Source organism: Kytococcus schroeteri (genome assembly GCF_042433515.1).
GTDB lineage: Bacteria > Actinomycetota > Actinomycetes > Actinomycetales > Dermatophilaceae > Kytococcus > Kytococcus schroeteri.
Map to the genome: position 1 here is coordinate 57,062 of NZ_JBHLVH010000001.1, position 81,514 is coordinate 138,575.

Below are 81,514 nucleotides of genomic sequence, written 5' to 3' on the forward strand. Positions count from 1 at the left end.
CCACCACGTGGATGCCCTTGGCCACGGCGGTCCGGATGGCGTCGTAGGCAGCCGGGTCGATCTCCACGGGGGCGAAGCCCCCGCCGCAGCCGGTGAGCTGCTGCTCGAGCAGGATCACGTCGCCGGCCTGCAGCTTCTGTGCCGAGCGGGTGATGGCCGCCCCGGCGGAGAAGCCGTACTCGCGGCTCACCGCGTTGGCCACGTACCCGGTGGCCGTGGGGGCGATGCCGGTGACGCCGGAGCCGTTCTCGTCGCCGATGACCTCACCCATCACGGCGGTGCCGTGCTCGGGGTAGCTGAACGACGGCGTGCCGGTGGCGATGAGGGCGCCGCTGCGGGCCAGCTGGGAGAGGTCCTCGTGGTTCATGGTCCAGCCGAACTCCACGTCGGAGACGGCCACGTTCTCGCCCTTGCCGCCAGGCAGCTTGTTGACGGCCAGGGCCTCGATGCCCTGCTGGGATGCCGGGCCGCGGTAGGTCTGGCGGCCGCTGAAGTCCGCGGTGGCCAGCATGTTGACGGGGCTGCGGCCATCCTTGCGGAACACGGCCTCGGGGGAGGCAACGGCGGGGGCGGCGGCCGCCATCGCCTCGGGCGGCGTCACCGGCAGGGGCTGCGGCATGGCCGCCTCCACGGCGGGGTCGGCCTGCAGGCGGCGCAGCACCTCGTCGCGGGAACCGGCGTCCACGCGGGCCACCATCCACAGCGACATGTCGGCCTGCTCCGCGCCGGAGCGCTGCTCGGCCGTGGCCTTGAGGGAGCGCAGCGAGGAGGCGGGGGCGTCCACCATCGGGCGCACGTCACGCAGCGCGCCACTGCGGGTCAGGCGGGAGACGGCGCCCGGCCCCTCGGCGGCCAGGGCGCTCGTGCGCTGGGTGGTGGAAGTGCCCTCGGCCAGCTTGAACTGGATGCGGGTGCGCGACTGCCCGGCGCGGGCCACCGGGGTGGTCGAGGAGGCGACCGCGCGGGGCTCGAGGGTGGTGCGCGGGGCGGTGCCGGTGGTGGGGGTGCTGCTGGCGGTGGTCGGGGTGGGGCCGCCGGTGTGTGTGGTGGCCGGGGCGGCCAGGGCGGACGGGGTGACGGTGGTGGCGAGGGCCGCGGCGAGTGCGATGGCCACGGATCGGTTCATGGAGTTCTCCTCGGGAGGGGGTGAGGGTGTGGGGAACCCACATCGTGGCAACGGCGACCTCAAGCTCGGCCCATGATTCGGTCAGGATCTGGTCAGGAACGACGACGGGTCGTCGACCGTTGAGTGGTGGCCGGCCGCCGGGGTCAGCCGGGGACGACGAGGTCCAGCACCTCGGCGCCCGGCAGGGCGGCCAGCTCCGCGCCGGGCACCAGCAACTTGGCGCCTCGCACACCGCCGCCGACGACCACGGCCTCGGCGGCGGCCACGCGCTCGTCCACGAGGATCGGCCAGTCGGCGGGAAGGCCCACCGGGGTGATGCCACCGGAGGTCATGCCGGTGGCGGACTCCGTGGCGGTCTGGTCGGCGAACGAGATGCGGCGCACGCCCAGGTGCTTGCGGACGGTCCTGTTGACGTCCGCGCGGTCGGTGGCCAGCACCATCACCGCTGCCATTGTGGTGGTCTCCCCGCGACGACCCTCCACCACCACGCAATTGGCCGACGCCTCGGGGGACACCGCGTAGGTCTCGCAGAAGGCAGCGGTGTCGGCCAGGTCGGCGTCGATGCCCACCACCTCGGCGCCCGGCACGTGGCCGGCGCGAGCGGCCTCGGCCACCGGGGGTGCCACCAGGTCCAGCCCGTCGGCCAGCGGCGTCCACTCCAAGGTCCCTCGTGCGCTGCTCATGGCCCGAGGCTAGAGGGCATCCGGGGTGGTCGACGAGTTGCTGGACGCACTCGGCATCGAGGTGGTGCCGTTCACGCCTGCGCAGGCGCGTGCCGCCCGTGCCGCCTTCCGGGACATCGGTTGGGGAAGCGGTCATCCCGCCGGGCTCAACCTGGGTGACTGCTTTGCGTACACCACTGCGCAGGACCTGGGGGAAGCGTTGCTGTTCACGGGCGACCACTCCCCCCACACCGACGTGCGGCGAGCCTGCTGAACGCCGCGCCGGAGGGGACTCGGGGCACGGCGGCGGGGTCAGACGCGGTTGACGCGCAGGGTCACGTTGGAGCACTGCGAGGCCAGGCGGGTGAGCGCGGCCTTCTCGGCGGGGTCCACGGTGAGGCGCCAGCGGATCTTCACGGCCACCCACTCCTGCACGTAGCGGCAGCGGTTGGCGCGGGGCATCCACGCCTCGGGGCCCTTGGCGCTCTTGGCGCGGTTGAGTGAGGTGGTCTGGGCGTTCAGCGACCGCTTGTCGCCGAGGTCGTTGTGGAAGGCCTTGCGGCGGGTCTGGGTCCAGCGACGTGCGCCGGAGCCCCAGGCCTCGGCCACCGGCACCGTGTGGTCGATCTGCACCGTGGAGGGGTACCGGTGGGTCCTGTTGTCCCAGCTGGTCACCCACCTGCCGGCCTTCACCGTGCAGCGACGGCTGGAGTACGTGGGGGTGATGCGGGACTCCTGGACGAGCACCTCGTGGCGGGTGTTCTGGCAGTCCCCGTTGGCGTCACGCCACTCTCCGAAGAAGCGGTCCCGGTCGTACCCGGCGTTGTTCTCGTGGGCGACCGGCAGGTTGCGGACGGCCGTGCGCAGCGGGGCGGAGTACGCGCCGGCGGTACCGGTCGAGGCGGTGGCAGGCACCAGGCCGCTGCTGATGACGGCCAGGGCTGCCGCCGCCGTCACGAGGACGCGCGGGCTGCGACGGGTGCGGGAGGGCAGGGTGGACGTGGGCATGCGCGGACTCCGTTCGGACGCGGGGTGGTTGCCGCCTCCGGGAGTGGCCGCGGTCGGCGAAGTGTAGCGCCTCAGAGGCCGATCTCGAGCAGTCGCAAGACGTCGCCGCCCATCTCGGCGGGGGTGGTGCGCGGGGAGTAGCGCTTCACGAGCTTGCCCTCGCCGTCCACGAGGAACTTGGCGAAGTTCCACTCGACCTCCTCGCCGCCGGACTCCTCGCGCAGCCAGGCGAACAGCGGGTGGGCCTCGTCACCGTTGACGTCCACCTTGGCGAACATCGGGAAGGTCACGCCGTAGTTCTTCTGGCAGAACCCGGAGATCTCCGCCTCCGTGCCGGGCTCCTGGGCGCCGAACTGGTTGCACGGGAACCCGAGCACCACGAACCCGGCACCTGCGTGCTCGGCGTAGAGGTTCTGCAGGTCCTCGTACTGGGGCGTCAGGCCGCACTCGCTGGCGGTGTTCACCACCAGCACCAGCTGTCCGGCGTAGTCGCCCAGCGAGCGCTCCTGCCCGTCGATGGTGGTGGCCGTGAAGTCGTGGAGGGTCGTCATGCCCCCAGTGTGCTCCCCACCCGGGGGCGACGGTGCGGCCCCCGGGTGGGGTGGCATCACTCGGCGACGCCGGACCCCATGGCCTCCACGGCCTTGACCACGTTGGGCAGCGGGCCGATGTGGCCGGCGTCGCCCTCGGGCTGCGGGGTGCCGGTCTCCACGACCAGGTCGCGCATCTGCGCCGGGGTGAGCTCCACACCCCTCTCCTGCGCGATGGACGAGATCTGCGCCACCGCCCCGGTGACGATGGGGGAGGCCGAGGAGGTGCCGGAGAAGCCGTCCGTGTAGTGCGTGTTCTCGTCGCTGCCGTACAGGTCGCCGTAACCGGCGCTGGTGACGGTCTCGCCCCATCCCTGCACGTTCACGCGCGAGCCGTAGGTGCTGAAGTCCAGGCGCGAGCCGGGCGTGCGGCCCGAGCGCGACCCGGCCCCGGCGCCCACGATGATGGCGCCGGAGTCACCCTTGCCGTCGGGGAAGGTCTCCCCGCCGTAGCAGGGGTCGTCCAGGTTCTGGGTGCCGTTGCCGGCGGCCTCCACCACGTGGATGCCCTTGGCCGTCGCGGTCCTGATGGCGTCGTACGAGGCCGGGTCCAGCTCCACCGGGGCGTACCCGCCGCCGCACCCGTTCACCTGCAGCTCCAGCAGGATCACGTCGCCGGCCTCCAGCGTCTCGGCGGCCAGGGCGATGGCGGCGCCCGGCGCCCACCCGTTCTCCAGACTGATGGCGTTGGACATGAACGGCGTGGCCGCCGGCGCGATGCCGGTGACCCCGCCGCCGTTGTCGTCCCCGACGATCTCGCCCATCACGGCGGTGCCGTGGGGGCCGTAGGACGGGTCCGGGGTGCCGACGGCCAAGAGCGCGCCCTCGCGGGCCAGCTGCGTGAGGTCCTCGTGGTTGCGGTGCCAGTTGTACTCGATGTCGGCGACCGCCACGTTGGCCCCGTCGCCACCGGGCTGCTCGGCCGCCGCGACGGCCTCCACGCCCTGCTCGGCGGCCGGGCCCCGGTAGGCCTGGCGGTCGGTGAAGTCCGGGGTGGCCAGCGGGTTCACCGGGTCGGCGCCGTCGGCGCGCAACGCGGCCAGCGGGGTGGCGGCCACCTTCTGCGGACCGGCCAGCGGCTCCGCGGTCGGCAGCGGCTGGGCCATGGCCACCTCCACGGCCGGGTCCGCGTCGAGCTCGGCCAGGACGCGGTCCATGTCGGCGGCGTCCACCTCGGCCAGCATCCACAGGGACATGTCGGCCTGCTGGTCCCCCGAGCGCCGCTCGGCGGTGGCCTTCAGGGCGCGCAGGTCCGCGGCGGGGCGGTCCACCATCGGGCGGAGGTCGCGCAGCGTGCCCGCGGCGGCCAGCGAGGAGACGGCGTCGTCCCCGGCGGCGGCCAGGGTGCCGGCCAGCGCGTCGGGTGAGGTGCCCTCGGCGAGCTTGAGCTGGATGCGGGTGCGCGAGCGGTGGTCGTCCGAGAGCCCGCCGTCGGCGGTGGCGGCCACGCGCGGGCGCAGGTCGGGCGCAGCGGGCGACCCGGCATCGGGGGCGGCGGTGGCGGCCGGTGCGCAGGTGGCGGCCAGGGCGACGAGGGTGGTGAGCGCGAGGGTGCGACGCATGGTGTCCTCCAAGGGGGGTGAGGGGGTCCTCGTGATGGTGGCCCCGCGTCCCTCGAGCACGGACCAAGCCGCGGTCAGGAGTTGGCCAAGGGTTTGGCAGGGGTGTCGAGGTGCGCCGGACCGGCTGGGGTGGCTAGCGTGGTGAGCGGGCCCGGGGACCGCCGGCGCCCGGTGAGCGACACCACCCTCGAGGAGCCGCTGTGACCGCACCGACCGCCTGGCCCGACCGGCCCTCCACCCCGCTGACGGCCGAGGAGGCCGCACGGATCCACCAGTGGTGGCGGGCCGCCAACTACCTCTCCGTGGGGCAGATCTACCTGCTCGACAACCCCCTGCTGCGCCAGCCGCTCACCGAGGACCACGTGAAGCCCCGCCTGCTGGGCCACTGGGGCACCACGCCCGGGCTCACCTTCCTCTACGCGCACATGAACCGGGCCATCCGGCAGCGCGGGCTCAACGCGTTCTACGTGACCGGCCCCGGCCACGGCGGCCCGGGCCTGGTGGCCTCCACCTACCTCGAGGGCACGTACACCGAGACCTACCCCGGCATCACGCGCGACGAGGCCGGCCTGCAGCGGCTGTTCAAGCAGTTCAGCTTTCCCGGCGGCATCCCCTCGCACGTCTCCCCGGAGGTCCCCGGATCCCTCCACGAGGGCGGCGAGCTGGGGTACGCGCTCTCCCACGCCTACGGGGCGGTGTTCGACAACCCCGACCAGCTGGCCTTCACCGTGGTGGGTGACGGCGAGGCCGAGACCGGTCCGCTGGCCACCGCGTGGCACTCCAACAAGTTCCTCAACCCGCACACCGACGGGGTGGTGCTGCCGGTGCTGCACCTCAACGGCTACAAGATCGCCAACCCCACGGTGCTCGCCCGCATCCCCGAGGACGAGCTGGCCGCACTCATGACCGGGTACGGCCACACGCCGCTGTTCTTCACCGCCGGGTTCGACGACGAGGACCCGATCAGCATCCACCAGCGCTTCGCAGCCGTGCTCGACGAGGCGCTCGACATGATCGCCCGCTTCAAGGCCGATGCGGCGGTGCGCGCCGAGCAGGGCCAGGACCCCACCGCCGCCGACGGCTCCGTGCCGCACGCGCACCGCCCGGCCTGGCCGATGATCGTCTTCCGCACCCCCAAGGGCTGGACCGGCCCGGCCGAGGTGGACGGCAGGCAGACCGAGGGCCACTGGCGCTCCCACCAGGTGCCCCTGGCCAGCGCCCGCGACACCCCCGAGCACCTGAGGGTGCTGGAGGACTGGCTGCGCTCCTACCGCCCCGAGGAGCTGTTCGACGCCGACGGCGCCCTGCTGCCGGAGATCGCCGCCACCGCACCGGAGGGCACCGCCCGCATGTCCGCCAACCCGGTGACCAACGGTGGCGCGGTGCTGCAGGAGCTGGAGCTGCCCGACTTCCGCCGCTACGCCGTCCCGGTGGAGGAGCGCGGCGCCGAGGTGGTGGAGCCCACCCGCCGCATGGGGGCCTGGCTGCGCGACGTGGTGGCCGCCAACCTGCAGAACTTCCGTGTGTTCGGGCCGGACGAGACCGCGTCGAACCGCCTGCAGGACGTCTACGAGGTGACCCCCAAGCAGTGGATGGGGGAGTACCACCCGAACGACGCCGGGGAGCCCCTCGGCCCGTCGGGCCGGGTCATGGAGGTGCTCAGCGAGCACCAGTGCCAGGGCTGGCTGGAGGGTTACCTGCTCACCGGCCGCCACGGCCTCATGAGCAGCTACGAGGCGTTCATCCACATCGTGGACTCGATGTTCAACCAGCACGCCAAGTGGCTCAAGGTCACCAACGGCATCGAGTGGCGGCGCCCGCTGGCCTCGCTCACCTACCTGCTCAGCTCGCACGTGTGGCGGCAGGACCACAACGGCTTCTCCCACCAGGACCCGGGCTTCATCGACCACGTGGTGAACAAGAAGGCCGAGATCATCCGCGTGTACCTGCCGCCGGACGCCAACACCCTGCTGTCCACCATGGACCACTGCCTGCGCTCGCGGCAGTACGTCAACGTGGTGGTGGCCGGCAAGCAGCCCACGCCCACCTGGTTGTCGATGGAGGAGGCGGTCGCCCACTGCACGCGCGGCATCGGGACCTGGGAGTGGGCCGGCACGGTGCGCGACGGGGAGCTGCCGGACGTGGTGCTGGCCTGCGCCGGAGACGTCCCCACCGTGGAGGTGCTGGCCGCGGCCACCCTGCTGGAGCGCGAGCTGCCGGGGCTCAGGGTGCGGGTGGTGAACGTGGTGGACCTGATGCGGCTGCAGGACTCCGGCGAGCACCCGCACGGCATGGACCGCGACCAGTTCCGGGCCCTGTTCCCCGAGGGCACCCCGGTGGTGTTCGCCTACCACGGCTACCCGTGGCTCATCCACCGGCTGGTGTACCGCAACGACACCGGGTCGGACTTCCACGTGCGCGGCTACCGGGAGGAGGGCACCACCACCACGCCGTTCGACATGCTCATGCGCAACGACCTCGACCGGTACCACCTGGTGATGGACGTCATCGACCACGTGCCGGGGCTGCGCGCACGCCACGCCGGCCTGCGCCAGCGCATGGAGGACAAGCGCCTGGAGGCCCGCGCCCACGCCTACGCGCACGGGGTGGACCTGCCCGAGGTGGCAGGGTGGCAGTGGTCCGACAACCAGGACGAGGCCGATGCGGGCGCCGCGGCGGCCCGCATGGGAGACACCGGAGGCGACAATGACTGACCCGACCGTGACCGTGCGGGAGGACACCGCCGAGCAGCGCTTCGAGGGATACGTCGACGGGGAGCTGGCCGGCTTCACCGAGTACCAGCTGGACGGTGACGTGCAGGTGATGCCGCACACCGTGACCCTGCCGGAGCACCGTGGCCAGGGGGTGGCCCGAGCCGTGGTGGGGGCCGCCCTCGAGGCCGCGCGCGAGGCCGGCCGCACCGTGCGCCCGGACTGCTCCTACGTGCGCCACCTCATGCGGGACGAGCCGCAGTACGCCGACCTGCTGGCCGACTGAGGCACGGCCTGTCCGTGGGGGGCGGGGCACGGTCGGGAGCACCGGTAGATTTGACCCCATGAGTGCACAGGCCCCCTCCAGCGTCATCCTCGTCCGCGCCCTGAACTTCACCCCCAACCCCTCGACCGCCGCCGACAACGCGTTCCAGTCCGAGGTGGCCGAGGGCACCGACGCCGCCACCGTGTCGCAGCAGGCCATCGCCGAGATGGACGCGCTCGCCGAGGCGCTGCGCGAGGCCGGCGTGACCGTGCACGTCTTCGAGGACGACGAGCTCACCCGCCCCGACAGCGTGTTCCCCAACAACTGGGTCTCCACCCACGCCGGCGGCTACGTGGCCGTCTACCCGATGTACGCCTCCAACCGCCGCCTCGAGCGCCGCGCCGACGTGCTGGAGATGCTCAAGAGCACCTACCGCGTGCAGACGATCGTGGACTACTCCGGCCTGGAGCCCGACGGCATCTTCCTCGAGGGCACCGGCGCGATGGTGCTCGACCACGTCTCGCGCGTGGCCTACACCGCGCGCAGCCACCGCGCCGACGAGATGGTGCTGGAGCGCTTCTGCGCCGACTTCGGCTACGAGCCCATGGCCTTCGACGCCGTGGACTCCGACGGCGTGCCGGTGTACCACACCAACGTCATCGCCACCATCGGCACGGACGTGGCCCTGTTCGCCCTGGACATGATCAAGGACGAGAAGCGTCGCTGGGCCGTGGGCGAGCGCCTCACGGTGAACGGCCGCAAGATCGTGGAGATCACCGAGGAGCAGGTGCGCGAGTTCGCCGGCAACGCCATCGAGCTCATGGGCAAGGACGCCGACGGCAGGCTGCAGCGCATCATGGCGATGTCGGGCCGTGCCCGCCGCTCGCTGACCGACGCGCAGGTGGCCGCCATCGAGGAGTCCTGCCGCATCGTGGCCGTGGACATCCCCACCATCGAGCTGGCCGGTGGGTCCGTGCGCTGCATGATCGCCGGCATCCACCTGGACCGCCGCCGCGACGTCGAGGTGGAGTTCACCGAGGCCGTGCGCGCCATCGACGAGTTCCCGTCCACGCAGGACGGGCAGGACCTGGACGGCTCCGGCAAGTGAGTGCGGGGTCGCCGAGGGAGGCGGCGCTCGCGGCGGAGGGTCTCACCGTCGCCGAGCGCACGCGGGCCGGCCTCGGCGACCTGAGCGCGGGTGAGCGCAAGGTGGGGCGTGCGCTCCTCGCGCTCTACCCGATGGCGGGGCTCGAGACCGTCGCCGCCCTCGCGTCCCGGGCCGGCGTGAGCGCCCCCACCGTGGTGCGTTTCGTGGGGCGGCTCGGGTACGACGGGTACCCGGCCTTCCAGCGCGCGCTCATGCGCGAGGTGCAGGATCGCATGGGCTCGCCCGTGGAGCAGTACGCCGAGGGGCGGGACGTGCCCGAGGGGGGCGCCTTCCTGCCCTGGGCGGCGGACGTCTACACCGCCCGGGTGCGCGAGTCCTTCCACGAGGTGCCGCCGAGCGAGTTCGAGCGGGCCCTGGAGGTCCTCACCGACCCGCGCGCCCGCGTGCACGTGGTGGGCGGTCGCTTCAGCCACGTCCTGAGCGACTACCTGGTGGCGCACCTGCAGTGGCTGCGCCCCGGGGTGCGGGCCGTGCCGGCGGACGAGTTCTCGCGCGTCGCGCTGGTGGGGGACGCCGACGAGCACGACGTCCTCGTGGTCTTCGACTTCCGTCGTCACGACCCCAGCACCGTCCAGCTCGCCGAGCTGGCCCGGTCCGCCGGGGTCCGTGTCGTGCTGTTCACCGACCCGTGGCTCTCGCCCGTGGCCGAGCTGGCGGAGGCCGTTCTGCCCACCCGGGTGGAGTCCCCGTCGCCCTTCGACTCGTTGGTGCCGGCCATGGCGCTGGTGGAGGCCGTGGTGACCGCGGTGACCGAGCGTCTGGCCGAGGAGGGGCGTCTGCGGGTGGAACGCCTCGAGGAGGTGCGCAGCCAGCTGGACCCGCACACGCCCTCGGCACTGGCGCCCCAGGAGGCCAGCACCGGACCCGCTGGCGGCGCGGAGACGGCTGGCTAATAAACATTTCGTAACGACCTCTTGACGGTCGATGTGTGTGATCTGTTTCATGGCGACATGAGCACTCACACCGATCCCGCACGCGTGGCGGGGCCCGACGAGCCGCAGCTCGGCGCCGGCGGCCGTGGCCTGGGCGTCTGGGAGGTCGCAGCCCTCTCCGTCGGGTTCATGGGGCCGGTCATGGCCATGTCCCTCAACGGCATCGGCATCGCGGGCCTCGTCGGCACCGCCGTGCCCTTCACCTTCCTCGTCTCCTTCGTGGGCACCCTGCTGGTGGCCTACGCCTTCGTGCGCCTGACGCGCCACTTCACGCACGCCGGCAGCGTCTACGCCCTCTCCGGGGTGACCCTCGGTCCGCGCGCAGGCTTCTTCGGCGGGTTCGCCCTTCTGGGCACCTACCTCTTCTTCGCCGCCTGCATCGCCGGTGCCTGTGCCGTCTTCTTCGAGGCGATGCTGGAGCAGTTCGGGGTGACCATGCCGTTCTGGGGCTGGCTCCTCGTGGCCATCGCAGTGGCCGCGCTGACCCTGGTGCTCAACCTGCGCGAGTCCACGGTCACCACCCGCACCCTGCTCGTCATCGGCATGGCCGGGATCCTCGCGATGGTGGTGCTCGCCGTGGTCATCGTGGCCAAGGTGGCCTCCGGCTCCGCCCCGGTCTCCACCGGGGTGGACCTGAGCACCCTCACGCCGGGCGAGAACTCGTGGAACGCGGTCATGACCGCCTCGGTGTTCGGCTTCCTCTCGTGGGCCGGCTTCGAGTCCGGGACCTCGCTGGCCGAGGAGTCCCGCGACCCCAAGCGCACCATCCCGCGGGCCCTGCTCGGTGCCGTGGTGCTGGCCGGCGTGCTCTACACCTTCGTGATGTTCGCCCAGACCATCGGCTACGGCACCGACGCCGCCGGCCAGGAGGCCTTCGCCGGTGCCAGCTCCACCCTTACCGACCTGGGGGCCAGCTACCTCGGGCGCTGGTTCGCCGTGCTCATCTCGGTGGTGGCGTTCCTCGTGGCGCTCGCCTCCCTGCTCAGCTCGGTGGCCGCCGCCGCACGGCTGCTGTTCGCCCTGGCCCGCGACGGCTTCGGCCCCTCCGTGCTGGCCCGCACCGACGCCCGCACCGGGGTCCCCACCGTGGCCACGGCGACGGTCGTCGGCACCACGCTGGCGCTGGTGTTCCTGCTCGCCGGGCTCCGGGGCGGGCCGGTGGAGGTCTACTACTGGTACGCCACCATCGCCACCCTGTGCATGGTCGTCGCCTACGGCATGACCTCGGTGGGCGTGCTGCGCCACGCCTTCCGTCCGGGCTCCGGCATCGCGCGGTGGGAGGCCCTCGTGCCCGTGCTGGGCCTGGCCTACCTCGGCTACGTGTACCTCGTGCAGGTCACCGGCCAGGAGGCCCCGTACACCTACTTCCCCTGGATCGCAGGGGCCTGGTGCCTGCTGGGCGCCGTCGTCATCTTCGCCAAGCCCCGTCTGGCCGAGCGCATCGGCGCCCGGCTGACGGCCGAGGACCTGGAGTGAACACCATGTGCGAGAACCCGCAGTGCCCGACCACCGACGACCTCACCCCGCTCACCTTCGTGGCCACGAGCGACCTCACCGCCGTCACCAAGGGACGCGCACTCCCCTCGGCCAACCTGGGGGAGAAGGACACCACCGGCTGGGTGCCCGCGAACCTGGGCATCGGCACCGGTGGCCACATCGCCGAGAAAATCCCGTTCGGGTCCACCGGGGACCTGCGCCTGCGCCCCGACCGTGCGGCGAGCTACCCCCTGCGGGGTGTGCCCGGGAAGCCCGACACCACCATCGTGTTCGCCGACGTCATCACCACCACCGGTGAGCCGTGGGGCTGCTGTCCGCGCACCTTCCTACGGGACACGGTGGCGGCCCTGCAGGAGGAGTTCGGCGTCACCGTCAAGGCCTCCTTCGAGCACGAGTTCATGGACCGCGACGCCACTGACACCCACCACCCCTTCTCGTGGCGCTCCTACCGGGCCGCCGAACCGCTCGGGTCGCGCGTGGTCACCGCGATGCAGGCTTCCGGGCTGGAGCCGGAGAACTGGCTGCCCGAGTACGGCCTGCACCAGTACGAGGTCACCATGAAGCCCACCGACCCCGTGGCGGCGGCGGACCGCGCCATCGTGGTGCGCGACCTGGTGCGCGACGTGTTCGCCTCGGCCGGGCGCCGTGCCTCGTTCACCCCGATGCTGATCCCCGGGGAGTCCGGCAACGGCGTGCACGTGCACTTCAGCCTGAGCGACGCGCAGGGGCGCAACGTGTTCTTCGACGACTCCCGCCCCGGGCGCCTGTCGGAGTTCGGCGGCCGCTTCGCCGGCGGCATCCTGGAGCGTGCCCGCTCGCTGGCCGCGCTGTTCGCGCCGCTCTCGGCCTCCTACCTGCGCCTGCGTCCCCACCAGTGGGCCTCGGCCGGCATCTTCCTGGGCCTGCACAACCGGGAGGCCCTGCTGCGCCTGTGCCCCACGGTGGAGATCGACGGACGGGACCCCGAGCCGCAGCTGCACTTCGAGTTCCGTGGCGGTGACGTGGGGGCCAACCCGTGGCTGCTACTCGGCGTCGTCCTGCGCGCCGGCCTCGAGGGCCTGCGCCAGCAGACCGAGCCCGCCCGGGCGCGGGAGGGAGAGGTGGACCTCACCGACGGTGCCGACGGCATCCCGGAGTTCCCCCACTCCCTCGAGGAGGCGCTGCAGCTGTTCGAGGCCGACGAGGAGGTGCGCGGCTGGTTCGACCCGGACCTGGTGGAGACCTTCCTGCGCATCAAGCGCGAGGAGCTCGCGGAGGTGTCCTCCCTGAGCGACACCGAGACCTGTGAGTGGTACGCCCGTGTCTACTGAGGCACTGGACCTGGGCGCCCTGGAGCTGGTGGACCACCACTGCCACGGCGTGGTGACCACCGACCTGGACCGGGCCGGGATGGAGGACCTCCTCACGGAGTCCGACGCCCCGGCCCCGGCCGGCACCACCTTCTTCGACACGCAGCTGGGCTTCGCGGTGCGGCGCGAGTGCGCACCGGTGCTCGACCTGCCCCCGTTCGCCGTCCCGGAGGACTACGTGGCGCGGCGGGCCGACCTGGGGGCGGCCGAGGTGAACCGTCGCCTGCTGCGCGCGGCCGGCATCGGGACCTACGTCATCGAGACCGGGCACCGATCCGATGAGATCCTCACGCCCGAGCAGATGGCGGAGGTGACCGGCGCCGGCCACGCCGAGGTGGTGCGTCTGGAGGTGATCGCCGAGCAGGTGGCCGCCCGCGTGGAGCCGGCGGACTTCCCGGCGGCCTACCGGGCGGCGCTCGACGACGCCCTGCGTACCGCGGTGGGGGTCAAGACCATCGCGGCGTACCGGGGCGGGCTCGACCTCGACCCCGAGCGTCCCACCGACGACGAGGTGGTGGCCGCCGTGGCCGCCTGGACCCGGTGTGCGGAGGGGCCACTGCGGCTCACCGACCCGGTGCTCGTCCGCTTCGGCTGGTGGGAGGCGGTGGACCGCCAGGCGGTGGTGCAGGTGCACGTGGGGTACGGCGACCCGGACGTGGACCTCCACCGGTGCAACCCCCTGCTCATGACCGAGCTGTTCCGCCGGACCCGGGGGACGGGGGTGCGTTTCGCCCTGCTGCACTGCTACCCCTACCACCGTGAGGCCGGCTACCTGGCCCACGTCTTCGAGCACGTGTACTGCGACGTGGGGCTGGCGGTGAACTTCACCGGCGCCCAGTCGCCGCAGGTGGTCGCCGAGTCGCTGGAGCTCACCCCGTTCCACAAGGCCCTGTTCTCCTCCGACGCGTTCGGGGCCGCCGAGCTCTACCATCTCGGGGCCCTGCTCTTCCGCCGAGGCCTCGGACAGGCCCTGAGCGAGTGGGGGAGGACCGCCGGCTGGCCCACCGAGGAGCAACTGCGCGTGGCCCGCATGGTGGGATCGGAGAACGCCCGCCGCCTGTACCGCCTCGAGAACCCCACCACCGGAGGGTGACTGCATGACTGACGCCGCCCACCCGACCGCCACTGCCCTGCCGGGGCTGGAGGACCTGCAGGAGCGCTGGACGAGCGCCCTGGAGGACCACCTGCCCGATGCCGTGGAGCTGCGCCACCGCGTGCACGCCGACCCGCGCGTCTCCGGGGAGGAGGAGGACACCGCCCGCCTGGTGGAGGAGGCCCTCGGCATCCCCATGGCGCGCCTGGCCGACGTGGGGCGCATCGGGCGCATCGGCCCGCAGGAGGGGCCGGCCGTCCTCGTGCGCGGGGAGCTCGACGCCCTGCCACTGGCCGAGGAGACGGGGGCTGCCTTCGCGGCCTCGAACGGGGCCATGCACGCCTGCGGACACGACGTCCACCTGGCCGCCCTGGTGGCCGTGGTGCGTGCCGCCCGGGGCCTCGACCTCCCCCTGGGCCTGGTGCCCTTCCTGCAGCCACGCGAGGAGACCTACCCGTCCGGAGCGCGTGATGCGGTGGAGTCCGGTGAGCTGGAGCGCCTGGGAGTGGCCGCCGCCGTCGGGGCCCACGTGCACCCGGCGGTGCCGCCCGGACAGGTGGCCACCGGTGGGGGCGTCGTGAACGCGGCGGCCGACGAGCTGCACATCACCATCACCGGTCAGGGCGGCCACGGGGCCTACCCGCATCGAGCGTCCGACCCGGTGGCCGCGCTGGCCCACACGCTGCTGGCGCTGCAGGAGGTGGTGCGGCGGCACGTGTCCCCGATGCGGCCGGCCACCCTCTCGGTGGGGCACGTGCAGGCCGGTGCGGCGAGCGCCAACGTACTGCCCTCCCGGGCCGTGGTGCTGGCCACGCTCCGCACCACCGACGCGACCGACCGGCAGGTGGTGCTGCGCGAGGTGCAGCGGGCCGTGGCGGCGCAGGCCGAGGTGTTCGGCACCACGGCCGAGGTGCGTGTGGTGCCCGGGGAGCCGGTGCTCGACAACGACGTGCAGCTCGTGGAGCACATGGACGCCTGGCTGGTGCGTGCCGGCATCGAGCCCACGGAGCCGATGCGCTCCCTGGGGGCCGACGACTTCTCCTACCTGGGGGAGCAGGTGCCGGCGGTGATGTCCTTCGTGGGCGTGCGCGTGGAGGGCCACGACGAGCCCCCGCAGCTGCACACCCCGGCCTTCCTGCCCACGGACGAGGCGGTGCGTGACGTGGCCCGGGCGATGGTGGCCGGCTACCTCGGGGCCGTCCAGCGGCTGGGGGCGTGATGGCCGCCCCGACGACCGATGCCGCGTGGTACGCCCAGGACGAGCGGCTGCTGGCCGGGGTGGAGAAGCTGCGCTTCTTCCCGCAGGTGGCGGCCTCCGGGCAGGGTGCCGTGCTCACCACCCCGGAGGGGCGCCAGGTGCTGGACCTCAGCGCCAGCTGGACCGCGACCGGTCTGGGGCTGGGCCACCCGGGCGTGGCCGATGCCGTGTCCCGGGCCGTCCGCGCCCCGGCGGGTGGGTCGCTGCTCTCGGGCACGCACCCCGATGCCGTGCTGCTGGCCCGGGAGCTGCTCGCGGTCGTGCCCACGCGGGGCGAGGACCGGCAGGTCTACCTGGGGCACGCCGGCTCGGACGCCAACGACATGGCCGTGGCCGCCGCCCGTCACGCCACCGGACGCGAGCGCATCGTGGCCTTCCGCGGCGGGTACCACGGCGGCATCGGGCGGTCGCGGGGCGTCTCGGGCGTGCACGTGGAGGCCGGGGTGCCGGCCGAGGACGGGTTGGTGCTCGTGCCCTACCCCGACCCCTACCGGCCCTGGTGCGAGGGGGACCTCCTTGCCGCGACCTTGTCGGAGGTGCGGGAGGCGTTGTCCGCCGGTGACGTGGCCGCGGTGATGGTGGAGCCCATCCAGTGCGACGGTGGCGTGGTGGTGCCACCGGACGGGTTCCTGCCCGGGCTGCGTGCCCTGTGCGACGAGTTCGGCACCCTGCTGGTGGTCGACGAGGTGAAGGCGGGGATGGGCCGCACCGGCCACCTGCTGGCCCACCGCCACGAGCAGGTGGAGGCCGACCTGGTGACCCTGGGCAAGGCGCTGGGCAACGGGCTGCCGGTCTCGGCGACCGTCGGCCCGACCGCCGCGCTGGGCACGCCGGTGGCCAGTGCGCTCATGACCACGGTGGGCAACCCCGTGTGCTGCGCCGCCGCGCGGGCTGTCCTCGCCGCCCTCGCCGACGGGGAGCTGGCCGCGCGGGCCGTGGCCCTCGGGGACCGGGCACGTGCGCGACTGAACGACTACCTCGCCTCGGGCCGGCCCGGGGCGGCCCGGGTCGGCGACGTCCGTGGCCGTGGCCTGCTGCTCGGGGTGGAGCTGGTGGAGGCCGGGTCCACGGATCCCGATGCGGCGCTCGCGGCGACCACGAGCTTCGCCGGCTGGGGCCATGGAGTGGTGGCCTACCCGGTGCGCGACAACGTCCTGGAGATCACGCCGCCGCTCACCATCGGCGAGGAGGAGCTGGACCTCGCACTCGACCGGCTGCTCGACGCGCTCGACGCCGCGGCCCGTGGCGAGGTGGACCCGGCCGATCTCGCGGCATACTCCGGATGGTGACGGGGAACCTCACCCGTCGCGCACCCACCGGCCAGGAGACCTCCGTGCCCGAGCACCCGCACCACGACCCCGCCCACCACGGCAGCCACTTCGACGACCGCGCGGCCACCTGGGACGGCACCCCCGGCAAGCGCGAGGAGGCGGCCGCCGTGGCCGGTGCCGTGGTCGACGCGCTCGACCTGCGCGGCGACGAGCGGCTGCTGGAGTACGGCGCTGGCACCGGGCTGGTGGCCGCTGCCCTGGCCGACCACGTGGGCCGGGTGACCTTGGCCGACGCCTCGGCGGGCATGCTCGCGGTGATGCGCGCCAAGGTGGCCGAGGGCGACCTGCCCGCCGGCACCCGCGTGCTCGAGCTCGACCTCACCCACGATGCCGTGCCCTGCGAGCGCTTCGACGTGGTGGTCTGCAGCCTGGTGCTGCATCACCTGGTCGAGGTGCCGCCGGTGCTCGGCGCCCTGCACGACCTCCTCGCCGAGGGCGGCCACCTCGCGGTGCTCGACCTGGACACCGACCCGGACGGTTCCTTCCACGCCCAGGTGGACGACTTCCACGGCCACGACGGGTTCGACCGCGAGCAGTTCAGCCTCTGGCTGGCCGACGCCGGGTTCGAGCGGGTGACGGTGGTCGACGGTGTGGCCGTGACCAAGCCGGATGGCGACTACCCGACCTTCCTGGCCACGGCCCGCCGCGCCTGACCCGTCTCAGCGCAGCAGCTGCACGCCCTGGCTGGCCAGGGCGCCGAAGAGCACGCCCCACAGCACGATGCTCACGCACTGCCAGCCGATGACGGCGCGGCGGTCGGCGCCCAGGCCCACCATGAGGGCGGAGGTGACCTGGCTGGGCAGCATGGTCTGGCCCAGCAGCGAGACACCCGGCACGCCCCAGCGGTCGAAGGCCCGGCGGAAGCGGCGCCGGCGGGGCGACTCCTCCTCGGCGCCGGAGGTGGCCAGGGCGCGGCCCGTGCCGGCCAGGGTGACGAAGAGCAGCATCGAGACGACGTTTCCCACCACGGCGGCAGCGACGGCCACGGCGGGGTGCAGCCCCGCCAGCACGCCGATGGTGGAACCGAAGTAGCTCTCCACGAACGGGATCGCGCTCACGAGCGCGATGCCGGCCCACTGGAGGGCGGGCGGCAGGCCCTCGGTGAAGTTCTGCAGTGCGTCCAGCACGGTGGCCTCCTGGTGTCTCGGTGGTGGCTCCAGCCTCGGGCCGTCACCGGCCACCCACCCGTGAACCCGTGCACCGGATGCCGGGGAGGCCTCACCGCCGCGGCATGACGGACGTCATGCGGGCCACCCGCACCGGCTCGGTCCCCTCGTCGGCCCGTGCCCCCGCATCGAGCCGGGACCCCTCAGATCCACCCCTTGGCGCGGGCCACCCGCGCGGCCTCGTGCCGGTTGGCCGTGCCGGTCTTGGTGACCGCCGCCGAGAGGTAGTTGCGCACCGTGCCGGGGGAGAGGTGCGCCCGCTCGGCGATCTCCTCCACCGGGGCCGCGTCGGCGGAGAGCTCCAGCACATCGGCCTCCCGGGCGCTCAGGGGCGAGGCGCCCGCGGCCAGGGCGTCGGCGGCGAGCTCCTGGTCCACGTACCGCCCGCCGGTGGCCAGCGTGCGCACGGCCTCGGTGAGCGCGCGGCGTCCCACGGTCTTGGGCAGGAACCCGCGCACCCCGTTCTCCAGAGCGCGCTTGAGGTACCCCGGTCGCCCGTGGCTGGTGATGACGAGGCTCGCCGCCTGCGGCTGCACCTGGGCCAGGTGCACGGCCAGGTCGATGCCGTCGCCGTCCGGGAGCTGCAGGTCCAGCAGGGCCACGTCCACCTCGGTGGAGCGCAGCACCGCCTGGGCCTCGGCCACCGAGCCGGCACGACCCACCACCTCGAGGTCCTCCTCGAGGGCCAGCAGGGAGGCCAGCGCCTCGCGGATGAGGGTCTCGTCCTCCACCAGCAGCACGCGGGTGCGGGCCGGGGTGGTGCCGGTGGCGTCGGGGGTCATCGGGTCTCCTGGGGGGACGGGGCAGGCGTGGGTGGTGCGTCGGTGGGCAGGGTCGCCACGAGGGTGAACCTGTCGGCGGTGGGGTGGGTCGCCAGGTGCCCGCCGGCCTGGCGGAGCCGCTCGCGCAGGCCGGCCAGCCCCGTGCCCCGGGGGCGGCTCCCCGCATCGGGGCCGGTGGGGGCCTGCCGGGGGCGGTCGTTCACCAGCTCCAGAGACACGTCGGTGGGGCCGGGGCGCACGGCCAGGTGCACGGTGCGGGCGTCGGAGTGGCGCAGCACGTTGGTGACGCCCTCGCGCAGCACCCAGCCCACGGCCTCGGAGGTGGCCGGCGGCCAGCCGGGGTGGTGCTCCACGTGCTCGGCGCCCTCGACGTGCACCTCGGCCCCGGACGAGCGCAGCAGGGCCACCGCGCCCTCGAGCTCGGCGGCCGGGTCCATGCGGCGGTAGCCACGCACCACGCCCCGGAGGTCGTCCGCGGCCTCCTGTGCGAGGCAGCGCACGGCGTCGGTCTCCGCGGCGGCGGCCTCCCCGTCGCCCCGCCGCGCCAGCTCCCCGGCCAGCTCGCTCTTGAGGGCCACCACCGAGAGGGTGCGGCCCAGCACGTCGTGGAGGTCGCGGCTGAAACGCAGCCGCTCCTCGGCCACCGCCAGGTCGGCGGCCACCCGGTGGTGGCGGGCCTGCGCGCGCACCACGCTCATGGCCCACGCGCTGCAGTACCCGATGAAGAGCCCCGTCCCCAGGCCGATTCCCAGGCCCACGGCCGACATGGGCACCAGGCGCAGGTCGCGGACGGCCAGGGTCAGGCACGCGGCGAGGGCCGGCACGCACGCGAGCGTGGTGGCCAGCCGCCAGCGGACGGCAAGGCCCAGCATCATCGCCACCGACATGGCCGTGTAGCCCATCATCGGCAGGATGCGGGGCTCCTCGGCCGCCCAGGCGGGGACGGCGGTGAGCACGGTGCCCGCGGCCACGGTGCCGGCCACCGCGGCCCACGCCGGGCCGGCGAGCTCGCCCTCGTCCTGGAGGGGCAGGGCCTCGCGCGCCATCCACACCGAGCACACCAGCATCAGCAGCACCGAGGGCAGGGTCAGCCAGCGCAGCGCGGGCAGGGCCACCCACAGCACCGCGCCGCCCAGGAACAGGAAGGTGACCAGCACGAGCGCCACCGAGAACAGCGTGTACAGGCCGAACTGGCGCACCGCCCGGTCGGTGGCGGTGCGGAAGTGCGGTGCGGGGGCGCGGCGGGTCCAGGCGGGCACGGGGCCATCCTGCCCGAGGGGGCGGGGCGCGATCGCCCGGGTCACATCGGGCTGGCGCCACCCTCCGGGGCACCCGGGCGGCGCCACTGCGGGTCGCGGCCGATGAAGGCCATGAGGCGCTCCACCGGGTCCTCGCTCTCGGTCTCCACCGCCGGGCCGTACTGGCCGGACTGGCGCAGCATCTGCTCGATGGGCTCCATGCCCTGCAGCATCTGCTCGGCGTAGTCGGGGTCCAGGTCGGGCTCCACGCCGGCGGCGCGGGCCAGGTCCCAGGTGTGCATGTAGATGTCCGAGACGTACAGGTCGCCGGTCATCTCGGCGATCGTCTGGCCGGCGAACGGGCCCTCGTCCAGCACGATGGTGGAGCGCTCGCTGTCGTCGAGCAGCTCCTGCACGTCGGCGGCGCGCTGGCGCCAGGCGGTGGCGGGGTCGGCCTGCGGGTCGCGGTCGGGCAAGTCCATGTCCACCCAGTTCTCCAGCACGGACTCGTACCAGTCGATGAGGTGCTCCACGACGTCGCCGGCGGTCCACTCCTTGACCGGGGTGGGGGCGTCCCAGTCGGTCACCGTGTCCGCCACGTCGGCGAACGCCTGGGAGAAGCGCGCGTGCAGGCCGGACTCGAGACTCATGGTGACCTCCGTGGTGTGCGGCGGGTGGGCCGGCGGTGTGCCGGGTCCGCAGGGCCATCATGCCTGTCGGGGTGTCGGGGCCGCACGCGGGAGCGCCGCGGTGCGTGGACCACGATGGGGCACGTGCCCCGCCCTGCCGACCGCCCCTTCGTGTTCACCCACTCGTGGACCGAACCCGGCGCTCCGGCAGCGGTGTACGCGCGGTGGGCGGTTCCGGAGGGCTTCCCGGGGTGGTGGCCGCAGGCGCGGGCGGCGCGGCGGACCGGGGACGGCGCGGGCTCGATGGTGGTGCGCAGCCTGCTGCCGGTGCCCCTGCGGTTCTCGCTGCGGCGGGTGGTGGAGGACCCGGTGGGGCGCCGGCTGGTGGCCCGGTCCGCGGGCGACCTGGTGGGGACGATCGAGGTGCGCGTGGTGGCGTGCGGCGGGGGCAGCCGCATCGTGTGGCGGCAGCGGTGCCGGCTGGCGCACCCGGTGCTGCGGCACGCGCTGTGGGTGCCCGGTGCGCGGGCGGTGCTGCGGGCCAACCACGCGTGGATGATGCGCGGCGCCCGCCAGGCGTGAGGGGGGACGTCGTTGGGCCTGGGCGGGGAAGCCCGCTCCGGCATCGCCCAGCCCACGCCCTCCGGCATCCTCGCCTCATCGCCCCGCCGCGTCCCCCATCGCACCGCCCGTCGCACGCGAAAACTCACTGCGCACGCGAAAGGTGCTGGCCGCACGCGAAGCTTCCCGTGCGGGGGCGTCCCTTCCCGTGCCGCGCCACCTTTCCCGTGCGGCGGGGCGATGGGGCCCACCTCCGCAGCAGACCCACCCGAGCGGCCTCAGACCTCCGGGTTCCGTGCAGACCTCCGGGTTCCGCCGCCCCACCCTCCGGAAAGCTTTCAGAACCACCACGACGGCGCGGTGGATCTGAAAGCTTTCCGGAGGTGAGCACGTCCGGAGGGGTGCCGCCCCGGCCCCGCCCCGGCCACACACCCACCCGAGGGCGGGACGCCCCACCACCTAGGGTGGCCGACGACGCGGGGTGCCCCACCGGGGCTGAGAACACACCCGTGGAACCTGATCTCGTTCACGCGAGCGGAGGGACGTCATCGTGAACCACCCTGCCCAGCCGGCCCCGCACCCCGCGGCCACACCCGCCCCCACGCGCCCGTCGGTGCCCGGCCGCCCCGCATTGGACCTCACGCTCTACCTCGTCACCGACACCGCCCGCTGCGGCGCGCGTGGCGTGCCCGCCGTGGTGCGCGATGCGGTGGCCGGCGGCGTCACCATCGTGCAGCTGCGCGAGAAGCGCCTCGACGACGTCGCGTTCGTGCGCCTGGGGCAGGAGATCCGCGAGGTGCTCGAGGGCACCGGAGTGCCGCTGCTGGTGGACGACCGCGCCCACCTGGTGCACGCCATCGGGGCGCAGGGGGTGCACATCGGCCAGACCGACACCCCGCCGGTGCAGACCCGCGAGGAGGTGGGGCCGGACGTGCTCGTCGGGCTGTCCACGCACTCGGTGGAGCAGGCCCGTGCCGCCAGCGCCCTGCCGCCGGGCACGGTGGACTACATCGGCATCGGCCCGGTGTGGCCCACACCCACCAAGGTGGCGCACGATCCCGCCATCGGGCCGGAGGGGGCCCGTGCGATGCGGGCGGCGAGCCAGCTTCCGGGCGTGGCCATCGGCGGCATCACCCCGCAGAACATCGGCGAGCTGCGTGGGTGCGGGGCCGAGGGCGTGGCGGTGGTGCGGGCGCTGTGCGCGGCGCCGGACGTGGCCGCGGCCGCACGCGAGTTCCGGGAGCTGTGGCGGTGAGCGCGCACGGGGGCCCGGCAGGGGCGGGGAGCGCGCGCGTGCCGGTGGTGCTCACCGTCGCGGGCTCGGACCCCTCCGGCGGGGCGGGTGTGCAGGCCGACCTCAAGACCTTCAGTGCCCTGGGGGCCTACGGCTGCGCGGTGCTCACCTCGCTCACGGCGCAGAGCACGCGCGGGGTCACGGGCGTCCACCCGGTGCCGGCGGGGTTCGTCACCGAGCAGCTGGTCACGCTGCTGGAGGACGTGCGCGTGGACGCGGTGAAGATCGGCATGCTCGGCACGGCGCCGGTGGCCGATGCGGTGGCCGACGTGGTGCGCCGGCTGGACTGCCCCGTGGTGCTCGACCCGGTGATGGTGAGCACGGCCGGATCACGGCTGCTGGACGCCGACGCGGTGGAGGCCGTGCGCCGGCTGGTTGCGGTGGTGGACCTTGTGACGCCCAACGGTCCCGAGGCGGGGGTGCTCGCCGGGGCCGAACCGCCGCGCGACCTGGCCGGACAGCGGGCGATGGCTGCCGCGCTGCACGAGCGGCTGGGGGCGCGGGTGCTGCTCAAGGGCGGCCACGTGGACGGCGCCGCGAGCACCGACGTGCTGGCCGGGCCGGGTGGGGCGGAGGAGTTCACCGCTCCTCGGGTGGCCACGCGCAACACCCACGGCACGGGCTGCACGCTCTCCTCGGCGGTAGCCGCGTTGCGCCCGCAGCGGGCGGGCTGGACCGATGCGGTGGCCGACGCCAAGGCTTACCTGACGGCCGCGCTGGAGCACGCGGACGCCCTCGACGTGGGGGCCGGGCCGGGGCCGGTGCACCACTTCCACGCCCTCTGGCACTGAGCGGCCGGCGAGCTCCGCACCGGTGCCGATCTCGAGCATCGCCGGCCACGAACTCCGCACCGGTGCCGATCTCGGACGTCACCCGGCCGTGAGAACCGCACCGGTGCCGATCTCGACAGTCGAGTTCAGCACCGGTGCGGAAGTGGGTGCTCGGCGGCCTGAGTTCGGCACCGGTGCGGAGTTCGCCGTGCCGACGGGTGCGGAGGTCGCTGTGGGGTCCGCCCCGTCAGCGCCGGGTGGTCCTGGGTCTGGGCGAACCAGCCCGGCCGCACCCGGGAGCCCAGCCGGGCCACGCCCCGGTGGTCCACCGGCGGCGGGGCCACGTCGCCCACCGGGCGGTGTTCGGGCTCGGGGTCGGACCCGCCACCGGCCAGCAGGCGCAGGAAGTGGCTCTTGCCCGACCCGTTGGACCCCAGCACGGCCACGCGCTCGCCGAACCAGACCTCCAGGTCGAACGGCTCCATGAGCGTCGCGGCGCCGCCACCCTCGAGCGCAGGCACGCGCAGCTCCAGCCCCTCGGTCACCACGGCGCGCTTGGCGGTGCGACCGCCGCGGCACCTGCGGGTGCACAACGTCCACGACGACCCCACCCAGGTGTGGACCATGGATGTGGAGCTCACCGAGGCCGAGCCGGGGACCGCACTGACCTTCAGCCAGCCGTTGAACAGCCGGGAGATGGTGCGCGAGGTCGGCCCCGGGTGGGAGTTCTACCTCGACCGCCTGCAGCAGTCCCTGGAGACCGGGGAGCAGGCCACCATCGAGTGGGACGGGTACATGGACCTCGCACCGGAGTACGCGCAGGAGTTCGGGCTGGCCTGACGTCGTGCTGATCCGACGCGGCTCACCCGACGCGTGCAGGGGGCCTGCGGTCGACGGGCGGCGCGTCACCCCATCGGGTCACTCGTCCAGCCAGGCGTTGTGCTGCAGGCGCAGCGCCCGTTCGAGCCCCGCGAGGACGCCAGCGACGGTCAGGCCGGCGTTCACCGGGGCGGGCAGTTCGATCGGGGAGTGGAAGGTCCACCCGGTGAGCGACTGCCACCAGTCGGCCCGGGTGAACGCCTGCAGCAGCTGCGGCAGCTCCAGGCCCAGCGCCACGAGCAGCACGGTGAGCGAGAGCGCCCCGAGGACCCGGCTGGCGGTGGGGTGGCGCTCGTCGAGGCCGGCTCGCCAGGCCTCCCCGGTGCCGGCGGCCGGGGTCAGGGGCTGCTCCCCCGCATCGGTCACCAGGTGCGCCCGCTTCATGCCGTAGAAACTCAACGCGGCCTCGATGCGGGGCGTGCGCTCGCGGGGGTGCCGGCGGTCGGCTGCGTCGGGGCCGGGATCACCCGGGAGGTCGTCCAGGACGAAGGTCGCGGTGCTGCGCCCCACCGCCACCTGACGGCCGTCCCGGTGGAGGACCAGCTTCTCGCCGATGTCGAGGTAGTCCACGTCGAGCGTGTACTCGTGCCCGTCGGCCATGGCCGTGAACTGGCCCCGCCACAGCGACTGCCACCCCGTCACGGGGGTCACGGTCGACCCGTCACCCGGCTTCACCGATCCGTCTCGCCCCACCGTGGTCCTCCTCGTACCAGTCCTGTCGGGCGCCGCCGCCCACCCTGTGCGGGCCACTCTGCCAGTCGGTCCCGCCGTCGGGGTGGCAGGACGCCGAGCGCTTCGACGAGGTCTCCCACGGCCTCATCGACCTCGAGATGCGTGCCCAGCTGGCGGGCCGCTGGCGCATGGCGACCATCCAGGTCGTCTTCGCCGCCATCCCCGCGGCGGGGGTGGCGGCCTTGCCGGGTTGCTACCTTGCGAGGGCCAGTGAACGGGGCGGACGTCGCCCAGCACACGCAGCCCAGGAGGACCACGTGAACGCACCGCAGTCGGGGACGCCCCTGAAGATCGGCATGTTCCTGTTCGAGAAGGTCATGACCCAGCGCAGCACCCCGGTGATCCTCACCATCAGCCCGGGGCGCATCGTGCTGGCCTCCGCGGACCGCGTCGTGGCCGACGTCCCCGCCGACCAGGTGCGCACGAAGGTCTCCCGGGTCCTGAAGGTGAACGAGCTGCACGGGCCGTGGGGCAAGTGGATGCTCGGCGCGGTCGGGGCCGCCAAGAGCGAGGACTTCACCGACGCCCAGGCCACGGAGGTCATCGAGGCGCAGAAGGCCGCCCAGCAGGACCCCGCCCTGACGCAGCTCGAGCTCGCCCGGACCGTCTGGGTCGGCCAGCCCACCGCTGCCGACGGCTCGTGGACGGGCTCGCTCTCCTCGATGGCCAAGGGCGAGACCAAGATGCAGCCCCGCATCGCCCCGATGGTCGACGAGGCGCTGCTCGCCGCGGGCGTGCAGCGCGCCTGAGGGGGTTCAGCGGCGGCGGCGCACCCGCGTCTCGTCCCAGACGGCCTCGGGGGTCTCCACCACCCGCCCCTGCGAGGTGAACACGAGGAAGCGGTCGAAGGTGCGGGCGAACCAGCGGTCGTGGGTCACGGCGACCACGGTGCCCTCGAACGACTCCAGGGCGTCCTGGAGCGCCTCGGCCGAGTGCAGGTCGAGATTGTCCGTCGGCTCGTCCAGGAGCAGCAGGGTGGCGCCGGAGAGTTCCAGCAGCAGGATGCCGAAGCGTGCCTGCTGCCCTCCGGAGAGCTGGTCGTAGGTGCGCTCGCCGGCAGCGGCCAGCCCGTAGCGGTCGAGCACCTTGGCGGCCTGCTCGCGGCCCATCCCGTCGCGGTGGTCGTCGCCGCGGTGCAGGATCTCCAGCAGGGTGCGGCCCATGAGCGCCGGGTGGTCCTGGGTCTGGGCGAACCAGCCGGGGCGCACCCGGGAGCCCAGCCGGGCCACGCCCCGGTGGTCCACCGGCGGCGGGGCCACGTCGCCCACCGGGCGGTGTTCGGGCTCGGGGTCGGACCCGCCACCGGCCAGCAGGCGCAGGAAGTGGCTCTTGCCCGACCCGTTGGACCCCAGCACCGCCACGCGCTCGCCGAACCACACCTCCAGGTCGAACGGCTCCATGAGCGTCGCGGCGCCACCACCCTCGAGCGCCGGCACCCGCAGCTCCAGCCCCTCGGTCACCACGGCGCGCTTGGCCGTGCGCCCACCGCGCAGCCGCATGCGCACGTTCTGCGTGGCGGCGAGCTTCTCCGGCGGTCCGGCCTCCTCGAACTTCGCCAGGCGCGTCTGTGCCGCGCGGTACCGGGGCGCCATGCCGTCGTTGTACTCGGCCTTCACCTTGAGCCGCAGCACCAGCGCCTTGAGCTTGGCGTGCTCCTCCTCCCACCGGCGCAGGCGCTCCTCCAGGGCGGCGTTGCGCGCCTCGCGGGCCTCGTGCCAGCCGCTGAACGACCCGGCGTGCGTCCACGCGCTGGCCCCGGCGGCGTGCGGCTCCAGGGTCACCACGTGGGTGGCCACCTGGCTGAGCAGCTCGCGGTCGTGGCTGATGAGCAGCACCGACTTGCCGCACCCGGCCAGCCGCTCCTCCAGCCAGCGCTTGCCCGGCACGTCGAGGTAGTTGTCCGGCTCGTCGAGCAGCAGGATCTCGGCCGGTCCGCGGAGCAGCGCCTCCAGCACGAGCCGCTTCTGCTCACCCCCGGAGAGGGTGGCGGCCGCCCGGTTCTGCGCCCGCTCGAAGGTCACGCCGAGCGCGGCCTGGGCCACCTCGTCCCACACCTGGGTCTCGTAGTCGTACCCGCCGGCGTCGCCCCAGTCCGCCAGCGCCTGGGCGTACGCCATCTGGGCCGGTTCGTCGTCGGTCTCCATGAGGCGCAGCTCGGCGGCGTCCACGGCCTCGGCCGCTGCCCGGATCCGCGGCGGCGCCGAGCGCACCAGCAGGTCCCGCACGGTCGACTCGTCCCGCACCCGCCCGATGAACTGCGGCATCAGCGCCACGCTGCCCGATGCGGTGACGTTGCCCTCCGCGGCCAGCTCGCCGGAGATGATGCGCAGCAGCGTCGTCTTGCCCGTGCCGTTGGGCCCCACCAGAGCCACCCGCTGCCGGTCCCCCACCCGGAACGAGACGCCCCCAGCAGCGGCCGCCCGTCCGGCAGCCAGTACTCGATGTCGTGGACCTCCAGGTGCGGCATGCCCGGACCGTACCGGCCACCGGCCGGCCGTCACGACCGCTTTTCCCGGGCGAAAAGACGGGGGGCCCGCGCCGGGTTGCCGGAACCACGCCGCCGCCCCACACGCAGAGATCCGCCTGCGGTTCAGAGGTGCGCCCGGGAACCCGGACATCTGGGTCGCAGGCGGATCTGTGTGCGTTCGCGCCCGTCAGCCGCGTGCAGGCGCCCCGGCCACGCGGTAGGTGGCCAGCACCGCCTGGTGGTCGGTGGGCCAGTCGCTGAACAGGGCGCGGTAGTCGTCGGTGCGCTCGGCCACGCGCTGGTTGCGCACGATGGTGCGCCCGGTGCCCACGCGTCCGGCATCGAGCAGGCGCAGCCCGGCAGTGGGGGAGGCGAACACGTAGTCGATGCGGTCGCGCTCGTCGGCCTCGGGAGCCCAGGTGAGCTGGTCGGTGCCCACGGCCTCGTTGCTGATGGGCCACGTGGTGCCCGGGTGGGTGACCGGGTTCGGGTACATGGCGCGGTAGGCGTCCACGTAGCCGGCCTCGCGCAGCAGGGCGGTGGACTGCCACGGCACCACCAGGCCCTGGTGGTCCTGCGTGGTCGCGGCGGCGCGGGTCCAGTCCAGCAGGGACGGCTCGTTGAAGTCACCGCCGATGAGCACGGCACGGCGCCGCACCTGCTCGGCCCGCGCGTCGGCGATGACGTCGGCGATCACCTGCGGGCGGCCCGAGGCGGCGTTCACGTCCAGCACGGTCCCGGCATCGGTCACGGGCCCGCCGGGCAGCAGGTCCCAGCCGGAGTAGGGGCCGCTGGGCACGCCCGCGCCGTAGCCGCGGGGCAGGTAGGTGGCGTACCAGCGGTACTCCAGGTGTGCGGCGTATGCGGCCACCTGTCGGCCGCCGAGGTCGATCACGGCCTTGGTGACGAAGGGCATCACCGCGCTGTCCACGATGGGGAAGCGCGAGAGCACTCCGGTGTCGGAGCTGGAGGCGTGGTGCCAGCGCTGGCCGCCGGCCGAGAGGGTGGCGGCGAGGTCGGCGGTGGCGTCGCCGGACTCCGAGAGCAGGACGACGTCGGCCTTGGTGCGGCGGATGGCCTCGGCCACGAGCGCGCGTCCACCGGGCACGGCGGTGCCGCCGAACCAGATGTTCATGGCCAGCACCCGCAGGGTGGTCGGCTTGGCGGCGTGTGCCGGGGCGGCCGCGGCGAGGGCTGCGGTGCCACCCATCGCGAGGGCGGCGCGGCGGGAGAGGGCAGGGGTGCGGGACACGAGGGCTCCCGGGTGAGGGGTGCAGGACGCCGGCACGGTAGGCGGCACGGGAGAACGTGCCGTGAACCCGAGGCAACCGGCCGGTGGCGGCCCGGGGGTGAGTTCGTGCCTGCCTCGCCCACACGCAGAGATCCGCCTGTGGTCCAGAGGTGCGTCCGGAAACCCGGACCTCCGGACCACAGGCGGACCTTTGTGCGGTGCGAGCTGACCCCCCCGCCGGCGCCCCGCCTCAGCCGGCCAGCGCCGCGGCCACGTCCTGGCTCTCGATGCCCAGCGCCTCACCCACCGGCGCCGAGTACAGCGTCCCGCCGTGCGTGGACAGGCCCTTGGCCAGCGCCTCGTCGGCCCGCAGCGCGTCGCGCCACCCGGCATCGGCCAGACGCAGTGTGTACGGCAGGGTCGCGTTGGTGAGCGCCTGCGTGGAGGTCACCGGCACGGCGCCGGGCATGTTGGCCACGCAGTAGAACACCGAGTCGTGCACCTCGAAGGTGGGGTCGTCGTGCGTGGTGGGGTGGGAGTCCTCGAAGCAGCCGCCCTGGTCGATGGCGATGTCCACCAGCACCGAGCCGGGCTTCATCTGGGCCACGAGGTCATTGGTCACCAGCTTGGGCGCCGCCGCACCGGGGATGAGCACCGAGCCGATCACCAGGTCGGCCCGGGTCACGGCCTCCTCGATGGCCAACGCGGAGCTGGCGATGCCGTGCACCCGGTTGCCGTAGCGCCAGAAGCTCATGCGGAGCTTCTCCAGGTCGATGTCGAGCAGCGTGACGTCGGCGCCCATCCCCATCGCGATGTTGGCCGCGTTCTGCCCCGCGGTGCCGGCACCCAGCACGGCCACCTTGGCCCCGGCCACGCCGCCGACGCCGCCCATGAGCACGCCGCGTCCGCCGCGGGCCTTGAGCAGGGAGGCCGCGCCCACCTGCGGCGCGAGGCAGCCGGCCACCTCGCTCATGGGGTAGAGCAGCGGCAGCGAGCGGTCGGTGCGCTGCACGGTCTCGTACGCGATGGAGGTGGTGCCCGCCTCGAGCAGCGCCTTCGTGAGCTCCGGCTCGGCGGCCAGGTGCAGGTAGGTGAACAGGGTCAGGCCGTCGCGCAGGCGGTGGTACTCCTCGGCCACCGGCTCCTTGACCTTGACCACCATCTCGGCCTCGCCCCACACGTCGTCCGCGGACTCCACGATGCGGGCACCCTGGGCCGCGTACTCCTCGTCGGTGACGGCGCTGCCCAGGCCGGCACCGGCCTGCACCAGCACCTCGTGCCCGCGCTGCGTCAGCTCGCGCACGCCCACCGGGGTCATCCCCACCCGGAACTCGTTGTTCTTCACCTCTGTCGGCACGCCGATGCGCATGTCGCCTCCTTCGCGGTCACGGGGCCCGGTCGGCTCCCTTTGCCGAATCGTTGCAGATCCGTTGTCGAACGGTCATCGCACTGGCCCCGGTGGGCGCCTAGCGTTCGGGGAGACCCAGCCCACCCGGCTGTCCTCCGAAAGGTTCCCCATGTCCGAAACCCTGACGGCGATCTACGACATCGTCTGGTCCCAGTGGCTGGTGTGGCTCTGCCTCGCCGCCGGCCTCTACTTCTCCGCGCGCCTGCTCTTCCCGCAGGTGCGCCTCATCGGCCGCATGGTCCACGAGATCCTGCACGGCGAGGAGTCCGCCTCGGGCGTCTCGTCCTTCCAGGCGCTGGCCATCTCGCTGTCCGGCCGCGTGGGCACCGGAAACATCGCCGGTGTGGCCACCGCCATCGCCATGGGTGGCCCCGGCGCCGTCTTCTGGATGTGGGTGGTGGCCTTCCTCGGCGCCTCCACCTCGTTCATCGAGTCCACCCTGGGCCAGATCTACAAGGAGCGCGACGACTCCGGCGAGTACCGCGGTGGCCCGGCCTACTACATCGAGAAGGGCCTGGGGCAGCGCTGGTACGGCATCCTCTTCGCCATCGTCTCGGTGCTGGCCATGGGCCTGTTCATGCCGGGCGTGCAGTCCAACGGCATCGCCGAGGCCATGAACAGCGCCTGGGGCGTCGACCCGCTGTGGGTGGCCATCATCGTGGTCATCGCGCTGGCCTTCATCGTGGTCGGCGGCATCAAGCGCATCGCCACCTTCGCCTCCATGGTCGTGCCGTTCATGGCCGTGGGCTACATCCTGCTGGCCCTCATCGTGCTGGTGGTCAACTTCTCGGAGGTCCCGCACGTCTTCCAGCTGATCTTCTCCAGCGCCTTCGGCACGGACTCGGCGCTGGGCGGCATCCTCGGTGCCACCATCGCCTGGGGTGTGAAGCGCGGCATCTACTCCAACGAGGCCGGTCAGGGCACAGGCCCGCACGCCGCCGCGGCGGCCGAGGTCTCGCACCCGGCCAAGCAGGGTCTGGCTCAGTCCTTCGCGGTCTACATCGACACCCTGTTCGTCTGCTCGGCCACCGCGTTCATGATCCTGTCCACGGGCATGTACGAGGTCTTCGACGAGAAGAACGACAAGGCCCTGCTCCTGGAGGGCCCGGCCGAGGTGCACGGTGCCGAGGCCGGCCCCACCTACACGCAGGCCGCGCTGGACACCGTGTTCCACGGCCTGGGCGGCTCGTTCGTGGCCATCGCGCTGCTGTTCTTCGCGTTCACCACGATCGTGGCCTACTACTACATGGCCGAGACCAACGTGACCTACCTGTTCCGTCGGTCCAACCCGCTCACGCGTGCGGTGGCCGTGCGTCTGGTGCAGCTGGCCATCCTGCTGGCCACCGCCTACGGCGCCGTGCAGTCGGCCGCCGACGCGTGGACCCTGGGTGACATCGGCGTGGGCCTCATGGCGTGGCTCAACATCATCGCCATCCTCATCCTGCAGGGCCCGGCGGTGAAGGCGCTGAAGGACTACCAGCGCCAGCTCAAGGAGGGCCGCGACCCGCAGTTCGACCCGCGGGAGATCGGCATCACGAACGCCGACTTCTGGGTGGACCGCGTCGAGGGTCGCGTCCGCGACGGCCAGGGCGAGGCGGTCGTGACCGGCACCGACGGTGCCCACTCCGCCGGCCTGCGCTGAGCCGTCCGGCACCACCGACGACGCCCGGTCCCCCAGGGGGCCGGGCGTCGTCGCGTCGAGGGGGCTGGTCGGGGTGGGCCGGCCGGTCGATGGGGACGGGCTCAGTCGGCGCGCGCCGCGGCCACGTCCGGGCGGCGGCGCAGGAAGAGCAGGCCGGCCACGGTGGCGGCCAGGTAGAACGCGCCGGAGATGCCGAGCACGGCGGTGTAGCCCAGGGAGTCGGCCAGGGCGAGCAGGGCGCCGCCGCCCACGAAGTACACGACCATCGCCAGCGAGGCCAGCAGCGTGACGTCGCCGCCGGCGCTGTCGGGGCGCGCGAGGTCCATGCTCACCGTGTAGACCAGCGCGTTGGCCACGGCGTTGAGCACCACGAACCCGGTGAGCGCGGCCACGGTCCCACCCAGCGGGGCGTGCCCGGCGGCCAGCGGCAGCAGCGGCAGCAGAGAGAGCGCCCCGCCGAGCCCGGTGAGCAGCAGCACCGAGCGGCGGCCCCAGCGGTCCAGCAGGTGGCCGGCGGCCAGGCCGGCCAGCATCGCCGGGGCGGCCACCACCACCGAGAGCACCACGCCCACGCGGCTCAGCGACCACCCGGTATCGACCAGGGCGGGCTGCAGCAGGAAGTACGCCCCGCCGATGCCGATGTGCAGCAGCGGCACGACCACGAGCCCCCAGAGCACGGCACCGGGCTGGCGGAACACGCCGAGGGCCTGCGAGGCCAGGGGGAGCGGCTGCGGGGGAGCGGTGTGGTGGCCGGAGGTCTCGTCGAGCCGAGGGAGCCACAGGTAGGGCAGAGCCGCGGCCGCGGCGAGCAGCAGCACCGCCGGCGTCCACCCGAGCTGGTCGTAGACCACCACCACGAGCCCACCGCCCACCAGGGTGCCCAGCCACTGCGCGCCCACGACCACGCCGTTCACGCGCCCGCGTCCCTGCGAGGCGAAGAGCCGCGCGGCCAGGGCGTCCACGGCCACGTCCTGGGTGGCCGAGACCAGCAGGTAGAGGCCCACGACCACGCCCAGGCCGCCCAGGCCGGTGCCGAGGTCGCCGAAGGGCAGCATGGCCAGGATGCCCAGCACCACCAGCGGCTGGGTCCACATCACCCAGCGGCGGTAGTGGCCGCCGCGGCCGGGCGGTGCCCAGCGGTCCACGGCCGGCGCCCAGAGGAACTTGAGGGCCCAGACCATGCCCAGCTGGGTGATGAGGGCCAGGTCGGTGAGGGTGAGCCCCTGCTGGCGGGCGATGCCGAGCAGTCCCGTGGAGAGGAAGCCCACCCCCAGGTACTGGGTGACGTACAGGGACGCCACGGCCGGCAGGTGGTGGGGAGCGCCCACCGTGCGGGCGCGTGCCTCGGCGTGGACGGGGATCTCGTGCAGGGCGGTCTGGCTCACAGGGTGAAGGGTAGGCGAACCTCACTCGCGGTGTACGCGCCCCGGGGTCCTCCCCGCCCGGGGCGGGTGGTGTGCGGTGGCGCACAATGAGGGGGCCGCGGAAGCCGATCCGTGGCCACGTGACGAAGGGATCCTGCCGTGAGCGAACGCCTCGACGCCGAGGTCGACGACGCCGGCGTCGTCGTGACCACCCCCCGCTGGGCCACCGACCGCGCACTTGGCTGGCTGCTGACCACCACCGGCCTCGTCGGCTGGGTGGGTGCGGCCGTCCTCGTGCTGGAGCGGGTGCACCTCTACGAGAACCCGCTGGCCTCCACCTCGTGCGACATCAACCCCCTGGTCAGCTGCGGCAGCGTCATGGCCACCCCGCAGGCCGCGCTGTTCGGCTTCCCCAACCCGTTGCTGGGCATCGTGGGCTACGCGTTGGTCGTGGCCATCGGCACGGGCCTGCTCGCCGGCGCCCGCTACGCCCGCTGGTACTGGGTGGCCACCTGGGTGGGGGTGGCCCTGGCTGGGGTCTTCCTCGTGTGGCTGTGGTCGCAGGCGCTGTTCGACATCGAGAAGCTCTGCATCTACTGCATGGTCTGCTGGGCGGCCACCATCCCGATGTTCTGGGGCCTCACCGGCGCCCTGGTCTCCCGCGGTCTCCTGCCGGGGTCCGAGGGGGTGCGCCACTTCTTCCGCGAGTGGACCTGGGTGGTCGTGGTGGTCAACTACGTGGCCGTGATCGCCTCCGTGCTGGCCGTCTTCCTGCCCAAGTTCATGGACCTCTGAGCACCCGCCGGCCCACGCACGAGGGGGGGCGCAGGGCCCCGGAGACGGCGTCAGAGGCGGGTCTCGACGGCGCGCTTCAGGCGCCCCAGGCCCTTCTCGAAGTCCCTGCCGATCATCGCGTCGAAGTCGGCCACCTTGTTGACCAGGGCCATGACGCGGCCGCGGGTGCCCGTCATCGTCCACGTCACCAGCGTGCCCACTGCGGTGGGGGCCAGGGTGAACGCCACCTGGTTGTCGGCGCGGAAGGGCTTCTCGAAGCGCAGGTCCAGGCTGACGCGCCCCACCTCGGAGTGGGTGATCTCCATCTCGCCCTTGCCGGCCTTGCGGTTGCCCTCCCACGCGTAGGTGGCGCCCACGCCGTTGGCCGGGTCGGAGTAGCAGCGGCGCAGGTCGGGGTCCACCTCCTCCCAGGGCGACCACTGCTGCCACAGGTGCAGGTCGTTGAGGTACGGGAACACCTCCTCGGGGGAGGCGGAGATCTCGACGGAACGGGTCACCTGGAAGGTCTGGGCCATGTGGCCATCATGGCGCACCTGCGGCCGTAGGGTGGCCTCATGCGCGATCTCCAGCGAGTGATCATCGACGAGATGGGCGTCAAGCCCTCCATCGACCCGGCGCGCGAGGTGGAGCGCCGCGTCGAGTTCCTGCGCGACTACCTGCAGGCCACGGGCACGAAGGGCTTCGTGCTCGGCATCTCCGGCGGGGTGGACTCCACGCTGGCCGGTCGGTTGGCACAGCTCGCAGCCGAGCGCCACCGGGAGCAGGGCGGCGAGGCCGTGTTCGTGGCCGTGCGCCTGCCGCACCACGTGCAGGCCGACGAGGCCGACGCCGCTGAGGCGATGCGCTTCGTGGCCGCCGACGAGGAGGTCACCTTCGACATCGGGGCGGCCACCGACGCCTTCGAGGCCGAGTACGCCCGCGCGCTGGGCAGCCAGGTCAGCGACTTCTCCAAGGGCAACGTCAAGGCCCGCCTGCGCATGGTGGCGCAGTACGCCATCGCGGGGGAGCGGCGGATGCTGGTGATCGGCACCGACCACGGCGCGGAGTCCGTCACCGGGTTCTTCACGAAGTTCGGCGACGGCGGGGCCGACGTGCTGCCGCTGTACGGGCTCGACAAGGGGCAGAACCGCGAGATCGCCCGCCACCTGGGCGCGCCGGAGCAGCTGTGGGCCAAGGAGCCGACGGCCGACCTGCTCGACGACCAGCCGCTGCGCTCCGACGAGGACGAGCTGGGCCTGACCTACGCGCACATCGACGCCTACCTGCAGGGCGAGGAGGTGCCCGCCGAGGTGGCCGAGCGCATCGAGCAGAAGTGGCGCACCTCGCGGCACAAGCGCACCACCCCCGTCACCCCCTTCCACACCTGGTGGCGGACCGACCACGGGACGGAGGACTGAGATGCAGCTCGAGGGAAAGGTGTTCGCCGTCACCGGCGGCGGTGACGGCATCGGCCGCGAGGTGGTGCTGGGGCTGCTGCGCGCCGGTGCCCGCGTGGCCGCGGTCGACCGCTCCGCCGAGGGGCTGGCCGCCACGCGCGCCGAGGCGGTGAACGAGGGGGCCGGGGAGTTCCTGAGCACCCACGCCGTGGACGTCACCGACCGGGCTGCCGTGGAGGCGCTGCCCGAGGCCGTGGTGGCCGAGCACGGCGCGGTGGACGGCCTGCTCAACGTGGCCGGCGTCATCCAGCCGTTCGTCACCGTCGGGGAGCTGGCCGTCGAGGACGTGCGGCGCGTGGTGGACGTGAACTTCTGGGGCGTGGTCAACACCTGCCAGGCCTTCCTGCCGCACCTGCAGGCCCGCCCCGAGGCGGCGGTGCTCAACGTCTCGAGCATGGGGGCGCTCACCCCGGTGCCGGGGCAGGCCGCGTACGGCGCGAGCAAGGCGGCGGTGAAGTTGTTCACCGAGGCGCTGTACTGCGAGCTCAAGGACGGGCCGGTGGCGGTGACCGTCGCCTTCCCCGGGGCGGTGGAGACCGGCATCGCGGACAACTCCGGGGTGTCCGTGGGGGCGGCGGCGGACGACCCCGCGGCGGCCGAGGCGTCGTCCTTCCCCCGCACCAGCGCACCCGACGCGGCCGAGGTGATCCTGCGCGCCCTGGAGGAGGGGGCCTTCCGCGTGGTCATCGGGAAGGACGCGAGGTTCGTGGACCGTGCGAGCCGCATCGCCCCGCGGTGGGCGGCCGACCTCATCACCCGCAGGATGCAGAGCCTGCTGGAGCGCCGATGACCGAGCTGGACGACTACGAGCGCTTCCGCCGGGCGCAGTTCCTCTTCGAGCAGAAGCTCTACCGCGAGGCCGCCGTGGAGGCAGAGACCCTGCTGGGAACGGCCGACGCGGTGCACGGCCTGGCCGAGGTGCGGCTGCTGCTGGCGCGCGCGTACTTCCACTCCGCGCAGCTCACGCGGGCGGAGAACATGGCCCGGGAGATGCTGGCCGAGCGGCCCGAGGACTCCTATGCCGCGGTGCTGCTGGCCCGTTCGCTGGAGCGGCAGGGGCGCGACGCCGAGGCGGCGCCCTACCTGGAGCGGGCGCGGGTCCTCGGGCAGGACCTCTGAGGCGGCTCCATCCCCCTCGCAGAAGTGGGTGGCGCGTCACGCTCCGGGGGCCTGTCGCCGCACGGTGCGGGTCCTGGCGTGAACGCCGTTGACATCCAGTCTCCCTCAGGCGGGCCCCGTGGCCACCGAGCTCAACCCGTACATCACCTTCGACGGCAACGCCGAGGAGGCCATGCGCTTCCACGGTGAGGCCTTCGGCGCCGAGCCGCAGATCATGACCTTCAAGGACGCCGGCATGGACCTGCCCGGCGAGTACGTGCAGGGCAACAACCTGCAGGTCTCCCTCTCCGGCGACGACGCCGCCTGAGCGACCCGACCCCAGCGGTCGCGCCCGACGGTGTGACCCACCCCGCCCCACCGCGGCGGAATGGCACGCCCGGACCCTCGGTTGGTCCGGGCGTGCCCGTGTCTGCCCACCCCGCCGCCCCCTCCGCCCACCTGCGCACCAGCGCCCGCACGCTCGTGCTCTGGCTCGCGGCGGCCACCTTCGGTATCGGGCTCACGGAGTTCGCCGCCATGACCCTGCTGCCCTTCTACGCGCGGGAGTTCGGCGTCACCGAGCCCCAGGCGTCGCGGGCGGTGAGCGCCTACGCGCTGGGGGTGGTGGTGGGTGCCCCCGTGCTCTCGGTGGTCATGGGCGGCTGGGAGCGTCGCCGCGCGCTGGTGGTGCTGCTGGGCATGTTCGCCACCGGCAACCTGCTGGCCGCCCTCGCCCCCTCGATGCCGTTGCTCGTCGGCGCCCGCTTCCTGGCCGGTCTGCCGCACGGTGCGCTGTTCGGCATCGCCCAGCTGGTGGCGGCCACCGCCATGGGGCGTGAGCGGGCGGCGCAGGCCGTGGCCTGGGTGATGATGGGCCTGACGGTGGCCACCGTGGTGGGCGTGCCCACCGTGAGCGTCATCGGGCAGGCCACCACCTGGCGGCTGCCGTTCGCCCTGGTGGCCGTGGGTGGGCTGCTCCTGGCGGCCGTGCTCTGGCGTCTCGTGCCGCCGGGCGGCGGGCGCTCGGGCGGCACCTCGTTCCACGAGCTCAACGCACTGCGCAACCCGGACGTGCTGCTCACCCTGGCCATGGGCGCCATCGGGTTCGGTGGCATGTTCGCCGTGTACTCGTTCCTCTCGGCCACCCTGCTGGAGAACACCGACGCGCCCGCTTGGGGCATCCCGCTGGTACTCATGGCCTACGGCGTGGGCGGCATCCTGGGCAACCTCGCGGCCGGGCGCACCCCCGCCGGGCGGCTGCTGCCCGTGGCCGGCGCCTTCCAGGCGTTCATCGGGGTGGCCACGTTGGTCTACTCGCTCACGGTGGACCACTGGTGGCTGATGCTGCTCTCGGTGGCCGTGGTGGGCTTCGGCGGCGGGCTCGTGGTGCCGCTGCAGACGCGGCTCATGCACGTGGCCGGTGAGGCGCAGACCATGGCGGCGGCCATGAACCATGCGGCCTTCAACGCGGCCAACGCGCTGGGGCCGGCCGTGGCGGGGGCGGCGCTCGCGGCCGGGTGGGGTTGGCACTCCACCGGGTGGGCCGGGGCTGCGCTGTCCGTCGGGGGCCTGGTGGTGTGGGCCGTGATGATGCTGCGCGATCGCGCCGCCCGCCCCGCGGCCTGAGTCGCTGCGCGACGGTCCCACGGCCCGATCGCGCCGCCCGGCGACGCGTGCCGCCCCGGCCTCACCGCGGCCCGATCGCACCGCCTCATCTGCGCGCACGGGAAACCTCCGGCCGCATGCGAAAGGTGCTGGTCACCCGGGAAACATCCCGTGCGGCCAGCACCTTTCCCGTGCCGGGTGGGTTTTCGCGTGCGGGCGGCCCAGCCCCGGCCCGGTGCCGTCCCGTCGAAGGCGCCCCACCCCGTGGCAGGCTGCCGCCGTGGACGAGCTGCTGGTGGAGAAGGTGCTGCGCTGCGTGGAGCTGGTGCCCGCGGGGCGGGTGGTGGCCTACGGCGAGGTCGGCCGCATCGTGGGGGCCGGGCCCCGACAGGTCGGCGCGGTGATGGCCCACCACGGGCACCTCGTGAGCTGGTGGCGGGTCACCAACTCCGACGGGGACCTCCCGCCGCACCTGCGCCCGCGGGCCGCCGAGCACTGGGCCGACGAGGGCATCGTCTGGAAGCCCAACGGGCTGGGATGCCGCATCGCCGACCACCGCGTGGACCTCGAGGCCCTCGCCGCGGCCTGGCACACCGACACCGCCGACCTGCGAGAGGCCTGACCCGTCAGACGACCGCCGGTTCGTGCCCGCCGATCCACCGCGCCCCGCGGCCGATGAGCCCCGCCGCCACCAGCACCACGACCGCCGCGATGACGAACGGCCAGGCCACGCCGGCCCGCTCGGCCACGAGGGTGGAGACGTACGGGGCCACCACGCCGCCCATCCAGCGCACGCAGTTGTAGCCCGCCGAGGCCACCGGACGCGGGGCGTCGGAGACCTCCATGGCCAGCTCGGTGTAGAGCGTGTTGTTCACGCCCAGGAGGGCGCCGGCGGCCACGGTGCACGCGATGACGACCGCCCGGGAGCCACCGGCTGCGGCCGCGGCCGTCACGCCGAGGTCCGCGGCCAGCAGCACCAGCACCGTGACGAGCGTGCGCGCCGTGCCCCACCGCGCCTGCAGCACCGGGGCCAGGAAGACCGACGTGAGGGCCAGCGCCAAGCCCCACCCGAAGAACACCGCGCCGATCGTGTACGGGCCCGCGTCCAGCACGAACGGCACGAACGCCAGCACCGTGAAGAAGCCGTAGTAGTAGAGCGCCCCGCTGGTGGAGACGATGCGCAGCCCGCCGTGTCCCAGGGCGCGTAGGGGGTCGGACAGCCGCGTGCGCTGCGCCGGGCGAGGCAGGTCGGGCAGCAGCACGAGCAGCGCCACGAAGGCCGCCGTCATCAGCACGGCCGTGCCGAAGAAGGGGGCCCGCCAGTGCCAGCCGCCCAGCACCGCGCCCAGGAGGGGGCCCAGTGAGAGGCCAGCGCCCAGCGCGGCCTCGTAGAGGATGATCGCGACGCTCGACCCACCGCTGGCCACGGCCACGATGACGGCCAGCGCGGTGGCCACGAACAGGGCGTTGCCCAGGCCCCACCCGGCCCGGAAACCCACCAGCTGGTCCACCGTCGAGGAGGTGCCGGACAGGGCGGCGAAGACGGCCACCAGGGCCAGGCCCAGCAGGAGCGTTCGCTTCCCGCCGATGCGGGAGCTCAACCAGCCGGTCACCAGCATCATCACCGCGGTGAGGGCGAAGTAGCTGGTGAACAGCAGCGAGACCTGCGAGTGCGTGGCGTCCAGGTTCTCCGCGATGGCGGGCAGGATCGGGTCCACCAGGCCGATGCCCATGAAGGCGAACACGCTGGCCAGGGCGGTGGCCCACACGGCGGGCGGCTGGCGCAGCATCGAGGTGCGCTCGGCGGCGGCGACCTCCTCGGCGGAGGGGCGGTGGGTGGCTGTGGGCACGGGTCTCCTCTCGGTGGGACGGGTTCCTCGGTGGGCGAGGCTCAGGGGCGCTTGGCCGCGGCGGCCAGCGCCTGCAGGGCGGGTGCCGCGGCGGCCAGTGCCTCCCGCTCGGTGGCGCTGAGGGTGGCCACGGCATCGGCCAGGTAGGCGGCGCGGCGCTCGTCGCTGGCTGCCAGGGCGGCGCGTCCCTCCTCGGTGAGGTGCACGCGCTGCACGCGCTGGTCGGCCTCGTCGCGGGTGCGGGTGACGTACCCGGCATCGGCCAGGCGCCGCACCATCGACGTGGCACTGGGCAGGCGCATGCCCCCGATGCGGGCGAGCTCGCCCATGGTGCGCGGCCCCTCGCGCAGGGCGGTGAGCGCGGTGGATTGGGAGGTGCTGAGTGCCTCGGTGTGGTCGAGGCCGCGCATCATCACCACCACCTCGCGCAGGGCGCCGCGCAGGGCGTGGGCGGTGGCGAGGTCCTCGGGGCCGTGTCGCATGGTAGTGAGGCTATCTCATAGTAAGACTGCCTAAGTACATGGGAGGGTCCTCGCCGGCTGGCGGTCGCCCCGCCCGGTCGCGCCACAATGGCCCCATGACCACCGACGCCTCGCAGTCCTCCGCCCCCGCTCCCTGGACCGGCCGCGACGACGGCCCCGGCCCCGAGCACCGCCGCTGGCACCACGTCGCGGCCGGGGCGACGGACGGCGGCCCGCGCGTGGGCGTGGTCGGCTTCGCCAGTGACGAGGGCGTGCGCCGCAACAAGGGCCGCCAGGGTGCGGCCGAGGCCCCGCCGCTGCTGCGCGGCGCCCTGGCCGGCATGGCCGCCCACAGGCCCTTCGCGCTGACCGACCACGGCGACACCGGCTACGAGGGGCGTGACCTCGAATCCGGTCACGAGGCCGTGGGTACCGCCATCGCCGCCTCGCTCGACGCCGACGACCTCACCGTCGTGCTCGGCGGTGGCCACGAGACCGCGTGGGGCTGCTACCTGGGCCGCGCGCGCTCCCAGCGCTACGGCACCCCCGAGGCGATGGGCCGCACCGCCGTGGTCAACCTGGACGCGCACTTCGACCTGCGCGAGGCCCCCGAGCCCAGCAGCGGCACCCCCTTCCTGCAGATGGCGCAGGCCGAGCAGGAGGCCGGCCGCGGGCTGGACTACACCGTCATCGGCATCGCCGAGTCGAGCAACACCGCCGTCCTGTTCGACGCCGCGCGCTCGCTGGGTGCCACCTGGCTGCTCGACGTGGACTCCACCGAGGAGGCCGCCGTGGCCGCGGTGGACAAGGTGCTCGCCCGCGCGGACCACGTGCACCTGGAGATCGACCTCGACGTGCTGCCCGCCGACATCGCGCCCGGTGTGAGCGCGCCGGCGGCCTACGGCGTGCCGATGCGGGTGTGCAGCGCCGTCGTGCGCCGCCTGGCGGCCTCCGGGAAGCTTCGCGTGGTGGACGTGGCCGAGTACAACCCGTCGGTGGACGTGGACTCGCGCACCGCCAAGGCCGCTGCCCGTCTGGTCACCGACATCGTCCACGCCCTGCCGGGGGAGTGAGCGTGGCTGCCCGTTGACCCCCCCTACCCCCCTCCCGTTGAGTCGTCGACTCTTGGGGCCGATGGGGGGAGTTGACCCCGAGGAGCGACGACTCAACGGGCCGCTTGGGTGGTGTCGGGGGGTGGGGGGGGGGTGGTATAGGTGTCGACTATGCAAAACCGTCCGACTCATATACAGTGGCTATCGCAGTCGGGAACGTCGGCTGCACCCCCCAGACGTCAACAACGCAACGAGGGAGCACGCATGTCGCTGATCAACACCACCATCAAGCCCTTCCAGGCCACCGGTTTCGTGAACGGTGAGTTCAAGGACTACTCGGACGCCGACATCCAGGGCAAGTGGGCCATCTTCTTCTTCTACCCGGCCGACTTCACCTTCGTGTGCCCCACCGAGCTGGGTGACCTGGCCGACCACTACGAGGAGCTGCAGAAGCTCGGCGTCGAGGTCTTCGGTGTCTCCACCGACACCCACTTCACCCACAAGGCCTGGCACGGCTCCTCCGAGACCGTCGGCAAGGTGACCTACCCGATGCTGGGTGACCCCACCCACCTGCTGGCCAACAACTTCGAGATCCTGCGCCAGGACGAGGGCGTCGCCAACCGCGGCACCTTCCTGGTGGACCCCGACGGCGTCATCCAGTTCACCGAGGTGACCTCCGAGGGCATCGGCCGCAACGCCGCCGAGCTGGTCCGCAAGGTCAAGGCCGCCCAGTACGTGCGCAACAACCCCGGCCAGGTCTGCCCGGCCAAGTGGGAGGAGGGCGCCGAGACCCTGGAGCCCTCGCTGGACCTCGTCGGCAAGATCTGATCGGCGACACCGCCCTCGGCGCCTGACGGCGTCGACCCCTGACCCGACGGCGGTCGGGCCGGCCAGGTGCCGGTCGGCCGCCGTCGGTGCACCCACCACCCGCACCCGATGCGGTGCACCCGCCCCTGCGCCCTCGTCCCCGCCACGCCACGCCACGCACCCCTGGAGGACCCCGTGCTCGAGAAGAACCTCGCCACCCAGCTCCGTCAGCTCCTGGACAACCTGAAGCGTCCGGTCGAGCTGCTCACCACCGTCGAGGCCGACGCCACCGACGCCACCACCCGCGAGACCCTCGAGCTGTGCGCCGAGATCGCGGAGATGTCCGAGCTCGTCACCGCCCGTGAGGCCGAGGGCGACGAGCGCGCGCAGCGCACCCCCTCGTTCACCATCCGCGCCGCCGACGACCACGCCGCGGCCGTGACCTTCTCCGGCCTGCCGATGGGGCACGAGTTCACCTCGCTGGTGCTCGCCCTGCTCAACATCGGTGGCCACCCGTCCAAGGCCGCCCCCGCCACCATCGAGCAGGTCCGGAACATCCGCGGCGAGCACCACTTCGAGACCTTCTTCAGCCAGTCCTGCCAGAACTGCCCCGACGTGGTGCAGGCGCTGGACCTCATGGCCACGCTCAACCCGGGCATCACGCACACCGCCATCGACGGCTCGGCCTTCCCCGACGAGGCCGACGAGCGCGGCGTCATGGCCGTGCCCACCGTCTTCCTCGACGGCGAGGACTTCGGCTCCGGCCGCATGACCCTGGAGGAGATCGTCGAGCGCATCGACGACGACGCCGCGCAGGCCGCCGCGGACCGCCTCTCCGAGGCCGACCCCTACGAGGTGCTCGTGCTCGGTGGCGGCCCGGCCGGCGCCACCGCCGCCATCTACGCGGCCCGCAAGGGCATCCGCACCGGCCTGGTGGCCGAGCGCATGGGCGGCCAGGTGAACGACACCATGGCCATCGAGAACCTCTCGGGCACCTCCCACACCGAGGGTCCGCAGCTCTCGGCGGCGCTGGAGCGCCACGTCAACGACTATGACGTGGACCTCGTGAAGTCCCAGGTGGCCACCGGCGTCACCACCGCCCGGGCCGAGGGTGGCTACCACTCCGTGGAGCTCGCCTCCGGCGCCACCCTGCGCACCCGCTCGCTGGTGGTCGCCACGGGTGCCTCCTGGCGCACCATGGGCGTGCCGGGTGAGGAGGAGTACCGCAACAAGGGCGTCACCTTCTGCCCGCACTGCGACGGCCCGCTCTTCAAGGGCAAGCGCGTCGCGGTCATCGGCGGTGGCAACTCCGGCGTGGAGGCCGCGATCGACCTGGCCGGCATCGTGGGCCACGTGACGGTGCTGGAGTTCATGGACTCCATGCGTGCCGACCAGGTGCTGCAGGACAAGTTGCGCTCCCTGCCCAATGTCGACGTCGTGCTCGGCGCGGCCACCCAGGAGGTCGTCGGCGACGGCTCCCGCGTGACCGGCCTGAGGTACGAGCTCCGCGAGACCGGCGAGGCCCAGCAGCTCGATCTCGAGGGCGTGTTCGTGCAGATCGGCCTGGTGCCCAACTCGGCCTTCCTCAAGGACTCCGGCATCGAGCTGACCGACCGCGGCGAGGTCGTCATCGACGAGCGGGGTGCCACCAACGTGCCGGGCGTGTTCGCCGCCGGCGACGTGGCCACCACCCCGTACAAGCAGATCGTCGTGGCCTTCGGCTCGGGCTCCACCGCCTCGTTGAGCGCCTTCGACCACCTCATCCGCACCTCCGCGCCCAGCCAGGGCGACGCGGAGGACACCGCGGCGCGCACCAAGGTGGTCGATGCCGACGCCGAGCCCACCGACGTGGCCGACACCGCGGACGCCTCGTCGTGAACCTGCGCGACCTCGAGTACCTGGTCGCCCTGGGCGACCACGGCAGCTTCGGTCGCGCCGCGGAGGCCTGCGGTGTCAGCCAGCCCACGCTGAGCACGCAGGTCAAGAAGCTGGAGGCGGCCCTGGGCTGCGCGCTCGTGGAGCGTGCGGGCCGCACCACGCGCCTCACCCCGGCCGGCGAGCAGATCGCCGGCCGGGCACGGCGCATGCTCGGGCACGGCGACGCCATCCGGCGCGTCGCCGAGCAGGCCCGCGACCCCCGGGCCGGCTCGCTGCGGCTGGGCATCTTCCCCACCCTCGCGCCGTACCTGCTGCCGCACGTGGTGCCCGGCATCCGCGAGGCCCTCCCGGAGCTCAACCTGCTGCTGGTGGAGGAGCGCACGCCGGACCTCATGCGGCAGCTCCGGGAGGGCACCCTCGATGCGGTGGTGCTCGCCGGCCCGCTGACCGACCCCGGACTGGCGGTGGAGCCCCTCTTCCGTGAGGACTTCCTGCTGGCCGTGCCGCTGGACCACCCGCTGGCCGGGCAGGAGACGGTGGACCCCTCCGTGCTGGGCGACGAGTCGGTGCTCCTGCTGGAGGACGGCCACTGCCTGCGGGACCAGGCGCTCGACGTCTGCCGCTCCTCCGGCGCGGTGGAGATGGACGGCTTCCGCGCCACCTCCCTGGAGACCCTGCGGCACATGGTGGCCTCCGGGGTCGGGGTGACCCTCATGCCCCGCATGGCGGTCGACCGCCCCGGCGGCCCCGGGGGAGTGGCGACGGTCGAGTTCACCGCGCCAGCACCCCATCGGGACATCGTGCTGGCGTGGCGCGCCTCCTCGGTGCAGGCCGACCTCATGCCGGAGCTCGCCGAGCTGCTCCGCTCGGTGCCCGCGCCCCTGGCCACCCCGGCCTGACGCCGCGGCAGGGGGGGGTGGCACCATCGGGCCATGGACCAGGAGCGCGGCAGTCCGGCGGTGGGCGAGGTGGAGGTTGATCGGCTGCGGCTGGCCGATGTGGAGTCCCTCGCCCGGGTGCACGGGATGATCTGGCGCGCGACCTACACCGGACTCCTCCCCGATGCGGTGCTGGACTCCCTCGACCCCGTCGCCGGGGCCGCCCGGTGGCGGGAGGCCGCGCAGCGCCTCGCGGACGAGGGCCCCACCGGTGCCGCCCACCCACTGGGCAGCAACGGCCCACCCCCGGTCGCGGACACCCGAGTGGCACGCCAGCAGGACGGTCACGTGCTGGGTTTCATCTCCGTGGGCCCGCCCCGTGACGACGACCCCCCGGCGCCGAGGGAGCTGTGGGCGCTCAACCTGGACCCGGCCTGGCACGGCACGGGCCTGGCCGACCGCCTGCTGACCGCAGCCCTCCCGATGGGGCCCGCCTACCTGTGGGTGCTCGAGGGCAACGAGCGGGCGATCGCGTACTACGGCAAGCGGGGTTTCACCGACACCGGGCGGCGCAAGGAGCTCATCCACCGCACGGGGCCCACGGGTGTGGCGGAGTGGTGCCTCCTGCGCCCCTGAGTCAGCCCCGGTTGCTGGACGCGCCGGTCCCGCCGGTCCGGTCCGCGCCGCCGGACCCACCCCGGCGCGGCACGGTACTGCGCCGTCGATGTGTCGCGGACCACGACGAGGGCGGCCGGTACTCCGGGCGGGGCGTGACCCGGCGGGGGCGAGGCTGCGCGCGGTGCCGGACGGCCTGGTGACCCCGGTCGGCTGAGCCTCAGCGCCCCAGGCGGCGGATGTCGTCGCGGTCGTCCAGGCGCGACCGGCGCCGGCGCACGCCCTTGGGCAGGGTGTGGTGCGGGGTGGTCCGGCGGCCCCGCAGCGCGCGGAACACCCACGTGTGCGGCACGTGCACGCCCGTGGCCAGCTTCTCCACGTCCGCGTCGCTGTACAGCGTGGAGGTGAGCTCGCCCAGGCCCTCGGCCGTGCCGAGCACCAGCAACGAGTCGCCCAGGTGCAGCGAGGTGCCGGGGTCGGGGGCCGCGGTGCGCTCCCGGCCGCGGCCGTGCACGGCCGGGTAGACCTCCAGCGGTTCCCCGCTCTCGGGGTGGGTCAGCAGCTGCTTCAGGGTGATGTGCCCGCCCTCCAGCCAGCGCACCAGGGCGGGGGCGTTCTCCTCGGTGACGTCCAGCCGTGCGGCCTGCGGGGTCTGCGTGCCCACGCGCGCCTGCAGGTCCTCCAGCACCCGGGCCCCCCACTCCTCGTCGCGCTCCATCACCTTGCGCACGAAGTGCCAGTAGTTGGGGCTCACCAGGTAGGCCAGCGCCTCCCGGGAGATGAGCTCGGCCGGGTGGAAGGTGGCGTCGGGGGCGAAGGCCTTCACGGTGGAGCGGCGGCCCAGCGTCTTCTGCCGCAGCACCAGGAAGCAGTCCGGGTTGGCCTCGCGCACCCGGGCGGCCACCGAGAGGTTCACGATGTCGCTCTCGGCGCCCACCACCACACCGGTCACGTCGTGCAGGTCCACCAGCTCCCCGGTGGGGCGCGCGTCGCGCACCTCCAGCCCGGCCCGCGTGAGGTCGCGGCTCACCTCCTCGCCGAACTCGCCGTCGCTCACCACGACCCACGGCCCGTCGTCGAGCCGCTCCCGGGGCTCCTCCAGCTCGGTGCCCGGAGGGCTCATGAGCCAGGTGGCGAGGCGGTGCACCGACGGCTTGCGCAGCTGCATCGTCAGGTAGGTGCCGAACTCGTCCAGCGGGTTGATGACGTGCTCCGGGAAGAAGTCCTGCATCCGGTCGGCCATGACCCGGCTGGTCGACCGGGCGATGACGGGCACGTCCGGGCGCAGCAGGTTGACGGTCATGACGATGGCGAGGTTGGTCTCGTCGTCCTCGGTCATGGCCAGTACGCCGTGGCACCACGGGCTGCCCAGCCCGGCGGTGCCGAGGGTGGTCACCTTGCGGGCGTCGCCGTGCAGGGCCAGCACGCGTCCGCCGCGGCGCCCCATCGCCATCCGCTCGAGCCGCTCGGCGTCGCCGTCCACCACCACCACGTCGCGCTCGATCGCCACGAGGCCCTCGACCACGCCCGTGCCGGCCTGGCCGTGCCCCACCACGATGTAGAACGGGTCGCGCGTGCGGCGCAGCGAGCGCATGAGCCGCAGCTCGGAGGTGGCCTCGCGGAAGCCGGGGGCGGTGAGCGTGTAGAACATCGCGGTCACCGCGTAGGTCCAGGTGAACACCGAGGCGAAGATCGACCCGGCCACCCACATGCGCTGGGGGATGGTGAACTCGTTGGGCACCTCGCCGTAGCCGATGGTGGTGGCCGTGTAGCTCATGACGTAGAACGCGTCGAACAGTGAGAGCCGGTGCGGGTTGCCGTCGGCGTCCACGCCGGGCATGAGCGAGAGGCCCACCACGCAGAAGGTGAACACGGCCACGATCATGAGCAGCGGTGCGCGCAGGCCGCGCAGGGTGGCGTTGACCACCTCCCGCGCCTGGTCGTCCACGGGCACCTCCACCTCGCGGCGGCGGCGGGACTCGGGGCGGGCCGCCCGGTGGTGGGCGGTCATCCGCGTCAGGGGGTTGACCACGGGGTGGACCTCAGCGGCCGCGGTAGTTCACGGTCTCGATGACGAGGATCACCAGCGAGACGAGGTTGGCCAGCAGCGCGCCGATGGCCAGCGACACCACGGACGACATGGCCTGCGCGTCGATGGGGGCGTCCCGGCCCTGGTCGATCCACACCCAGACGGCGGTGGCGGCGAGCAGCTGCAGGCAGGAGACGAGGCTGGCGGCCAGGTGCACCGCGCCCACGTGGGTGCGGTCGCCCAGCTTGAGCACGGCGGCCACGAGGTTGACCACGAGGGCGGCGTAGAGCTCGTAGGAGTTGTGCAGGTCGGGATCGCTGATGTCCCCCGTCACGTAACCCAGGTTGAGGGTGGCGGCCAGGAGCACGAAGAAACCGAAGACGACCTTCTCGAAGTTCACGCCCCCCACCGTACGTGCTCCCCCACCCGGTCGAGGGGCACAAGAGAGGGAGCCACCGGACCCCTCAGTACGGTGGCTCCCTGTCCCTTGTGTGCCGCTCCGGCGTTCCTCCAGAAGGCCGGCGGCCGAGAACGTGTCCCTCGCTCTCGATGTGTCCCATACAAACCCGGCCACATCTCACGTCTCGCACGCGTTGCTCACAGGACGTTCACAACTTTCGCGTGAGCACGCCCGCCTCCTACTGTGGCCCCGTGACCGTGAACCAGAACGTCCACGTCCTGCTGGTCGAGGACGACGAGATGCTCCGAGAGACGACCGCCCTGGTGCTGGAGCGCCAGGGGTTCTCCGTGTCCACGGCCGCCGACGGCGTGGACGGCCTGGACGCGCTGCGCCGTGAGCGCTTCGACGTGGCGGTGGTGGACGTGATGATGCCGCGCATGGACGGCATCACGTTCGCTCGCAAGGTGCGGGAGGACTCCGACCTGCCCATCGTGCTGCTCACCGCGCGCGACCTGCCGCACGACCAGCTCGCCGGCTTCCAGGTGGGCGTGGACGACTACGTGACCAAGCCCTTCGACGGCGAGGTGCTGGCCGCCCGCCTCCGCGCGGTGCTGCGCCGGGTGGACACCGTGCCGACCGAGCCGACGACCACCACCATCCGGGTGGCGGACCTGACGGTGAACCGCGACGGAATGGTGGTGCAGAAGGCCGGGGAGACCATCAGCCTGAGCGCCACCGAGTTCCGCCTGCTGGAGGTGCTGCTGGACCACCGCGGCCGGGTGCTCTCGCGCCACCAGCTGCTGGAGATGGTGTGGGACATCGGCTCGTGGGGTGACACCCACGTCGTGGAGGTCACCGTGCAGCGCCTGCGCCGCAAGATCGGCGCCGAGCGCATCGTCACCGTCCGCGGAGCGGGCTACAAGCTGGTGGATGCGTGAGCCCGGACCGTTCCGGGGACCCCGAGGCCCCCAGGCGCCGCACCGGCGGCATCCCCACCCACCGCCTCGACGCGGCGGTGACCGGCCCGATGCGGGTGAGCGGCCGCAGCGCTCGTCGGGACCAGCGACTGGGGGGCACCCGCTGGCGTGACTCCATCCGGACCCGGATCGTACTGGCGGTGCTGCTGGTCTCGATGGTCACCAGCGCCGGCCTGGGGGTGCTCCTGGCCTCGCAGGCCTCGGACGCCGCGCGTGAGAACCTGCGCCAGCAGGCCGTGAGCCGGCTCGACACGGTGAGCGCCTCCTACCGGCTGGACGGGCGTGTGCGCCGCGGCGCCACGGCCGACCCGGACGTGCCGCCCCGGGAGCTCGTGCAGGGCATGGAGCAGGGGGAGCGGCGGAGCTACTACGACGGCGACACGATGTGGGCCACCGAGCGGCTCGGCAAGGACGTGCTGCTCACCGTGCAGCTGGACGACGACATGCTGCGCCAGCAGGACGCCGAGCGGCTGCGGACCCTGCTGCTCTCCCTGGCGCTGGCCTCGGCCATCTCCGCGGCGGCGGCCTGGACGCTCGGCAACGCCCTCTCGAGCCGGCTCCGCAGCGCGGCCACGGCCGCCACGGCCATGGCAGAGGGGGACACCACGGCCCGCACGGACACCGGCGGACGTGACGAGGTGGCCGCGCTCACCCGGGCCGTGGACACCCTCGCGGTGACCCTGCAGAGCCGCCTGGCGGCAGAGCGCGCCTTCACGGCGGACGTGGCGCACGAGCTGCGCACCCCGGTGACGGGGCTCGTGAGTGCCGTCGAGCTGCTCCCCGAGGGGCGCCCGGCCACGCTGGTGCGCACGCAGGTGGGCCGGCTGCGGCGCCTGGTGGAGGACCTGCTGGAGGTCTCCCGGCTGGAGAGCGGGTCGGAGGTGGCCACCCTGGAGGAGCACGACCTCGGCGAGGTGGTGGACCGCACGGTGCGCTTCCTGGCGGTCTCCGCCCCGTGCGAGCGGGTGGAGCTGCGGGGCGAGTCGCCGCAGCAGGTCCTCATCGACCCGCGGCGCTTCGAGCGGATCATGGCCAACCTGCTGGTCAACGTGCAGCGCCACGGGGGCGGTCACTGCGTGATCACCGTGGTGCGCCGCGCGGTGGTGGTGGACGACTTCGGGGACGGCTACCCCGCGGAGATCCTCGAGCACGGCCCGCAGCGCTTCCACGGCAGCGGGGCGAGCAAGGGCACCGGGCTCGGCCTGACCATCATCTCCAAGCAGGCGGCCACGATGGGGGCGACGGTGGAGTTCGACCGGGCCCGCACCGGCGGGGCGCGCACGGTGCTGCGCTTCCAGGCCGCCGACGCTCAGTGGGGCAGCTCGTAGGTCTCCTGCGAGGTGGAGCCCAGCGGCCGCCCGTCCACGAAGTGGACCACGATCGAGGTGTAGACGCTGCCGGCCTCGGAGGTCTTCACCTCGGGGGCCTCCACCTCCACCTGATAGCTCTCCAGGGTCCCCTCGGCACAGTTGGGCTGGCAGTTGTTCACGCTGAACTCCCCGGTGCCCTTGGCGCTCCGGGCGTCCCACTCCGCCCACTGCAGCTTGCTCAGGGTGGCGTTGGTGTCCTGGCAGTCGAGGCTGAGGGTGGGCGGGCGCACCATCGTGCCCTCGCCGAGGCAGTCGAGGACCTGCGGCTCGGGCTCCGTCGAGGCGTGGTCGCCCCCGGCCGCCTCGGCCTGGCCGACGCCGGAGGCGGAGGGGGCGCTGGTGCTCGTCTCCGCGCCGTGGGACTGCGGGACCTCGTCGGCGCCGGAGCAGGCGGCCAGCAGCACCGGGGCCACGGCCGGGAGGGCCCAGCGGGGGGATCGGGTGATGCGGTGCATGGACGTCCTCGGATCGGGGGTGGGGCCACGGAGCAGTCTGCGCCACCAAGTTCACAAACCGCGCACGCGGGCCGGGCCGAGCCGCCCGGGACGGGGCCGCGAGGGCGTGGCGAACCGCCGTCGCGCCCGCCCCGGAAGCGTGGGGTGCAGCGGATATCCTCTGCCCAGGACTTCTGTCCCCCGGGCCGCCGCGGGGGACGAGACCGGCCACTCCCAGCACGGCGGACGAAGGAGCACTCATGAGTGACAAGTGGGGCGAGGGCGACCACCTCGATGCCCGCGACGGTGACGAGGTCGACCGCTACGACGCGGTCGACGACGGGGGTGAGGAGTGGTACGAGGTCTCCCGCCGCTACCGCCGTGGACTGGGTGGGTGGTGGTGGCTGGCGCTGCTGGCCATCCCGCTGCTGCTGGCCCTGCTGGGCAGCCTGCTCGACAAGGGCGGTGACGAGCCGGCGGAGGAGAAGACCACCACCGCGGCCGAGACCTCCTCCTCGGTGCAGGACTCCGGCGACGCCGTGGCGGCCGACTCGGTCTCCTACGAGGGCGACAAGGACAAGGTCACCTTCACGGCCTCCGCCCCGAGCGAGTCCGACAAGGACGCGCTCGTCAAGGCCGTCGAGGACGCCAACGAGGGCCGCACCGTGGACGCTCAGGTGTCCGTGGACGAGAAGGCGCCGCTGGTGGAGGGCGCCCAGCTGGGTGCGCTGACCAACGCGCTGAAGGCCGGTGGCGAGGGCCTCACGGTGTCCGGTGACGCCTCCGCCCTGACGCTCTCCGGCGAGGTCGCCGACGAGGCCGCCCGCAAGACCGTGGCCAAGGAGTTCGCCACCGTCTACCCGGACGCCAGGATCACCAACGAGCTGACCGTCGGCGGCAAGCCGGCCCCGGCCGAGCCGAGCCCGTCGGAGCCGGCCGCGTCGAGCAAGCCCGCCGAGCCGAGCCCGTCGCAGTCCTCGAGCGAGGCCCCGGAGCCCAGTGCCTCGGAGCCGACCGAGTCCAGCAAGCCGGCCGAGCCGTCGCCCACCGCGAAGCCGAGCACGTCCGAGCCCACCGAGTCCTCCGCCCCGGAGCCGTCGCCCACCAGCGAGGCCCCGAAGCCCGAGCCGACCACCCCGAAGCCGAGCCCGTCCGGCCCGGCCCCGGTGTCCGCCATCGGCGACCTCACCTGTGAGAACGCCAAGGTCTCGATGGACCGCGTCAACGCGGCCAACCCGATCCGCTTCCCGTCCAGCAGCGACGCCCTGTACGGCGACTCCGCTCTGGCCGCGGGCCAGATCGGTGCCAAGCTGGCCGGCTGCGACTTCGACGTCGTGGTCATCGGGCACACCGACAACGTCGGGGGCGACGTGAACGAGAAGCTCAGCGCCTACCGCGCCGAGAAGGTCGCGCAGGCCCTCGTGGTGGCCGGTGTGGACAACAGCCGCATCGAGCAGAAGAACGCGGCCGCGTCGCAGCCCGTCGCGAGCAACAAGACCGAGGACGGGCGGGCCAAGAACCGTCGCGTCACCATCCAGGTGAAGTGAGAGGAGAGGACCGATGGGTGAATTCCTGATGGAGTGGCTCTGGTACCTCGTGGCGTTCGTCGTCGGCGCGCTGGCGATGTACGTGGTCGTGGGCATGACCGTCCCGGCGGATTCCGAGGAGGCCGCCTTCGCCGACCTTCCCGGCGCACGTGAGATCGGAGACGACGAGTGAACTGGCTGCTGATGCTCCTGGCCTTCGCGCTGGGCGCCCTGGTCACCTGGCTGTGGTCCGTGCGCACGGTCACGCGGGTGATCCCGGCGAGTGAGTACGACGCCCACCTGGCCTCCCTGGGTGTGGACGACGAGGACGAGGTGGAGGTCGACGACGACGCCGACCGCATCGAGGTGGACGAGGACGCCGAGGCGGACCGTCGCGGCTTCTACACCGAGCGGGACGACGTCCGCGAGGACGAGGTCGACCTGGTCGACGCCGAGACCGACGGTGCCCACGCCCTGGGTGACGACGAGGACGCCGTGGTGGCCGACGAGGTCCACGACGAGGACGCCGAGCTGGTCGAGGCCGACGCCGACGCCGACCGGGTCGACGTCCACGACGAGGAGGGCGCCGGCGCCCACCCGCTGGGCGAGGACGACCTGGACGACGACGTGCAGCCGGTGACCGGCGCGTCCGACCACACCCAGGCCATCCCGGTGGTCGACGGCGAGGACGCGGCCGACGCCGACTCGCCCTACGGCCCCGGTTCGGCGCTCCCCGCCGAGGACGGCTCCGGCCCCGAGGGCTGGGCCATCAAGGGCAACGCCGACTCGGGCCTGTTCCACACCGAGGACAGCCCGGGCTACGCCAACACCCGCGCCGAGGTCTGGTTCGCCGACGAGGAGTCGGCCGTGGCGGCGGGCTTCCGTCACTGGGACCGTAAGCAGCGCTGACCCGCAGCGCCCGAAGGGGCCCCGTCCACCGCACCGGTGGACGGGGCCCCTTCGCGTGGGCCGGGCGGGGGCCGTACCCCTCGGCCCGAGGCGGTGAGTTCAGTCCGATGCGGTGAGCGCTGCCTCGTAGAGCGCGCGGGAGGGCAGCCCGGTGGCCGCCGCCACCTGCTTGCACGCGTCCTTGAGGCGCACCCCCTGGGCCACCAGCTCCTGCACCTGTGCGGCGGCCTGCTCGGGGTCGGCCGCGCGGGCCGCCGCGCCCTGCACCACCACCGTGATCTCGCCGCGGGCCCCCTCGACGGCCCACTGCGCCAGCTCGGCCACCGGCCCGCGCCGCACCTCCTCGTAGGTCTTGGTGAGCTCGCGGCAGACGGCGGCCGGGCGGTCGGCACCGAAGGCCTCGGCCATGGCACCCAGGGTGTCGGCCAGCCGGTGGGGTGCCTCGAAGAAGAGCATCGTGCGGCGCTCCTCGGCGAGCTCCCGCAGGGCGGCGACGCGGGGGCCGGCCTTGCGCGGCAGGAAACCCTCGAAGCAGAAGCGGTCCACCGGCAGCCCGGAGACCGCCAGCGCCATGAGGGCGGCGCTGGGCCCGGGTACGCAGGTCACCACCAGGTCGCGCTCCACGCAGGCCTGCACCAGCCGGTAGCCGGGGTCGCTCACCGAGGGCATGCCGGCGTCGGTCACGAGCACCACGCGGTCCCCGGCGGCGATGCGGTCGGCCAGCTCGGGGGTGCGGGAGGCCTCGTTGTGCTCGTGGTAGCTCACGAGCGGGGCCGAGACGGTGACGCCCAGGGCGGCCGCCAGCCGCTGCGTGCGACGGGTGTCCTCGGCGGCCACGAGGTCGGCACCGGCCAGCTCGGTCGAGAGGCGCGGGGCGGCGTCCGCCGGGTCTCCGATGGGGGTCGCGGCCAGGACGAGGGCTCCGGAGGTCATGCGCCCATCATCGCCCGACGTCACAACTCTGCAACGAACCGGGCACGAAATGGCAAAGCGGGGAAGGCGGCGTCCCCCGGTGCGATTCCATGGGGGCGGCGCCCACGGAGCACAGAGGTGCCCCCGTCGCCACCACGTTCAGGAGACCCACGTGCTTGCAGCCCTCACCGGCCTCGGCCTGTCCGCCGCTGCGGGCTTCAACGCCTACATCCCCTTCCTCATCGTGGCCTGTCTGGCCCGCTTCACCACCTTCGTCACGCTGCCGCCCTCCTTCGCCTGGATCGAGTCCTGGTGGGCCATCGTGGGCGCGGCGGTGCTGCTCCTGGTGGAGGTCACCGTGGACAAGGTGGCGGTGGTGGACCACGTCAACGACGCGGTGGGCACCTTCATCCGGCCGATGACCGGTGGGCTGGTCTTCGCCGCCACCTCCGCCGCCGAGAGCCTGGACAACTCGCAGTGGATGGCGGAGCACCCGTGGGTGGGCGTCATCGCGGGCATCGTGGTGGCCGGCATCGTGCACTCCGGCAAGGCGGCCGCGCGCCCGGCGGTCAACGCCAGCACCGTGGGTGTGGGCACGCCGGTGGTCTCCCTCGCCGAGGACGTGGCCGCGGTGTCGCTGAGCGTGGTGGCGGTCTTCGCGCCGCTGTTCGTGCTCGTGGTGCTGGTGGTGCTGGGGTGGATCGTGTGGTCCCTCTGGCGGCGGTTCAAGCGCCTGTCGGGTCGTCGCCGCCCGCGCCGGGAGTACGCGCCCTTCGCCTCGTAGACTCGGGCGCCATGAGCAAGGTTCTCTCGGCCGTCGCCTGGCCCTACGCCAACGGTCCCCGCCACCTCGGCCACGTCGCCGGCTTCGGGGTGCCCTCGGACGTCTACTCGCGCTACATGCGCATGGCCGGACACGACGTGCTCATGGTCTCCGGCACCGACGAGCACGGCACGCCCATCCTCGTGCAGGCCGAGGCCGCGGGGAAGACGCCGCAGGAGTTCGTCGACGAGAACAACCGGGCCATCTGCGAGGACCTCACCGCACTGGGCCTTTCCTACGACCTGTTCACCCGCACCACCACGGTGAACCACCACGAGGTCGTGCGGCAGATGTTCACGGCTGTGCACGACAACGGCTACTTCGTGGAGCAGACCCAGCTGGGCGCCATCAGCCCGTCCACGGGCCGCACCCTGCCGGACCGCTACATCGAGGGCACCTGCCCGATCTGCGGCGACACCTCCGCCCGCGGCGACCAGTGCGACAACTGCGGCAACCAGCTCGACCCGGCCGACCTGGTCGACCCGCGCTCGCGCATCAACGGCGAGACCCCGGAGTTCGTCGAGACCAACCACTTCCTGCTCGACCTGCCCGCCCTGGCCGAGGCGCTGGGGGAGTGGCTCGAGGGCCGCGAGGCCTCCGGTGCGTGGCGCCCCAACGTCATCGCGTTCTCCCGCAACATCCTCAAGGAGATCCGCCCCCGCGCCATGACGCGCGACATCGACTGGGGCATCAAGGTGCCGCTGGAGGGCTGGGAGGACGCCCCCAAGCGCCTGTACGTGTGGTTCGACGCCGTCATCGGCTACCTGAGCGCCTCCATCGAGTGGGCCCGCCGCAGCGGTGACCCCGAGGCGTGGCGCGCCTGGTGGAACGACCCCGAGGCCGTCAGCGCCTACTTCATGGGCAAGGACAACATCGTCTTCCACTCCCAGATCTGGCCGGCCGAGCTGCTCGCCCACAACGGGCAGGGCAGCAAGGGCGGGGAGCCGGGGCCGTTCGGCGAGCTCAACCTGCCCACCGCGGTGGTCTCCTCGGAGTTCATGACGCTCGAGGGTCGCCAGTTCTCCACCTCCCGCGGGCACGTCATCTACGTGCGCGACGTGCTGGAGCGCCAGCAGCCCGACGCCATCCGCTACTACCTCTCGGCCGTGGCGCCGGAGACCAGTGACGCCGACTTCTCGTGGGAGGAGTTCGCGCGCCGCACCAACGGCGAGCTCGTGGCCGGCTGGGGCAACCTGGTCAACCGCACCGCCTCGATGATCGCCAAGAACTTCGGCGAGGTGCCCGCGCCCGCGGAGCTGCAGGACGAGGACCGCGTCCTGCTCGATGCCGTGCGCGGCGGGTTCGCGACCGTGGGGCAGCTGCTCGAGCGCTTCCGCAACCGCCAGGCCCTGGCCGAGGCGATGCGTCTGGTGGGCGAGGCCAACGCGTACATCTCGACCACCGAGCCGTTCAAGCTCAAGGGCGAGGACCAGCGCGAGCGCCTGGCCACCGTGCTGTGGACCTGTGCCCAGGCCGTCACCGACCTCAACACGATGCTGGCGCCCTTCCTGCCGCACTCGGCCAACGAGGTGGAGGCCGCGCTGGGCGGCGGGGCCACCGTCGCGCCGCTGCCCCGCATCGACGAGGTGACCGACCTGGACGACCCCTCGCGCGCCTACCCGGTGATCACCGGCGACTACACCACGGGCGTGCGCTGGGAGCCGCGCGACGTGGTGGTGGGCGCCCCGGTGGCCAAGCCGACGCCGATCTTCCGCAAGCTCGACGACGAGGCCGTGCAGCGCGAGCGCGAGCTGACCACCTCGGCCCCGGCCGAGGGCCCCACCGGGGAGCGCTGAGTGCCGCACACCAGCCCCCGGCGCACCGAGGCCCCGCCGCTGCCCGAGCCGCTGCCGATCCCGGTGGTGGACAACCACACGCACGTCGACATCGAGCGGGACGGTGTGGTCATGGGCGGCGAGGGGGCCGGTGGCGGCGTGCGCGGCGTCATCGAGGCCGCCCGGGCCGTGGGCGTGGACCGCCTGGTGCAGATCGGGTGCGAGCTGGAGTCCGCGCGGGTGACCGCCGAGGTGGTGACCCGCCACCCCGAGGTGCTGGGTGGCGTGGCGCTGCACCCCAACGAGGTGCCGGTGCTCGCCGAGCGCGGTGAGCTGGAGTCGGCGCTGGAGGAGATCGACCGGCTCCTGCGCGGCGACCGGATCCGGGTGGTGGGGGAGACCGGGCTGGACTACTTCCGCACCCCGCCGGAGGGGCGCGCGGTGCAGGCCGAGGGCTTCCGCTGGCACATCGACAGGGCCAAGGAGCTGGGGCTCGCGCTGCAGATCCACGACCGCGACGCGCACGAGGACGTGCTGCGCATCCTGGCCGAGGAGGGGGCGCCGGACAGGACGGTGCTGCACTGCTTCAGCGGCGACATCTCCATGGCGCGGGAGTGCGTGGAGCGCGGCTACATGCTGAGCTTCGCCGGCACGGTGACCTTCAAGAACGCTCGCGACCTGCGCGACGCCCTGGCCGTGGTGCCGCTGGAGAACCTGCTGGTGGAGACCGACGCGCCGTACCTCACGCCGCACCCCCACCGCGGCGCCCCCAACGCGCCCTACCTGGTGCCGCTCACGGTGCGCACCATGGCCAGCACACTCAACGTGTCCGTGCCCGAGCTGTGCCAGGCGATCTCGGAGAACTCCGAGCGGGTGTACGGGCCGTGGTGACCACCCCGCAGCCCGAGGGGACGGTGCCGGTGGAGGCGCCCGACGAGGGCCTGCTGGGCCCCGCCCAGATCCGCGAGCTGGCTGACCGGTTCGGTGTGAGCCCCACCAAGCAGTGGGGGCAGAACTTCGTCATCGACAAGGGCACCGTGCGCCGCATCGTGCGGTCCAGCGGGGTGGGCGCGCAGGACCACGTGGTGGAGGTGGGGCCCGGTCTGGGCTCGCTGACCCTCGCGCTGCTGCCGTCGGTGGCCTCGCTGACCTGCGTGGAGGTGGACCCGCGCCTGGCCGAGGCGCTGCCCGGCACCGTGGCCGCGATGGCGCCCGACCGCGCTGCCGACCTGCGCGTCGTGCACGACGACGCGCTGCAGGTGACGGAGCTGCCCGGCCCCGCGCCCACGGCACTGGTGGCCAACCTGCCGTACAACATCGCCGTGCCGGTGGTGCTCACCTTCCTGGAGCGCTTCCCCAGCCTGCGGACCGTGCTGGTGATGGTGCAGCTGGAGGTGGCCGAGCGCATGGCCGCCGCACCGGGTTCCAAGGTGTACGGCGTGCCCAGCGTCAAGTGCGCCTGGTACGGCCCCACGCGGCTGGCCGGCCGCATCGGCCGCAACGTGTTCTGGCCGGCGCCCAACGTGGACTCCGGGCTCGCCCGCATCGACGTGGCCCCGCGGGACGAGGCGGCCGTGGGCGTGCGGCGTGAGGAGGTCTTCTCCTGCGTGGACGCCGCGTTCGCCCAGCGGCGCAAGACCCTGCGCGCCGCGCTCGCGGGCTGGGCGGGCTCGGCGCAGGCCGCCGAGGCGGCGCTGGTGGCCGCCGGCATCGACCCGCGGACCCGAGGCGAGGCGCTGGACGTGGAGGGCTTCATCCGCCTGGCCGCCGCGCACCGGCGCCTGGTCGGTGAGGACGGCGCAGCCCGCTGAGGTGGTGCCCGGTGCGGTGTGGACCGCCGGGTCCGGGCCCGCTGCGGTCCCCCTAGTGTGGGTGCCATGACCAGCCCGGCCGCCCCCCGCTCCGCGACCGTCCGCGCGCCCGCCAAGGTGAACCTGGCGCTGCGGGTGGGGCCTCCCGACCTCGAGACCGGGTACCACCCGCTGGCCACCGTCTTCCACGCCGTCGACCTGTGCGACGAGGTGACGGTGCGCCGCGCGCGCACGATGTCGCTGGAGGTCACCGGCAGCTTCACCGAGGGCGTGCCGACCGACCACACCAACCTCGCCTGGCGGGCGGTGGAGGAGCTGCGTGAGCTCCACGGGCGCACCTGTGGGCTGCGGCGCCCGCGGCCGGTGGCCATCACCATCGACAAGCAGGTCCCCGTGGCCGGGGGCATGGCCGGCGGGTCGGCCGACGCGGCCGCGGCCCTGCTCGCCGCCAACGAGGTGTGGGGCAACGAGTTCCCGATGGGGGACCTGCGCGCCCTCGCCGCCGACCTGGGGGCCGACGTGCCCTTCGGCCTCACCGGCGGCAACGCCCTCGGGCTGGGGCGCGGTGACGAGGTCTCCACCGTGCTGGCCCGGGGCGAGCTGCACTGGGTGTTCTGCGTGAGCGACCAGGGGCTCAGCACGCCGGCGGTCTACCGCGAGTTCGACCGGCTCAACGGTTGGGACCAGACCCCCACCCCGGAGACGCTCGAGGCGTGGGAGGCCACCCCCGAGCCCCCGGAGGAGCTGCTGCAGGCCCTGCGCACGGGCGACCCGCTGGCGGTGGCCGAGCACCTGCAGAACGACCTGCAGCCGGCCGCCATCAGCCTCCAGCCGTCGCTGCAGGACACCCTGGATGCGGGCACCGAGGTGGGGGCCGTGGCCGGCATCGTGTCCGGGTCCGGGCCCACCGTCGCGCTGCTGGCCGAGAGCCGGGAGCACGCCATCGACGTCTCGGTGGGCATGGCGGCGCTGCGCCCGGGCGTGCAGGTGTTCACCGCCAGCGGGCCCGCCCCGGGCGCCCGGGTGGTCGAGCGCCGCGACTGAGCCCCGGGGCCCGGCCCACGTAGGGTGACCGCCGTGAATCCCCCCGCGAACCTGCTCAACTGCGAGGGCCTGCACCTGGTGTACGGCACCCGCACCCTCCTCGACGACGTGACCCTCGGGCTCAACGACGGGGACCGCATCGGCGTGGTGGGGCGCAACGGCGGGGGCAAGTCCACCCTGCTGCGGGTGATGGCGGGTCTGGCCCAGCCGGACTCCGGGCGCGTGGTGCGCTCCCGCGGGGCCACGGTGGGCATGCTGCGCCAGCGCGACGACATCGCGGCCGACGCCACCGTGCGTGACGTGGTGCTGCCCGGCCTGGCCGAGCACGAGTGGGCGGCCGACGCGCGGGTCCGCGGGGTGCTCACCGGACTGCTGGGCGGACTCGACGCGGAGGGGCTGGGCGGACTCGACCAGCCGGTGGCAGGCATGTCCGGTGGCGAGCGGCGGCGCATGGCGCTGGCCGCGCTGCTCGTGGAGGACCCCGACGTGCTGCTGCTGGACGAGCCCACCAACCACCTCGACGTGGAGGGTGTGGCCTGGCTGGCCGAGCACCTGCGCACCAGCCGCCGCTCCGGGCAGGCGCTCGTGGTGGTCACCCACGACCGCTGGTTCCTCGACGCCGTGGTGGAGAACACCTGGGAGGTCGTCGAGGGCGCGGTGCACCAGTACGAGGGTGGGTACGCGGCCTTCGTGCAGGCGCGCGCCGAGCGTGCCCGCGTCGAGCAGGCCACCGAGGAGAAGCGGCAGAACGTCCTGCGCAAGGAGCTCGCCTGGCTGCGCCGGGGTGCACCGGCGCGCACGAGCAAGCCGCGCTTCCGCATCGAGGCGGCCGACGCCCTCATCGCCAACGAGCCCGAGCCGCGCGACGAGGTGGCCCTGGCGCGCTTCGCGACCACCCGCCTGGGCAAGGACGTGTACGACCTGGTGAACGCCACCGTCCGCGTTCCGCCGGGCGCCCCCGAGGACGAGCAGACCACCTTGCTCGAGGGGCAGACCTGGCGCCTCGGCCCGGGCGACCGGTACGGCGTCGTCGGCGTGAACGGCGCCGGCAAGTCCACCCTGCTGCGCGTGCTGCTGGAGCAGGTGCCGCTGGCCTCCGGCAAGCTCAAGGTGGGGCGCACGGTGCAGCCGGCCATCCTGTCCCAGGACCTCCACGAGCTGGACGAGGTGGCGGGCATGACCGTCATCGACGCCATCACGATGGTGCGCAGCTACACGGTGCTGGATGGCAAGGAGGTCTCGGCGAGCTCGCTGGCCAAGCGGCTGGGCTTCTCCGGGCAGCGCCAGCAGAGTCGGGTCTCGGACCTCTCCGGTGGGGAGCGGCGGCGCCTGCAGTTCGTGCGGCTGCTGCTGGACGAGCCGAACGTGCTGATGCTCGACGAGCCGACCAACGACCTCGACATCGAGACGCTGACCTCCATGGAGGACGTGCTGGACGGCTGGGCCGGCACGCTGCTGGTGGTGAGCCACGACCGCTACCTGCTGGAGCGCATGGCCAACCGCCAGGTGGCGCTGCTGGGCGACGGGCGCATCCGCGACCTGCCCGGCGGGGTGGAGCAGTACCTGGAACTGCGGCGCGAGCGGCGCGGGGCGGGGCGCGGCACCGGGCGGGGCGGGCGCGACGTGGTCGAGGCCGTGGCGGCGGCCTCGGGTGTGGGGCCGGGGGCCGGTGCGGGAGGTGCGTCGGGTGCCTCTGGCTCGTCCACGGCCTCGGGACTGAGCCCGGCCGAGGAGCGGGCCCTCACCAAGGCCATGGCCCGCGCCGAGAAGCAGATGGAGAAGGCCACCACCGAGCTGGAGAAGGTGCACGCCGAGATGGCCGAGGCCGCCATGGACCCCGAGCGGCTCACCACGCTGTCGGCCCGGGAGGCCGGGTTGCGTGAGCAGCACGACGCCGCCGAGGCCGAGTGGCTGGAGGCCGCCGAGCGCTTCGGCTGACCCCGGTCGTCGGCGCCCGCCCGTGTGGAGGACGCGCCCCGGGCCGTTGGTAAGGTTGACCTATCCCCCTTTCGCCCTGCCCGTCGTGGCGGGGCGCGTCCCCGAGTGAGAGGTCCCCATGCGCCCTGTGAAGGTTGCCGTCATCGGAGCCGGCCCGGCCGGCATCTACGCCGCGGACATCCTGACCAAGGAGCACGAGTCGGCCACGGTCGACGTCTACGACCGCCTCCCGGCGCCCTACGGCCTGGTGCGCTACGGCGTGGCCCCGGACCACCCGCGCATCAAGGAGATCGTGAAGGCCCTGCGCCGTGTGCTGTCCGGCGACCGCCTCCGCTTCATCGGCAATGTCGACTTCGGCACGGACATCACGTTCGAGCAGCTGCGGAAGCACTACGACGCGGTCGTCTTCGCCACCGGCGCCATGGCCGACCGCCCGCTGGACATCCCCGGCATCGACAAGAAGGGCTCGCACGGCGCCGCGGACTTCGTGAGCTGGTACGACGGCCACCCGGACGTGCCGCGCGAGTGGCCGCTCGATGCCGAGTCCGTGGCCGTCATCGGCGCCGGCAACGTGGCCCTGGACGTGGCGCGGATGCTGGCCAAGCCGGCCGACGAGCAGCTCACCACCGAGATCCCGGCCAACGTGTACGAGGGCCTGAAGGCCAACCGCGTCAAGGACGTCCACGTGTTCGCCCGCCGTGGCCCGGCGCACCTGAAGTTCAGCCCGATGGAGTTCCGCGAGCTCTCCCACAGCCCCAGCGTGGACGTGGTGATGACCGAGGAGGGCTTCGAGATCGACGACGCCGGCCAGGCGGCCATCCAGGCGGCCAAGTCCACCAAGCTCGTGGTGGACACGCTGCTGAAGTACCTGGAGAAGGAGCCCACCGGTGCCCCGCACCGCATCCACCTGCACCTCATGCAGGCCCCGGTGGAGGTGCTCGGCGACGAGTCGGTGACCGGTCTGCGCACCGAGGTGATGCAGTACAACGGCGACGGGACCGTCTCCGGCACCGGCGAGTTCAAGGAGTGGGACGTGCAGGCGGTCTACCGCGCGGTGGGCTACCTGTCCTCCCCGCTGGAGGGCCTGCCGTTCGACCACGCCACCGGCACCATCCCGCACGAGGCCGGTCGCGTCATCGAGGACGGCGCGCCCAAGGAGGCCGCGTACGTCACCGGCTGGATCAAGCGCGGGCCGGTGGGCCTCATCGGGCACACCAAGTCCGACGCCAAGGAGACCATCGAGTCGCTCATGGCCGACCTCGAGGCCCTGCCGGCCCCGGCCGGGTCGCCCGACGAGCTGCTGGCCGAGCTGCGTGCCGCCGGCGTGGACCTCACGCTCTTCGACGAGTGGGAGCGCCTGGACGCCCACGAGATGGCGCTGGGCGAGGCCGAGGGGCGCGAGCGCATCAAGGTCGTGAGCCGCGAGGACATGATCGCCGCGGGCCGGGCCACTGCCGCCGAGGCAGCCGCCACCGCCTGACCGGCCTCGCGCGCCGGGGGTCCTGACCGGCGGCGGAGGATTGTCGGGGAAACGACGCGTGGTCGTAGGCTGGGGGTGCCCCATCCACACACAGTCTGGAGGCCCAGATGGCCACGTCCAAGCGTCCGTCCACCACCAAGGCAGCCGCCGCGGCCAGCACCTCCCGCTCCACCGCGGGCAGCGGTCGGAAGGCCGCGGAGAAGCCCGCCCGGAGCGCCCAGGCGACCTCCGCCGCGCCCGCCGAGGCCCCCGCCCCGGAGGACGAGGACCTCGAGGAGCGCCTGGACGCCGCCGCCGAGGACGTGGACCCCGCCCAGGTGCCGATCCTGGCGGACGCGGCCAACCCGGACCCGGAGATCGCCGCCCGCCTCGAGGAGCTCCACACGGCGCTCGCGGAGCGCGGCACCCCGGTGGGCAAGGACTCCTGGCGCCACGGCTACCCCTACGACGCCAAGCTGAAGCGCGCTGAGTACGAGGCCACCAAGCGCGACCTGCAGATCGAGCTGCTCAAGATGCAGCACCACATCAAGCGCAGCGGCGAGAAGATCGCCATCCTCTTCGAGGGTCGCGACGCTGCCGGCAAGGGCGGCTCCATCAAGCGCTTCACCGAGCACCTCAACCCCCGCGGCGCCCGCGTGGTGGCTCTGGAGAAGCCCACCGACCGCGAGCAGTCGCAGTGGTACTTCCAGCGCTACGTGCCCCACCTGCCCAGCGGCGGCGAGATCGTCTTCTTCGACCGCTCCTGGTACAACCGCGCCGGCGTGGAGCGGGTCATGGGCTACTGCAGCCCCACCGAGTACCAGGAGTTCATGCGCAGCGCCCCGGAGTTCGAGCGCATGCTGGTCAACTCCGGCATCCACCTGTTCAAGTTCTGGTTCTCCGTGGGCCGTGCCGAGCAGGCCGCCCGCTTCACCAAGCGCCACACCGACCCGGTGCGCCACTGGAAGCTCAGCCCCACGGACGTGGCCTCGCTGGACAAGTGGGACGCCTACACCGCGGCCAAGGAGGCGATGTTCTTCTACACCGACACGGGTGACGCGCCGTGGACCGTCATCCGCTCTAACGACAAGAAGCGCGCCCGCCTGGAGGCCATGCGCGTGGTGCTCTCGCAGATGGACTACCCGATGAAGGACGAGAAGGTCGTGGGCACGCCCGACCCCAACATCGTCCTCTCGGCCAAGGACGCCGTGGACGACGGGGAGACGAGCCCCGCGCCGAGCTTCCCCACCGTCCGCTGAGGCCCCGCGCCGCCGCTCAGTGCTCCAGGCGCGTCAGCACCTGGCGCAGGGCGGCGGCCATGTCGGCCTGCTCGTCGGCCCCGATGCCGGCGAGCAGCTCCCGCTCGTGGGCGAGCAGCTGGGTCATGGCGGCGTCCACGGCCTCGCGCCCGGAGTCGGTGAGGCGCACGATGACGCCGCGCCGGTCGGTGGTGGACCGCTCGCGCTCCACGTGGCCGCGGTCCACCAGCCGGTCGATGCGGTTGGTCATGGTGCCGCTGGTGACCAGGGTCTGGGCCACGAGGGCCCCGGGGGAGAGCTCGTGGGGTGCGCCGGCGCGGCGCAGGGCCGAGAGCACGTCGAACTCCCACGGCTCGAGCGACCCGGCGCCGAAGGCCTCGCGGCGGGCGAGGTCGAGCAGGCGGGCCACCCGGGAGATGCGGCTGAGGACGGCCAGCGGCTGCAGGTCGAGGTCGGGGCGCTCGCGCTCCCAGGCCGCCAGCACCAGGTCCACCTCGTCGTGCAGCGGGCCGGGGGTTGCCGCGTCGTCGGCGGTGGGGCCGGGGGGCTGGGTCATGTCGTCAGCCTACGCCGGCCGAGAATCTCGATGTCGAGACTCTCGCCCCGTGTGCCGGGCGCGGGCCGCGGCGCCCCCGACACCCTCCCCGCCGCCACCGCCGCGGGTGCGAGGATGACGGCATGACCGATCGCTCCGCCGCCGAGGCCGCCGTCCGCTCCTACTACCAGGCCGTCGACGCCGACGACGTGGACACCCTCATCGGGCTCTTCGCCGAGGACGCCACCTACGAGCGTCCCGGCTACGAGCCCTTCGTGGGCCACGACGCACTGCGTGCCTTCTACACCGGTGACCGCGTCATCGCCTCCGGCGCGCACACCGTGGACGCCCTGCTCGTCGACGGCGACCAGGTGGCCGTCCACGGCCGCTTCGAGGGCACCCTCAAGGACGGCAGCGCCTCGGCCGTGCGCTTCGCGGACTTCTACGTGCTCGACGAGCAGGCCCGCTTCACCCGCCGCACCACCTTCTTCCACACCGCGGCGGTCTGACCGATGGCGAACGCGTCCGCCGTCGTGCCGGCGCTGCTGGTCTTCGTGCTGCTCGCCGCGGTCGTGGTGCTGCTCGTGTGGCTCATCGCCCGCAGTACCCGTCGCTCGGCGCAGTTCCACGGCGTCGACCAGCCGGGCACGTCCCCGGCTCCCGGTGCCGACGAGCCCGGTCCCACCGACCGGGCCGCCCGCCGCGACGCGTAGGCTGGCCCGGCCCTGCGGGGCGTTCCCCGGTTGCTCTGCTGGTAGGGGCCGCCTGACTTTGAATCAGGACTAGGGACGTAGGTTCGATTCCTACCCGGGGAGCCGTGGCGGGCCGGCCCGCGCGCAGCGCCTGCCGGCCCGCGCCGCCGGAAGGCCCCCGGCCCGACGCAGTAGAGTCGCTGGCGAACGAGGCGGCCCCACCGGTCGCCTGCGCCCCCTCACCGATCGCTGGAGTCCTCTTGAGCACTGCCAAGCCTGCTGCCGTCATCGTCCTCGCCGCCGGCGAGGGGACGCGGATGAAGTCCACCCTCCCCAAGGTGCTGCACCCCATCGGTGGGCGCACGCTGCTGGGCCACGCGCTGCACGCCGCGCGTGAGGCGGGCCCGCAGTACCTCTCCGTGGTCGTCCGCCACGAGCGCGAGCGCGTGGCCGCCCACGTGGCCGAGGTGGACCCGCAGGCCCTCATCGCCGACCAGGACGAGGTGAAGGGCACCGGCCGCGCCGCCGAGGCCGGTCTCGCGGTGCTGCCCGAGGACCTCTCCGGCACCGTCATCGTGACGATGGGCGACGTGCCGCTGCTGACGGCCCAGACCCTCACCGACCTGACCGCCGCCCACGAGGCCGCCGGCGCCAGCGTCACCGTGATCACCGCCGAGCTGGAGGACCCCACCGGCTACGGCCGCATCGTCCGCGACACCGACGGCTCGGTGCGCAAGGTGGTGGAGCACAAGGACGCGCTGGCCGCCCGCGAGGCCGGTGGCGAGGACGCCGACGTGCTCGACGTGCGCGAGATCAACTCCGGCATCTGGGCCTTCGACGCCGCCGTGCTCCGCGAGTTCCTGCCGCGCCTGGGCACCGACAACAGCCAGGGTGAGAAGTACCTCACCGACGTGCTCGGCCTCTCCCGCGAGGCCGGCGGCACCGTGGCCGCCCACGTGATCACCGACACCCTGCAGACCGAGGGCGTCAACAACCGTGCGCAGCTCTCCGAGCTCGGCGCCGAGCTCAACCGCCGCATCGTGCGCCACTGGCAGATGGAGGGCGTCACCGTCGTCGACCCGGCCACCACCTGGATCGACACCGGCGTGACCCTGGGCCGCGACGTCGTGGTGCGCCCCAACACCCAGCTGCTGGGCGCCACCACCGTCGGCGACGAGGCCGTCATCGGCCCGGACACCACCCTCACCGACGTGGAGGTGGGCCGCGGTGCCTCCGTGGTGCGCACGCACGGCGAGCTCTCCACCATCGGTGAGGGCGCCAGCGTGGGCCCGTTCGCCTACCTGCGTCCCAACACGCAGCTGGGCACCGACGCCAAGATCGGCACCTTCGTGGAGACCAAGAACTCCACCATCGGCACCGGCACCAAGGTGCCCCACCTCACCTACGTGGGCGACGCGGAGATCGGCGACCACTCCAACATCGGTGCCTCGTCGGTGTTCGTGAACTACGACGGCGTCACCAAGTCCCGCACCCGCATCGGCAACCACTGCCGCACCGGCTCGGACACGATGTTCATCGCCCCGGTGACCGTGGGCGACGGCGCCTACACCGGTGCCGGCACCGTGGTGCGCAAGGACGTGCCCGCCGGTGCCCTGGCCATCACCGTGGCCCCGCAGAAGAACATCGAGGGCTGGGTGCAGGAGAAGCGCGCCGGCACCGCGGCGGCGCAGGCGGCCGACGAGGTGGCGCGCGAGCGCTCCACCGAGGACTGAGAGACTGGCCCCAGAACCCCACGTCCCGAGTGATGGAGAAGCGATGAGCGACCAGGGTGCCCCCGCCGCGACCGAGGGCGAGCACGCCCCGCTGGCGATCCAGCGGACCACGGAGAAGAACCTCATGGTGTTCTCGGGCCGGGCGCACCCCGGGCTCGCCGCCGACATCGCCCACGAGCTGGGTTCGCAGGTGGTGCCCACCGAGGCGTACGAGTTCGCCAACGGCGAGCTGTACGTCCGCTACAACGAGTCGGTGCGCGGTTGCGACGCGTTCGTGGTGCAGGCCCACACGGCGCCCATCAACACCTGGCTGATGGAGCACCTCATCATGGTGGACGCGCTGAAGCGCGCGTCGGCCAAGCGCATCACCGTGGTGCTGCCCTTCTACGGCTACGCCCGCCAGGACAAGAAGCACCGCGGCCGCGAGCCGATCTCCGCCCGCCTGGTGGCCGACCTGTTCAAGACCGCCGGTGCCGACCGCCTCATGGCGGTGGACCTGCACACCGCGCAGATCCAGGGCTTCTTCGACGGGCCGGTGGACCACCTCATGGCCATGCCGATCCTGGCCGACCACGTCAAGGAGAAGTACGGCGACGAGGACCTCGTGGTCGTCTCCCCGGACGCCGGCCGCATCAAGGTGGCCGAGCAGTGGGCCGAGCGCCTGGGCAACCGGCCCCTGGCGTTCATCCACAAGACGCGCGACATCACCCGCCCCAACGAGTCCGTGGCCAACCGCGTCATCGGCGAGGTGGAGGGCCGCATGTGCGTGCTCGTGGACGACATGATCGACTCCGGCGGCACCATCTGCAAGGCCGCCGACGCGCTCATGGAGGCCGGCGCCAAGGGCGTCATCATCGCCGCCACGCACGGCATCCTGTCCGGCCCGGCGGTGCAGCGTCTGCGTGACTCGGTGGCCCGCGAGGTCATCCTCACCGACACCCTGCCGATCGCCGAGGAGAACCGCTTCGAGGGGCTCACGGTGCTGTCCATCGCGCCGCTGCTCAGCCAGGCCATCCGCGAGGTGTTCGAGGACGGCTCGGTGACCAAGATGTTCGACGGCCGCGCCTGACGCGGCGCCCGCACCCGCCCCCGGGGCGGGACAGCGGTGGCCGGGGCCGGATTTCGGCCCCGGCCACCGCTGCGTCTACACTTCCTCGCACTGAGCTTCGGCGAGGGGCCGCCCACAGGGGCAGGCCCGTGATCGACGCGGCGACGAACCCAGGCCCTGCACTCCACGGGGCAGGTCTTCCTCGCGGCCCTCGCCACCCCACCGAGGAACACCTGAGGAGAGCACATGGCCGGCAAGACCATCCAGATCAACTGCACCGAGCGCACCACCTTCGGCAAGGGCGCTGCCCGCCAGGTCCGTCGCGAGGGCGGCATCCCCGCCGTCGTCTACGGCCACGGCGAGGGCCCCTTCCACGTCGTGCTGCCGGGCCACGAGGCCTTCATCGCCCTGCGCCACACCAACGCCCTGATGACCCTGACCTGGGGTTCCGGTGAGGACCGCCTGGTGCTGGCCAAGGACGTGCAGCGCGACCCGATCAAGCCGATCATCGAGCACGTCGACTTCGTCATCGTGAACCGCCACGAGAAGGTGGACGTGGACGTCACCATCCACGTGGAGGGCGAGGCCGCCCCGGAGACCGTCGTCTCCGTGCCCACCTCGACCGTCACCGTCAGCGCCCCTGTGCTGGACATCCCGGAGTCCATCGTCGTCTCCGTCGAGGGCGCCGAGGCCGGCACCCTGGTGCACGCCTCCGACCTGGAGCTGCCGGAGGGCGTCGAGCTCGTCACCGACCCGGAGGAGACCATCGTCAACGTCTCCGAGACCATCTCCGCCGAGGCCCTGGAGGCCGAGCTCGCCGAGGCCGAGGAGGAGGCCGGCATCGAGCACGACGAGTCCGACGAGGAGGCCGCCGAGGCTGCCGAGTCCGAGGGTGGCGAGGACGAGAAGTCCGAGTGACCTGCCGCGCCGTCCCCCGGCGCACCGTGTGACGCGGGGCCCTGCCACGATGGTGGGGCCCCGCACCCGTGTCCGGCGGGGTGCCGCCGAGGAAGGACGTCCGATGGAGCTCGACGAGGGGCCGTGGCTCGTGGTGGGGCTGGGCAACCCGGGCCCGCGCTACGCCGGCAACCGCCACAACGTGGGGGCGATGGTGGTGGCCGAGATGGCCGCGGCGGCGGGCGTGCGCCTGGCGGCGGCCAAGCAGGCGAGGGCGGTCAGCGCGGAGACGCGGCTGGGCACCTTCCCCGGCGGGCGCCCCGGTCCGCGCGTGGTGCTGGCCACCCCGCTGGACTACATGAACGTCAGCGGCGGCCCCGTGAGCGCCCTCGCGCGGTACCACCGCATCGAGCCCGACCACGTGGTGGTGCTGCACGACGAGCTCGACATCGACTTCGCGGCGGTGCGGCTCAAGAAGGGCGGTGGTGAGGGCGGGCACAACGGCCTGCGGTCCATCACCCGGTCGCTGGGCACCAAGGATTACTTCCGGGTGCGCCTGGGCATCGGCCGCCCGCCGGGCCGCATGGAGGTGGCCGACTTCGTGCTCAAGGACTTCTCCTCCACCGAGCGCAAGGAGCTGCCCTTCCTGCTGGGCGACGGCGCCGATGCCGTGGAGCGCCTCCTGCTGACCGGCCTGGAGGCCGCCCAGCAGGTGCACCACTCACCGCGCTGAGCGCGGCGCGGGGCTCACCAGGTCTCGCTGGCCAGCACGCGGGCGGACTCGCCCTGCCCGGTGCCGTGCAGCACCACCATGCCGCCCTTGCGCATGCCGGTGCGCGCGAGGTCCAGCACCGTGGCCTCCTCGGGGGAGCCGGGCTCGGTGTGCTCGGCGGCGGCCTCCAGCATCGAGGGGAGCACCGGGCCGTGGGAGCACAGCACCGTGCTGCGCCCCTTGGCCAGTGCCTTGCGCACGTGCCGGGCGGCCTTGTGCGGCTCGGCCTCGAAGCCCTCCTCGGACAGGCCCCGCTTGAGCCGCGGCTTGAGGGCGGAGAGGGCCACGAAGGGGGCGACCGTGTCGGTGCAACGGGCCGACGGGGAGGACACGATGCGGTCCACCCCGAAGGCCTGCAGCGTGGTGGCCAGCACCTTGGCGTCCTCGAAGCCGCGGGGCACCAGGGGTCGCTCCCAGTCCGGGCCGTCCCAGCGGCGGCGCTCCAGGGCCAGGGCGTGGCGCAGCACCACCAGCACCCAGGTGTCCAGCATGCCGTGGTCGTCCAGCTCCAGCAGCCGGTCCAGCTGCTCGCGGTCGTGGGGGTAGCTGATGCGGCGCCGGGCCTGGTCCGGGGACAGCCAGGCCACCTCGTCGACCTCGTGCTGCAGGTCGCCCAGGTCGCCGGTGACCCGGCCGGCCCAGTAGTGCACCTGCTTCACGCCGCCGCTCGGCATCCGATAGCGGGCGGTGGGCAGCGGCAGACCCAGGCTCACCTGCAGGGAGGCCTCCTCGGCCACCTCGCGGGCGGCCGTCCACGGCAGCAGCTCGCCGGGGTCCAGCTTGCCCTTGGGCCAGCTCCAGTCGTCGTAGTGGGGCCGGTGCACCATCGCCACCTGCAGGCGACCACGGCGCCGGCGCCAGGGCACGGCGCCGGCGGCCTGGACGACGCGTTCGCGGGTCATCGGCGGCTCTCCTTGCGTGCGCGGGTGTAGTGCTTCTCCATCTCGAAGTGCATCTCCTTCAGGGGACGTCCCTCGCCGTCGGTGTGTCGTCGGGTCCACAGGCCGTCGCCGTCGAGCTCCCAGCAGGCGGTGTCGGGCGCGAAGGCGGTGTCGAACAGCCAGTCCACGTGGTGCACGTGGTCCACGTCCTGCAGCCGCACCATCGCCTCCACCCGCCGGTCCAGGTTGCGCGGCATCATGTCCGGCGACCCGATGAAGGCGCGCACCGGGTTGTGCGGGTCGCCCGGGACCCCCACCACGAGCGCGCGACTGTGCTCCAGCAGCCGCCCCACGATCGAACGGACGCGGATGTTCTCGCTGAGGCCGGGCAGGCCGGGGCGCACCGTGCAGATGCCGCGCACCCACAGGTCCACCTCCACCCCGGCCCCAGAGGCCCGGTAGAGCGCGTCGACGACCTCCTGGTCCACCAGCCCGTTGCCCTTGAGGCGGACGCGGGCCCGGTGCCCCGCCCGGGCGCGCGCGCACTGCTGCTCCACCAGCTCCAGCACGCCCGTGCGGGCCGTGTGGGGACCCACCAGCAGCCGGGAGAAACGGGCCCCGGGGGCAATCCCGGAGAGCTGGTTGAACAGACGGGTCACGTCCTCGGTGACCTCGGGGTCGCAGGTGAGCAGGCCGAGGTCCTCGAACACCCGGGCCGTCCCGGGGTTGTAGTTGCCGGAGCCCACGTGGGCGTAGCGCTGCAGCCCGCCACGCTCCTGGCGCACCACGAGGCACACCTTGGCGTGCGTCTTGAGCCCCACCTGGCCGTAGACCACGTGCACCCCGGCGCGCTCCAGCTCACGCGCCCAGCTGATGTTGTTCTCCTCGTCGAACCGGGCCTTGATCTCCACCACCGCGAGCACCTGCTTGCCGGCCTCGGCCGCGTCCACCAGGGCGCCGATGATGGGCGAGTTTCCGTTGGTGCGGTAGAGGGTCTGCTTGATGGCCAGCACGTCGGGGTCGGCGGCGGCCTGCTCGAGGAAGCGCTGCACGGAGGTGCTGAACGAGTCGTAGGGGTGGTGCAGCAGCACGTCGCGGTCCCGCATCGCGCTCAGCACGTCGACCTCGGTGGCGCTCTCCACGGGCGCGAGGTCGGAGTGGGTGTGCGCCTGCATCACCGGCCAGCGCAGGGGCATCAGGTGCAGGTCGGCCAGCGTCTCCAGGCCCCGCAGGTCCAGTGGGCCGGGGAGGACGTACACGTCCGGGCCGGCCACGCGGAGCTGCCGCTTCAGCATCGAGAGCACCTCGGGGGTCATCGACGCCTCGGTCTCCAACCGGACCGGGGGGCCCTGGCGCCGGCGGGTGAGCTCGCGCTCCAGGGCGGTGAGGAGGTTCTCCGACCCGTCCTCGTCCAGGGCCAGGTCCTCGTTGCGCGTGACCCGGAAGGTGTAGGTCGAGCGCACCTCCATGCCGGGGAAGAGCAGGGACAGGTGCGCCCCGATGAGGTCCTCGATGGGCAGGAAGCGGATGCCCGACTCCGAGCGGACCAGCACCTCGTCGCTCTCGTGGACCCCGAGCCCGTGGCAGACGCGCAGCAGCCGGGGGAGGGCCGGGGGGACCTTCACCCGGGCGAAGTGGTCGCTGAGGGTCCGGGGGTCGGTGAGGGTGACGGCGAGGTTCAGCGAGAGGCCGGAGATGTACGGGAAGGGGTGGGCGGGGTCCACCGCGAGCGGGGTGAGCACGGGGTAGACCTGCTCCACGAAGAGGTCCTCGAAGTACTGCTTCTCGTGCGCCGCGAGCTCCTCCCAGCGCACCACCCGCACGTTCTCCCGGTCCAGGGCCGGCAGGACGTCGTCGTGGAGGAGGCGCGCGTGCTCGTCCATGAGAGCGTGCGCGCAGCGGCCCACGGTCGCGAGCACCTCGTGGGGGTCCTGGCCGGAGGGGGTGCGGACCGCCAAGCCGGTGGCGATGCGCCGCTGGAGCCCGGCGACGCGCACCATGAAGAACTCGTCGAGGTTGCGGGCGAAGATCGCCAGAAAGCGCACGCGCTCCAGCAGGGGGATGGTGCGGTCGGCCGCGAGCTCGAGGACCCGCTCGTTGAACTGCAGCCAGCTCGTCTCACGCTCGAGGAAGCGGTCGGCGGGGAGGTCCCCGTCCGCACCTGGGACCGTGTGCACCGCCCGGGGCCGAGGGGGGTGGATGATGCGGGAGCCCCTTCGCTGCGTCGACGGGGCTCCGGGGTCGTGCTCCTGGGGTGAGTCCGCTCCAGGAGCTGTCGAGTCCACCATGCCGCCCATCGTAGGAGGGCCCGGCGGTGCGCTGCCGGCCCCTCAGGCGGCGGGGCCGTACTGCACGTCCACCGCGGCACGCTCGAACCCGAGCCGGCCGTAGGTGCTCACCGCTGCCTCGTTGTCGCCGTCCACGTAGAGCTCCACGGTCTCCACGCCCTGCCCGGCCAGGTGGTGCAGGCCCACGAGGGTCGCCGCCCGACCCAGGCCCTCACCCTGCCGGTCGGGGTCCACGCCCACCACGTACACCTCGCCGACGGGCAGCTCGTCGACCTTGGTCCAGTGGAAGCCCACCAGCTCGCCCTCGTGCTGCTCGTCCACCAGGAGCAGGAAGCCGGCGGGGTCGAACCAGCCCTCCTCGGTGCGGGCGGTGAGGTCCTCCTGCGTCATCCGCCCCTGCTCGGCGTGGTCGGCGAACGCCCGGGCGTTGAGGCGCAGCCAGGCCGCGTCGTCCCGGCCGGGCTCGAAGGCGCGCACCGAGACCCCCTCTGGCAGCCGCACCGGCGGCAGCTCGGAGAACTCCCCGGCGACGGGCCGCTCCATCCGCCACAGGGACCGCAGCGGCACCAGGTCGCGGGACGCGGCCAGGCGCCGGCCCCCGTCCAGGTCCCCGTGGGCCCACAGGCGCAGCTGCGGGTCCACCTCGCGCAGGGCGTCCAGGAGGCTGCCGCCCAGGCCGGCGCGGCGCACCTCCGGGTCGGTCACCACCTCGGCGGACCCGTGGGCGAGGGTGCCGTAGCCCACGAGACGGTCCCCCTCGGTGGCCAGCACGTGGGTGCGCCCCGGGGTGCGGTGGCGCAGCGCCAGCAGCGACTCCTCGTTGAGGGGGTCGACCCCGTCGGCCCGCCCGGCCCGGCGTGCCAGCTCGGCCACGGCCTGCAGCTCGGCGTCGGTGAGAGTCTCGGCGGGGCGGTGTGTCAGGTCCGGCGACATTGGTCCATTCCACCACGGCGCCGCGTCACCGGCGGGGCTGGATGCGGTGACCCGGGTCGCCCGCGGCGCGGAGGGGGGCCTCCCGCGGGCCGAGCGCGTCGAGCGTCGGGGCCGGGCGGACGCCGCCTCCGGGACGAACCGTGAGGACGGGGGGCAGTGCCGTAGGTTACGGGCAGCGGGGCGCCCGGCCCCGTTCCCGCACCCGTTCCCCGTGCCGCCCCCTTGGAGGTCCCCGTGCCGTCCCAGGCCCCGCTCCCCGGAGATGCCGGCGCCCCTGCCGAGCGCGGGCGCGTGACGGCTGCCCTGGCCGCCGGGGCCACGGCCTCGACCCTGGCCCTCACGGCGTGGGGCGGGGAGCCCCTGCTCACGACGGCCGTGGCCGCCGTCGTCGGTGCGGCGGTGGCCCTGGGCTGGGGCCGGATGCTGGACCTGCCCGCCCCGCGCGGGACCGTCGCGGTGCTGCTCGTCGTGGTGGCGCTGGCCGTGGCCGCGGCCCTGACCAGTCGCCTCGACGACCGGGCCTTCGGGGTCTCGGTGTGGTGGGCACTGCCGGTGGCCGGTGGGGTGTGGGCCTCCCTGGCGCACCAGGTGTGGCGCGGCGACGGCCGGCCGCGTGTGGTGGACGTGCTCACCGCGGAGGTGTTCGCCGTCCTCGTGGTGGTGGCCGGCTTCCTCTGGGGCTGGTCCGGGCCGGCCACCGTGGCCGTGGCTGCCCTGGGGGTGCTGGTGACCGCCGTCGGTGACGCCCTCCTGCCGACGCGCCGGTGGTGGGCCTGGGCAGGGGGCGCGGCCGTGGCCACCGCAGCCGCCCTGCTGCTCGGCGGCTGGCAGCACCTGAGCGGTGCCGGTCGGGTGCTCCTCGTGGGGGCGGCGCTCGTGGCGCCGGCCGTCTCGCAGGCCACCCGGCTGGTGCTGCTGCGCCTGCCCGCGGTGGCCAGCGGTGCCTCCGGGGGCGTCGTCGCGGGGCTCGTGAGTGTGGCGCTCACGGGTATCGTTGCGGGCCTGTCCGCGATGCTGGGCCCGGTCCTCGCCTGATCGACGGCCCACCCGCCCACCCCGTCACGCAGGAGCGCCATGGTCTTCACCATCGACCCCGACATGTCCCCCCGCCTGGCCCCGCTGGCCTGGCTCCTCGGCCGCTGGGAGGGCGCCGGTGTGGTCGGCTACCCCGACCGCGAGTCGGGCAACTTCGGCCAGGAGCTCGTGGCCACCCACGACGGGCAGGACTACATCACCTGGACCAGCCGTGCGTGGATGCTCGACGAGGACGGGCGCCCCGGGGAGGTCCTCGCCGTGGAGAGCGGCTTCTGGCGCCCCGAGGGGGAGGACGGCGAGTTCGTGCTGCTCCTGGCCCACCCCACCGGCTACGTGGAGCAGTACTTCGGCCAGCGTCACCCGGAGCGTCCCAGCATCGAGCTGGCCACCGACGGCATCCTGCGCACGGCGGGCGCCGCGGAGTACACCGCGGCCAAGCGGCTCTACGGCCTGGTGAACGGCGACCTCATGTGGGTGATGGACATGGCCTACGGCGGTCACCCCCTCACCAGCCACATGTCGGCGCAGCTCAAGCGCGTGGAGGGCTGAGGCCGGCACCTCCCGGGACGCACGGAGGGCTCGCACCCCGCTGGGGTGCGAGCCCTCCGTGCCTGGGCCACCCTCAGAGCGAGTCGTTCCGCACCTTCTCGCCGAGCGCGCGGATACCCGCCCAGTCCGGGACGACGATGCTCTGGCGCCCGTCGGGCGACCAGCCGATGCTCGCCCAGGGGGCGGTCTGGTAGGTCACCGTGCCGCCACCGGTGATGAACCTGCGCCCGATGCCGCGGATCTCCTTCGGCGAGAGGCCGGCGCTCACCCGGACGTTGCGGGTGCTGGCGTCCAGGATCCGCTGCACCTTGTTGGGGTTCCGTGCCACCTCGGCACTGCGGGCCGCGTCGAAGACGCCGCTGAGCACGGCCATCTGCCGCTCACCACGCCCCATGTCGCCCAGCTTCAGGGTCTTGCGCTCGCGGACGAACCGCAGGGCCTCGGCCCCGTCGTCCAGACGGACGGTGCCCTCGGGGAACTCAGGGGAGGGCTGCGGATTGCGGACGGTCACGCCACCGAGGGCGTCCACGGTGGACGAGAAGCTCTCGAAGTCGGTGACGACGACGTCGGTCACCGGCACGTCGAGCGCACCCTGGAAGGTCTGCGCCAGCAGCGGGGCACCGCCGGCGGAGTAGGCGTAGTTGAGCTTGTCGAAGCCGTGGCCGGGGATCGGCACCCAGAGGTCGCGGGGGAAGTGCACGAGCGTCACCTTGCTCCCCGAGGCGTTCATGTGGGCCAGGATCATGACGTCCGAACGGACGGCCCCGTTGCTGCGCCCGTCGTCCTCGCCCACGATGAGGATGTTGCGGGTGCCCTCGGCGCCGCGGCTGGGGTTCTGGGCCTTCTCGGCGGAGTCGCTCGGCGCCGTGACGGTGCCCTTCGCGCCCTTGTCCGGCTTCCCGTCACCGGTGACGTCCTTGAGGTACCGCGAGGCCTTCTCGGTCCCGCCCCCGTCCGTGCCGGAGCCCTTGCCGTCGCCCGTCGGGCTCTCGGTGCCACCGTCGCCGCCGTTGTCCGGGGGCGTGCTCGGGGTGGTGGTGGATGGCAGCAGCTGGTCGTCCACGGTGATGTTCTTCTCGAGGGTGTCGTTGGCGCGCCACACCCAGACGGCGGCCAGCACCAGCAGGAGGGCCAACAGCGCCGCGACGGTGCCGCACCCCCAGCGCCACCAACGGCGCCCGCCGTGGCCGCGCTGGCGGGTCGTCTCCGGGATCTTCGTACTCATGGCGGACACAGTAGGGGCCCCGGCTGGGAAGGGCCGGCGACCTGCGCGCGTTGGCCGGAGTGTGATGACGCAGACGTCCCCTGAAGACCCCGCCCACCCCTCGCCCTCCCCACTCAGCGCACGGCCCGGCGCGGTGCGCCTCGGCTCGCCGGTGGCGCTGCACCACGGTGATCCGCTCAAGGAGCAGCGGCTCCTCGAGGAGGGGCTGGCCGTGGTCGACCTGGGGGACCGCGGTGTGGTGACGGTCACCGGGCCGGACCGCCTCACGTGGCTGCACAGCCTCGTGACGCAGGACCTGGCCGGGCTGCCGCCCCACCACTCGGCGGAGGCCATCCTCCTCACCCCGCAGGGCCGCATCGAGCACGTTCTGCACGTGGTGGACGACGGCGAGACCACCTGGATCACGACCGACCCCGGCCACGCCGCGCCGCTGGCCGCCTTCCTGGACTCGATGCGGTTCATGCTGCGGGTCGAGGTGGCCGACCGCAGCGACGACCTGCGTGTGTTGGGCGAGCCGGTGGCGGCCGAGGGGCTGCCCGGCGAGCCCCCGGTGTGGCGGGACCCCTGGCCCGGGCCGGTCGGGGAGACGGCGGTGCGTACCGCGCCGGAGCTCGGGCGCCACCCCGGTGAGGGGTGGGCGTGGCGGGAGGTGGTGCTGCCCGCCGACGAGGTGGAGGCCTGGGTGGGCGACCGCCCGCTGGCCGGCCGGTGGGCGCTGGAGGCCCTGCGGGTGGCGGCCTGGCGACCGGCGGCCGACGAGGTCGACGAGCGCTCCATCCCGCACGAGCTGGACTGGCTCCGTACGGCGGTGCACCTGCGCAAGGGCTGCTACCGCGGGCAGGAGACGGTGGCGCGGGTGCAGAACCTGGGCCAGCCACCGCGGCGGCTGGTCTTCCTGCACCTCGACGGCTCGGGGCACGAGCTGCCGGTCGTGGGCGCCGAGGTGCGCTCCGGGGCCGTGGCCGGGGAGCCGGGCTCCGGCCGGGTGGTGGGCCGGCTCACGAGCGTGGCCCGCCACCACGAGCTGGGCCCCATCGGGCTCGCGGTGGTGAAGCGTTCGGTGGACCCCGGGGAGCCGCTCACCGTCGACGGGACGGCCGCGGCCCAGGAGGTGGTGGTGGCGCCCGGTGGCCGCCCGGCCCGGCGGCGCCCCTGAGACACCTGTGTGACATAGGTCACATGATTGCGGTTGGTTCCGTGACCTTTCGCAAATACTGTGGATCCGAACCCCCCGGTCCTCCCGGGTGGGAGACCTGAGACGGACACGGCTCGCGCTTCGGGCCCGAAGGAGTACAGCAATGATCAGCAAGGAGCAGCTAGAGGACCTGCGAGGCCGCGACCTGTTCGGCGCCGGCAACGAGAAGGTCGGGTCCATCGAGGACATCTACCTCGACGACCAGACCGGTCAGCCCGCCTGGGCCACGGTCAACACCGGCATGTTCAGCGGCAACAGCTTCGTGCCGCTGGACGACGCCACCATCGCCGAGGGTGGCCTCTCGGTGCCCTACACCAAGGACAAGGTGAAGGACTCCCCGCAGATCGAGGCCGGCCAGCACCTGGACGCCGAGCACGAGGTGGAGCTGTACCGCTACTACGGCGTGCAGTTCGACGGCGACACCACCCAGACCGAGGCCGGCTTCGCGGGTGACCGCGTCGAGGCCGCCGACGTGGAGCGCGACAACACCGGCGCCGACTTCGGCCGTTGGGACGGCGCTGCCGCCGGCACCGCTGCCGGCACCGCTGCGGGCACCGGCCTCGCCGCCGGCGACGCCACCGCCAAGGCCGACTACGACCGCCAGTATGGCTCGGAGTCCGAGATCGACGTGGAGCGCGAGCGCGCCCTGGAGGCCGACCAGGCTGCCGGTTTCGCCGACCGCGGCACCGACGCCACCACCGCCGTGCCCACGGCTGCCGCCTCCACCGGCTACGCCGGCGAGCGCACCGCCGACCGCGGTCTGGCCGTCGACGGCGAGCGCACCACGGTGACCCGCCACGAGGAGCGCCTGAACGTGGGCAAGGAGCGTCGCGAGACCGGCTCCGTGCGCCTGCGCAAGTTCGTGGTCGAGGAGGACGAGACCATCTCCGTGCCGCTGGAGCGCGAGTCCGTGGAGATCGAGCGTCGTGAGATCACCGACGGCCAGCCGGTGGGCGCCTGGGACTTCGCCGACGACGAGCTCGAGGTCCGCCTCGTCGAGGAGCACCCGGTGGTCTCCAAGGAGGTCTACGCGGTGGAGGAGATCGGCCTGAACAAGAAGGTCGTCACCGAGAACCGTCAGGTCACCGAGCGCCTGCGCCGCGAGCGCGTCGAGATCGAGGGCGCCGACGACGCCCAGCTCGACGGCCGCGACCGCGTCTGAGCGATCCGCTGACCCGCTGACGCGGCCCCGCCCCACCGGGCGGGGCCGCGTCGTGCGTGCGGGCTGGACTACCCTCGCCGCGTGACCGCTCCCAACTCGCACCACAGCCCCCTCGCTGAGGCCCCCGTGGTCGCCCACGTCGTGCGGGGCGACCTCGTGGAGTCCGTGCACCACGGCCTGGCCATCCTCACCGCGTCGGACGGAGGGGTGGAGCGGGCCGTCGGGCCGGTGAACGTGCCGATGTTCCCGCGCTCGGCCAACAAGCCGATGCAGGCCGTCGGCATGCTGCGCGCCGGGGCTGCGCTCTCGGGCCGCCACCTCGCGCTGGCCTGTGCGAGCCACTCCGGCGAGGCCTTCCACCGCGAGGCCGTGCTGGAGATGCTGGCGTCCGCGGGCCTGGACGCCTCCTTCCTGCAGAACACGCCCACCCTGCCGGGGGACGAGCAGGTCCGGGCCGACTGGCTGGCCGCCGGCCACGGCCCCGACGCGCTGGTGCAGAACTGCTCCGGCAAGCACGCCGGCATGCTCGCCGCCTGCGTGGCCGCGGGGTGGAGCACGCAGACCTACCTGGACGCGGCCCACCCGCTGCAGGTGACCATCCGCCAGGCGGTGGAGGACCTCTCCGGCGATGCGGTGGAGCACGTGGCGGTGGACGGCTGCGGTGCCCCGGTGATGTCGCTGACGCTGGCCGGTCTGGCCCGGGCGTTCGGGCGCATCGCGTCGGCCCCCGAGGGGCCAGAGCGGGCCGTGGCCGACGCGATGCGGGAGAACCCCCAGTACGTGGGCGGCACCCATCGCGAGGTCACCGCGCTGATGCGTGCGCTGCCCGGCGCGGTCGCCAAGGACGGCGCCGAGGCCGTGCTGGCCCTCGGGCTGCCGGACGGCCGGGGCCTGGCGGTGAAGGTCGCCGACGGTGCCGAGCGCGCGCTGTGGCCGGTGGCGGTGGAGCTGCTCCGCGCCGCCGGCGTGGAGAACGAGGCCCTGGGCCGCATCGGTGCGGTGCAGGTGATGGGGCACGGACGGGCCGTCGGCTCGGTCGTGGCCACCGGGATCGTGGGCGAGGAGGCCCGTTGATGGACATGGTCGTGCTGAGCATCCTGCGGTTCGAGACCTGGGTGCTGGCGGTGCTCGCCGTGGTGGCGCTCGTGGTGGAGGTGCGGGCGCTGCTGCACGTGCTCACTACCCGGGTGGACGCCTTCCCAGCCGCGGACGCCCGCACCAAGGTCTTCTGGGCCGTGGTGCTTGGTCTGTGCACCCTGCTGGGCGCCTACCAGGTCTGGGTGCTGGGGAGCCTCGTGGCGCTGGGGTCGTGGACGACCTTCCCGCCGCTGGCGCTCTTCGGCCTCATCGCGGTCACCGTGGCGGGCGTCTACCTGGCCGACACCAAGCGGCGCATCGAGGGGATCCTGGCCAACGCCCAGACCCCCGGCCGCCTGTGGTGAGCCTGCCCGGCCCGCAGACGCACCTCGAGGACGGGCCGGAGGGCCCGCTGGAGGTGTTCGCCACCGGGCGGGGCGAGCCGGTGACGGTCTACGCGCACGGGCTGGCGGGCAGCATCACCTCCACGCGGCCGTTCGCCACCGGGGTGGTCGGCGGCTCGGTGTTCCTGCACCAGCGGGGCCACGGGCGCTCCCTGGCGCCCGACGGCGGCTGGGACTACGGCCATCTGGCAGCCGATCTGCTCGCGGTGGCCGACCGCCACGGGGCCACCCGCGCGTTGGGGCTGAGCATGGGGGCGGGCGCCATCACGCGGATCCTGGCCGAGCAGCCGGACCGCTTCGAGCGGGCCGTCCTGGTGATCCCCGCCGTCATCGACGCCACCCGCGAGGACGCCGCGCTGCGCCGTATGGAGCGGATGGCTGCGCTCGTGGAGGCTGGTGACGCCGACGCCCTCGAGGCGTGGCTGCTGGCCGACCAGCCCGCGGCGGTGCGTGACCAGCCGGCGGTGCGCGCCTTCTGCCGCCAGCAGGCCGAGGCGCTGCTGGGCACGGGGGCGGCTACGGCGCTGCGGGCACTGCCGGGCGCCCACCCCATCGACGACCGGGCCGCCCTGGCCGCGGTGAGCGCCCCGGTGCTCGTCATCGGGCAGGAGGACGACGACGCGCACCCGGCCTCGGTGGCCCGTGGGCTGGGCGAGGCCCTGGGCAACGCGACGGTGGAGGTGCTGCCGCCTGGCGGGCTCATCTGGGCCCACCGCCAGCGGGTCCGCGAGCTGGTGACGGGCTTCCTGAACGCCTGAGAGTAAAGACTCGCTCAAGGTTCGTTGCGGCAGTTGAATCCTGGCTTCGGGGGGGGGGATAGTCCTCGCAGTCGACTACGAGGGGAATTGTCATCCATGAAGAACATTCTTGCCATGCTCGGGGTGGTCATCCACGGCATCGAGGACAAGTGCCCGCAGCGTTCGCGATGAAATGTTGACTTCGCTGGATGGGGGGCAGGCGTTGCCTGCCTCCCCCCATCCAGCCGATGGGGGGAGATGTGATGGACTGGGTTCAATTCGGGTCGGCATGGGTTGCTGGGACTCAGCTGGTCAGGAGGGCATGAAGGTGGGGCGCGTCGACGGTGGGTACGAGGCCGATGCCGTGGGGGCAAAGTGGCTCATCCGATCTGAGGGTGTAGCCGGGGTCTGAAGCCGCCGGCTTCGAGGAGGGATCGGGCGACGTCGTGGGTCAGGGTGCGGAAGCCGAGGGCGGAGCCGCGGAGGTGCTCGAGG

The 81,514-nt window shown here is 73.3% G+C and carries 80 protein-coding genes, 1 tRNA gene, 2 pseudogenes and 1 riboswitch; of the genes and pseudogenes, 56 read left to right on the top strand and 27 right to left on the bottom strand.

The window, feature by feature from the left end:
• Positions 1-1,126, bottom strand: a 1,126-nt coding sequence (locus ACFFHC_RS00295; protein ID WP_446685141.1) for a S8/S53 family peptidase, incomplete at its 3' end; no start/stop codon positions are given.
• A gap of 143 nt (positions 1,127-1,269) precedes the next feature.
• Complete coding sequence (locus tag ACFFHC_RS00300) at positions 1,270-1,809, bottom strand: YbaK/EbsC family protein (protein WP_379802507.1); 540 nt, start codon at positions 1,807-1,809, stop codon at positions 1,270-1,272.
• Positions 1,810-1,834: 25 nt separating this feature from the next.
• On the opposite strand from ACFFHC_RS00300, the gene ACFFHC_RS00305 reads away from it, so the two are divergent.
• A complete protein-coding gene (locus ACFFHC_RS00305; RefSeq protein ID WP_379802508.1) occupies positions 1,835-2,062 on the top strand; it encodes a PIN domain-containing protein in 228 nt (75 codons plus the stop codon).
• A 38-nt stretch (positions 2,063-2,100) separates the two neighbouring features.
• On the opposite strand, the gene ACFFHC_RS00310 is transcribed toward ACFFHC_RS00305, so the two are convergent.
• The 3 genes from ACFFHC_RS00310 to ACFFHC_RS00320 all read right to left on the bottom strand — a co-directional run bounded on the left by ACFFHC_RS00310 (position 2,101) and on the right by ACFFHC_RS00320 (position 4,948).
• Complete coding sequence (locus ACFFHC_RS00310) at positions 2,101-2,796, bottom strand: HNH endonuclease family protein (protein ID WP_083323633.1); 696 nt, start codon at positions 2,794-2,796, stop codon at positions 2,101-2,103.
• 71 nt (positions 2,797-2,867) lie between these two features.
• Positions 2,868-3,347 carry a glutathione peroxidase gene (locus ACFFHC_RS00315; RefSeq protein ID WP_101849522.1) on the bottom strand — a complete coding sequence of 160 codons (480 nt, stop codon included), beginning with the start codon at positions 3,345-3,347 and terminating at the stop codon, positions 2,868-2,870.
• 56 nt (positions 3,348-3,403) lie between these two features.
• Entirely contained in the window at positions 3,404-4,948 is a 1,545-nt protein-coding gene (locus tag ACFFHC_RS00320) for a S8 family serine peptidase (RefSeq protein WP_101849523.1), read from the bottom strand.
• A gap of 200 nt (positions 4,949-5,148) precedes the next feature.
• Here ACFFHC_RS00320 and ACFFHC_RS00325 point away from each other — a divergent pair, with 200 nt between their 5' ends.
• Genes ACFFHC_RS00325 through ACFFHC_RS00370 form a run of 10 tightly spaced genes read left to right on the top strand, consistent with a single transcriptional unit; the run spans position 5,149 to position 17,205 of the window.
• Complete coding sequence (locus ACFFHC_RS00325) at positions 5,149-7,662, top strand: phosphoketolase family protein (RefSeq protein WP_379802509.1); 2,514 nt, start codon at positions 5,149-5,151, stop codon at positions 7,660-7,662.
• A complete protein-coding gene (locus ACFFHC_RS00330; protein WP_379802510.1) occupies positions 7,655-7,945 on the top strand; it encodes a GNAT family N-acetyltransferase in 291 nt (96 codons plus the stop codon). The genes ACFFHC_RS00325 and ACFFHC_RS00330 overlap by 8 nt, the downstream gene beginning before the upstream one ends.
• Positions 7,946-8,003: 58 nt before the next feature.
• Positions 8,004-9,032 (top strand): citrulline utilization hydrolase CtlX, encoded by a 1,029-nt coding sequence (gene ctlX / locus ACFFHC_RS00335; RefSeq protein ID WP_379802511.1) that lies wholly within the window; start codon positions 8,004-8,006, stop codon positions 9,030-9,032.
• Complete coding sequence (locus ACFFHC_RS00340) at positions 9,029-9,985, top strand: MurR/RpiR family transcriptional regulator (protein ID WP_101849525.1); 957 nt, start codon at positions 9,029-9,031, stop codon at positions 9,983-9,985. The genes ctlX and ACFFHC_RS00340 overlap by 4 nt, the downstream gene beginning before the upstream one ends.
• Before the next feature lie 57 nt (positions 9,986-10,042).
• On the top strand, positions 10,043-11,500 hold the full coding sequence (locus ACFFHC_RS00345) for an APC family permease (protein WP_101849526.1): 1,458 nt from the start codon (positions 10,043-10,045) through the stop codon (positions 11,498-11,500).
• A 5-nt stretch (positions 11,501-11,505) separates the two neighbouring features.
• Positions 11,506-12,831 (top strand): type I glutamate--ammonia ligase, encoded by a 1,326-nt coding sequence (locus tag ACFFHC_RS00350; protein WP_379802524.1) that lies wholly within the window; start codon positions 11,506-11,508, stop codon positions 12,829-12,831.
• A complete protein-coding gene (locus ACFFHC_RS00355) occupies positions 12,821-13,963 on the top strand; it encodes an amidohydrolase family protein (RefSeq protein ID WP_238138163.1) in 1,143 nt (380 codons plus the stop codon). Before ACFFHC_RS00350 ends, ACFFHC_RS00355 begins: the two co-directional genes overlap by 11 nt.
• A gap of 4 nt (positions 13,964-13,967) precedes the next feature.
• Entirely contained in the window at positions 13,968-15,182 is a 1,215-nt protein-coding gene (locus ACFFHC_RS00360; protein ID WP_202820459.1) for a M20 metallopeptidase family protein, read from the top strand.
• Entirely contained in the window at positions 15,182-16,510 is a 1,329-nt protein-coding gene (locus ACFFHC_RS00365; protein WP_101849559.1) for an aspartate aminotransferase family protein, read from the top strand. The genes ACFFHC_RS00360 and ACFFHC_RS00365 overlap by 1 nt, the downstream gene beginning before the upstream one ends.
• A complete protein-coding gene (locus ACFFHC_RS00370) occupies positions 16,507-17,205 on the top strand; it encodes a class I SAM-dependent DNA methyltransferase (protein WP_379802512.1) in 699 nt (232 codons plus the stop codon). The genes ACFFHC_RS00365 and ACFFHC_RS00370 overlap by 4 nt, the downstream gene beginning before the upstream one ends.
• A 6-nt stretch (positions 17,206-17,211) precedes the next feature.
• Here ACFFHC_RS00370 and ACFFHC_RS00375 read toward each other — a convergent pair whose 3' ends face one another.
• The 4 genes from ACFFHC_RS00375 to ACFFHC_RS00390 all read right to left on the bottom strand — a co-directional run bounded on the left by ACFFHC_RS00375 (position 17,212) and on the right by ACFFHC_RS00390 (position 20,388).
• The gene (locus ACFFHC_RS00375; protein ID WP_379802513.1) at positions 17,212-17,679 is read right to left on the bottom strand and encodes a hypothetical protein; all 468 of its coding nucleotides are present in this window, start codon (positions 17,677-17,679) and stop codon (positions 17,212-17,214) included.
• Between the two features lie 182 nt (positions 17,680-17,861).
• Positions 17,862-18,500 (bottom strand): response regulator transcription factor, encoded by a 639-nt coding sequence (locus tag ACFFHC_RS00380; RefSeq protein ID WP_379802514.1) that lies wholly within the window; start codon positions 18,498-18,500, stop codon positions 17,862-17,864.
• On the bottom strand, positions 18,497-19,759 hold the full coding sequence (locus ACFFHC_RS00385) for a sensor histidine kinase (RefSeq protein ID WP_379802515.1): 1,263 nt from the start codon (positions 19,757-19,759) through the stop codon (positions 18,497-18,499). Before ACFFHC_RS00385 ends, ACFFHC_RS00380 begins: the two co-directional genes overlap by 4 nt.
• Positions 19,760-19,800: 41 nt before the next feature.
• Positions 19,801-20,388 (bottom strand): maleylpyruvate isomerase family mycothiol-dependent enzyme, encoded by a 588-nt coding sequence (locus tag ACFFHC_RS00390; RefSeq protein ID WP_379802516.1) that lies wholly within the window; start codon positions 20,386-20,388, stop codon positions 19,801-19,803.
• Between the two features lie 123 nt (positions 20,389-20,511).
• Between ACFFHC_RS00390 and ACFFHC_RS00395 the strand changes: the two genes are divergently transcribed.
• From ACFFHC_RS00395 to thiD, 3 genes are all read left to right on the top strand, one after another.
• Entirely contained in the window at positions 20,512-20,949 is a 438-nt protein-coding gene (locus tag ACFFHC_RS00395) for an SRPBCC family protein (RefSeq protein WP_141495056.1), read from the top strand.
• Between the two features lie 446 nt (positions 20,950-21,395).
• Positions 21,396-21,488: riboswitch (TPP riboswitch) on the top strand.
• Positions 21,479-22,183, top strand: coding sequence for a thiamine phosphate synthase (gene thiE / locus ACFFHC_RS00400; RefSeq protein WP_238138165.1), 705 nt, complete (start codon positions 21,479-21,481; stop codon positions 22,181-22,183). It overlaps the preceding riboswitch by 10 nt.
• Positions 22,180-23,013, top strand: a complete 834-nt coding sequence (gene thiD / locus ACFFHC_RS00405; protein ID WP_238329927.1) for a bifunctional hydroxymethylpyrimidine kinase/phosphomethylpyrimidine kinase — start codon at positions 22,180-22,182, stop codon at positions 23,011-23,013. Before thiE ends, thiD begins: the two co-directional genes overlap by 4 nt.
• Before the next feature lie 152 nt (positions 23,014-23,165).
• On the opposite strand, the pseudogene ACFFHC_RS00410 reads toward thiD, so the two are convergent.
• Positions 23,166-23,573, bottom strand: a pseudogene (locus tag ACFFHC_RS00410) (ATP-binding cassette domain-containing protein); the annotation flags it as partial.
• Here ACFFHC_RS00410 and ACFFHC_RS00415 point away from each other — a divergent pair.
• The gene (locus tag ACFFHC_RS00415) at positions 23,476-23,832 is read left to right on the top strand and encodes an SRPBCC domain-containing protein (protein ID WP_141494740.1); all 357 of its coding nucleotides are present in this window, start codon (positions 23,476-23,478) and stop codon (positions 23,830-23,832) included. The pseudogene ACFFHC_RS00410 and the gene ACFFHC_RS00415 overlap by 98 nt on opposite strands.
• A gap of 78 nt (positions 23,833-23,910) precedes the next feature.
• Here ACFFHC_RS00415 and ACFFHC_RS00420 read toward each other — a convergent pair whose 3' ends face one another.
• Positions 23,911-24,522, bottom strand: a complete 612-nt coding sequence (locus tag ACFFHC_RS00420) for a hypothetical protein (protein ID WP_141494739.1) — start codon at positions 24,520-24,522, stop codon at positions 23,911-23,913.
• A gap of 338 nt (positions 24,523-24,860) precedes the next feature.
• On the opposite strand from ACFFHC_RS00420, the gene ACFFHC_RS00425 reads away from it, so the two are divergent.
• A complete protein-coding gene (locus tag ACFFHC_RS00425; RefSeq protein WP_070705602.1) occupies positions 24,861-25,352 on the top strand; it encodes a hypothetical protein in 492 nt (163 codons plus the stop codon).
• Positions 25,353-25,358: 6 nt separating this feature from the next.
• Here the strand turns inward: ACFFHC_RS00425 and ACFFHC_RS00430 are convergent.
• The 3 genes and pseudogenes from ACFFHC_RS00430 to ald form a co-directional block, all read right to left on the bottom strand.
• Positions 25,359-27,070 (bottom strand): annotated as a pseudogene (locus tag ACFFHC_RS00430) (ABC-F family ATP-binding cassette domain-containing protein).
• A gap of 187 nt (positions 27,071-27,257) precedes the next feature.
• Positions 27,258-28,322: an endonuclease/exonuclease/phosphatase family protein gene (locus ACFFHC_RS00435; protein WP_237769772.1), complete on the bottom strand. Its 1,065-nt coding sequence runs from the start codon at positions 28,320-28,322 to the stop codon at positions 27,258-27,260.
• 229 nt (positions 28,323-28,551) lie between these two features.
• Positions 28,552-29,670, bottom strand: a complete 1,119-nt coding sequence (ald, locus tag ACFFHC_RS00440) for an alanine dehydrogenase (protein ID WP_070705220.1) — start codon at positions 29,668-29,670, stop codon at positions 28,552-28,554.
• Positions 29,671-29,818: 148 nt separating this feature from the next.
• Between ald and ACFFHC_RS00445 the strand changes: the two genes are divergently transcribed.
• A complete protein-coding gene (locus ACFFHC_RS00445) occupies positions 29,819-31,351 on the top strand; it encodes an alanine/glycine:cation symporter family protein (RefSeq protein ID WP_070705219.1) in 1,533 nt (510 codons plus the stop codon).
• Between the two features lie 101 nt (positions 31,352-31,452).
• On the opposite strand, the gene ACFFHC_RS00450 is transcribed toward ACFFHC_RS00445, so the two are convergent.
• Positions 31,453-32,736 carry an MFS transporter gene (locus ACFFHC_RS00450; RefSeq protein WP_083323558.1) on the bottom strand — a complete coding sequence of 428 codons (1,284 nt, stop codon included), beginning with the start codon at positions 32,734-32,736 and terminating at the stop codon, positions 31,453-31,455.
• A 138-nt stretch (positions 32,737-32,874) separates the two neighbouring features.
• Here ACFFHC_RS00450 and ACFFHC_RS00455 point away from each other — a divergent pair, with 138 nt between their 5' ends.
• Complete coding sequence (locus ACFFHC_RS00455; protein ID WP_070705218.1) at positions 32,875-33,510, top strand: vitamin K epoxide reductase family protein; 636 nt, start codon at positions 32,875-32,877, stop codon at positions 33,508-33,510.
• Positions 33,511-33,560: 50 nt separating this feature from the next.
• On the opposite strand, the gene ACFFHC_RS00460 is transcribed toward ACFFHC_RS00455, so the two are convergent.
• Positions 33,561-34,025, bottom strand: a complete 465-nt coding sequence (locus ACFFHC_RS00460; protein ID WP_101849534.1) for an SRPBCC family protein — start codon at positions 34,023-34,025, stop codon at positions 33,561-33,563.
• A gap of 39 nt (positions 34,026-34,064) precedes the next feature.
• Between ACFFHC_RS00460 and nadE the strand changes: the two genes are divergently transcribed.
• The 6 genes from nadE (at position 34,065) to ACFFHC_RS00490 (ending at position 38,271) form a co-directional block, all read left to right on the top strand.
• A complete protein-coding gene (nadE, locus tag ACFFHC_RS00465) occupies positions 34,065-34,907 on the top strand; it encodes an NAD(+) synthase (protein WP_070705216.1) in 843 nt (280 codons plus the stop codon).
• Between the two features lies 1 nt (position 34,908).
• On the top strand, positions 34,909-35,736 hold the full coding sequence (locus tag ACFFHC_RS00470) for an SDR family NAD(P)-dependent oxidoreductase (RefSeq protein WP_070705215.1): 828 nt from the start codon (positions 34,909-34,911) through the stop codon (positions 35,734-35,736).
• On the top strand, positions 35,733-36,065 hold the full coding sequence (locus ACFFHC_RS00475; RefSeq protein WP_070705214.1) for a tetratricopeptide repeat protein: 333 nt from the start codon (positions 35,733-35,735) through the stop codon (positions 36,063-36,065). Before ACFFHC_RS00470 ends, ACFFHC_RS00475 begins: the two co-directional genes overlap by 4 nt.
• A 118-nt stretch (positions 36,066-36,183) precedes the next feature.
• Positions 36,184-36,372 (top strand): VOC family protein, encoded by a 189-nt coding sequence (locus tag ACFFHC_RS00480; RefSeq protein ID WP_070705213.1) that lies wholly within the window; start codon positions 36,184-36,186, stop codon positions 36,370-36,372.
• A 98-nt stretch (positions 36,373-36,470) separates the two neighbouring features.
• Positions 36,471-37,670, top strand: coding sequence for an MFS transporter (locus tag ACFFHC_RS00485; RefSeq protein WP_238138169.1), 1,200 nt, complete (start codon positions 36,471-36,473; stop codon positions 37,668-37,670).
• A gap of 259 nt (positions 37,671-37,929) precedes the next feature.
• A complete protein-coding gene (locus ACFFHC_RS00490) occupies positions 37,930-38,271 on the top strand; it encodes an MGMT family protein (RefSeq protein WP_101849538.1) in 342 nt (113 codons plus the stop codon).
• A gap of 4 nt (positions 38,272-38,275) precedes the next feature.
• Here the strand turns inward: ACFFHC_RS00490 and ACFFHC_RS00495 are convergent, their stop codons facing one another.
• Positions 38,276-39,439: an MFS transporter gene (locus ACFFHC_RS00495; RefSeq protein ID WP_083323451.1), complete on the bottom strand. Its 1,164-nt coding sequence runs from the start codon at positions 39,437-39,439 to the stop codon at positions 38,276-38,278.
• 101 nt (positions 39,440-39,540) lie between these two features.
• Positions 39,541-39,981, bottom strand: a complete 441-nt coding sequence (locus tag ACFFHC_RS00500) for a MarR family transcriptional regulator (RefSeq protein ID WP_141494530.1) — start codon at positions 39,979-39,981, stop codon at positions 39,541-39,543.
• 95 nt (positions 39,982-40,076) lie between these two features.
• Between ACFFHC_RS00500 and hutG the strand changes: the two genes are divergently transcribed.
• The 5 genes from hutG (at position 40,077) to ACFFHC_RS00525 (ending at position 45,211) form a co-directional block, all read left to right on the top strand.
• Entirely contained in the window at positions 40,077-41,033 is a 957-nt protein-coding gene (gene hutG / locus ACFFHC_RS00505; protein WP_141494531.1) for a formimidoylglutamase, read from the top strand.
• Between the two features lie 243 nt (positions 41,034-41,276).
• Positions 41,277-41,840 (top strand): alkyl hydroperoxide reductase subunit C, encoded by a 564-nt coding sequence (gene ahpC, locus ACFFHC_RS00510; RefSeq protein ID WP_070703888.1) that lies wholly within the window; start codon positions 41,277-41,279, stop codon positions 41,838-41,840.
• A 174-nt stretch (positions 41,841-42,014) separates the two neighbouring features.
• On the top strand, positions 42,015-43,697 hold the full coding sequence (gene ahpF / locus ACFFHC_RS00515) for an alkyl hydroperoxide reductase subunit F (RefSeq protein ID WP_141494532.1): 1,683 nt from the start codon (positions 42,015-42,017) through the stop codon (positions 43,695-43,697).
• Positions 43,694-44,596, top strand: coding sequence for a LysR substrate-binding domain-containing protein (locus ACFFHC_RS00520; RefSeq protein ID WP_141494533.1), 903 nt, complete (start codon positions 43,694-43,696; stop codon positions 44,594-44,596). Before ahpF ends, ACFFHC_RS00520 begins: the two co-directional genes overlap by 4 nt.
• A 33-nt stretch (positions 44,597-44,629) precedes the next feature.
• On the top strand, positions 44,630-45,211 hold the full coding sequence (locus ACFFHC_RS00525) for a GNAT family N-acetyltransferase (protein WP_070705108.1): 582 nt from the start codon (positions 44,630-44,632) through the stop codon (positions 45,209-45,211).
• Positions 45,212-45,410: 199 nt separating this feature from the next.
• On the opposite strand, the gene ACFFHC_RS00530 is transcribed toward ACFFHC_RS00525, so the two are convergent.
• Both ACFFHC_RS00530 and ACFFHC_RS00535 read right to left on the bottom strand, forming a co-directional pair.
• Positions 45,411-47,222, bottom strand: a complete 1,812-nt coding sequence (locus ACFFHC_RS00530; protein WP_070705109.1) for an NAD-binding protein — start codon at positions 47,220-47,222, stop codon at positions 45,411-45,413.
• Between the two features lie 10 nt (positions 47,223-47,232).
• Positions 47,233-47,619, bottom strand: a complete 387-nt coding sequence (locus ACFFHC_RS00535; RefSeq protein WP_070705110.1) for a DUF6394 family protein — start codon at positions 47,617-47,619, stop codon at positions 47,233-47,235.
• Between the two features lie 251 nt (positions 47,620-47,870).
• On the opposite strand from ACFFHC_RS00535, the gene ACFFHC_RS00540 reads away from it, so the two are divergent.
• Complete coding sequence (locus tag ACFFHC_RS00540) at positions 47,871-48,557, top strand: response regulator transcription factor (RefSeq protein WP_202816703.1); 687 nt, start codon at positions 47,871-47,873, stop codon at positions 48,555-48,557.
• On the top strand, positions 48,554-49,924 hold the full coding sequence (locus ACFFHC_RS00545; RefSeq protein ID WP_083323536.1) for a sensor histidine kinase: 1,371 nt from the start codon (positions 48,554-48,556) through the stop codon (positions 49,922-49,924). Before ACFFHC_RS00540 ends, ACFFHC_RS00545 begins: the two co-directional genes overlap by 4 nt.
• Here ACFFHC_RS00545 and ACFFHC_RS00550 read toward each other — a convergent pair.
• Positions 49,906-50,421: a hypothetical protein gene (locus ACFFHC_RS00550; protein WP_070705111.1), complete on the bottom strand. Its 516-nt coding sequence runs from the start codon at positions 50,419-50,421 to the stop codon at positions 49,906-49,908. The two genes, ACFFHC_RS00545 and ACFFHC_RS00550, sit on opposite strands and share 19 nt — an antisense overlap.
• Positions 50,422-50,660: 239 nt before the next feature.
• Here ACFFHC_RS00550 and arfA point away from each other — a divergent pair, with 239 nt between their 5' ends.
• The 3 genes from arfA to arfC are packed head-to-tail and all read left to right on the top strand — an operon-like array spanning position 50,661 to position 52,835.
• Positions 50,661-51,947: a channel-forming protein ArfA/OmpATb gene (arfA, locus tag ACFFHC_RS00555; RefSeq protein WP_070705112.1), complete on the top strand. Its 1,287-nt coding sequence runs from the start codon at positions 50,661-50,663 to the stop codon at positions 51,945-51,947.
• Positions 51,948-51,960: 13 nt separating this feature from the next.
• Complete coding sequence (gene arfB / locus ACFFHC_RS00560; protein ID WP_168168452.1) at positions 51,961-52,119, top strand: channel accessory protein ArfB; 159 nt, start codon at positions 51,961-51,963, stop codon at positions 52,117-52,119.
• Entirely contained in the window at positions 52,116-52,835 is a 720-nt protein-coding gene (gene arfC / locus ACFFHC_RS00565; protein ID WP_070705113.1) for a channel accessory protein ArfC, sunset domain variant, read from the top strand. Before arfB ends, arfC begins: the two co-directional genes overlap by 4 nt.
• Positions 52,836-52,934: 99 nt before the next feature.
• Here arfC and rsmI read toward each other — a convergent pair whose 3' ends face one another.
• A complete protein-coding gene (rsmI, locus tag ACFFHC_RS00570; RefSeq protein ID WP_101849543.1) occupies positions 52,935-53,768 on the bottom strand; it encodes a 16S rRNA (cytidine(1402)-2'-O)-methyltransferase in 834 nt (277 codons plus the stop codon).
• 151 nt (positions 53,769-53,919) lie between these two features.
• Between rsmI and ACFFHC_RS00575 the strand changes: the two genes are divergently transcribed.
• From ACFFHC_RS00575 to ppk2, 8 genes are all read left to right on the top strand, one after another.
• Positions 53,920-54,531: a DUF4126 domain-containing protein gene (locus ACFFHC_RS00575; RefSeq protein ID WP_070704120.1), complete on the top strand. Its 612-nt coding sequence runs from the start codon at positions 53,920-53,922 to the stop codon at positions 54,529-54,531.
• Positions 54,532-54,542: 11 nt separating this feature from the next.
• Entirely contained in the window at positions 54,543-56,366 is a 1,824-nt protein-coding gene (gene metG, locus ACFFHC_RS00580) for a methionine--tRNA ligase (RefSeq protein ID WP_379802517.1), read from the top strand.
• A complete protein-coding gene (locus ACFFHC_RS00585; protein ID WP_070704126.1) occupies positions 56,367-57,236 on the top strand; it encodes a TatD family hydrolase in 870 nt (289 codons plus the stop codon).
• The gene (rsmA, locus tag ACFFHC_RS00590; RefSeq protein WP_238138170.1) at positions 57,233-58,156 is read left to right on the top strand and encodes a 16S rRNA (adenine(1518)-N(6)/adenine(1519)-N(6))-dimethyltransferase RsmA; all 924 of its coding nucleotides are present in this window, start codon (positions 57,233-57,235) and stop codon (positions 58,154-58,156) included. Before ACFFHC_RS00585 ends, rsmA begins: the two co-directional genes overlap by 4 nt.
• 66 nt (positions 58,157-58,222) lie before the next feature.
• The gene (locus ACFFHC_RS00595; RefSeq protein WP_070705192.1) at positions 58,223-59,200 is read left to right on the top strand and encodes a 4-(cytidine 5'-diphospho)-2-C-methyl-D-erythritol kinase; all 978 of its coding nucleotides are present in this window, start codon (positions 58,223-58,225) and stop codon (positions 59,198-59,200) included.
• 33 nt (positions 59,201-59,233) lie between these two features.
• Positions 59,234-61,138 carry an ABC-F family ATP-binding cassette domain-containing protein gene (locus ACFFHC_RS00600; RefSeq protein WP_379802518.1) on the top strand — a complete coding sequence of 635 codons (1,905 nt, stop codon included), beginning with the start codon at positions 59,234-59,236 and terminating at the stop codon, positions 61,136-61,138.
• A 118-nt stretch (positions 61,139-61,256) separates the two neighbouring features.
• Positions 61,257-62,618 carry an FAD-dependent oxidoreductase gene (locus ACFFHC_RS00605; protein WP_070704276.1) on the top strand — a complete coding sequence of 454 codons (1,362 nt, stop codon included), beginning with the start codon at positions 61,257-61,259 and terminating at the stop codon, positions 62,616-62,618.
• A 107-nt stretch (positions 62,619-62,725) separates the two neighbouring features.
• The gene (ppk2, locus tag ACFFHC_RS00610; RefSeq protein ID WP_237769735.1) at positions 62,726-63,856 is read left to right on the top strand and encodes a polyphosphate kinase 2; all 1,131 of its coding nucleotides are present in this window, start codon (positions 62,726-62,728) and stop codon (positions 63,854-63,856) included.
• Positions 63,857-63,872: 16 nt separating this feature from the next.
• Here the strand turns inward: ppk2 and ACFFHC_RS00615 are convergent, their stop codons facing one another.
• Positions 63,873-64,412 carry a MarR family winged helix-turn-helix transcriptional regulator gene (locus ACFFHC_RS00615; protein ID WP_269148632.1) on the bottom strand — a complete coding sequence of 180 codons (540 nt, stop codon included), beginning with the start codon at positions 64,410-64,412 and terminating at the stop codon, positions 63,873-63,875.
• Positions 64,413-64,534: 122 nt separating this feature from the next.
• On the opposite strand from ACFFHC_RS00615, the gene ACFFHC_RS00620 reads away from it, so the two are divergent.
• From ACFFHC_RS00620 to pth, 7 genes are all read left to right on the top strand, one after another.
• Entirely contained in the window at positions 64,535-64,900 is a 366-nt protein-coding gene (locus ACFFHC_RS00620; RefSeq protein WP_070704279.1) for a nuclear transport factor 2 family protein, read from the top strand.
• A gap of 3 nt (positions 64,901-64,903) precedes the next feature.
• A complete protein-coding gene (locus tag ACFFHC_RS00625; RefSeq protein ID WP_070704282.1) occupies positions 64,904-65,104 on the top strand; it encodes a hypothetical protein in 201 nt (66 codons plus the stop codon).
• A 23-nt stretch (positions 65,105-65,127) separates the two neighbouring features.
• Positions 65,128-65,206: transfer RNA gene (locus ACFFHC_RS00630), tRNA-Gln, on the top strand.
• Positions 65,207-65,343: 137 nt separating this feature from the next.
• On the top strand, positions 65,344-66,816 hold the full coding sequence (gene glmU / locus ACFFHC_RS00635; protein ID WP_070704285.1) for a bifunctional UDP-N-acetylglucosamine diphosphorylase/glucosamine-1-phosphate N-acetyltransferase GlmU: 1,473 nt from the start codon (positions 65,344-65,346) through the stop codon (positions 66,814-66,816).
• Between the two features lie 43 nt (positions 66,817-66,859).
• Entirely contained in the window at positions 66,860-67,885 is a 1,026-nt protein-coding gene (locus ACFFHC_RS00640) for a ribose-phosphate diphosphokinase (RefSeq protein WP_070704288.1), read from the top strand.
• A 225-nt stretch (positions 67,886-68,110) separates the two neighbouring features.
• A complete protein-coding gene (locus ACFFHC_RS00645) occupies positions 68,111-68,782 on the top strand; it encodes a 50S ribosomal protein L25/general stress protein Ctc (RefSeq protein WP_070703510.1) in 672 nt (223 codons plus the stop codon).
• A gap of 103 nt (positions 68,783-68,885) precedes the next feature.
• Positions 68,886-69,494 carry an aminoacyl-tRNA hydrolase gene (gene pth, locus ACFFHC_RS00650; protein ID WP_101850087.1) on the top strand — a complete coding sequence of 203 codons (609 nt, stop codon included), beginning with the start codon at positions 68,886-68,888 and terminating at the stop codon, positions 69,492-69,494.
• 14 nt (positions 69,495-69,508) lie between these two features.
• On the opposite strand, the gene ACFFHC_RS00655 is transcribed toward pth, so the two are convergent.
• The 3 genes from ACFFHC_RS00655 to mshD are packed head-to-tail and all read right to left on the bottom strand — an operon-like array spanning position 69,509 to position 73,635.
• Positions 69,509-70,435, bottom strand: a complete 927-nt coding sequence (locus ACFFHC_RS00655) for an NUDIX hydrolase (RefSeq protein WP_070703512.1) — start codon at positions 70,433-70,435, stop codon at positions 69,509-69,511.
• Complete coding sequence (locus ACFFHC_RS00660; RefSeq protein WP_379802519.1) at positions 70,432-72,702, bottom strand: RNA degradosome polyphosphate kinase; 2,271 nt, start codon at positions 72,700-72,702, stop codon at positions 70,432-70,434. The genes ACFFHC_RS00655 and ACFFHC_RS00660 overlap by 4 nt, the downstream gene beginning before the upstream one ends.
• Before the next feature lie 42 nt (positions 72,703-72,744).
• Positions 72,745-73,635 carry a mycothiol synthase gene (gene mshD, locus ACFFHC_RS00665; RefSeq protein WP_070703514.1) on the bottom strand — a complete coding sequence of 297 codons (891 nt, stop codon included), beginning with the start codon at positions 73,633-73,635 and terminating at the stop codon, positions 72,745-72,747.
• Between the two features lie 234 nt (positions 73,636-73,869).
• Between mshD and ACFFHC_RS00670 the strand changes: the two genes are divergently transcribed.
• Both ACFFHC_RS00670 and ACFFHC_RS00675 read left to right on the top strand, forming a co-directional pair.
• Positions 73,870-74,670 carry a hypothetical protein gene (locus ACFFHC_RS00670; protein WP_379802520.1) on the top strand — a complete coding sequence of 267 codons (801 nt, stop codon included), beginning with the start codon at positions 73,870-73,872 and terminating at the stop codon, positions 74,668-74,670.
• A 39-nt stretch (positions 74,671-74,709) separates the two neighbouring features.
• Entirely contained in the window at positions 74,710-75,219 is a 510-nt protein-coding gene (locus ACFFHC_RS00675; RefSeq protein ID WP_070703516.1) for a heme-binding beta-barrel domain-containing protein, read from the top strand.
• Between the two features lie 73 nt (positions 75,220-75,292).
• On the opposite strand, the gene ACFFHC_RS00680 is transcribed toward ACFFHC_RS00675, so the two are convergent.
• A complete protein-coding gene (locus ACFFHC_RS00680; RefSeq protein ID WP_070705722.1) occupies positions 75,293-76,444 on the bottom strand; it encodes an LCP family protein in 1,152 nt (383 codons plus the stop codon).
• 64 nt (positions 76,445-76,508) lie between these two features.
• Here ACFFHC_RS00680 and ygfZ point away from each other — a divergent pair, with 64 nt between their 5' ends.
• From ygfZ to ACFFHC_RS00705, 5 genes are all read left to right on the top strand, one after another.
• Entirely contained in the window at positions 76,509-77,600 is a 1,092-nt protein-coding gene (gene ygfZ / locus ACFFHC_RS00685; RefSeq protein WP_141494942.1) for a CAF17-like 4Fe-4S cluster assembly/insertion protein YgfZ, read from the top strand.
• A 142-nt stretch (positions 77,601-77,742) separates the two neighbouring features.
• Positions 77,743-78,801 carry a DUF2382 domain-containing protein gene (locus ACFFHC_RS00690; RefSeq protein ID WP_379802521.1) on the top strand — a complete coding sequence of 353 codons (1,059 nt, stop codon included), beginning with the start codon at positions 77,743-77,745 and terminating at the stop codon, positions 78,799-78,801.
• Between the two features lie 81 nt (positions 78,802-78,882).
• The gene (locus ACFFHC_RS00695; protein WP_379802522.1) at positions 78,883-79,875 is read left to right on the top strand and encodes an asparaginase; all 993 of its coding nucleotides are present in this window, start codon (positions 78,883-78,885) and stop codon (positions 79,873-79,875) included.
• A complete protein-coding gene (locus tag ACFFHC_RS00700) occupies positions 79,875-80,243 on the top strand; it encodes a DUF2516 family protein (protein WP_083323734.1) in 369 nt (122 codons plus the stop codon). Before ACFFHC_RS00695 ends, ACFFHC_RS00700 begins: the two co-directional genes overlap by 1 nt.
• Positions 80,240-81,040, top strand: a complete 801-nt coding sequence (locus ACFFHC_RS00705) for an alpha/beta fold hydrolase (protein ID WP_237769847.1) — start codon at positions 80,240-80,242, stop codon at positions 81,038-81,040. Before ACFFHC_RS00700 ends, ACFFHC_RS00705 begins: the two co-directional genes overlap by 4 nt.
• Positions 81,041-81,514 lie beyond the last annotated feature (474 nt).

Bases quoted from the DNA above. Each gene is read 5' to 3' on its own strand.
- ACFFHC_RS00390 (WP_379802516.1), bottom strand. From the start codon at position 20,388: ATGAGTCTCGAGTCCGGCCTGCACGCGCGCTTCTCCCAGGCGTTCGCC.
- ACFFHC_RS00300 (WP_379802507.1), bottom strand. From the start codon at position 1,809: ATGAGCAGCGCACGAGGGACCTTGGAGTGGACGCCGCTGGCCGACGGG.
- ACFFHC_RS00625 (WP_070704282.1), top strand. From the start codon at position 64,904: ATGGCGAACGCGTCCGCCGTCGTGCCGGCGCTGCTGGTCTTCGTGCTG.
- ACFFHC_RS00675 (WP_070703516.1), top strand. From the start codon at position 74,710: ATGGTCTTCACCATCGACCCCGACATGTCCCCCCGCCTGGCCCCGCTG.
- ACFFHC_RS00605 (WP_070704276.1), top strand. From the start codon at position 61,257: ATGCGCCCTGTGAAGGTTGCCGTCATCGGAGCCGGCCCGGCCGGCATC.
- ACFFHC_RS00595 (WP_070705192.1), top strand. From the start codon at position 58,223: ATGACCAGCCCGGCCGCCCCCCGCTCCGCGACCGTCCGCGCGCCCGCC.
- ctlX (WP_379802511.1), top strand. From the start codon at position 8,004: ATGAGTGCACAGGCCCCCTCCAGCGTCATCCTCGTCCGCGCCCTGAAC.
- ahpC (WP_070703888.1), top strand. From the start codon at position 41,277: ATGTCGCTGATCAACACCACCATCAAGCCCTTCCAGGCCACCGGTTTC.
- ACFFHC_RS00380 (WP_379802514.1), bottom strand. From the start codon at position 18,500: ATGACCCCCGACGCCACCGGCACCACCCCGGCCCGCACCCGCGTGCTG.
- ACFFHC_RS00350 (WP_379802524.1), top strand. From the start codon at position 11,506: ATGTGCGAGAACCCGCAGTGCCCGACCACCGACGACCTCACCCCGCTC.
- ACFFHC_RS00345 (WP_101849526.1), top strand. From the start codon at position 10,043: ATGAGCACTCACACCGATCCCGCACGCGTGGCGGGGCCCGACGAGCCG.
- ACFFHC_RS00415 (WP_141494740.1), top strand. From the start codon at position 23,476: ATGAGCGTCGCGGCGCCGCCACCCTCGAGCGCAGGCACGCGCAGCTCC.
- ACFFHC_RS00475 (WP_070705214.1), top strand. From the start codon at position 35,733: ATGACCGAGCTGGACGACTACGAGCGCTTCCGCCGGGCGCAGTTCCTC.
- ACFFHC_RS00645 (WP_070703510.1), top strand. From the start codon at position 68,111: ATGGCCGGCAAGACCATCCAGATCAACTGCACCGAGCGCACCACCTTC.
- pth (WP_101850087.1), top strand. From the start codon at position 68,886: ATGGAGCTCGACGAGGGGCCGTGGCTCGTGGTGGGGCTGGGCAACCCG.
- ACFFHC_RS00700 (WP_083323734.1), top strand. From the start codon at position 79,875: ATGGACATGGTCGTGCTGAGCATCCTGCGGTTCGAGACCTGGGTGCTG.
- ACFFHC_RS00310 (WP_083323633.1), bottom strand. From the start codon at position 2,796: ATGCCCACGTCCACCCTGCCCTCCCGCACCCGTCGCAGCCCGCGCGTC.
- ACFFHC_RS00495 (WP_083323451.1), bottom strand. From the start codon at position 39,439: ATGCTGCGCCAGCCGCCCGCCGTGTGGGCCACCGCCCTGGCCAGCGTG.
- ACFFHC_RS00445 (WP_070705219.1), top strand. From the start codon at position 29,819: ATGTCCGAAACCCTGACGGCGATCTACGACATCGTCTGGTCCCAGTGG.
- ACFFHC_RS00660 (WP_379802519.1), bottom strand. From the start codon at position 72,702: ATGGTGGACTCGACAGCTCCTGGAGCGGACTCACCCCAGGAGCACGAC.
- ACFFHC_RS00320 (WP_101849523.1), bottom strand. From the start codon at position 4,948: ATGCGTCGCACCCTCGCGCTCACCACCCTCGTCGCCCTGGCCGCCACC.
- arfB (WP_168168452.1), top strand. From the start codon at position 51,961: ATGGGTGAATTCCTGATGGAGTGGCTCTGGTACCTCGTGGCGTTCGTC.
- mshD (WP_070703514.1), bottom strand. From the start codon at position 73,635: ATGTCGCCGGACCTGACACACCGCCCCGCCGAGACTCTCACCGACGCC.
- ACFFHC_RS00360 (WP_202820459.1), top strand. From the start codon at position 13,968: ATGACTGACGCCGCCCACCCGACCGCCACTGCCCTGCCGGGGCTGGAG.
- ACFFHC_RS00525 (WP_070705108.1), top strand. From the start codon at position 44,630: ATGGACCAGGAGCGCGGCAGTCCGGCGGTGGGCGAGGTGGAGGTTGAT.
- ACFFHC_RS00680 (WP_070705722.1), bottom strand. From the start codon at position 76,444: ATGAGTACGAAGATCCCGGAGACGACCCGCCAGCGCGGCCACGGCGGG.
- ACFFHC_RS00500 (WP_141494530.1), bottom strand. From the start codon at position 39,981: ATGCGACACGGCCCCGAGGACCTCGCCACCGCCCACGCCCTGCGCGGC.
- metG (WP_379802517.1), top strand. From the start codon at position 54,543: ATGAGCAAGGTTCTCTCGGCCGTCGCCTGGCCCTACGCCAACGGTCCC.
- ACFFHC_RS00655 (WP_070703512.1), bottom strand. From the start codon at position 70,435: ATGACCCGCGAACGCGTCGTCCAGGCCGCCGGCGCCGTGCCCTGGCGC.
- nadE (WP_070705216.1), top strand. From the start codon at position 34,065: ATGCGCGATCTCCAGCGAGTGATCATCGACGAGATGGGCGTCAAGCCC.
- ACFFHC_RS00470 (WP_070705215.1), top strand. From the start codon at position 34,909: ATGCAGCTCGAGGGAAAGGTGTTCGCCGTCACCGGCGGCGGTGACGGC.
- ppk2 (WP_237769735.1), top strand. From the start codon at position 62,726: ATGGCCACGTCCAAGCGTCCGTCCACCACCAAGGCAGCCGCCGCGGCC.
- ACFFHC_RS00330 (WP_379802510.1), top strand. From the start codon at position 7,655: ATGACTGACCCGACCGTGACCGTGCGGGAGGACACCGCCGAGCAGCGC.
- rsmI (WP_101849543.1), bottom strand. From the start codon at position 53,768: ATGACCTCCGGAGCCCTCGTCCTGGCCGCGACCCCCATCGGAGACCCG.
- ACFFHC_RS00690 (WP_379802521.1), top strand. From the start codon at position 77,743: ATGATCAGCAAGGAGCAGCTAGAGGACCTGCGAGGCCGCGACCTGTTC.
- ACFFHC_RS00550 (WP_070705111.1), bottom strand. From the start codon at position 50,421: ATGCACCGCATCACCCGATCCCCCCGCTGGGCCCTCCCGGCCGTGGCC.
- ACFFHC_RS00315 (WP_101849522.1), bottom strand. From the start codon at position 3,347: ATGACGACCCTCCACGACTTCACGGCCACCACCATCGACGGGCAGGAG.
- ygfZ (WP_141494942.1), top strand. From the start codon at position 76,509: ATGACGCAGACGTCCCCTGAAGACCCCGCCCACCCCTCGCCCTCCCCA.
- hutG (WP_141494531.1), top strand. From the start codon at position 40,077: ATGACCACCGACGCCTCGCAGTCCTCCGCCCCCGCTCCCTGGACCGGC.
- ACFFHC_RS00640 (WP_070704288.1), top strand. From the start codon at position 66,860: ATGAGCGACCAGGGTGCCCCCGCCGCGACCGAGGGCGAGCACGCCCCG.
- arfA (WP_070705112.1), top strand. From the start codon at position 50,661: ATGAGTGACAAGTGGGGCGAGGGCGACCACCTCGATGCCCGCGACGGT.
- ald (WP_070705220.1), bottom strand. From the start codon at position 29,670: ATGCGCATCGGCGTGCCGACAGAGGTGAAGAACAACGAGTTCCGGGTG.
- ACFFHC_RS00460 (WP_101849534.1), bottom strand. From the start codon at position 34,025: ATGGCCCAGACCTTCCAGGTGACCCGTTCCGTCGAGATCTCCGCCTCC.
- ACFFHC_RS00620 (WP_070704279.1), top strand. From the start codon at position 64,535: ATGACCGATCGCTCCGCCGCCGAGGCCGCCGTCCGCTCCTACTACCAG.
- ACFFHC_RS00365 (WP_101849559.1), top strand. From the start codon at position 15,182: ATGGCCGCCCCGACGACCGATGCCGCGTGGTACGCCCAGGACGAGCGG.
- ACFFHC_RS00615 (WP_269148632.1), bottom strand. From the start codon at position 64,412: ATGACCCAGCCCCCCGGCCCCACCGCCGACGACGCGGCAACCCCCGGC.